Source organism: Geobacter sp. OR-1, assembly GCF_000813145.1.
In the GTDB taxonomy this organism is placed as follows: domain Bacteria; phylum Desulfobacterota; class Desulfuromonadia; order Geobacterales; family DSM-12255; genus Geoanaerobacter.
Genome location: NZ_BAZF01000014.1, coordinates 1 through 115,068, shown reverse-complemented (window position 1 = coordinate 115,068; position 115,068 = coordinate 1). Strand labels below are relative to the sequence as shown.

Annotated in this window: 103 protein-coding genes, 4 tRNA genes, 1 other RNA gene and 1 riboswitch; of the genes, 84 read left to right on the top strand and 24 right to left on the bottom strand. The window is 46.4% G+C overall.

Translation table 11 applies throughout. The features are described 5' to 3' along the window. Nucleotides 1-47 precede the first annotated feature (47 nt). Nucleotides 48-218 carry a DUF362 domain-containing protein gene (locus OR1_RS21715; protein ID WP_082002970.1) on the bottom strand — a complete coding sequence of 57 codons (171 nt, stop codon included), beginning with the start codon at nucleotides 216-218 and terminating at the stop codon, nucleotides 48-50. A 259-nt stretch (nucleotides 219-477) separates the two neighbouring features. Here OR1_RS21715 and OR1_RS14480 point away from each other — a divergent pair, with 259 nt between their 5' ends. Further along, complete coding sequence (locus OR1_RS14480) at nucleotides 478-1,743, top strand: acetate kinase (protein WP_041972603.1); 1,266 nt, start codon at nucleotides 478-480, stop codon at nucleotides 1,741-1,743. 102 nt (nucleotides 1,744-1,845) lie between these two features. Here OR1_RS14480 and pta read toward each other — a convergent pair whose 3' ends face one another. Then, nucleotides 1,846-2,844, bottom strand: coding sequence for a phosphate acetyltransferase (gene pta, locus OR1_RS14475; protein WP_041972602.1), 999 nt, complete (start codon nucleotides 2,842-2,844; stop codon nucleotides 1,846-1,848). 212 nt (nucleotides 2,845-3,056) lie between these two features. On the opposite strand from pta, the gene OR1_RS14470 reads away from it, so the two are divergent. The 35 genes from OR1_RS14470 to OR1_RS14305 all read left to right on the top strand — a co-directional run bounded on the left by OR1_RS14470 (nucleotide 3,057) and on the right by OR1_RS14305 (nucleotide 41,031). Continuing rightward, nucleotides 3,057-4,088 (top strand): NAD-dependent epimerase, encoded by a 1,032-nt coding sequence (locus OR1_RS14470; protein ID WP_041972601.1) that lies wholly within the window; start codon nucleotides 3,057-3,059, stop codon nucleotides 4,086-4,088. A 38-nt stretch (nucleotides 4,089-4,126) separates the two neighbouring features. Further along, nucleotides 4,127-6,184, top strand: coding sequence for an XrtA/PEP-CTERM system histidine kinase PrsK (prsK, locus tag OR1_RS14465; protein ID WP_041972600.1), 2,058 nt, complete (start codon nucleotides 4,127-4,129; stop codon nucleotides 6,182-6,184). A 21-nt stretch (nucleotides 6,185-6,205) separates the two neighbouring features. Continuing rightward, nucleotides 6,206-7,570 (top strand): PEP-CTERM-box response regulator transcription factor, encoded by a 1,365-nt coding sequence (prsR, locus tag OR1_RS14460; protein WP_041972599.1) that lies wholly within the window; start codon nucleotides 6,206-6,208, stop codon nucleotides 7,568-7,570. A gap of 47 nt (nucleotides 7,571-7,617) precedes the next feature. Beyond that, nucleotides 7,618-9,204 (top strand): bifunctional ADP-dependent NAD(P)H-hydrate dehydratase/NAD(P)H-hydrate epimerase, encoded by a 1,587-nt coding sequence (locus OR1_RS14455; RefSeq protein WP_041972598.1) that lies wholly within the window; start codon nucleotides 7,618-7,620, stop codon nucleotides 9,202-9,204. A gap of 82 nt (nucleotides 9,205-9,286) precedes the next feature. Beyond that, complete coding sequence (locus OR1_RS14450; protein WP_041972597.1) at nucleotides 9,287-9,745, top strand: CBS domain-containing protein; 459 nt, start codon at nucleotides 9,287-9,289, stop codon at nucleotides 9,743-9,745. Beyond that, complete coding sequence (tsaE, locus tag OR1_RS14445) at nucleotides 9,742-10,212, top strand: tRNA (adenosine(37)-N6)-threonylcarbamoyltransferase complex ATPase subunit type 1 TsaE (RefSeq protein WP_152609915.1); 471 nt, start codon at nucleotides 9,742-9,744, stop codon at nucleotides 10,210-10,212. Before OR1_RS14450 ends, tsaE begins: the two co-directional genes overlap by 4 nt. Nucleotides 10,213-10,317: 105 nt before the next feature. Further along, a complete protein-coding gene (locus tag OR1_RS14440) occupies nucleotides 10,318-11,535 on the top strand; it encodes an aspartate kinase (protein ID WP_041972595.1) in 1,218 nt (405 codons plus the stop codon). Nucleotides 11,536-11,735: 200 nt separating this feature from the next. Continuing rightward, nucleotides 11,736-13,304, top strand: coding sequence for a citramalate synthase (gene cimA, locus OR1_RS14435; protein WP_041972594.1), 1,569 nt, complete (start codon nucleotides 11,736-11,738; stop codon nucleotides 13,302-13,304). A 160-nt stretch (nucleotides 13,305-13,464) separates the two neighbouring features. After that, nucleotides 13,465-13,547: transfer RNA gene (locus OR1_RS14430), tRNA-Leu, on the top strand. Nucleotides 13,548-13,700: 153 nt separating this feature from the next. Beyond that, nucleotides 13,701-14,996 (top strand): trigger factor, encoded by a 1,296-nt coding sequence (tig, locus tag OR1_RS14425; protein ID WP_041972593.1) that lies wholly within the window; start codon nucleotides 13,701-13,703, stop codon nucleotides 14,994-14,996. A 30-nt stretch (nucleotides 14,997-15,026) separates the two neighbouring features. After that, nucleotides 15,027-15,623 (top strand): ATP-dependent Clp endopeptidase proteolytic subunit ClpP, encoded by a 597-nt coding sequence (gene clpP / locus OR1_RS14420; RefSeq protein WP_041972592.1) that lies wholly within the window; start codon nucleotides 15,027-15,029, stop codon nucleotides 15,621-15,623. Next, nucleotides 15,620-16,873 carry an ATP-dependent Clp protease ATP-binding subunit ClpX gene (gene clpX, locus OR1_RS14415; protein WP_041972591.1) on the top strand — a complete coding sequence of 418 codons (1,254 nt, stop codon included), beginning with the start codon at nucleotides 15,620-15,622 and terminating at the stop codon, nucleotides 16,871-16,873. The genes clpP and clpX overlap by 4 nt, the downstream gene beginning before the upstream one ends. Further along, nucleotides 16,870-19,299, top strand: coding sequence for an endopeptidase La (gene lon, locus OR1_RS14410; protein ID WP_041972590.1), 2,430 nt, complete (start codon nucleotides 16,870-16,872; stop codon nucleotides 19,297-19,299). Before clpX ends, lon begins: the two co-directional genes overlap by 4 nt. Nucleotides 19,300-19,367: 68 nt before the next feature. Next, a tRNA-Asp gene (locus OR1_RS14405) sits at nucleotides 19,368-19,444 on the top strand. Nucleotides 19,445-19,456: 12 nt separating this feature from the next. Then, nucleotides 19,457-19,532, top strand: a tRNA-Val gene (locus OR1_RS14400). Between the two features lie 278 nt (nucleotides 19,533-19,810). Further along, a tRNA-Asp gene (locus tag OR1_RS14395) sits at nucleotides 19,811-19,887 on the top strand. A 117-nt stretch (nucleotides 19,888-20,004) separates the two neighbouring features. Continuing rightward, nucleotides 20,005-20,997 (top strand): peptidylprolyl isomerase, encoded by a 993-nt coding sequence (locus OR1_RS14390; protein ID WP_041972589.1) that lies wholly within the window; start codon nucleotides 20,005-20,007, stop codon nucleotides 20,995-20,997. Further along, nucleotides 20,994-21,725 carry a polyprenol monophosphomannose synthase gene (locus tag OR1_RS14385; protein WP_041972588.1) on the top strand — a complete coding sequence of 244 codons (732 nt, stop codon included), beginning with the start codon at nucleotides 20,994-20,996 and terminating at the stop codon, nucleotides 21,723-21,725. Before OR1_RS14390 ends, OR1_RS14385 begins: the two co-directional genes overlap by 4 nt. 281 nt (nucleotides 21,726-22,006) lie before the next feature. After that, nucleotides 22,007-23,104 (top strand): 6-bladed beta-propeller, encoded by a 1,098-nt coding sequence (locus OR1_RS14380; protein WP_052440477.1) that lies wholly within the window; start codon nucleotides 22,007-22,009, stop codon nucleotides 23,102-23,104. Between the two features lie 19 nt (nucleotides 23,105-23,123). Next, on the top strand, nucleotides 23,124-23,903 hold the full coding sequence (locus tag OR1_RS21710) for a cytochrome C (RefSeq protein ID WP_152609914.1): 780 nt from the start codon (nucleotides 23,124-23,126) through the stop codon (nucleotides 23,901-23,903). A 22-nt stretch (nucleotides 23,904-23,925) separates the two neighbouring features. Further along, nucleotides 23,926-25,002: a cytochrome c3 family protein gene (locus tag OR1_RS21705; protein WP_082002968.1), complete on the top strand. Its 1,077-nt coding sequence runs from the start codon at nucleotides 23,926-23,928 to the stop codon at nucleotides 25,000-25,002. Nucleotides 25,003-25,586: 584 nt separating this feature from the next. Next, entirely contained in the window at nucleotides 25,587-26,798 is a 1,212-nt protein-coding gene (locus tag OR1_RS14370) for a type II secretion system F family protein (protein WP_041972586.1), read from the top strand. Further along, on the top strand, nucleotides 26,798-28,519 hold the full coding sequence (locus tag OR1_RS14365) for a GspE/PulE family protein (RefSeq protein WP_041972585.1): 1,722 nt from the start codon (nucleotides 26,798-26,800) through the stop codon (nucleotides 28,517-28,519). The genes OR1_RS14370 and OR1_RS14365 overlap by 1 nt, the downstream gene beginning before the upstream one ends. After that, nucleotides 28,519-29,445: a type IV pilus biogenesis protein PilM gene (pilM, locus tag OR1_RS14360; RefSeq protein WP_041972584.1), complete on the top strand. Its 927-nt coding sequence runs from the start codon at nucleotides 28,519-28,521 to the stop codon at nucleotides 29,443-29,445. The genes OR1_RS14365 and pilM overlap by 1 nt, the downstream gene beginning before the upstream one ends. Then, nucleotides 29,445-29,981 carry a PilN domain-containing protein gene (locus tag OR1_RS14355; RefSeq protein WP_041972583.1) on the top strand — a complete coding sequence of 179 codons (537 nt, stop codon included), beginning with the start codon at nucleotides 29,445-29,447 and terminating at the stop codon, nucleotides 29,979-29,981. Before pilM ends, OR1_RS14355 begins: the two co-directional genes overlap by 1 nt. Further along, nucleotides 29,981-30,526 (top strand): type 4a pilus biogenesis protein PilO, encoded by a 546-nt coding sequence (pilO, locus tag OR1_RS14350; RefSeq protein WP_041972582.1) that lies wholly within the window; start codon nucleotides 29,981-29,983, stop codon nucleotides 30,524-30,526. The genes OR1_RS14355 and pilO overlap by 1 nt, the downstream gene beginning before the upstream one ends. Beyond that, entirely contained in the window at nucleotides 30,523-31,167 is a 645-nt protein-coding gene (locus tag OR1_RS14345) for a hypothetical protein (protein WP_041972581.1), read from the top strand. The genes pilO and OR1_RS14345 overlap by 4 nt, the downstream gene beginning before the upstream one ends. Nucleotides 31,168-31,227: 60 nt before the next feature. Beyond that, entirely contained in the window at nucleotides 31,228-33,957 is a 2,730-nt protein-coding gene (locus OR1_RS14340; protein WP_041972580.1) for a secretin N-terminal domain-containing protein, read from the top strand. A gap of 1 nt (nucleotide 33,958) precedes the next feature. After that, entirely contained in the window at nucleotides 33,959-34,495 is a 537-nt protein-coding gene (locus OR1_RS14335; RefSeq protein ID WP_237754310.1) for a type II secretion system protein, read from the top strand. Nucleotides 34,496-34,501: 6 nt separating this feature from the next. After that, entirely contained in the window at nucleotides 34,502-34,909 is a 408-nt protein-coding gene (locus tag OR1_RS14330; RefSeq protein ID WP_152609913.1) for a type IV pilin protein, read from the top strand. A gap of 53 nt (nucleotides 34,910-34,962) precedes the next feature. Then, on the top strand, nucleotides 34,963-35,631 hold the full coding sequence (gene ftsE / locus OR1_RS14325) for a cell division ATP-binding protein FtsE (protein WP_041972579.1): 669 nt from the start codon (nucleotides 34,963-34,965) through the stop codon (nucleotides 35,629-35,631). Nucleotides 35,632-35,635: 4 nt separating this feature from the next. Next, nucleotides 35,636-36,565: a permease-like cell division protein FtsX gene (ftsX, locus tag OR1_RS14320; protein ID WP_041972617.1), complete on the top strand. Its 930-nt coding sequence runs from the start codon at nucleotides 35,636-35,638 to the stop codon at nucleotides 36,563-36,565. A 1-nt stretch (nucleotide 36,566) separates the two neighbouring features. Then, complete coding sequence (locus OR1_RS14315; RefSeq protein WP_041972578.1) at nucleotides 36,567-37,745, top strand: murein hydrolase activator EnvC; 1,179 nt, start codon at nucleotides 36,567-36,569, stop codon at nucleotides 37,743-37,745. Between the two features lie 87 nt (nucleotides 37,746-37,832). After that, complete coding sequence (locus tag OR1_RS14310; RefSeq protein ID WP_041972577.1) at nucleotides 37,833-39,173, top strand: S41 family peptidase; 1,341 nt, start codon at nucleotides 37,833-37,835, stop codon at nucleotides 39,171-39,173. A gap of 139 nt (nucleotides 39,174-39,312) precedes the next feature. Beyond that, nucleotides 39,313-41,031, top strand: coding sequence for a hypothetical protein (locus tag OR1_RS14305; protein WP_041972576.1), 1,719 nt, complete (start codon nucleotides 39,313-39,315; stop codon nucleotides 41,029-41,031). Between the two features lie 86 nt (nucleotides 41,032-41,117). On the opposite strand, the gene OR1_RS20960 is transcribed toward OR1_RS14305, so the two are convergent. Further along, nucleotides 41,118-42,323, bottom strand: coding sequence for an NEW3 domain-containing protein (locus tag OR1_RS20960; protein WP_052440476.1), 1,206 nt, complete (start codon nucleotides 42,321-42,323; stop codon nucleotides 41,118-41,120). Between the two features lie 103 nt (nucleotides 42,324-42,426). Here OR1_RS20960 and OR1_RS14295 point away from each other — a divergent pair, with 103 nt between their 5' ends. The 3 genes from OR1_RS14295 to OR1_RS14285 are packed head-to-tail and all read left to right on the top strand — an operon-like array spanning nucleotide 42,427 to nucleotide 44,100. Beyond that, nucleotides 42,427-43,170: a TlyA family RNA methyltransferase gene (locus OR1_RS14295; protein ID WP_041972575.1), complete on the top strand. Its 744-nt coding sequence runs from the start codon at nucleotides 42,427-42,429 to the stop codon at nucleotides 43,168-43,170. A 13-nt stretch (nucleotides 43,171-43,183) separates the two neighbouring features. Continuing rightward, nucleotides 43,184-43,528 (top strand): histidine triad nucleotide-binding protein, encoded by a 345-nt coding sequence (locus tag OR1_RS14290; RefSeq protein ID WP_041972574.1) that lies wholly within the window; start codon nucleotides 43,184-43,186, stop codon nucleotides 43,526-43,528. Between the two features lie 26 nt (nucleotides 43,529-43,554). Then, nucleotides 43,555-44,100: a DUF4124 domain-containing protein gene (locus tag OR1_RS14285; protein ID WP_052440475.1), complete on the top strand. Its 546-nt coding sequence runs from the start codon at nucleotides 43,555-43,557 to the stop codon at nucleotides 44,098-44,100. Nucleotides 44,101-44,168: 68 nt separating this feature from the next. Here OR1_RS14285 and ssrS read toward each other — a convergent pair. The 3 genes from ssrS to OR1_RS14275 form a co-directional block, all read right to left on the bottom strand. Then, nucleotides 44,169-44,344: non-coding RNA, 6S RNA (ssrS, locus tag OR1_RS21695), on the bottom strand. A gap of 115 nt (nucleotides 44,345-44,459) precedes the next feature. Continuing rightward, complete coding sequence (locus OR1_RS14280; RefSeq protein ID WP_152609912.1) at nucleotides 44,460-45,755, bottom strand: Nramp family divalent metal transporter; 1,296 nt, start codon at nucleotides 45,753-45,755, stop codon at nucleotides 44,460-44,462. A 12-nt stretch (nucleotides 45,756-45,767) separates the two neighbouring features. Then, nucleotides 45,768-47,039, bottom strand: coding sequence for a magnesium transporter (locus tag OR1_RS14275; RefSeq protein ID WP_052440474.1), 1,272 nt, complete (start codon nucleotides 47,037-47,039; stop codon nucleotides 45,768-45,770). Nucleotides 47,040-47,103: 64 nt separating this feature from the next. Further along, a riboswitch (M-box (ykoK) riboswitch) is annotated at nucleotides 47,104-47,272 on the bottom strand. 193 nt (nucleotides 47,273-47,465) lie between these two features. Here OR1_RS14275 and OR1_RS14270 point away from each other — a divergent pair. Continuing rightward, nucleotides 47,466-48,767, top strand: a complete 1,302-nt coding sequence (locus OR1_RS14270) for a hemolysin family protein (protein WP_041972573.1) — start codon at nucleotides 47,466-47,468, stop codon at nucleotides 48,765-48,767. Nucleotides 48,768-48,776: 9 nt separating this feature from the next. On the opposite strand, the gene OR1_RS14265 is transcribed toward OR1_RS14270, so the two are convergent. Then, nucleotides 48,777-49,697, bottom strand: a complete 921-nt coding sequence (locus OR1_RS14265; RefSeq protein WP_041972572.1) for a TerC family protein — start codon at nucleotides 49,695-49,697, stop codon at nucleotides 48,777-48,779. Between the two features lie 193 nt (nucleotides 49,698-49,890). On the opposite strand from OR1_RS14265, the gene OR1_RS14260 reads away from it, so the two are divergent. Beyond that, nucleotides 49,891-50,688 (top strand): energy transducer TonB, encoded by a 798-nt coding sequence (locus tag OR1_RS14260; protein WP_237754309.1) that lies wholly within the window; start codon nucleotides 49,891-49,893, stop codon nucleotides 50,686-50,688. 7 nt (nucleotides 50,689-50,695) lie between these two features. Here the strand turns inward: OR1_RS14260 and galU are convergent, their stop codons facing one another. The 8 genes from galU to OR1_RS14220 all read right to left on the bottom strand — a co-directional run bounded on the left by galU (nucleotide 50,696) and on the right by OR1_RS14220 (nucleotide 55,502). Beyond that, complete coding sequence (gene galU / locus OR1_RS14255) at nucleotides 50,696-51,559, bottom strand: UTP--glucose-1-phosphate uridylyltransferase GalU (RefSeq protein ID WP_041972570.1); 864 nt, start codon at nucleotides 51,557-51,559, stop codon at nucleotides 50,696-50,698. Nucleotides 51,560-51,625: 66 nt separating this feature from the next. Further along, on the bottom strand, nucleotides 51,626-52,498 hold the full coding sequence (locus OR1_RS14250; protein ID WP_041972569.1) for a methylenetetrahydrofolate reductase: 873 nt from the start codon (nucleotides 52,496-52,498) through the stop codon (nucleotides 51,626-51,628). Beyond that, nucleotides 52,499-53,146 carry a methylenetetrahydrofolate reductase C-terminal domain-containing protein gene (locus tag OR1_RS14245; protein ID WP_041972568.1) on the bottom strand — a complete coding sequence of 216 codons (648 nt, stop codon included), beginning with the start codon at nucleotides 53,144-53,146 and terminating at the stop codon, nucleotides 52,499-52,501. Then, complete coding sequence (gene folD, locus OR1_RS14240) at nucleotides 53,143-53,991, bottom strand: bifunctional methylenetetrahydrofolate dehydrogenase/methenyltetrahydrofolate cyclohydrolase FolD (RefSeq protein WP_041972567.1); 849 nt, start codon at nucleotides 53,989-53,991, stop codon at nucleotides 53,143-53,145. Before folD ends, OR1_RS14245 begins: the two co-directional genes overlap by 4 nt. Nucleotides 53,992-54,117: 126 nt before the next feature. After that, nucleotides 54,118-54,369 (bottom strand): FmdB family zinc ribbon protein, encoded by a 252-nt coding sequence (locus tag OR1_RS14235; protein WP_041972566.1) that lies wholly within the window; start codon nucleotides 54,367-54,369, stop codon nucleotides 54,118-54,120. 35 nt (nucleotides 54,370-54,404) lie between these two features. After that, on the bottom strand, nucleotides 54,405-54,749 hold the full coding sequence (locus OR1_RS14230) for a DUF167 domain-containing protein (protein ID WP_041972565.1): 345 nt from the start codon (nucleotides 54,747-54,749) through the stop codon (nucleotides 54,405-54,407). Next, nucleotides 54,739-55,188 (bottom strand): DivIVA domain-containing protein, encoded by a 450-nt coding sequence (locus OR1_RS14225; protein WP_041972564.1) that lies wholly within the window; start codon nucleotides 55,186-55,188, stop codon nucleotides 54,739-54,741. Before OR1_RS14225 ends, OR1_RS14230 begins: the two co-directional genes overlap by 11 nt. A 2-nt stretch (nucleotides 55,189-55,190) precedes the next feature. Beyond that, entirely contained in the window at nucleotides 55,191-55,502 is a 312-nt protein-coding gene (locus OR1_RS14220; protein ID WP_041972563.1) for a YggT family protein, read from the bottom strand. A gap of 78 nt (nucleotides 55,503-55,580) precedes the next feature. Here OR1_RS14220 and OR1_RS14215 point away from each other — a divergent pair, with 78 nt between their 5' ends. Both OR1_RS14215 and OR1_RS23320 read left to right on the top strand, forming a co-directional pair. Continuing rightward, nucleotides 55,581-56,852, top strand: coding sequence for a tetratricopeptide repeat protein (locus OR1_RS14215; RefSeq protein WP_237754308.1), 1,272 nt, complete (start codon nucleotides 55,581-55,583; stop codon nucleotides 56,850-56,852). Nucleotides 56,853-56,924: 72 nt separating this feature from the next. Continuing rightward, nucleotides 56,925-57,299, top strand: a complete 375-nt coding sequence (locus tag OR1_RS23320; protein ID WP_370543362.1) for a GSU3473 family protein — start codon at nucleotides 56,925-56,927, stop codon at nucleotides 57,297-57,299. Here OR1_RS23320 and OR1_RS14210 read toward each other — a convergent pair. Genes OR1_RS14210 through OR1_RS14200 form a run of 3 tightly spaced genes read right to left on the bottom strand, consistent with a single transcriptional unit; the run spans nucleotide 57,208 to nucleotide 61,504 of the window. Beyond that, the gene (locus OR1_RS14210) at nucleotides 57,208-58,188 is read right to left on the bottom strand and encodes an ABC transporter permease (protein ID WP_041972561.1); all 981 of its coding nucleotides are present in this window, start codon (nucleotides 58,186-58,188) and stop codon (nucleotides 57,208-57,210) included. The genes OR1_RS23320 and OR1_RS14210 overlap by 92 nt on opposite strands. Beyond that, nucleotides 58,188-59,798 carry a peptide-binding protein gene (locus tag OR1_RS14205; protein WP_041972560.1) on the bottom strand — a complete coding sequence of 537 codons (1,611 nt, stop codon included), beginning with the start codon at nucleotides 59,796-59,798 and terminating at the stop codon, nucleotides 58,188-58,190. Before OR1_RS14205 ends, OR1_RS14210 begins: the two co-directional genes overlap by 1 nt. Further along, nucleotides 59,795-61,504 (bottom strand): tetratricopeptide repeat protein, encoded by a 1,710-nt coding sequence (locus tag OR1_RS14200; RefSeq protein WP_041972612.1) that lies wholly within the window; start codon nucleotides 61,502-61,504, stop codon nucleotides 59,795-59,797. Before OR1_RS14200 ends, OR1_RS14205 begins: the two co-directional genes overlap by 4 nt. A 250-nt stretch (nucleotides 61,505-61,754) precedes the next feature. Here OR1_RS14200 and OR1_RS14195 point away from each other — a divergent pair, with 250 nt between their 5' ends. The 5 genes from OR1_RS14195 (at nucleotide 61,755) to OR1_RS14175 (ending at nucleotide 67,692) form a co-directional block, all read left to right on the top strand. Beyond that, nucleotides 61,755-63,314: an AAA family ATPase gene (locus OR1_RS14195; RefSeq protein WP_041972559.1), complete on the top strand. Its 1,560-nt coding sequence runs from the start codon at nucleotides 61,755-61,757 to the stop codon at nucleotides 63,312-63,314. Further along, nucleotides 63,314-63,559, top strand: coding sequence for a hypothetical protein (locus tag OR1_RS14190; RefSeq protein ID WP_041972611.1), 246 nt, complete (start codon nucleotides 63,314-63,316; stop codon nucleotides 63,557-63,559). Before OR1_RS14195 ends, OR1_RS14190 begins: the two co-directional genes overlap by 1 nt. 8 nt (nucleotides 63,560-63,567) lie before the next feature. Then, the gene (locus OR1_RS14185; RefSeq protein ID WP_041972558.1) at nucleotides 63,568-66,810 is read left to right on the top strand and encodes a SpoIIE family protein phosphatase; all 3,243 of its coding nucleotides are present in this window, start codon (nucleotides 63,568-63,570) and stop codon (nucleotides 66,808-66,810) included. Between the two features lie 104 nt (nucleotides 66,811-66,914). Beyond that, nucleotides 66,915-67,250: an STAS domain-containing protein gene (locus OR1_RS14180; RefSeq protein WP_041972557.1), complete on the top strand. Its 336-nt coding sequence runs from the start codon at nucleotides 66,915-66,917 to the stop codon at nucleotides 67,248-67,250. A 13-nt stretch (nucleotides 67,251-67,263) separates the two neighbouring features. Continuing rightward, entirely contained in the window at nucleotides 67,264-67,692 is a 429-nt protein-coding gene (locus OR1_RS14175) for an ATP-binding protein (protein ID WP_041972556.1), read from the top strand. 8 nt (nucleotides 67,693-67,700) lie between these two features. Here the strand turns inward: OR1_RS14175 and lgt are convergent, their stop codons facing one another. From lgt to nadB, 4 genes are read right to left on the bottom strand one after another with little or no spacing between them, the layout of a single operon-like run. Then, the gene (gene lgt, locus OR1_RS14170; RefSeq protein WP_041972555.1) at nucleotides 67,701-68,504 is read right to left on the bottom strand and encodes a prolipoprotein diacylglyceryl transferase; all 804 of its coding nucleotides are present in this window, start codon (nucleotides 68,502-68,504) and stop codon (nucleotides 67,701-67,703) included. Beyond that, on the bottom strand, nucleotides 68,501-68,716 hold the full coding sequence (locus OR1_RS14165; RefSeq protein ID WP_041972554.1) for a hypothetical protein: 216 nt from the start codon (nucleotides 68,714-68,716) through the stop codon (nucleotides 68,501-68,503). Before OR1_RS14165 ends, lgt begins: the two co-directional genes overlap by 4 nt. Further along, the gene (locus tag OR1_RS14160) at nucleotides 68,710-68,997 is read right to left on the bottom strand and encodes a chorismate mutase (RefSeq protein ID WP_041972553.1); all 288 of its coding nucleotides are present in this window, start codon (nucleotides 68,995-68,997) and stop codon (nucleotides 68,710-68,712) included. Before OR1_RS14160 ends, OR1_RS14165 begins: the two co-directional genes overlap by 7 nt. A 60-nt stretch (nucleotides 68,998-69,057) precedes the next feature. Next, the gene (gene nadB, locus OR1_RS14155) at nucleotides 69,058-70,653 is read right to left on the bottom strand and encodes an L-aspartate oxidase (RefSeq protein WP_041972552.1); all 1,596 of its coding nucleotides are present in this window, start codon (nucleotides 70,651-70,653) and stop codon (nucleotides 69,058-69,060) included. Between the two features lie 191 nt (nucleotides 70,654-70,844). Between nadB and OR1_RS14150 the strand changes: the two genes are divergently transcribed. From OR1_RS14150 to OR1_RS14130, 6 genes are all read left to right on the top strand, one after another. Further along, the gene (locus tag OR1_RS14150; RefSeq protein WP_041972551.1) at nucleotides 70,845-71,438 is read left to right on the top strand and encodes a transglycosylase SLT domain-containing protein; all 594 of its coding nucleotides are present in this window, start codon (nucleotides 70,845-70,847) and stop codon (nucleotides 71,436-71,438) included. Between the two features lie 7 nt (nucleotides 71,439-71,445). Then, entirely contained in the window at nucleotides 71,446-72,036 is a 591-nt protein-coding gene (gene pgsA, locus OR1_RS14145; protein ID WP_041972550.1) for a CDP-diacylglycerol--glycerol-3-phosphate 3-phosphatidyltransferase, read from the top strand. Between the two features lie 134 nt (nucleotides 72,037-72,170). Further along, on the top strand, nucleotides 72,171-74,147 hold the full coding sequence (locus OR1_RS14140; RefSeq protein ID WP_237754307.1) for an AMP-binding protein: 1,977 nt from the start codon (nucleotides 72,171-72,173) through the stop codon (nucleotides 74,145-74,147). A gap of 46 nt (nucleotides 74,148-74,193) precedes the next feature. After that, the gene (locus tag OR1_RS22835; protein ID WP_237754306.1) at nucleotides 74,194-74,544 is read left to right on the top strand and encodes a lysophospholipid acyltransferase family protein; all 351 of its coding nucleotides are present in this window, start codon (nucleotides 74,194-74,196) and stop codon (nucleotides 74,542-74,544) included. A gap of 109 nt (nucleotides 74,545-74,653) precedes the next feature. Then, complete coding sequence (locus tag OR1_RS14135; protein WP_041972549.1) at nucleotides 74,654-75,943, top strand: homocysteine synthase; 1,290 nt, start codon at nucleotides 74,654-74,656, stop codon at nucleotides 75,941-75,943. A gap of 206 nt (nucleotides 75,944-76,149) precedes the next feature. Then, entirely contained in the window at nucleotides 76,150-77,220 is a 1,071-nt protein-coding gene (locus OR1_RS14130) for a hypothetical protein (protein WP_237754305.1), read from the top strand. Nucleotides 77,221-77,557: 337 nt separating this feature from the next. Here the strand turns inward: OR1_RS14130 and OR1_RS22830 are convergent, their stop codons facing one another. Beyond that, nucleotides 77,558-78,268, bottom strand: a complete 711-nt coding sequence (locus OR1_RS22830) for a PEP-CTERM sorting domain-containing protein (RefSeq protein ID WP_041972547.1) — start codon at nucleotides 78,266-78,268, stop codon at nucleotides 77,558-77,560. A gap of 167 nt (nucleotides 78,269-78,435) precedes the next feature. Beyond that, the gene (locus OR1_RS14120) at nucleotides 78,436-79,143 is read right to left on the bottom strand and encodes a CAAX prenyl protease-related protein (RefSeq protein WP_041972546.1); all 708 of its coding nucleotides are present in this window, start codon (nucleotides 79,141-79,143) and stop codon (nucleotides 78,436-78,438) included. A 159-nt stretch (nucleotides 79,144-79,302) separates the two neighbouring features. On the opposite strand from OR1_RS14120, the gene prsT reads away from it, so the two are divergent. From prsT to OR1_RS13980, 30 genes are all read left to right on the top strand, one after another. After that, a complete protein-coding gene (gene prsT / locus OR1_RS14115; RefSeq protein ID WP_237754303.1) occupies nucleotides 79,303-81,972 on the top strand; it encodes an XrtA/PEP-CTERM system TPR-repeat protein PrsT in 2,670 nt (889 codons plus the stop codon). Next, entirely contained in the window at nucleotides 81,969-83,330 is a 1,362-nt protein-coding gene (locus tag OR1_RS14110; protein WP_041972545.1) for a TIGR03013 family XrtA/PEP-CTERM system glycosyltransferase, read from the top strand. The genes prsT and OR1_RS14110 overlap by 4 nt, the downstream gene beginning before the upstream one ends. A 16-nt stretch (nucleotides 83,331-83,346) precedes the next feature. Continuing rightward, nucleotides 83,347-84,147 (top strand): polysaccharide biosynthesis/export family protein, encoded by an 801-nt coding sequence (locus OR1_RS14105; protein ID WP_041972544.1) that lies wholly within the window; start codon nucleotides 83,347-83,349, stop codon nucleotides 84,145-84,147. 23 nt (nucleotides 84,148-84,170) lie between these two features. Next, complete coding sequence (locus tag OR1_RS14100; RefSeq protein ID WP_041972543.1) at nucleotides 84,171-85,643, top strand: XrtA system polysaccharide chain length determinant; 1,473 nt, start codon at nucleotides 84,171-84,173, stop codon at nucleotides 85,641-85,643. A 19-nt stretch (nucleotides 85,644-85,662) separates the two neighbouring features. After that, nucleotides 85,663-86,514 (top strand): XrtA-associated tyrosine autokinase, encoded by an 852-nt coding sequence (locus tag OR1_RS14095; RefSeq protein ID WP_041972542.1) that lies wholly within the window; start codon nucleotides 85,663-85,665, stop codon nucleotides 86,512-86,514. A gap of 35 nt (nucleotides 86,515-86,549) precedes the next feature. Continuing rightward, entirely contained in the window at nucleotides 86,550-87,710 is a 1,161-nt protein-coding gene (locus tag OR1_RS14090) for an XrtA/PEP-CTERM system-associated ATPase (protein WP_041972541.1), read from the top strand. 62 nt (nucleotides 87,711-87,772) lie between these two features. Beyond that, nucleotides 87,773-88,960, top strand: a complete 1,188-nt coding sequence (locus OR1_RS14085) for a TIGR03016 family PEP-CTERM system-associated outer membrane protein (RefSeq protein ID WP_052440473.1) — start codon at nucleotides 87,773-87,775, stop codon at nucleotides 88,958-88,960. Nucleotides 88,961-88,962: 2 nt separating this feature from the next. After that, a complete protein-coding gene (locus OR1_RS14080; protein ID WP_041972609.1) occupies nucleotides 88,963-89,814 on the top strand; it encodes an XrtA system polysaccharide deacetylase in 852 nt (283 codons plus the stop codon). Then, nucleotides 89,811-90,842, top strand: coding sequence for a FemAB family XrtA/PEP-CTERM system-associated protein (locus tag OR1_RS14075; RefSeq protein WP_041972539.1), 1,032 nt, complete (start codon nucleotides 89,811-89,813; stop codon nucleotides 90,840-90,842). Before OR1_RS14080 ends, OR1_RS14075 begins: the two co-directional genes overlap by 4 nt. A gap of 7 nt (nucleotides 90,843-90,849) precedes the next feature. Continuing rightward, entirely contained in the window at nucleotides 90,850-91,809 is a 960-nt protein-coding gene (locus OR1_RS14070) for a glycosyltransferase family 2 protein (protein WP_041972538.1), read from the top strand. Then, complete coding sequence (asnB, locus tag OR1_RS14065) at nucleotides 91,797-93,671, top strand: asparagine synthase (glutamine-hydrolyzing) (RefSeq protein WP_041972537.1); 1,875 nt, start codon at nucleotides 91,797-91,799, stop codon at nucleotides 93,669-93,671. Before OR1_RS14070 ends, asnB (OR1_RS14065) begins: the two co-directional genes overlap by 13 nt. Before the next feature lie 25 nt (nucleotides 93,672-93,696). Next, on the top strand, nucleotides 93,697-95,625 hold the full coding sequence (asnB, locus tag OR1_RS14060) for an asparagine synthase (glutamine-hydrolyzing) (protein WP_041972536.1): 1,929 nt from the start codon (nucleotides 93,697-93,699) through the stop codon (nucleotides 95,623-95,625). Nucleotides 95,626-95,640: 15 nt separating this feature from the next. Beyond that, the gene (locus tag OR1_RS14055; RefSeq protein WP_041972535.1) at nucleotides 95,641-95,892 is read left to right on the top strand and encodes an acyl carrier protein; all 252 of its coding nucleotides are present in this window, start codon (nucleotides 95,641-95,643) and stop codon (nucleotides 95,890-95,892) included. Nucleotides 95,893-95,934: 42 nt separating this feature from the next. Continuing rightward, nucleotides 95,935-97,458 (top strand): class I adenylate-forming enzyme family protein, encoded by a 1,524-nt coding sequence (locus tag OR1_RS14050; protein WP_052440472.1) that lies wholly within the window; start codon nucleotides 95,935-95,937, stop codon nucleotides 97,456-97,458. A 100-nt stretch (nucleotides 97,459-97,558) separates the two neighbouring features. Continuing rightward, the gene (locus tag OR1_RS14045; protein ID WP_052440471.1) at nucleotides 97,559-98,557 is read left to right on the top strand and encodes a hypothetical protein; all 999 of its coding nucleotides are present in this window, start codon (nucleotides 97,559-97,561) and stop codon (nucleotides 98,555-98,557) included. Next, nucleotides 98,557-99,429, top strand: a complete 873-nt coding sequence (locus tag OR1_RS14040) for an SGNH/GDSL hydrolase family protein (protein ID WP_052440470.1) — start codon at nucleotides 98,557-98,559, stop codon at nucleotides 99,427-99,429. The genes OR1_RS14045 and OR1_RS14040 overlap by 1 nt, the downstream gene beginning before the upstream one ends. A 28-nt stretch (nucleotides 99,430-99,457) precedes the next feature. Next, nucleotides 99,458-100,066 (top strand): DapH/DapD/GlmU-related protein, encoded by a 609-nt coding sequence (locus tag OR1_RS14035; protein ID WP_041972534.1) that lies wholly within the window; start codon nucleotides 99,458-99,460, stop codon nucleotides 100,064-100,066. Between the two features lie 53 nt (nucleotides 100,067-100,119). After that, nucleotides 100,120-102,738 (top strand): hypothetical protein, encoded by a 2,619-nt coding sequence (locus OR1_RS14030; protein ID WP_041972533.1) that lies wholly within the window; start codon nucleotides 100,120-100,122, stop codon nucleotides 102,736-102,738. Further along, complete coding sequence (locus OR1_RS14025; protein WP_041972532.1) at nucleotides 102,717-103,847, top strand: glycosyltransferase; 1,131 nt, start codon at nucleotides 102,717-102,719, stop codon at nucleotides 103,845-103,847. The genes OR1_RS14030 and OR1_RS14025 overlap by 22 nt, the downstream gene beginning before the upstream one ends. A gap of 243 nt (nucleotides 103,848-104,090) precedes the next feature. Beyond that, a complete protein-coding gene (locus OR1_RS14020) occupies nucleotides 104,091-105,191 on the top strand; it encodes an O-antigen ligase (RefSeq protein ID WP_160295260.1) in 1,101 nt (366 codons plus the stop codon). Beyond that, nucleotides 105,188-106,489, top strand: a complete 1,302-nt coding sequence (locus OR1_RS14015; RefSeq protein ID WP_041972530.1) for a hypothetical protein — start codon at nucleotides 105,188-105,190, stop codon at nucleotides 106,487-106,489. Before OR1_RS14020 ends, OR1_RS14015 begins: the two co-directional genes overlap by 4 nt. A gap of 48 nt (nucleotides 106,490-106,537) precedes the next feature. Beyond that, a complete protein-coding gene (locus OR1_RS22825) occupies nucleotides 106,538-106,837 on the top strand; it encodes a hypothetical protein (protein ID WP_237754302.1) in 300 nt (99 codons plus the stop codon). Next, nucleotides 106,797-108,155 carry an AMP-binding protein gene (locus OR1_RS14010; RefSeq protein ID WP_237754301.1) on the top strand — a complete coding sequence of 453 codons (1,359 nt, stop codon included), beginning with the start codon at nucleotides 106,797-106,799 and terminating at the stop codon, nucleotides 108,153-108,155. Before OR1_RS22825 ends, OR1_RS14010 begins: the two co-directional genes overlap by 41 nt. Nucleotides 108,156-108,158: 3 nt before the next feature. Continuing rightward, on the top strand, nucleotides 108,159-108,392 hold the full coding sequence (locus tag OR1_RS14005; RefSeq protein ID WP_041972529.1) for an acyl carrier protein: 234 nt from the start codon (nucleotides 108,159-108,161) through the stop codon (nucleotides 108,390-108,392). A gap of 46 nt (nucleotides 108,393-108,438) precedes the next feature. After that, the gene (locus OR1_RS14000) at nucleotides 108,439-109,929 is read left to right on the top strand and encodes an MBOAT family protein (protein WP_041972528.1); all 1,491 of its coding nucleotides are present in this window, start codon (nucleotides 108,439-108,441) and stop codon (nucleotides 109,927-109,929) included. 13 nt (nucleotides 109,930-109,942) lie between these two features. Next, nucleotides 109,943-110,974 carry a DUF1574 family protein gene (locus OR1_RS13995; protein WP_041972527.1) on the top strand — a complete coding sequence of 344 codons (1,032 nt, stop codon included), beginning with the start codon at nucleotides 109,943-109,945 and terminating at the stop codon, nucleotides 110,972-110,974. Between the two features lie 9 nt (nucleotides 110,975-110,983). Beyond that, nucleotides 110,984-111,304: an oligosaccharide flippase family protein gene (locus OR1_RS23315; protein ID WP_082002965.1), complete on the top strand. Its 321-nt coding sequence runs from the start codon at nucleotides 110,984-110,986 to the stop codon at nucleotides 111,302-111,304. Continuing rightward, nucleotides 111,213-112,454, top strand: coding sequence for a lipopolysaccharide biosynthesis protein (locus OR1_RS13990; RefSeq protein WP_160295259.1), 1,242 nt, complete (start codon nucleotides 111,213-111,215; stop codon nucleotides 112,452-112,454). Before OR1_RS23315 ends, OR1_RS13990 begins: the two co-directional genes overlap by 92 nt. Nucleotides 112,455-112,597: 143 nt before the next feature. Further along, a complete protein-coding gene (locus OR1_RS13985) occupies nucleotides 112,598-113,464 on the top strand; it encodes a glycosyltransferase family A protein (RefSeq protein WP_152609908.1) in 867 nt (288 codons plus the stop codon). Next, nucleotides 113,451-115,067 carry an AMP-binding protein gene (locus tag OR1_RS13980; RefSeq protein WP_052440467.1) on the top strand — a complete coding sequence of 539 codons (1,617 nt, stop codon included), beginning with the start codon at nucleotides 113,451-113,453 and terminating at the stop codon, nucleotides 115,065-115,067. Before OR1_RS13985 ends, OR1_RS13980 begins: the two co-directional genes overlap by 14 nt. Nucleotide 115,068 lies beyond the last annotated feature (1 nt).

Genomic DNA, 115,068 nt, shown 5'->3' with positions numbered 1-115,068 from the left:
GCCGACTATCATGTCGGCCTTTTTTTATTGCTTTGCTACCTTCTCAATTAAGCAGCGGAAATAGCGCTTACCGGGCAGGTGTCAACACACGCACCACAATCAATGCAGGTATCGCCGTCGATATTGTGCTTGCTGTCGCCTGAGCTGATGGCGTTGACCGGGCAAGAGTCGACACAAGAACCGCAGTTGGTGCAATCGTTGGAAATCACGTGAGCCAAGGTATTCACCTCCTTTATTTTATAAATGCTTTTATCAAAACCGTGGTAAAACTAGCATACGCATTTTCAAAAGTCCAGTGGAAAGGTTGGATATTGACCGGCGGGATTTTCAGAAATTTTCTTGAATTGAGCTCAGACCTGGGTTATTATAAAAACAGTTTTATTTATTTTAAATTATTTTGGCGAAATATTTAACATGACGGAAAATTCTCGGGTTTTCCGTTCAGTTTTTTAGCATAAATATATTCAGGAGGAGCACATGGATATTCTGGCCCTTAACTGCGGGAGCTCGTCGGTGAAGTACCAGTTATTTGACTGGGACCGCAAAGAAGTAGTAGCAAAGGGTATGGTGGAGAGGGTAATAATTGGCGATTCCTTTATAATGCATGAGGTTCCGGGCAAGGAGACTTACCGGGAAGATTCCGAATGTCCCGATCATCAATTTGCGATAGACCTGATCATCAAGACTCTCCTTGATCCAGTCCACGGTGTCCTTAAGGATATAAACCAGATCTCTGCTGTTGGTCACCGTGTTGTTCACGGAGGAGAAAAATTCACTCGATCAGTTATGATTGACGAGAATGTTTTGGACGCAGTCAAAGAAGTTCAGCATCTTGCTCCACTTCACAACCCGCCCAATATTGCCGGTATTGAGGCTGCCCAAGCCCTTCTTCCGAATGTACCGCATGTTGCCATATTTGACACCGCTTTCCATCAGACAATGCCGGAGCATGCCTATCTCTACCCATTACCATACGACTGGTATGAAAAATACGGAGTACGAAGATATGGATTCCATGGGACTTCACATCTTTATGTTTCAAAGCGTGCTGCTGTCCTTCTGGGAAAGCAGCCGCGGGAATGCAATATTATAACGATGCATATCGGCAACGGCGTTTCTCATTGTGCAATAAAGAATGGGGTTTCTGTGGATACCAGCATGGGGCTTACCCCTCTGGAAGGCGCAGTTATGGGTACTCGCTGCGGGGATATAGATCCGGCTATTCCTGCATTCATGATGCAGAAAGAGAATTTGTCCGCCAAGGAGATTGACAGCATTCTCAATAAGAAAAGCGGGGTCTTGGGTATAACGGGACGTTTCACCGATCGGCGCGATGTGATAGAAAATGCTTCCAAAGGTGATCGGCTTTGTAAGATATCTCTGGATATTGAGGCTTATCGTCTCAGGAAATATATCGGATCGTATATGGCGGCGATTGGCAAGCTTGATGCGATTGTATTTACTGCGGGTGTTGGTGAAATGGGTGCTCCGATCAGAGAGCGGGCCATTGAAGGGATGGAGCATCTCGGCATACACCTTGATAAGGATCGGAACCGGTCAGCAATGACCCGGAAACGGGAGACGCTGATAACATCTGATGATTCACCGGTTAAGGTTTACGTGATTCCGACTGATGAGGAACTGGTGTTTACAGAGGATGTTGCCGCAATTCTTGCCGGCAGCTATACTGATCATATGAATTTTGAATATTCGTTTTCGCGGAGTGATTTTGTGCGAAAGTAGTTAATTTCCACTACAGTAAAAAAGCCGCCGAGTATAGTCTCGGCGGCTTTTTTTATAAGGAGTATCGCTTTTTCGCTTTGAAATGATTGCGTTTCTATTAATTCATTGGGCTTGTACTGCGGTAATTGCAACTACATTGACGATATCTTCAACTGAGCAGCCGCGCGAAAGGTCGTTCACCGGTTTTGCAAGCCCTTGAATGATGGGGCCGACAGCTTCGGCTCCTGCTACCCTTTCCACAAGTTTGTAGGCAATGTTTCCGGCATCAAGGTCCGGGAAAATGAGAACATTCGCTTTGCCTGCAACCGGGCTTCCTGGAGCCTTCTTTTCCCCAACTTTGGGTAAGAGCGCTGCGTCCGCCTGTAATTCACCGTCAATCTGCATGTTGGGATCAATGCTTTTTGCGATATCAAGAGCTTTCAGGACCTTGTCCGCGTCTGGATGGCTTGCACTTCCCTTTGTTGAGAAGGACAGCATTGCAACTCTGGCCGGGACGTCCAGAAATGACTTGCAGTTCCGAGCGGTTGCAACGGCAATCTCCGCCAATGCTTGGGCATCGGGGTTGGGGTTGACTGCACAATCTGCAAAAAGAAGGATGCCATTCTCTCCAAAGGCCGGGGTTTTGGTGATCATCAGAAAAAACGATGATACGGTCTTTATGCCAGGAGCAGTGCCAACGGTTTGAAATGCCGCTCGAAGTACGTCGCCTGTTGTGCCGGTTGCTCCGGCTACTTCTCCATCGGCATCTCCCTCGCGAACCATCATTCCAGCAAAATAAAGGTTGTCTTTTGCTGTTAACAGCTTATGGGCCTCTTCCCGGGTGAGTCCCTTGCTTTTGCGAAGCTCAACAAGTGCATCGATATAAGAATCGAGTTTCGGGGCTGTTGCCGGCTCTAATATCTCAACTCCCGCCAGGTTTACCCCTTTTGTTGCTGCAGCATTCTGGACCTCGGTCTTATTGCCAAGTATAATAATTTTCGCCAAACCTTGTTCCATTACTTGTTGTGCCGCGAAAAGCATGCGTTCATCATAGCTTTCTGGAAGAACAACGGTTTTCTGGTTCTTTTTTGCTTTCGCTCTGATCTGTTCTACAAGAGACATGATTGATTACCTCCGGTGAGAATTAAAACGAAATTTTATGATTTATATCGCAAATGTCATTTCCCGGTCAACTGAAATCAAGGCTATTCAGGATGCTGCTGCGGATTGTGTGATAATAGAAAGTTACGACTATCTATATATCCATCATGCCGGTTGAAAATTAGCGGCAATACTGTATAGTACCGACAAGTTTCTAGTGGAGGACTAAGCAAATGGACAGATTCGGCGCTAAAACTCAGAAGATACTTGTTACAGGTGCTGCAGGATTCATAGGGTTTCATCTGTCGCGAAAACTTCTGGCATTGGGACATGAGGTGGTTGGTTTTGACAATATAAACGATTATTACGACATCAATTTGAAATTAAGCCGCTTACAACTGATTGAATCGACTCCTGGATTTCGTTTTGTCCGGGGAGATCTTGCCGACCGCGAGGCGGTTCTCGCTCTTGTTAAGGCAGAACGTTTCGATTCAGTGGTAAACCTTGCTGCGCAAGCAGGTGTCCGCTATTCTATCACCAATCCTTACGCCTACATTGACAGCAACATTCAAGGATTTATTAATATTCTTGAGGGGTGTCGCCATAACGAGGTAAAACACCTTGTGTACGCTTCTTCGAGTTCTGTTTATGGCGGCAATACGTTAATGCCGTTTTCGGTTCATCACAATGTCGATCATCCGGTTTCGCTTTATGCGGCAACCAAAAAAGCCAATGAATTGATGGCACATACCTATTCTTCTTTATACGGTCTTCCAACCACTGGTCTCAGGTTCTTTACAGTATATGGCCCTTGGGGAAGACCTGACATGGCTCTTTTTCTCTTTACCCGCGCTATTCTGGAAGGTAAGCCGATAGACGTGTTCAATAACGGGAAAATGCAGCGGGATTTCACATATGTGGATGATATTGTCGAAGGGATTTCCCGGGTAATTTTCAGCGTTCCCGGACCTAACCCAAGTTGGGATGGCAATTGCCCGGATCCTGGGACGAGTTTTGCTCCATACCGGATATACAACATCGGCAACAATAGCCCGGTTGAACTGATCAGATTCATTGAGGTGCTGGAAGACTGTTTGGGGAAACAAGCTGAGAAAAACTTTTTGCCTCTCCAACCTGGCGATGTACCCGCAACCTGCGCTGACGTCGATGATCTGGCAAAAGATGTCGGTTTCAGGCCGTCCACATCCATAGAGGATGGAATCAGCCGTTTTATCGACTGGTACCGGAGCTATTATCACTGCTGAAATTAAGTCAGGATAAATCTATTCATTAGACAGGGGATATGATTTTAACAGTTTTTTCCTGGACAGCCTGCATTATTGCTCTGAGTGTTTCGGTGTTAACTTTTTCAAGAGGCGAGAGGTGCACTTCCACTTATCTTCTTGTCGCCTCTATTATTACGGCTGCATTTCTCGAAGTGGCTGAATCCCTGTCTTTGTATGCCCCTCTGGATTACCTGTCATCAAAAAGAACATCAATCTTTCTTGAAGCAGCGCTATCGATTCTCTTATTTTTCTTCAGTATTCTATTTTCAAGAAAGTTTTCCTGGCAGTCTACGCCTCTTATCTCCCGCTTCTTGATTATAATTACTCCTCTTTTGTTCATTGCCGGGTTAACGGTTGCTCCCGACCGACTCTTCTACTCACCTGATTTCGTTTCGGAGCGGATGCTTTTTTTGAGCAATTCGGGTTTTGTATTCTACATTACGGTGTTTATTTACCTTGTGGCAGCGCTCTTCAATCTTGAAGCGACATTTCGCTCGGCGCTGCGTCCGGAGCAATGGCAGATCAAATTTACAATTATCGGTGTCGGGACCTTGCTGGGGTTCTTCATATTCTATTACAGCCAAGGGTTGCTTTACCGTTCAATCAATATGAACCTTTCTCCGTTACGGACTCTGGCGCTTGTCGTGTCCGGAGCATTTTTGACTTATTCGCTTCGACGTGGCAGGAGCCAGGTAAAGGTTACCCTTTCACGGGAAATGGCCTTTCGGTCACTGGTATTGGTAATTGTCGGCGGTTACCTCATTCTTCTCGGGCTGCTTGGCCAGGGGCTGCGCTATTTTGGGGAGGCTTCCCAGCAGATAATCTTTCTGTCGGTTTTTTTTCTCGGGTGTATTTTCCTGATAGTGATTCTGCTCTCAGAGCAGATGAAGCGAAAGATCAAGGTATTCGTTAATAAGAACTTTTTTGATAACAAGTACGATTACAGGATGCAATGGCTCAACTTTACCAGCAGAATTGCGGAAACACGAAACAACTCGGAACTGGATGCAGCGATTCTGTCGGCTTTTTGCGATACCTTTGCCATGGGAGCAGCTATGATTTATATCTGGGCTCCGGAGCAGCAGGTATACTTCAACAGGGGGGCATACCAGACAGATGCTTCCGCATTCACCCTTACGCGGGATAATTCACTGATCAGGTATATGTTAAAATTGGGCTGGGTTTACAATTCGGACTACCATGAATCCGAGATAGACGCCGCCGATGTCGCTGTAGTCAGTTCTGAAAATATCGCATTTACCGTGCCGGTATTTATGGGTGCTGATCTGGAAGGGTTTATTGTTCTTCTGCGCCCCATCAATAAGGGGGAAGAGTATACCTACGAGGATTACGACCTGATGAAAACGCTCGCGAGCCAAGCGGCTTTTGCGCTTGCAAGCGCAGGACTCTCAGAGCAACTTGCGGTGTCACGCGAAATGGAGGCCGTTGGCAAAGTGACGGCTTTTGTCATGCATGACCTCAAAAACCTTGTTTATAGTCTTTCTCTTCTTACCGAGAACGCTGTTGATTACATTGGCGAGCCGGAATTCCAAAAGGATTTGCTTGATACGCTAGGTAACACTGTTGCAAAGATGAAATTTCTCATTGCCAAGTTAAAGGATCTTCCTGAGAGGCATAATCTTGAACTTGGTGAAGTAGATCTTCTGAATATGGCAACGGAAACTGTTGCCTCGATCCCATGTGGTGATATAACAGTATCCGGGAGCAGTGTGGTTGCAGTGGCTGATTCGCAGGAATTATCAAAGGTATTGACCAACCTGCTGATCAATGCCCTTGATGCATCGGATAAAGGTGGGTGTATAAATGTCGAAGTGGGGGTAAAGGAACAGGCGTTTATACGGGTGATAGACCGAGGCTGCGGGATGACGCCGGAATTCATAAGGGAGCACCTGTTCTCCCCGTTCAAGACTACTAAAATCAAGGGGTTGGGTATTGGATTGTATCAATCGAAACAGATAATCGAGGCGCATCAGGGTCGAGTTGAAGTTGAGAGCAAACCCGGCAACGGTACTACCTTTACTGTCTGGCTACCTCTGTCAGGCCCTCTTTTTTAACAAACTGGAAGGTTTATTCAAATGGAAAAGTTACTGATTGTTGATGATAACGAGGATATCCGAAAGCAGCTTAAATGGGGACTCAGCAAAGACTACCAGATCATGCTTGCTGCCGATGTTGCGGAGGCGTTGACATATTTCAACAAGCACCATCCGACGGTAGTAACCCTTGATCTTGGGCTTCCTCCATTTATCGAAACATCCGACGAAGGATTTCGTTGTCTTTCTGAGATGCTGAAAATTGACCCCTCAGTCAAGGTTATTGTTATCAGTGGTAATGACGAGAGGGTGAACGCTCTTAAAGCTATTGAATTAGGCGCATACGACTTTATTCAAAAACCAGTTAACCTGGATGAGTTGAAGGTGATTTTATCAAGGGCTTTTCAGCTGCATGTGCTTGAAAGTGAAAACAAGCGGCTTCAGGGAGAACTCAAAAACCGCTCTGGGGAATTTGGCGGTATCCTGGGACAATGTTCGGAAATGCAGAAAGTGTTTTCTACCATTAGAAAGATTGCCGCCTCTGATGTTGCCGTGATGATAATCGGTGAAAGCGGGACCGGAAAAGAACTCGCTGCACGTGCAATTCATATGGCAAGTCTTCGGAACGGTTGTCCGTTCATCCCGATCAATTGTGGAGCTATTCCGGACAACCTTTTGGAGGCAGAACTTTTCGGGCATGAAAAGGGTGCCTTCACCGGCGCAATGGCAAAGGTTCAGGGTAAGTTCGAATATGCCGATAAAGGGACACTGTTTCTCGATGAAATTGGGGAATTGCCGCCGCCGCTTCAGGTAAAGCTGTTACGGTTTCTTCAGGAAAAGGTTGTCCAGAGGGTTGGGGGCAGGGAAGATATTAATGTCGATGCCAGGATTATTGCAGCTACAAATATCGATATTGCAAAAGCAATGGCTGACGGAGTTTTTCGAGAGGACCTTTATTATCGGATAAGCGTTGTAACGTTAGAATTACCGCCGTTGAGAAACAGGGGCGAAGACATTACCCTACTAGCCACATTTTTCCTGCGCCGGTTTAATGAAGAGTTCCGTAAGAAGGTTCGGGGCTATTCACCCTCAGCAATGGATGCTTTGAAAAACTATGCCTGGCCCGGGAATGTTCGTGAACTCGAAAACAAGGTCCAAAGGGCTGTTCTAATGGCCACTGGAAACCTGATAGAACCTGAAGATCTGGGGTTTACCTCAATGGCCGGGCATGCCGGTCCAAAGGGGGGGGCTCTAACACTTCGGGAAGCTCGCGAGCGGCTCGAAATAGACCTTATCAGGGGATCCCTTTCTGCAAATGCAGGGAATATTGCAAAAGCTGCTGACGATCTGGGGGTGAGTCGCCCGACACTTTACGACTTGATCAAGAAGTATAATATTGAAGTTTGAAATACTTTTTGTCGGATTGAATGTCTGACCGCTGAATCTGGGGTTATATGAAGATTGTAACTGCAGAACAGATGCAATTGATTGATCAGGAAACCATTAAAAATTATGGCATTCCGGGGCTCCATCTTATGGAGAGAGCAGGTAGCGCTTGCGCTGAAGTGATGATTTCATCTGTTTCCCCAACAGCTGGGGTAAGTGCAATTATCTTTGCCGGTAAAGGTAACAATGGCGGCGATGGTTATGTAATAGCCCGGAAGTTGTTTCAAGCCGGCTGGGATGTGTCTGTAGTTGTTCTGGCACAGCAACGCGATATTACCGGGGATGCAGCTGATAACCTTGCCGGATTACCGGAAGGAGTTGGGCTTTCTTTCTGCTCCGACATGGATTCCCTGGTTAACAGTCTTGCTGAGATCGGAAAATATGCACTGGTAGTGGATGCCATATTCGGCACCGGTCTCAAGAGCCAGGTCTCTGGAATTTACCGGCATGCTATTGATGCTATCAATGCAATGGGGCAACAGGTTATTGCAGTGGATATCCCTTCCGGTATCCACGGTAGCACTGGAGAAGTTCTTGGCGCTGCGGTCAAGGCCGATCTGACTGTTACGTTTGCATCGGCTAAACTTGGGCATGTGTTGTATCCCGGTGCTTCATTCACCGGGGATTTGAAGGTTGTGGATATCGGCATCCCTTCAGAGATTATTCAGAAGGCAAAATCTTACGATTTCATCGATTCCGAAGCCGCAGCAGCACTATTAAGACCAAGATCCCCTGTTGCTCACAAAGGGAGTTTCGGTCATGGGGTGATAATTGCGGGTTCCACTGGACACACAGGTGCTGCTGTACTGGCAGGGAACTCAGCTGTGCGTTCAGGAGCAGGGCTTGTTTCCCTTGCCATTCCGTCGAGCCTCAATCAGGTCATAGAAATCAAAACAACCGAGGCGATGACTATTCCAGTAGATGATTCCGGACGTGGATACCTAGGAGATGAGTCTTTACCGGATATCCATGTTGGACTGGATGGAAAGGATGTTGTCGCAATTGGCCCCGGGTTGTCTCGAAAACCTGAAACAACACTCCTTGTTCAAAAGCTGATTGGTTCTGTACCGCTTCCCTTGGTTGTCGACGCAGATGGGCTGAACGCCATATCAGAAAACATAGCGTTGCTTTGTCACAGGACCTCTCCGGTAGTTATTCTCACGCCTCATCCGGGTGAGATGGCCCGCCTTGCCGGTCTTTCTGTTCCTGAGATTGAATGCGACAGGATTGGGGTTTCTGTCGCATTTGCAGTGAAATATAAGGTCTTCTTAATCCTCAAAGGCGCGAGAACGGTAATTGTATCCCCTGAAGGGGACGTTGCAATTAACGGCAGCGGCAATCCCGGGATGGCGTCAGGAGGCATGGGGGATGTTCTGACCGGGATCGTAACTTCCCTTTTGTGCCAGGGATATCCGCCATTTGACGCCTGCCGGCTCTCTGTTTTCATACACGGTTTCTCAGGAGATCTGCTTGCTCGGGAAAAAGGGGAAATGGGCATTACGGCAACCGATGTCAGCGAGAATCTTCCGTATGCATTCAATAAATTAAAAGAACATTCTCCTGTCAAGTCAGGATTCAAGCGGTATTCAAACTAGCGTGCACCCCTCATCAAGACTAATAATTGTTTTGTGGTTATTGTCTGACCAACCAGCCGGAAAATCATAAAGGAGAAAATTAATGCTTAAAGCATCTGATGTAATGACTAAAAATGTCATCACCGTGACCAGAAAGACCGGTGTAAAAGAATTGGCCGAGCTATTTGTATTGCATCGCATCAGTAGCATTCCTGTCGTTGAAGATGGGGTTCTGGTCGGGATGGTTACAGAGACAGATCTGATCGAAAAGGATCGTAACCTTCACATTCCTACGGTTTTTTCTCTATTTGACGGAGTGTTCTATCTTGAAAGTGGTAAGGTGCTAGAGCAGCAGTTAAGGAAAATCACCGGTCAGGAGGTGGGCGACATCTGTTCGGGTAAAATTGCTGCAGTTTCTCCTGATACTGAAATCAGCACCATTGCTGATATTATGAGCGCCAACCGATACAATGCCGTACCGGTGGTACACGACGGTTTGCTTGTCGGAATTGTTGCCCGGATCGATTTGATTCGGACCATGATTGCCCAGGGTGAAGTGTGAAGGAGCTGATTTCCGAGAGCAATATGTCTACTTTTGAATGTGGACTAAAGTTAGGCGAATTGCTGGCGCCGGGTGATTTTGTCGCGTTGGTTGGAGAACTCGGCGCCGGCAAGACCCAATTTGTCAAAGGAATTGCTCAGGGGCTTTGTGTGTCATCCGATGAACCGGTCTGTAGCCCCTCCTATACAATCCTCAATATACATCAGGGGCGAATACCGTTATATCATTTTGATCTTTATCGATTGGCCGATGCAAGGCAGGTTTCTGAGCTCGGATTTGATGAGTATTTTTTCGGAACCGGCGCTGCTGTCGTAGAATGGGCCGATCGGCTGGGGAGTCTGTTACCACAGGATAATCTCACGGTTTTTTTCAATGTGGAGAGTGCGGAGCGACGCAAGCTCTGCTTTCAGCCTACTGGCAGTCGATCGAGTGAACTGTTGCGGCGTCTTGCCGCTGTTTTGCCGTAGAAAAGTGTTTGACCTGTACGGGATTTCTTGCTAAATACAAAACTCCCTGTCCATAGGGAATTCCTCAGCATTGCTGTAATTATCCATCTAAGGAGGATTGAAGAGATGGCTTTAGTGGTCCAAAAGTATGGCGGAACGTCCATGGGTTCCATAGATCGCATAAAGAATGTCGCTAAAAGGGTTGCCAAGACCTATGATGCCGGGAATGACATGATTGTGGTTGTTTCCGCAATGTCCGGTGAGACCAATAAACTGGTTGCTCTAGCCAATGAGACGTGTGAGTTCCCTGATAACCGGGAATATGATGTTCTTGTTGCTGCCGGTGAACAGGTTTCTATCGCTCTGCTTGCAATGTGCCTCAAATCCATGGGGTATAAAGCCAAGTCTTACCATGGATGGCAGGTGCCCATCATTACGGACAGCGTTTTCAGCAAGGCTCGCGTAGAAGAAATCCCGGACAAAAATGTGAGAGCGGATCTCAAGGATGGAGTAATAGTCGTTGTGGCCGGATTCCAGGGAATTGACCGGGATGGCAATGTTACAACTCTTGGTAGAGGTGGCTCGGACACATCTGCCGTTGCAATGGCTGCAGCGTTAAAGGCCGATGTGTGTGAAATTTATACTGATGTTGATGGGGTGTATACCACGGACCCAAATATCTGTCAGGACGCTCGTAAGGTTGAGAAAATATCTTATGAAGAGATGCTGGAACTGGCGAGTCTTGGCGCCAAGGTGCTTCAGATTCGTTCGGTTGAATTTGCCAAAAAGTATGACGTTGATATTCATGTTCGATCAAGCTTCAATGATAATCCCGGAACCATGGTTACCAAGGAGGATAAGGATATGGAAGCAGTACTCGTTTCAGGCATTGCCTATGACAAAAACGAAGCAAAGATTGCCGTTATGCATGTCCCGGATAAGCCGGGAATTGCCGCAAAGATACTCTCACCTCTTTCCGATGCCAATATTTCCGTGGATATGATTGTGCAGAACGTCAGCGAGGCTGGGAACACTGATTTTACCTTCACTGTTACCAAGGCTGACTTTAAAAAGGCACTGGCCATTACCAGGGAGACTTCTAAAGAGATTGATGCAAAGGATGTCGTAACTGATGAAAACATCTCTAAAATCTCCATAGTCGGTGTTGGTATGCGTAGTCACGCGGGTGTTGCCACTAAGATGTTTCAGTCACTTGCTCGGGAAGGTATTAATATCCAGATGATATCCACCTCCGAAATCAAGGTTTCGGTTGTAATCGACGCAAAGTATACTGAGCTTGCTGTTCGAATTCTGCACGATGCATTCGGCATGTCTGGAAACTAAACTGATTCCCTTTCCTTTTCAGGATCAGTCCTATTTGGGGAGGGATTTTGGTGTGGATTTATTTGAGTCTGAAATTCGCTAAGCAGAATGCCTTTGAGACAGACTATCTAGGTGTCTGACTCTGGGAGTGCCGAATTGACCTTTGCTATGCAAATCGACGGCTGTACTTGAGATTCGGATGAATATAAGGCGGTGATAATATGGGAATTGTAAAACTCTACGATACGACATTGCGAGACGGCACTCAGTCCGAGGATATCTCCTTCCTTCTCGAAGACAAGATCAGAATTGCCCATAGGCTGGATGAATCCGGCTTCCATTATATTGAAGGGGGATGGCCTGGGAGCAACCCGAAAGATGTCGCCTTCTTTAAAGAGATTAAGAAGGAAAAGCTTTCTCAGGCAAAAATCGCCGCTTTTGGTTCCACCCGGCGCGCCAAAGTAACTCCTGACAAGGACAATAACATCATTACGCTGATCAAGGCCGAACCTGATGTCATCACGATTTTTGGCAAGACGTGGGATTTCCATGTTCATGAAGCACTTCGGATATCCTTGGAGGAAAATCTTGAGTTGATTAACGATTCTCTAGAATATCTCAAACAAAACGCTCCTGAAGTATTCTATGATGCAGAGCATTTTTTTGATGGATACAAGGCAAACCCGGAATATGCCATTAAGACTCTCAGGGCAGCAGAAGATGCCAAGGTTGACTGCATAGTCCTCTGTGACACTAATGGCGGTACGATGCCGTTCGAAGTGGCTGAAATAATCAAAGCTGTCAGGAAGCAGATCAAGACCCCTTTGGGGATCCATACTCATAACGACGGGGAGTGTGCTGTTGCGAATTCCCTGGTTGCGGTTGATGAGGGGATTATCCAGGTTCAGGGGACTATCAACGGGTTTGGTGAGCGTTGTGGCAATGCCAATCTCTGTTCCATAATTCCGGCGCTCAAATTAAAAATGAAACGGGATTGTATTAGTGAGGAGCAGCTGAGGAAGATGCGAGACCTCTCCAGATTTGTTTACGAACTGGCTAATTTCTCGCCGCCAAAGCACCAGGCTTATGTTGGTAACGCTGCATTTGCTCACAAGGGCGGGGTGCATGTCAGCGCTATTCAAAGGCATCCCGAGACCTATGAACATATCCGGCCCGAACTTGTAGGAAACTGTACCCGTGTATTGGTTTCGGATCTTTCAGGCAGGTCAAATATCCTTGCCAAGGCCGAAGAGTTCAAAATTAATTTAGACAGTAAAGACCCTGTTACCCTGGAAATCCTTGATAACATCAAGGAGATGGAGCACAGGGGCTACCAGTTTGAAGGCGCAGAGGCATCCTTTGAACTGCTTATGAAGCGTGCTCTCGGAACTCACAAAAAGTTTTTCTCTATTATTGGGTTCAGGGTTATTGACGAGAAACGACATGAAGACCAGAAGATGATCTCTGAAGCAACAGTCATGGTAAAGGTAGGGGGCAAGATCGAACACACAGCGGCAGAGGGGAATGGCCCTGTTAACGCCTTGGATAATGCGCTGAGGAAGGCCCTTGAGAAGTTTTATCCACGGCTTAAGGAGATGCGTCTCATTGATTACAAGGTCCGTGTTCTCCCCGGTGGTCAGGGGACCGCATCGGTTATTCGTGTTCTCATAGAATCCGGAGACAAGGAGAGCCGCTGGGGGACTGTCGGGGTTTCCGACAATATTATTGACGCATCGTATCAAGCGCTTATAGATGGTATCGAGTATAAGCTCGACAAGGCTGAAGAATAATACAACTTTCATTGCTTCATAAAAATAAACGGCCATTTCCGTCAATCGGAATGGCCGTTTTCTGTGTAACCGCTTCAGAGCGGTTTGCTTGACATTCGTTGTTAACTGGACTAAAGTGCCAAGATTAAATGAAGAAAGGCTTGTATCATTTTACATTTGTGCGAGAGTGGCGGAACTGGCAGACGCACTGGACTTAGGATCCAGCGGGCAACCGTAGGGGTTCGACTCCCCTCTCTCGCACCAACCTGCAGCAAAACTCCGTCTGTTTGTTTACCTGCTAATGAGTCCGTTTAAGCTTCTTATCGTTCCGTTATCATCCGACAGGGCTTTGATATTGAGTAGTTGTTTGTTCAAGTTGTCTTTTATTAAGTAAATACAATTGGGAGAATTAAGGCAATGCAGATTACAATTGAAGAACTGAGTGCGGTCAAGAAGAAAATCAATTTTGAGATCCCTTCTGAGCGAGTTTCCGCTGAGATAGACAAGGCGTACGAAAAAATTAGAAAAAAAGCAGCTCTTAAAGGTTTCAGAAAAGGGAAAGCACCTCATTCCGTTATCGAGAAACATTACTCTGATGTCATGGCCGATGATGTGCTTAGGACGCTATTTAATGAAGTTTATTACAATGCGCTTGCCGATCATAAGATAACCCCGGTTTCGTATCCCGAGTTAGAAAGTGATGATGTTGTTCGTGGAGACAGCTTGAAGTTCTCCGCAACTGTCGAAGTCTTGCCTGCAGTCGAGTCGGTCGAATATAAGAATTTGAAAATAGAGAAAGAGCTTTTTGTTTCTGATCCGGGTAAGGTGGATAATCGTTTACAGCAGATAAGGGAAAATATGGCTGAGTTTGCACCTGCCGAATCTGGTGCTGTTGCTTCCCAAGGGGACATGGTTACAATTGATTTTACCGGCTCAATCGATGGCGTGCCTTTCGAAGGTGGTCACGGCGAAGATGCTCAGCTTCATCTAGGATCTGGCCAGTTTATTCCTGGTTTTGAAGACCAGGTAGTTGGTATGGCTGAAGGCGAGCAGAAAGATATCGCGGTGACATTTCCTGCCGATTACCATGCAAATGAGCTTGCGGGTAAGGAGGCGAAATTCGCCGTTAGCTTAAAGGATATAAAGCATCGGAAGCTTCCAGAACTTGATGATGATTTTGCCAAAGAAATGGGCGAGTTTGAGACGTTGGGGCAGCTACGGGCAAAATTGACTGAAACCATAGAAAAACAGGAGCTGGAGCGGATTGAAGCAGACATGCGTGAACAGCTCCTTAAGGCTTTTGTTGAGAAAAATCCAATCCAGGTGCCCGAGTCTTTGATTGACAGGCAGATGGAGCTGATGCTTGAAAACTCCAAAAAGCGCCTGGCCTCACAAGGAATGACTCTTGCGATGATGGGAATGGATGAAGAAGGGTATAAGGCTGAGTTCCGCGAAGTTGCAGAACAAAAGGTCAAGAGTTCTTTTCTGATGAGTGCTCTTTCTCGTCAGGAGGGGCTCAAGGTTGAAGAAGCAGATATTGATGAGCAGCTGAAAAAAATCTCTGAAGAAAACGGCCATGATTTCGATAAGCTTAAAGAGTTCTATAAAAATAACCAGCAGGCCGGCGAAACTCTTGCTGAATATCTCTTGGACGAAAAGGTCTTTTCCCTATTGATTGCAAATGCAGAAATAACGGAAATCCCAAAGGCTTAAGTTGTATATTAAACTTTCAAGGAGCACTAGATGTTTGTGCCAATAGTCGTGGAACATACTGGCAGGGGGGAACGTTCCTACGATATATATTCCCGACTACTTAAGGATAGGATCATTTTTCTTGGCGGACAGATAGACGATCATATCTCTAACCTCGTTATTGCCCAGTTACTATTTCTTGAGGCCGAAGACCCTGACAAGGATATCCACCTTTACATTAATTCACCCGGCGGTGTTGTAACTTCTGGGCTTGCCATCTATGATACCATGCAATACATCAAGCCATCGGTGGCAACTATCTGTGTTGGACAGGCCGCATCAATGGCTGCTCTGTTGCTTACTGCCGGTGAAAAAGGTAAGCGATTCAGCCTCAACAACTCAAGGATTATGATACATCAGCCACTGGGCGGGTTTCAGGGCCAAGCTACGGATATCCAGATTCAGGCCCAGGAGATCCTCCGGCTCAAGCAAAGGCTGAATGAGATGCTGTCCAATCATACCGGTCAACCTTTGGAAAAAGTACAGGCTGATACCGAACGGGATTATTTTATGTCTGGAGAAGAGGCCTGCAGCTATGGTATCGTTGATTCAATAATGAGTAGAAATACCCTTGGAGGTACCAGGTGAGCAGAAGAGACGACAGGACCGAGAACCTGATATGCTCGTTTTGCGGCAAGAGCCAAGACGAAGTAAAGAAGCTTATTGCTGGCCCCACTGTTTATATTTGCGATGAATGCATTGAGCTCTGTAACGACATTATTGCCGAAGAATCTAAGCTTGAAGAAGCTATGAGTCCTGATGTTCGAAAACTCCCTAAGCCGCATGAAATCAAGGATGTTCTTGATGAATATGTAGTAGGTCAGGACCGCGCAAAAAAGACTCTTGCCGTTGCAGTATACAATCATTATAAGCGTGTTGAAGCTATGGGCAAACCCTCAGAAGTTGAGATGCAAAAGAGCAACATTCTGTTGCTGGGCCCAACCGGATCAGGTAAAACGCTACTTGCGCAGACTCTTGCCCGAATACTTAAGGTTCCGTTTGCAATGGCAGACGCGACAAATCTTACCGAGGCTGGTTATGTAGGTGAAGATGTCGAAAATATCATTCTCAATCTCCTCCAAGCATCTGATTATGACGTTGAAAAGGCCCAAAAAGGCATAATTTATATCGATGAGATTGATAAGATTGCACGCAAGTCCGACTCTCCATCAATCACTCGAGATGTCTCTGGAGAGGGAGTTCAGCAGGCTCTGCTTAAGATTATTGAAGGGACCATTGCAAGTGTTCCTCCCAAGGGGGGGCGAAAGCATCCTCAGCAGGAGTTCTTGAAAGTTGATACTACCAATATTCTTTTCATTTGTGGTGGCGCCTTTGCCGGGCTGGAAAATATAATCCAGCAACGAATAGGGGTAAAGACACTCGGATTTGGTGCTGAGGTAAAGAAAAAGTCCGAGAAGAAGAGTGGCGAACTACTTGCTGAAGTAACTCCTGAAGATCTATTAAAATTTGGCTTTATTCCCGAGTTTGTCGGGAGACTCCCGGTCTTGGCTACATTAGCCGAATTGAATGAAGAAGCGATGGTTCAAATTCTTAAGGAACCAAAAAATGCTTTGGTTAAGCAGTATCAAAAACTTTTTGAAATGGAACATGTGAAGCTGAAGTTCACTGATGGCTCTTTGGTTGCGATAGCCAAAGAGGCTTTAAAACGTAAGACCGGGGCGAGAGGATTACGGTCAATACTTGAGAACGCCATGCTGGATATCATGTACGAGGTGCCTTCTCAGACTATGGTAAAAGAGGTTGTTATTAACGAAGACGTCATTTACCGAAAGGAAAATCCAATCATAGTTTATGAGAATATAGCGGAGTCTGCATGAAAGATGAAAAAAAGCTTGTTAAAAATATTATCCGCTCAGTAAAAGGGGGGGGTCTGAAAAGATTCCCTCTTTTAACTTTAAGAGATATGGTGATTTTCCCGCACATGGTCGTTCCACTTTTTGTAGGCCGGGAAAAGTCTGTCAGAGCTTTGGATATATCCATGCTCAGTGGTAAGGAAGTTTTTCTGGCCGCGCAGATGAACGCTTCTACAGAAGATCCCGCAACGGAAGAAATATATACTGTCGGTACAGTGTGCCAAATTCTTCAGCTCCTTAAACTGCCGGACGGCACGGTTAAAGTACTGGTAGAGGGGAAGAGGCGTGGCGAAATCGCTGCATTCATAGATCTTCAGGATTCTCTTCAGGTGGATGTAAGAGAAATTGTTGAAGATTCTGAAGAGTCCACTGAGTTGGACTCTCTAGTAAGGATAGTATCATCCAGCTTTGAGAACTATCTTAAGCTAAACTCCAGTGTGCCTCAGGAGCATGTTGAATCTGTGAAGGGGATTAATGATCCCGGTCAATTGGCTGATAGTCTTGTCTCGCATATTTCAATGAAACTGGTTGACAAGCAGGCGCTCCTTTCTATGGCTTCTCCAGTACAACGACTTGAAAGACTTCTTGTTTTGATGGAAGGTGAGATTGAAATCCTTCAGATTGACAAGAAGATAAAGGCGAGAGTAAAGAAGCAAATAGAAAAGACACAGAAAGAGTATTACCTTAACGAACAGATACGCGCCATCCAAAAAGAGCTAGGCAATAAGGATGATTATAAACAGGAAATCAGAGAGCTTGAGGAAAAAGCTCATACTCTTTCATTATCGGAAGATGCCAAGAAAAAGGCTTTGGCCGAATTGAAGAAACTGCAGTTTATGTCTCCAACGTCTGCAGAAGCAGCAGTTTCAAGAAACTACCTTGACTGGCTTTTTACACTGCCTTGGGGCAAGCTTACGGAAGAGTCAGACGACCTGGTCATGGCAGAGGAAATATTAAATGCCGACCATTATGGGCTTGAGAAGGTAAAAGAACGGATTCTTGAGTTCCTTGCAGTTCGCTCATTGGCTAAGGGAATTCGAGGCCCCATATTGTGCCTCGTTGGTCCTCCAGGTGTCGGGAAAACTTCGCTTGCCCGTTCAATAGCCAGGGCTACAGGCCGAAACTTCGTGAAGATGTCTCTGGGGGGGGTGCGAGACGAAGCAGAGATCAGGGGGCACAGGAGGACTTACATTGGTTCAATGCCGGGCAAAATTGTTCAGAGTTTGAAAAAAGCCGGGGCAAATAACCCTGTTTTCCTCCTTGACGAAATCGACAAACTCTCTTCTGATTTTAGAGGTGATCCTGCGTCAGCGCTACTGGAAGTCCTTGATCCAGAGCAGAATTCCACATTTGCCGATCATTTCATGGATATTGACTATGATCTTTCATCAGTCATGTTCATTACAACTGCTAACTCCTTGCATCCCATCCCCAGGCCTCTCATGGACAGATTGGAGATTGTGAGGCTAGAAGGCTACACCGAGAACGAAAAGGTCGAAATAGCCAAGAAACATCTGGTCAATAAACAGTTGAAAGCACATGGTTTATTGGATCGTTCTGTTTCATTTAATGATAGTGCATTAACTGAAATCATTCGTTATTATACAAGGGAATCTGGAGTTAGAAATCTCGAAAGGGAAATTGCTGCAGTTTGCCGGAAGGTTGCACGTTTGGTTGCTGGAGGGGCACATAGAAAGTTTGTTATCAGGCCAGTTCAGGTCCGCGAGTATCTTGGGGCAAGGAAAATAGTTCCAACCAATCTTGAACAGGGTGAGGCAACCGGGTTAGTGACTGGGCTTGCATGGACAGAAACAGGTGGAGACTTGCTAAGTATCGAAGTTGCAGTTCTCCCCGGGAATGGCAAACTTACAATTACTGGTAAGCTCGGAGATGTAATGCAAGAATCTGCTCACGCAGCTTTGAGCTATGTAAGGTCCAGAGCTCAGATACTTGGGTTGTCACGCGATTTTTATAAAAATTACGATCTTCACATACACGTCCCTGAAGGTGCTATTCCCAAAGATGGTCCTTCTGCAGGGATAACCATGGCTACTGCTATCGCTTCTGCTCTTTCCGGGATGCCAGTTCGTGCGAAAACTGCCATGACTGGAGAGATTACATTACGTGGCAGAGTTCTGGCTATAGGCGGCCTTAAGGAGAAACTATTGGCAGCTCGGCGCGGCCAAATCAAGACCGTTATTATCCCAAAAGATAACGAAAAAGATCTGGTAGAGATTCCAGATGAACTTCTGAAAGGCTTAAACGTCAAACTTGTATGCCACATGGATGAAGTTCTTACCGCCGCTCTTACAGGGGATTATAGCTCTTCATGGGGTATAGCATCTTCAACAACACATTGCGAAGGGACCGATTCGGTAGTTCCACATTAATGTAACAAAAAATATCTTGACATTTTATGCCATGCTTTGTTATAAAACTGCTTCTGTTGAATGCCTGTGGGGTAGTAGCTCAGTCGGTTAGAGTGCCGGCCTGTCACGCCGGAGGTCGCGGGTTCGAGCCCCGTCTGCCCCGCCATTTTAAAAATTTGGGCGAATAGCTCAGCTGGGAGAGCGCCAGCCTTACAAGCTGGATGTCACAGGTTCGATCCCTGTTTCGCCCACCAATTCAAAATAGGCCAGCTTTTTTGCTGGCCTATTTTCGTGGGATAAATACAGTATTTGTTTTGATGCGTTTCCATTTACTGAATTACATGATCAGATTTAATTAAATATGAAAGTAACCGCTTATCTTTAAATTACTTTCAATATTAATAATTGACTGATTACGGTGGAGTATGATAAGCACATCAGCTCTGATTTGTTTCTTCTTTTCAGCAAAAAAATCTTGATAACAATATGCAGTGTTTGCAGTGCCACTAATGTAACAAGGTTTTTCCTTTTTGGGGTAGTAGCTCAGTCGGTTAGAGTGCCGGCCTGTCACGCCGGAGGTCGCGGGTTCGAGCCCCGTCTGCCCCGCCATTAATAAGGCCATGACCAGAAGTCATGGCCTTTTCTGCTTCTAGCGGTTTCCCTTCTCCTTGACTTGCCCCTCGAAAATCGTATATTGTTTCCCTATACTTTTAGAAATGAGGATTTATGAGACTTATTACCGTACTGTTGATAGCGTGTTTCTATTGCCTTTCTGTGACATTCTCTTCAGCAAATGAAGGTACTGAAGTTGTTGTGACGGTTAACGGAGTGGATCTGACTAAAGCTGAGCTAAATCAAGAGATTTCCAAGATTATTCCTATGGAAAGGTCTTTTCATGGCGGGGTGTCGGAAGAAAAACAGTTAGAAATTAAAAAGAAGGGGATGGAAGTCCTTATTGAGACGGAATTACAGTATCAGGACGGTGTGGCGAAGGGGCAAAAGCTTGACAAGAAGGAATTGGAGCGTGAAATTGATTTATTAGCAGCCAAATTTCCGGTTAAAGAAGCATTTTGGGAAGCGGTCCAAAATGCCGGTTTTAGTGAACCGGCTATGGAGCGTTTTGTCAGCCGTAATATAATAGCTAAAAGAATGAAGGAACTTGAGGTCAATAAGAAGGTTAAGGTTACAGATGAAATGGTCGCTTCATACTATGAAGAAAATAAGGGGAAATACTCTAAACCAGAAGAATTCAGAGCCAGCATAATACTGATCAAGGTCCCACCGTCTTCTTTGCCAGAGCAACGTGAAGAGTTTAAGAAAAAGTCCGATGACATTTATATGCAATTTAAAAACGGTGCCAGCTTTGAGGAACTTGCCACCAAATATTCAGACGATCTGTCAAGAATTAAAGGAGGCGATTTAGGTTATTTTCATGCCGGTCAGGCCGATGACCAGGATTTTGATGCTCAGATCCGTAATATGAAAGTTGGAGAGATTAGCGGCATTCTCAAGTCGCTTAAAGGGTATTACATGGTGAAGTTGACAGACAAAAAGCCGGCTCGCCAGTTGCCATTTGAAGATGTGAAGGACAAAATCAGGCCTATGCTTGTAAATTCAGAGAAAGCGCGTTTCTTAACGGAATGGATGGGAAATCTAAAAAAGAAAGCAAAGATAGTTTACCCATTAGTAAATAAAACAGACAAAGGTTCAAACTCTTGAAAGCAGTTGTTGTTATCCCGACTTATAATGAACGTGATAATCTCGCAAAGCTTGTTCAATCAGTGCTCTCCCAAGGCGAAAATATAGATATATTAATTGTTGATGACAATTCTCCAGATGGCACGGGGCGGCTCGCTGATGAAATTGCTGCAACTAACAATCGCGTTACCGTTTTTCACAGATCAGGTAAACTAGGTCTTGGTTCTGCATATCGCCAGGGGTTTAAGCTTGCGTTGGAAATGGGCGCTGATTGTATTGTTGAAATGGACGCTGATTTCTCTCATGATCCAACCACACTTCCTCGTTTTTTCGCCATGCTTGATAGTTACGATGTGGTCATAGGTTCCAGATATCTGAATGGAATAAGTGTTGTTAACTGGCCTTTGCGACGACTTATGCTCAGCTATTTTGCGAGTGTTTATACCCGCGTAATAACTGGATTGCGTATTTCTGATTGTACAAGCGGTTTTAAGTGCTTCAAGCGAAAGGTAATTGAATCAATTGAGTTGGACGAAGTCAAATCCGACGGTTATTCTTTCCAGATTGAAATGAACTATCGCTGTATGGAAAGAGGGTTTCGAATTGGCGAACTACCTATAATTTTTATTGATCGCCATGCAGGTACCTCAAAAATGTCCCGAAAGATCGTGCGAGAAGCGGTAATTATGGTTTGGAAATTGAAATTTGGCTCAATACTGAGGCGTTTATTGGGAAACGGGAAAATATGATTAATGAACAATGGGCGATTGTAGCAATATGCGGTTTCTGGGCATGGATTTTCAGTACAATAAGGTTTATTTTTAAGACTTTTCCAAGCCAACAACAATTTGTTCATAAATCAGCCGCTAAGTGGGGATCATTGTTAATCCTCTTTTTTTGTATATGGCTTATCGGTATGTTGAATGCCTAATTTTTTATAAGAATTTTTGTTTGATGTTCTTGTCTTTGTTGTTCATACAGCTTCCGGGAGTTTCTGAGCTTCATAAATCTATCTTCCGGAGTATATTCTATGCTTCCTAAATATAGACTAAATGTAACGTTATTAATATCCGAAGTGCAGAGCATATTGAGATTGTTTCTTATTTGTTTGATCTTGATATTTGCGGCTTTGGCAGCAGGATGTAGTACTGTTAATCCTTTGATAATGCGCGATCTGTCAGTTAATCTCTATTGGCCCTCTAAGCCGGATACTCCTAAAATCCAATTTCTTCGGGAAATAAAAGGGCCTGAAGAAATTATCCCTGATAAAAGCAGAATGCAAAAAATTGCCGAAATGTTTACTGGCGATGGCAGTTCAATCCTTGAGTTGATATCTCCTTCATCTGTAGCTATCAGTGATGACAATGTTCTATATATTGCCGATACTTTTGCTGGAGCTATTCACCGCTATGATTTGATCTCAAGAGATATTTCCTATATTACACTTGCCGGCGATGTCCAACTTGCTAGTCCTGTAGCGGTCGCGGTTGACTATGAACGAAATCTGTATGTATCGGATTCAATCAATGCCAAAGTATATAAATTTAATTCTGCGGGGATATTAATTAAGGATATTGCTCCTTTAGAGGGATTTAAACGTCCCGCCGGAATTGCCATATCTTCTAATGGCGAAAAATTTGTGGCGGATGCATTGGCGAATAAATTGCATAAATTTTCACCTAATGATGATTATTTGGGAGAGTTTCCAAAGTATTCGAAAGGTGAAGATCTGAACACTCCATCGCATGTTGCGATTGACAAAGCTGATAATGTTTATGTAACCGATGCAATGAATTTTTCCGTAAAGATATATGATAAAGATGGGAATTTCATAAGACGAATAGGTGAGGCAGGAGACGTTCCCGGCAGTTTTTCGCGTCCTAAGGGGGTTGCCCTTGACAGTGATGGTAATATTTATGTAGTTGATGCAAATCATGATAACATCCAGATATTCAATCGTGACGGGCAGCTGTTGCTATTCTTTGGGAGCAGTGGATCTGGTCCAGGCCAGTTTTATCTTCCAAATGGAATATATATTGATAGGATGGATCGAATATTTTTGGCGGATACGTTTAATCGCCGGGTTCAAGTATTTAAGTATTTGAAGACGGGTGGCAAGTATGAATAGCTTTAGGAAGATATGTTTCTTGACCGTTCTCATTATTGTTGGACATGCAACTAGCCTTTTGGCTGCAGGCCCTAAAATCTCTGATATGGTTGTGGGCGGCAACAAACATAATTTATCTTCTCTAAACAAGAATGTTACTTACAAGGCTGCACCTCCCCAGACAATTGAGGATAAAAATACTGAGATTTGTGTATTCTGTCATACACCGCACAAGGCTGTCCCACAGACAACTTTATGGAATAGGAGCAATCCTTCTTCTGTTGTTTTCGGTAAATATTCTTCCTCAACTCTTGTTATTAGAAGAACTTCCAATGCTCAGTTTGGTGAACCAAACGGAGCTTCAAGGCTATGTCTTAGCTGCCATGACGGGATAACTGCCGGAGGAGTGCCGCTTGGCGCCATTTTCAATGGCCCCGTGATTAACATGGGTGCAAATGACAGGATTATGGGGATAGCACTTTTTAACGCAGCCAAAATAAAATCTGGCCATCATCCAGTCTCCTTTGTTTACGATGATGTTGTCTTAAGGGCGATACAAAACGATTCTTTGAAAAGTACTCAAAATTATCAAATGCCAAGAATTGTCAAACTTGATACTGCAAATCGTATGCAGTGTACAACCTGTCATAATCCTCATCAGAACCAGTCAACTGAAGACACCTATCAGGTCCCTCCAAACGAAGGTAGGAAAATTGCCCCGTTCTGGGTATATGGTGCCAATAACAATGCTTCCTTGGATCATGACTCTGTTTGCATGGATTGTCATAATATCCCGACCAACCCGTTTCCTTGGCCTTAGTCACTGAATAGGACATTCATTTATGCATTCTCTGATATCAATTGTTTTGCTGTTAATGTCTGCATCAGTTATGACCGTCCAGGCGGCTACGCTTTCAACCCCATATCACCTGGACCGTCAGAAGCTCCCTTATGGTTGTGGGAGTTGTCACGTTGGGTTTGATTTTCGCTCGGGCGGTGGTCAGGAAGGATGTCTAACGTGTCATGGAAGTCCGGCAAGAAGGAAATCTGGATTAATTCGATCCGGGACAGAGTTAGCCGATTTTGAAAGGGAATTGAAAAAACCTTACCGTCACCCCATTATGGAGTCAAGATCGGTTCATTCTAACAAGGAAATTCTCCCAGAAACCGACCATAAAGCTCCCCGTCATTCAGATTGTGTGGATTGCCACAGCCCTCATCAAGTGTCTCCGGTTAACAAGTTTGCAGGTATTAAAGGGAAAAGGACAGGCAATATTCTCACTGATGTAACAGCTGAGTATCAGCTTTGCTATTTATGTCATTCTGACAGCGCTAATCTGCCAGGACGCTATGTTAACAAGCGAGTGGAATTTGCTATTTCGAATCCATCTTTTCATCCTGTTGAGGGAGAGGGGAAAAATCTTGCCGTTGTAAGCCTAATAAAGCCATATAAAGAGAAGAAGGCAACGGTAAACGATATTTCGGTCATAAAATGTGGAGACTGCCATGGAAGTGATGACCCGAGTGCTCCATCAGGGCCTCATAGTTCCAATTATCAGTATATTTTACGCGATAATTATTCGACTAAAGATAACGAATTTGAAAGCACATTTGCATATTCACTTTGTTATAGGTGTCACAATCGTACAAGTATTCTTTCTGATGAAAGCTTCAAGTTTCATTCGCTGCATGTAAGAGGGAATAAGAGTGGGATGCCCGGTAATGGAGGAACGTCTTGCCACACCTGTCACACCTCTCATGGGAGCCCAGAATACGGATATTTGATTCGCTTCAATACTGACATTGTGTCTCCAAGCTCAAGCGGTTTTCTTAAGTTTAAAGAAAAAGGCGCTGGGACATTCAGAGGGGAATGTTTTCTTTCCTGTCACGGAGTTGATCATAATCCAAAGGCCTATTAAAGGGAAATCAGACATGATAATTTATCCCATTAAGACATGCGGTTTGAATAGGTTTTTCACGAAACTATTGGGAGCATTTGTCATATTAATGCTTACTTCTGTCGCATCGGCTGCCTCCAATGACTCAAGAGTTGAGAATGCCACAAAAAGGGTTTCCCCTCACGGCGTTGAAGGAAGTTGCCATGTGTGTCATGCCGAAACAGAAGAACGGTTGAACAGGTGGAGTTTGTTTTCTTTTGGGATCTACAAAAAGAAGTTGATTCTTGATTATAATGAAGTGTGTCGACAGTGCCACGGCGTGGATTTCGGACATGGAGTTGGGAAGACTCCTCGTTTAAATAGAGAAATGCTCACGTTAGACAGCGAAGGTACAATAGCATGTGCCATTACCTGCCATGACATGCACATAAAATCCAATGACTATATTCAAAACCGTTATCATCTTCGATTTGAAAAAAACAGGCTATGTCTTTCATGTCACAATAAGTGATTTGCGTGTGCCCTGTGATAATGGCCTCAAGCGTATTGTTCGCAAGGTGTTTTCGGTTTGATTTTACCATGAACTGTGATACAGATAAGTATCTATGCCGCTCTATTACTGTAAAATAGGTTCGGCTGACGGGCGCATCATAGAAAAAGAATTTGAGGCGGCCAACTCGGTTGTTCTTAAACAAACCCTTGAAGAGCAAGGGTTTTTTGTTTTTTCTGTGAAAAAGAAGCCCTTTCAGTTTCTTTGGGAAACAGGGGCAAAGCGTCGTCGGGTGGACAATAAAGAGCTGTTGACCTTTAATCAGGAACTGCTTGTTCTAATGAAAGCAGGCCTTCCGATTATTCAGGTGCTGGATACTATCCTTGAAAGAGGTGGTAAAGGTAAGCTAATCGAAGTCCTTGTTACAGTCAGAGAAGAAATCAAAGGTGGAGCTGCTCTTTCAGATGCAATGGCAAAGCATCCAGGGGCATTTTCTCATCTCTATGTAGCATCGGTTCGTGCTGGAGAACGTACCGGCGATCTGCCACTCACGATTAAGCGTTACACAGCATTTATTAAGAAGGCAGAAGCAATAAAGAAAAAAGTGATTTCTGCTCTAATGTATCCGGCAATCCTTTTGACTGTCGCATCTGCTGCAATACTACTTCTATTAGTTTATGTCGTTCCCTCATTCAGCCAAGTTTACGCAGATGCCGGTTCTCAGCTCCCTGCCCCAACTCAAGCTCTTATCTCGTTTACCAGCTGGTTGAAAAGATATTTCTTGTTTATTGTCGTACTCTCAGGTTTCGGAATTGCTTTGTTCAGGCGTTGGGGAGCAACACACAGCGGTCGTTACATTATAGATGGTTATAAGGTGAAATTGCCGATATTTGGTGATCTACATGTTAAATACTCCCTGACCGGATTCACAAGAACTCTTGGGACGGTCATCGGCAGCGGCATTCCTATCGTGGAATCACTGAAAATGTCAGTTGGGACTCTTAATAATCGCGTCTTGGAACGTCGTCTCTTAGATGCTGTTGCCAAAGTTGAAGAAGGTGTTAGTCTTTCTTCAGCATTTGAAGGGGCAAAAATTATGCCGCCAATAGCACTGCGCATGATTGGAGTGGGTGAAACCACCGGGGCTCTGGAAGAGATGTTATCGGACATTTCCGAATATTTGGAGGAGGAGATTGAAGCGCGTCTCCATATATTAACCACAGCCATTGAGCCAGCCATTATGATCATAATGGGTGTTATTATTGGTGTTATTATTCTGACCATGTATCTGCCGATCTTCAAGATCGCCGGGACGGTAGGCGGATAATGTCTTTACAGATTACTCGAAAAAAACTTGGCGATTTGATGCTTGAAAATGGTGATTTAACCATTGATCAGCTACGTTACGCCATAGATAAGCTGAAGAGCACCGGTCAGCGATTCGGGGAGATATGTCTTGAAGACGGGCTTATCTCTGAGGATGTTCTGGCTAAAACTCTTGCCGAGCAGTTTGGCATGGAATTTATTGACCTGCAGGGATTCAGGATTGATGAAGAACTTCTAAGTTCATTTCCTCCTGATATCATGTATCGGTTTAATTTTGTCCCTTTGGCACAGGAGGATGAATTTCTCGTTGTCGCGATATCAGATCCTACCGATGTAGTTAAGCTTGATGAACTTGAGATCCTTCTTGATCGTCCTATAACCATCAAGGTCGCCAGTGGTCCTCAAATCTCTCAGGTTTTGAAGCGCGGTGAGGGTACTAGCCGAGTGCTCAAGGAAGTCTCAGAAGACTTCATGCTGCAACTGGTTACAGAAACTGAGAAGGGCGAAGAGGTTCTTTCGGTTGAAAAAATCAGTTCTGATACCAGCCCGATCATTAAACTCGTAAATTCTACTATTCTCGACGCATTAAACAGGCGTGCAAGTGACATACACATAGAAACTGCTATGAATGGCGTGATTATCAAGTACCGGATTGATGGTGTCCTCTACAAAGCTACCGATCCGATAGATCTGCATTTCCAGGGTCCAATTATCTCCCGCCTCAAGGTAATGAGCGAACTGGATATCTCTGAACGACGCATTCCGCAGGATGGCCGTTTCAAAGTAAAGATCAATGACAAGTCGATTGATTTCAGGGTTTCGATAATGCCGAGTGCTCACGGTGAAGATGCTGTAATCCGAATCCTTGATAAGGAAAGCATTGCGCAGGATATGAAGGGGCTTACACTTGATACTCTCGGGATTGAGATGCGCGAGGTCAAGCGATTGCGAAAGATGGTAAGAGAACCTTATGGTATGGTGCTTGTAACCGGCCCAACCGGATCAGGGAAAACGACCACTCTTTATGCTGCACTTTCAGAAATTCATACCGGAGAAGAGAAGATCATTACAATTGAAGACCCGGTTGAGTACCAACTGAAGGGAATTGTACAGATCCCCGTTAACGAAAAAAAGGGACTTACTTTTGCCCGTGGGCTTCGTTCAATTTTAAGGCATGATCCCGATAAGATAATGGTTGGAGAAATACGAGATCCAGAGACGGCTCAGATAGCGGTACAGTCTGCTCTTACAGGGCATCTAGTTTTTACTACGGTGCACGCTAACAACGTTTTTGATGTGCTGGGACGTTTCATTCATATGGGGATTGACCCCTATAACTTTGTTTCATGTCTGAACTGCGTAATGGCACAAAGACTAGTTAGGCGGTTATGTGTAAAATGCAAGGTTCCAACGACGATAAGTGATGAAGTATTGATTGAATCCGGTATTGATCCTGAAAGAGGCCGTGACGCGACTTTTTTTGATGCCCGAGGTTGCGACGACTGTAATGGCACCGGTTATAGAGGTCGTTCTGCAATTGTAGAACTGCTCGATCTGAATGATGAGCTACGCGAGCTGATTGTTGCTAAGTCTTCAGCGATTGTTCTGAAAAAAGCAGCTCGGGAGGCTGGGACCGTATTTCTACGAGAATCTGCTGTTGAGAAAGTTCTTCGGGGTGAGACTAATCTCAGAGAGATCAACAGAGTTACATTTGTGGAGTGATGATGTTCTCCAGAAAGACATTAGGACTTGAAATAACTTCTGACCGAGTTAGAATGGCTCTGGTTGGAGGATCTCGCCAAAAACCGGTCGTGGAGTCGGTGCAGGAAGGGGTGTTTTCTTCTGATGTGTTGCGAGTTTCACTTCGGGAACCCAATGTACTTCAACAGTCTGTTTTTGTTGCAACTGTTCGAGAGACTACATTAAAACTTCTTTCGAAGACTGAAAGAACTGCAGTTGCACTTCCTGATGCTTCTGGAAGGGTAGTTCTTCTGGATCTTGACACAAGATTCAAGAGTCGTGAAGAGGCTGCTGATATTATCAGATGGAAACTGAAAAAAAACTTTCCGTTTGATATTAATGATGCCCATTTTGATTTTCAGGTGTTGCAGGAGCGCGGGTCAGGAGAGGTATCAGTGCTTGTATCTCTCGTCTGCATGCAGGTGCTTCAACAATATGAAGACCTTTTGATTGAAGCTGGGCTGGAGCCTAACCAGATAGATTTCACATCATTTCGTCTTTTCGAGCTATTTGCCCCAAAACTTACCTTAGATGATAACTATCTTTTTGTCAGCCTTATGGCCGGCGTTCTGAATATAATGCTTTTTAATCAAGGCATCCTTTCATTTTATCGTGCCAAAGAACTCGGTGGGCGTGGTTTTTCCGTAAACAGGGTCTACCGTGAAATATCTAGTTCACTACTTGTATGCCAAGACAAAAACCTCGGACTATCCATAGGGAAGGTATACTGTTTTGTTGAGAGTACCTATGCCGAAGAGTTCCGTTCAATGATTTCGGACGTAACCGAACAGGAACCTGTTCTCCTTGATGTCGGAAAGGTTGTTGAACTAAATCAGCACTGTAAGGTTGATGCGGCTACGTTATTTTCCATGTCAGCTGCCTTTGGGGCTGCGGTGAGGAATCTTTGATGCGCCTGACTATTAATCTTGCCACGAGAACTTATCTCAATAATGGTCAGTTGAACCTTGTTTTTTCTGTAATACTTGTTTTGTTACTATTTTTCTTAGTTGTTAATATAAAAGAAATTGCATCCAATATTGGCGAGTCAAGCAGGATTAAATCCGAATTACATGCTTTGGAACAAAAATCCGCTAACAAAGGGAAAATGGTTCCGGAAGCAGAATATCAAAATATGCTGGCCCGGATTCGTTTTAGCAACGGGATCATCTACCGGAAGAGTTTCAGATGGCTTGAACTTCTGGATAAGCTTGAGACCGTTACACCCGAGGGAATTTCTTTAACCATTATCGAGCCAGATTTAAAAGGAAAGCCTCTAAAGGTTTCTGGTACCGCTTTAAATTTTGGCCGACTTAGGCAGCTGCTTGAAAATATGGAAAATTCCAGTAACTTTTCTGATATTTATCTTGTTTCACAGGCGGACGCCCGCGTTGGAGACACTCAAAAAGGGATTATTTTCAATATCAATTGTCAGGTGAAAATCTGATGAATAAGACGTATTTCAAGGAGATACTCCGCACTCGCACAAGGGCACTCACAGTTCTTCTTTCCATATTAATGCTTAATATTGTCCTCACTGTATTTCTGAATGTCTATCAGAAACCAAAACTTGCTACACTTCAGGAAAGCTGGTTTAACAAACGCAAGACCTCCGGGAGCGTTCTTGACAGGGGGACAGCTTTTGATCAAGGGAACGCTGATTTGCAACGCTGGCGTTCCATAATAGCCCCGAAGAAAGACTTGGCGCGCATTGTTGGAGAGATATATGAAATTGCCAAGTCAAACTCTTTGTCTGTAGGCGGAATAACGTACAAGCCAGAATATGTAAAATCAGAGAAAATCCTTTCTTACCTAATTGGTCTCACGGTTAATGGCAAATATGCGGCAGTTAAGAGTTTCATCTCTGACATCAGCCGGATGCGCGACATTATCACTATAGACAATATTTCTTTAAACAATCCAAAATTAACTGAGGAGTCGGTGTCTCTCAAGTTAAATTTGACAATCTATTTGCGGCCGGAGGGGCAATGAGCAGGCAAAAGGCCCTTCTTGCTCTTTTATTGGCTCTGTTTGGTGTGACAGTCGTCATTAGTTATTTTCGAATGCCTAGGCAAAAAAGTGTAGCTACCCTCAAATATATTCCGGGTGCAGTAGCGGCACCAAGATCAAAAAACGTAGCACAGATACCTGAAGAATCCAGATTGCGTCTGGATTTGCTGGAGAATACTCAAGCCCACTTTACAGGATATAAACGCAATATTTTCAAACCATTATTTCATGAGGAGCAAAGAGGCCTTCCGCTTCCACCACCACCACCTCCTCCGAAGCGCCAAGCTGCATTGCCACCAACACCTCCCAAGTCGTCCCTTCCAACTTCTGCTCCTCAGGTAGCTGAACCCACACCTGTGCAGCGAGACATGGCAACTTTCACTTTTCTCGGTTTTCTGAAAAAAGGGAGCAATAAAACAATTTTTCTTTCCCGAAATAAGGAGATATTCCTGGCGCACAAGGGAGACCATCTGGCAGGAAAATACGAAGTTACAACGATCACCGATGAGGCATTAGTCATAACATCTACGGATGGGGCTGAAATTATTATACCGCTTGTGGAAAACAGGCCATTGGCAGCTCCAGGGCAATCGAGGGGCACATCCGTTACAGTTGCCAAGTAACCATAGTCTACCTTGATTAAAATGGGCATTGAACAGTGTTCTTAGCAAGGAGAGTACCTGATGTACAAGATTAAACCCTTTCTCATAGTATTGCCGGCACTTTTGGTTATTGTTGCCGGTTGCTCTGGCGGGAGATCTGCCTTCAGCAAGGCTCAGAAACTTGAAGCTGAAGGGAAGCTTGACGAGGCGGTTGTGAAATATGCAGAAGCAGCATCGGAAAGCCCTGAGGAAGGGGAGTACCGTATGCGTTTCCTTGGTGTTAGCGAACAGGCCGCTCGAATACATATGAATAAAGGGGAGCAGTTTTTGGAGAAAGGGAATCTTGATGATGCTCTCCGGGAATTCCAGTCGGCAGTAGCTCTTGATTCTTCACTTGCGACTGCACGGCAGGCAAGCGAAAAGGTCGTTAAGCTCAGAAATTCTCAAGTATACCTTAAAGAAGGAGAGGAACTCGAGAAGAACCGCAAAACACGCGAAGCGATTCTGGCATATAAAAAGGCGCTCGAATTCAACCCCGACAACGAAAAGGCAAGCACTGCGATTGTCAGACTGCAGAAAGGGCGCAAATCCAAACTGGATGGCTCAGAGCTCAATCTCAAATCTACAAAGCCCATTACGCTTAAATTTAAAGATGCAAAAATAAAGGATGTTTTTAACATAATAACACAGCTTTCCGGGATAAATTTCGTATTTGATGAGGGTGTTAAGGATTCGAATGTAACGATTTATTTGGAAAATGCCACATTCCAACAGGCATTGGACGTCATAACAGGGCTCAATAAATTAGGCAAAAAAGTACTTAATGAAAACACCATTATTCTGTATACCAAAAGTCCTGAAAAGTTGAAGCAGTACGAAGACCTTATGGTCCAGACATTCTATTTGAATAAGCTGGATGCTAAGAAAGCCGTCAACCTCATTCGTACCATGCTTCAGGTCAAGAAGATCTATGTCAACGAGGAGATGAATGCACTGGTAATCAGAGATGTTCCCGATGTCATAGAGGTTGCTGGAAGGATTCTGGAGGCGAACGATGTGCCGGACGCAGAGGTGTTGCTCGAAGTAGAGGTAATCGAGGTGGCCAAGAAGAATACCGAGGCATTGGGACTGGTTCTGAGCAAATATGCACTTTCCATGAATACCTGGACCCCTCAGGGAGCATTTTTTTCCGATGCATTGACGAGTACAACTACTAGTTCATCCTCTACAACAGGGACTACTACCACCACTACCCCCATAACCCCGTCCAATCTACTGCAGACCTTCAGCTGGCGCAATTTTCAGGGTTATATGACCGTCCCGAGCGCCACATTCAATTTCGGGAAGACGCTTTCCAATGCCGAAACCCTGGCATCTCCAAAGATCCGGGTAAAAAACAGGGAGAAGGCCAAGTTCAATGTCGGCACCAGGGTGCCGATCACAACAACGTCTTCTCCAACAGGCGGTGGGGTCAGTGTCAACGTGCAATATGTGGACGTCGGGGTTAAGGTTAATGCCGAGCCTACAATTCAGCTCAACAACGAAGTCAACATGAAGTTGAGCCTTGAAGTCAGCTCAATACTTACCAAGGAAAAGATTGGCGACTCGGCTTCGCTCACAACCGTAGTTACTATCGGAACCCGAAACCTCGACACCGTACTTTCTCTCAAGGATGGCGAAACAAGCGTAATCGGCGGCCTTATCCAGGATAACAAGACGAAGTCAAAACAGAAGGTAATGATACTCGGTGATCTGCCCATCATCGGCCCTCTCCTCACGGGCAGCGACAATTCTAACGATAAATCCGAACTGATCCTTGCGATTACTCCTCGCATTGTCAGGGGTGTGGCAGTTCCTGAAGGAGAAGCGGCTCAGTTTTGGTCCGGACGAGAAGATGAGCCGTCAGTACACAAACCGTATGGTTCATTCGTTTCAGATGCCGATGATATCGAGGATGATGCAAAAGCACCGGCAAAGCCGCCGCAACTGTATCCGTCATCTCCTAAGCCTGCTTCAACTTCATCAGCACCGGGACAATCATTGCCCATACTGGCTCCCGGGCAGTCGCAACAACAGCAGCCTGTTAAGCCTGCATCGACAGGATCTTTGCCTGCAGCAGCTCCAGCAGTTTCTGCACAACCTCAGACCCTACAGCCTAGTCAGTTAGCTGCTCAGACTGATCATTCTGAGATTAAGGTAGCTCCGCAACCCGCGCCGCCGTCTTCGCCGCAGCAGGCAGTCGCTCAGAAAACGGTGTCAGTACCAACTCCGGTTCCGACAGCGGTGGTGCCTTCGCCTGTTCCAGGAACCCCTGTTGTTTTGCAGGCTCCGCCTAAACCTCAGAATGAACAAAAGCCAGGCCAACCAACCGTTGAGTCTAAAACTCAACAGCTTCCTGCACGTGTTTCTGTTACCATAGCAGCTCCACCGCTAGTAAAGGTAAAGGATCAATTCGTAATAGACATAAAAGCTACAGAGGTTAGCGGTCTAAAGAGCGCTCCGTTTATCTTGGCGTATGACCCTATTTTTGTTGAATTTGTTGGTGCTTCGCCTGGCGACCTTCTCAAGAGTGATGGGAAACAACCGGCTTTCCGGGCCGCAAATGATAAGAGTACCGGGCAGGTTACATTTAATATTTCTAGTTCGGACGATACCTCTGCAGTAAGTGGTAGTGGGAAAATTGCATCAGTTACTTTTAAGGCCCGGAATCAGGGCCCGGCAAGTTTCGGGTTGATGGGAGTAAACTTTATCGGGCTGGGGGGAAGACAGATTGAGACTCTTCCTTATAATACGGTTGTAGAAGTCAAGTGACGTGAGAATCAATAAGCTTCTCGGAAAACATTTCAAAAGCAGGTCTGGTGTAAGCCTTGTGGAGCTGGTGGTCACAATGGCTATCCTGAGCATACTGGCAGTGTTGGTAATTCCTTCCCTTCAGTTGACAGCTAAGAGGACAAAGGAAATTGAACTCAGACGAAGTCTGAGAACTATCCGTACCGCAATTGATGACTACAAAAAAGCGTACGATACAGCTGTTAAAGAGAAGAAAATCACACAGGGACTTCAGACTGACGCCAGCAGTACCGGATACCCCAAGACGTTAAAGTTACTGGTGGAAGGGGACGACTTCGGTGGGGTTGACAAGAATCAGACAAAGAAGAAATTTCTGCGTCGTATCCCTGTGGATCCGTTTAACGTCCCCAAGAAGGGTGAAGAGCCAAAATGGGGGATACGTGCATATAAAGACGAGCCGGACAGCAAGACTTCGACAGGCGAGGCTGAAGATGTGTATGACGTCTACTCCCTGAGTGAGGAGACCGCCATAGATGGTACAAAATACAAGGATTGGTAAACGGGCATGAGATTGACCAAGCCGTTCAGGAGTAGAAAAGGATTTACGTTAATTGAGTTGATGATAGTTGTTTCAATTATCGGCATACTCGCAGCCATTGCCGTACCCAATTACAAGATGGGAATTATCAGAGCCAGGGAGGCGGTCCTCAGGGAAAATCTCTACAGTATCAGGACATCTATAGATCAGTTTTATGCTGATCAGGGTAAATTTCCTGATTCTTTGACTGAGATGGTAGATAAAAAGTATCTTCGCATTCTTCCAACTGATCCATTTACCAAGGCAAACGATTCCTGGGTTATAATGGCTCCTCCTCAACCATCGGACGGAAGCAAGGTGGAAGGGTCTGTCTATGATGTACATAGCGGCTCTAATCTTGTTGGAACAAACGGAACCTCTTATAATGAATGGTGACGAACCCTTCTTGTTATTGCTTTTAAGTTCCCAAGCTGCCTAGAAATGACTATATGATCCAGTTTCATAACGTTTCAGTCTCATACCAAGGTGATGCGGCTCTCTCGGACGTTAACCTTCAAGTGCGCAAGGGAGAATTCCTTTTTGTTACTGGGGCATCGGGGGCTGGGAAATCTACATTGCTCAGGCTCATTTTCGCAGGAATATTGCCGAACTCCGGACAGATTCTTATCGATGGTCAGAACCTTACCCGCATGAACAGGCATCAGATCGCCTTGATTAGACGCTCAATAGGGGTCGTATTCCAAGATTTCAAGCTGTTGCCCAACAGAACAGTACTTGAGAACGTTGCACTTACCCTCGAGGTGCTGGGCTGGGGAGCAAAAGATATCGGTAAAAAGGTCCATCACACCTTACGTCAAGTCGGGTTGGAGCATAAGATGAACTCTACCCCAGTGAAGCTCTCTGGAGGTGAACAGCAGCGAATTGCAATTGCGCGAGCTCTGGTGAATGCTCCCAAAATCTTAATTGCTGATGAACCAACTGGTAATCTGGATGATTTCAATAAGGAGCTGATATTTGAAATCTTGCGGGAAGCAAATATCAGAGGAACAACCGTACTTGTTGCTACTCATGATCGCCGTTACATCGACGCCAGTCACAGAGATTTCGTCGCTTTAGAGAAAGGTGTGGTAGTGGAGGACACTCGTGAGCGGCGTTAAACAAATGGCAACCCGTCAAAGGGTCTCTAAGGAAAGTTCTTTCGGAAGGCTTCGTTATTTCCTTGATAGAGCGATCCTGAATATCAGGCAGAATCTTTTCATAAACCTGGTAACAGTATTAACCATCTCCTTAGGGCTCTTGATAATTTCATTGTTTCTTCTTCTGCTTGTTAATCTGGAAGGCGTTGCCCATGAATGGACCCGTCAAGTCCAAGTTACAGTATATCTCGAAAAGGAACCTGCAGCGCAAAACATGACACAACTTCTTGCTCGCATAAAAATGCTGCAACAGACCGATAATGTAAAATATATTAAAAAAGATGATGCTCTCAAGCGTTTTCGCGACAGATTGAAGGGACAGGAATCCCTTATGGAAGGGGTTACCGCAGATCTGCTTCCTGCTTCTATCGAGATTACACTTAAGCGCGGCAGCCGTGACAGTGAGTCGGTCGAGGCATTTGTCCGACAGCTGAAACAGATTCCAGGTATTACCGAGGTTCAATACGGAGAAGAGTGGGTAAGAAGGCTGACGACTTTCATGCAGTTTTCCCGGTTTGTCGTGACCCTGATCGGGGGGTTCCTTCTTATATCGGTACTTTTCATTGTTTCCAATACCATCAAACTTATCGTCTATGCCCGAAAGGATGAGTTGGAAATATTGAGCCTGGTTGGTGCCACTCGTTTTTTTATCAAGGCTCCGTTCCTTATTGAAGGGATAATCCAGGGATTTTTAGGCTCATTGTTGGCTCTAATGCTGCTGACGGCATCATATTACACCTTTCTATATAACGCGGCTGACTTTCTCAGTCTTTCTCCCACTTCTACCGGGATTAAGTTTCTGCCGCCGTCATATTTGGCTGGAATTGTATGCACCGGTATTTTGCTTGGTTTCATCGGCAGTCTTACCTCCTTGAAGCGGTTCATCTCCTATTAGCATGAAGATGATATTACCCGTTTTCTTGCTTGTAATTGGGATTGTCGGTGCGGCAGTTGCTGACGTGAAGGAAGATCTTCATGGGATCAAACAGGAGATAAAAGAACAAAAAACTGAACTTAAGAAAAACAAGAAGATAGAAAAGCAGGTGTCAGTTGAACTGTCCCAAATTGATCGCAACCTGATGCAAAAGGAGGCGAATCTTAAGGTGCTCGGTAACGACCTAATTAATGTGGAAAAGGTGTTGGGGAAGACCGGGGGAGAGATTAAACGGGTTACAGCCGCGGCTGAACAAAAACGTGATCAGATTAGACGCCGGCTTGTTTCTCTTTACAAAGCAGGAGAGATGGGTTCTGCAAGAATGTTTTTCGCCTCTGAAACATTTCCGCAGATGCTGGAAAATCAGAGATATATGCAAGCAATTCTTCATGGCGACCAGCTTCTTTTTTCCGAATATACTGCTGAAATTGATCATCTGAAAGGGTTGAAGGTTGTTCTTGAACGCGATCTGGCTAAGAAGGAACAGATCATGGCCAGTATTGCCGCAAAAAAGATTGAGATTGAGGAAGAAAAAGCGAAAAAAGCCGCCTATCTTTCAAAACTCAGGGAAAAATCCAAGAGCCAACAGGCATCTATACGGGAACTTGAAGCTAATGCCCGACGGCTTCAGGCAATGATAGAAAGGCTTGAAGCCAACACTAGAAAGAGCTATACTCGAAAATCTGCAAAAAAGCAGGCTCTTGGTGAACGTGACCCCCTGCCTCCAGTAGCAGATAAGGGGTTTTCCGCGCAGCGGGGTAGATTGGCAATACCGGTAAAGGGCGAAATCCTGGGACAATTCGGCAGGCACAAACACCCTGAATTCAACTCCTATACGATCAGCAACGGTATTTCAATATCAGCTCCGAAAGGGTCGGATATAAGGTCGGTATTTGATGGCCAGGTTATTTTTTCCGATTATTTCAAAGGCTATGGCAATCTGGTAATAATAGATCATGGTGGGGGATATTTCAGCCTCTATGGCCATGCATCCCGATTGAACAAGAGAGTTGGGGCACAGGTCTCGCGCAATGACGTAATCGCCAGCGTCGGTGACCTTGATTCAACCAAAGGGGCAATGCTTTATTTTGAACTCAGGCATCTGGGGAAGCCGATTGATCCAGCTCCATGGTTCAGATAAGCATTATGTGCGTTTAAATTTTGAGATGATTTAAGGAGATGACGAGAGCGCCAAAGCATGGCGTTCTGCTAAGAATTAGGAGGAATGATGTTCAAGAATCAAAAAAAGCGTTTAGCTGTTATCTGTTTCGGAGCCTTAATAGCCATTTCTGTAGTGATTGGCCTTGGATCAAAGGGGCACACTGCGCCGCAAGGTGGGGATTACGAGTCAATCGAGCTTTTCACCGATGTCCTGGCAATAGTCAAGAAGAGTTATGTCGAAGAGGTTGACACCAAAAAGCTCATTTATGGTGCAATTAACGGCATGCTTGCATCGCTTGACCCCCACAGTTCGTTCATGCCTCCTGAAAGCTACAAGGAGATGAAGATCGATACTAAGGGCCAGTTCGGAGGTCTTGGGATCGAAATATCCATCAAAGACGGTATGCTGGCTGTTATTTCGCCGATTGAGGACACGCCGGCCTTCAAGGCCGGCATAAAAGCAGGAGATCAGATCATCAAGATCGATGACAAGTATACTAAAGACCTGAGTATTAATGATGCCGTAAAGCGTATGCGCGGCACCAAGGGAACCAAGGTTACCCTGACAATTATGCGCGAGGGGTTTGACAAGCCCAAGGATTTCCCGTTGGTCAGAGATATCATTCAGGTCAAGAGTGTTAAATTCAAAACCCTAGATGAAGGTTACGGATATGTGCGGGTTGCACAGTTTCAGGAAAAGACAGACGACGATCTTGCCAAGGCGCTGAGCACTTTGAAAGCGGAGAACAATGGCTCATTGCGCGGCCTTGTTTTGGATTTGAGAAATGACCCCGGTGGGTTGTTAGATCAGGCGGTCCGGGTAGCTGAGCACTTTGTCCAGGAAAATGAGTTAATTGTATATACTGAAGGACGAGAAAAGGATTCCAAGGTACGTTATACTTCCCGCAAAGGGAGCAAGGAACCTGGATATCCCATTGTAGTGCTTATTAACGGTGGTAGTGCCAGTGCTTCCGAGATTGTTGCCGGGGCACTGCAGGATCATAAGCGCGGCGTCATAATGGGGACCCAGAGTTTCGGCAAGGGGTCGGTTCAATCGCTTATCGAACTGTCCGATAACTCCGGCTTGCGTCTTACTACGGCTCGCTACTTTACTCCGAGCGGCCGCTCCATCCAGGCCAAGGGGATTACGCCGGATATCGTAGTAGAGAAGGTTGAGCTTGCGGGTACTACTGAGAAGAAGGACTCGATGCATATCCGGGAAAAAGACCTCGAGAATCATTTCGAAGACAAGGAAAAGGATAAAGAAAAGGATAAGGATGCCAAGAAAGAGAAGTTGCCTCTTTACAAGACCGATGAACAGGTTAAGGGTGATTATCAAATTCTTCGCGCCCTTGACCTTCTCAAGGGATGGGAAATTATCAAAAAAGTCATGACTACCACCGGCTGATTAACACGACGCCGATTCGCACCGTTTTACGGGGAGCTTTTGCTCCCCGTAACTTTTTGGACCTGTATTGTCAACTCTTTGCATTGTCGCACGCTTCTTGCTATAGTGAACCCAACAACCCACATGGAGGTGCTCCTGCATGAAAAATCTGTTTAGGGCAGGTTTGTATTTGATTGGTATGTTGACCCTGCTGGTAGCATGTGGTGGCGGGGGAGGAGGAGGTGTAGGACCTAGCCCTGGCCCTGTTAACATTGCCCTTGCCAAGGACAAGGCTTCTGCCTATGCCAATAACTCCGATCTGATAACGGTTTCTGCAACCTTCACCCCGGCGTTGACTGCAGGTACGTCGGTTACATTTACGCTTGCCGGTACGGCAAGGTTTGAAGATGGGACAGCGACTTATAATACAACCGTCTCCGCTAATCCTGCAAACACAGCGACTGCAAAGGTCAAGAGTTCCACAGCCGGAGATTTTACGATCACTGCAACATGCACCGGCGGTACCGCAAGCACAACCGTCACATTTACCTCTACTCCGGTGACGCAGCTCAGCGGTGTTGTGTCCAAGGGGCTTGTCAGCGACGGGACGGTCAAGGCCTATAAAATTGAAGCCGGGGTTGTGACCACCACTCAGGTTGGCAGCACTGTTACAACCGCGAGCGACGGCACGTATAGCATCGATATCGGAAGCTACAGCGGTCCGTTAATGATCAAAGTTACCGGTGGAACCTATCTTGACGAGGCTACCGGCAATACCGTAAACCTTGCCGATCAGGCGCCGTCCGGCCTCCGGGCGTTTGTCGGCAATGCCACTAGCGGCGCGCCGGTATCGGCTGTCGTTACCCCGCTTACCGAGATTGCCGCCCAACGCGCTTTGGCAGCAGGACCGCTATCAACTTCGACAATAAACAGTGCTAATAGCTCTACTAGTACGCTTTTTGACATCGATAACATCATCACTACGTTGCCTGTCGCTCCTTCGGCGCTGCCGTCGACAGGCGCTGCCACCAATGCCGAAAAATACACTTTGAATCTGGTCGCCATCTCCAGGATGAGCACCGGCGCTACTCCTGCTAAGACGGTCGAGGCGCTGCTTAGCAGCCTTGTTGCCGATATTGCTGCCAATGGCGGGACTTTTTCATCGGCGACATCGGCCAGCCTTTCTGCTGCCAAGGCGCAACCGGTAACAACCTTGTCGAGCTACTCCACCTTAACCACGGCCCGTGGCCCGGTATTCGTGATTGCATCGACTTCTCCGACCGTAGCAGGCGGCACCACGATCAACTTCACTTCTACTACACCGGGTTTAATTCGAGTGCTTGACGGCATCTGGAACATGAACGGTTCTTATGCCAGCACCGCTGTTTCGACAGTCGGATTACCAAACACCTCTTTTCCCGGGAAAGCGGTTGTTTACCTTAAGTGCAGCGATATTGGGACGGTAACGGTAAAGGCGACCTATCAGAATGGGTCTGTCGGAGCTGCGACAACCTCGTGCCTTGCCGAAACCGGGAGGACCAAGTTCGGTGTCTATCTTACCTCAGCTGGGGCCGCTAAACTGAACGGCAGCCAAGTATCGAACATTAGATTTAACATAGTCGCCGGAGCTAGTTCCAATACCAGCAGCATTGTGGACTATAATTCCGGATTTACCGTAGCGGCAGTGCAGCAGTCAAACGGACTTTCAACATTTGTGAATCTTGCGCCCAATACAATGCTCTCGTCTTCTAATCTTCTTCTTACGGCTACATACGGCTATAATCCTGCTTTGCCATCCTTTAGTGTGGTGCCGATCGATGTTAACGGCAATACTGGTTTATTGAATGCTTCTGACTTTGAAATAAAAGTAATACAATGATCCAGAATCGATGACGGAAATAAGAAAGGGCTTCACGGCGATCCGTGAGGCCCTTTCTTGTTGAGATCAATATTAGTTCAGCAGTATTACTCGAGTGAAAGTTCTGCCTTGCAGGAGATCCCTTTATTGTTGCTGTCTTTCACCTTGAAGTTGATCAGGAATTCTTGCAGCCCGCCTGATGCCAGGTTCAACTGGCCAATTTTGATTGCACCTCCGGATACAATGCTGAATGGCGCTGAGCCTGCCGGTTCCGGAACGTGAGAGGCTGAATGGGTCAGTTTGATGTTGAGTGTCGAGGCATCGGCGCTGCCGACGTTAAGCACGGAAACCTGGCATTGGGCACGAGCACTGTCGCCATCTACTGAATCAACCTTCTTGACTACCGCCCGTACAATCGGTGCTGACGCAACCATGGCGATTTCGCTGCTGATGGGGCGATCACCCGCGATCTGTGAGGTCAAGCGGATAGGGAGAGAAAGCTGCTGTCCTTCGAGAATGGTTTTTGGAGGTTTTATCCTGAGCATAGCACTGACACTGGAGCCTGGAGCAATTTCAGCAGTTTTCTCGGCCTGCTTGCCGTCAACCTCGAAATGCGCCTGCCATCCAGACGGAAAAGCTGCTGCCAGGGCAAAGCTATCGGGCAAGATGCCCGGATTGGTTACTGTCAGTAGAACGGACATCTCTTTGCCGGCAACGGCCTCAAGATCATTGGAGGGAAGACTCAACAGTAGTTTTGGTGTGCTGACCGTCGCGTAAATTGCGGCCTTGTGATTGGCAAGCCGCTCAGCAGCTGCCTTCTCCCGGGCAATTCGTTCAGCCTCTGCCATTTCTCTGGCTTTTCGTTCCTCTTCAGCCTTGATAGCTGCCAGTCGTTCCTGTTCCGCCCTTTCCCTGGCAATCCGCTCCTGCTCCTTCTTTGCCAGTATCGTCGCAATGTCGATCTTCGCGGTTTCTCGCAACAGGTCCTGTTCAAGGGTAGTTCTCAGGCTGCTGTCAGGGAATTCCTGCTTCCAGAGATGCAGGAGGTAGGCGGACTCATCAGTATTCCCGTCCTTGAAGTAAGCGCGGGCCAGGAAAACCAGGGCGAGTTCCCTGAGCTGTGATTCCGGTTGCTCCAGAAGAGTAGCGAGCTGTTTTATAGCTGTGCGGTAATCCTTGTTTTTGAATGAGTTGAACCCGGACATGAAGTTCTGGGCCTCGGGAGATTGGTAGGAGTAGGCCGATTGGGTCATGGTCAGGCAGATCAGGGTTGCAGCAGGAATAAGCGTGCGAGCAATTTTCTTCGTTTTCATGGTGTAGTGTGGTAATTATCGATCAGATTTGACTCAGGTTGCGGTAATTTAATACAGAGCTTCAGAAGAGTCAATAATTCTTAATGGTTGTCCGGGTCAGCAAATGAAACAGGCAAAGGAAAGGCTTGATAGGGTCTTGGTGGAGCGAGGGTTGGCGCCTTCTCGGGAGCGGGCCAGGGCCTTGATAATGGCCGGAATGGTGATTGTCGGAGACCATGCGATCCTAAAGGCGGGTGAGCAGATTCCTTCCGATGCCGCTATACGTTTGAAAGGTGAAGATCATCCCTATGTCAGTCGGGGTGGGTTGAAGTTACAGAAGGGACTGGACGAGTTCGCCATCGATGTGTCGGGCGTAGTCGCTATCGATGTCGGGGCATCTACCGGCGGTTTCACCGATTGCCTCCTGCAAAGGGGGGCACGCAAGGTCTATGCTGTTGATGTCGGTTATGGCCAGCTTGCCTGGAAGCTTCGTCAGGACGAGCGGGTAATAAACCTGGAAAAGACCAATATCCGATACCTGGATCCGGCTGCTCTCGAAGAAATGCCAGATATTGCCGTTATTGATGCCTCCTTCATATCGCTCGACAAGATTCTTCCGCACGTTATAATACTAATCAAGCCGCTGGCAAGGATTGTGGCGCTGATAAAACCGCAATTCGAGGTCGGACGGGGCGAAGTAGGGAAGGGTGGGGTTGTAAGGGATGAAAGCAAACATCATGACGTTGTGGAGAAGGTGAAGCTTATAGCCGGGCAGTTGGGACTCACAGTCGTGGGAGTTGTCGAATCTCCGATCAAGGGACCGAAAGGTAATCGCGAATTTTTGATATACCTCGAAAAATCTGCTTAATGGGGGGGAGTATATGGAAGATTGCTTGTTCTGCAGGATAATCAAAGGGGATATTCCGGCAAAAAAGGTCTTTGAAGACGACCGGGTTGTGGTTATTGAAGACATTGGGCCTAAAGCGCCGGTTCATTTGCTGGTCATTCCCAGGCGGCATTTTGTGAATTCGCTGGATATGGAGCCTGGCGATTGTGACGTTGTCGGTCATGTTTTTGAAGTGGCAGCCGCAATTGCACGAGATAAAGGTTTTGCCGACAAGGGATTTCGGATTGTGAACAACAATAATGCCGGCGCTGGACAGTCGGTATTTCATATCCATTTTCACCTGCTTGCCGGCAGGGAATTTAACTGGCCGCCGGGGTAGAGCGAGAACGTTTAGGAGGAGATCTTATGAAATTACTGGTAGCCGCTTTTTTTGCATTAACAGTCTTGATCGCAGTTGATGCATCTTGCGCAGTTTATATGTGGGAGGATGATCAGGGGATCACGTCGTTTACTGAAGACTACGGCAACATTCCGAAGAAATACCGGAACAAGGCCAAACAGATCGGTCAGGATCCTGCAGAGGACGTGGACGCTACGGCAGTTGAAGAGCCGCAATTGACAAAGCCGGTGAAGCCGCAGGTTGAGCCGGAGGGAGGAAATGCGCCTAAGCCCGCTGACAACGCCGATAAGAAGAAATTTTTCGGTGGGAAAGATGAGAGTTACTGGTATAACGAATTCGGGAAGCTGAAGGCTGATCTCAGGTCTTACAAAGAGCAGCTGGCTGCGATTAACGCCCGGCTGGCCAATACCGACAAGATGGCGCGCTCTGAGTACAAGAGCCTTGAAAATACAAGAAAGCTTCTTGAAGAGCAGGAGGGGGCCGCCAGAAAACGGCTGCAAACTCTGATCGAAGAGGCGAACCGGGCTGGCGTCCCGTCGGATTTGCGGTGAGGTCTGATATCCCGCTGCTATAGCTACTTTGAAACTTAAAAGCCCGGGCGATCGCCCGGGCTTTTACATTACGCTCCAGTTTGCCGTAGCTGATTAAGTCACTGACCAGGGTTCCATCTTTGCCCGAGAAGACGCTTCAGGCTTCCCTCTTGTTGGAGGGCCTGCACACCGCGCCTGCACTTGAGCTTGTGAGTGACTTTAATAGTCAGGTTCCTTACTCGTCTTACCTGCAGCCCAGAGCATATTGTTAAAGATCATTCATTGTTATCAGTATAGCGTTTGGATTAACCCTGTCAAGAGAGATTTTGGGGTTAGTTGATGATATTATCGACTGCGGAAAGATTCTCTTGAGAACTAAATCAGGAGAACATTCTGGCAATAGCTCCAGGATATACCATATCAATGGTCATGAGCAGAGTCAGCAGAATTGTGATTCCCGCGGTTGCCCAGGCAATAATGTTGAAGACCGGACCGTTGCGATAACGTCCCATTAGTCGTTTATTGTTGATCAGGATGAGCATGAAGATGAGGACAAAGGGGAGCATGATGCCATTAACAACCTGGGAGAGGAACATTATTGTTATCAACGGTGCGTTCGGTATAAGTATCAGTGCGGCGCTGAGAATGATTATGATGGTAAACAGCCAGAAAAACTGCGGTGCTTCCTTGAAGTTCCGGTCGATGCCCGACTCCCACCCCATCCCCTCGCAGACATAGTATGAAGTAGATAGTGGCAGTATACAGGCAGCAAACAGAGAAGCATTGAAAAGCCCAATGGCAAACAGGGTTGAGGCATACTGACCGACCAGTGGCTTGAGCGCCATAGCCGCATCTGCTGCGGTCTCAATTCTGAGCCCTTGCGTGTGAATCGTGGAAGAACAGGCAACTACGATGAAAAAGGCAACCACGATGGCCATGATGCAGCCGACAAAGACATCGAGGCGCGAGAAACTGTATTGTTCGATGGTTACCCCTTTTTCGACCACTGCAGCCTGCTGATAAAACTGCATCCATGGGGCAATGGTAGTGCCGACGACACCGATGATCGTCATCAGGTAGGCGCTGTCCGTATTGATTGTCGGGACGACCGTAGCGGTCATTATGGTGCCCCAGTCGGGCTTTGCCATGAAGGCTGCTATCGGATAGGCGATGTATATGGTGCAGGCAATCAGGAATACTTTTTCCACAAGCTTATATGAGCCTTTGACAATGAGCAGCCAGACGAGCAGTGCTGCGAAGGGTACAGAGATATATTTGCTGATGCCGAAAATCTCGAGACTCGCGGCGATTCCGGCGAATTCCGAGACCGAATTGCCGAGGTTTGTGAGCAGCAAGGCAACCATGACATAGAAGGTCACTTTGACGCCGAATGATTCGCGGATCAGGTCGGACAGCCCCTTGCCGGTAACGGCACCCATTCGGGCGCACATCTCCTGGATAACCACCAAGGCAACCATTGTGGGAATCATAACCCAGAGGATGGAGTTGCCGAAATGGGCGCCGGCAAGGGAGTAGGTGGTGACGCCGCCGGCGTCGTTGTCCACATTTGCCGTGATGATTCCGGGCCCCAATATTGCAAGGAAGAGAATGATATTCTTCCTGTTGACCTTGCCAAGCGGTTTTATGAACTTCATCAGGCTGATGCCGGTAAACATCGATCCTCCTGATCAGTGGTATAGATGACGCTTGCGACGTACCAGGTGCGGCAGGAAATGCTGCAGTATATCGTCAACAGTTACGATCCCGGCCATTTTTTCTTCATTATCAAGCACCGGGATGGCGATGAGGTTATATTTGGTCATCAGGTGATAGATCTCCTCCGGTTCGGAATCGACATGCACAGCCTTCACATTGTCTTCCATAAGCTCGGCTATGGCCCGGTCCTGCGGGTTAACCAAAAGGTCCTTGAGACTCACGACACCCTCGAGACGGTCATCATCGTCAAGTACATAGGCATAATACACAGTATCGATGTCGGGTGCCACGAGTCGAACCTGTCGGAGAGCATCTTCGATGGTCATGTCACTTGTTAACGAGAGGAACTCGGAGTTCATGAACCCGCCGGCGGAATCCTCCTCGTGCTCCATCAGTTCCTGAATCTCTTCTGCCTCATCTGCTTCCATAAGCCCCAGTAATTCCTGGGCTTTTTCTTCCGGCAGGTCTGCCAGAACATCGGCAGCTTCATCAGGAGCCATCTCTTCGAGGATGTCGGAAGCCTGTTCACTCCCGAGCTGCTCGATAAGCTTATTCCGGAATTCCGGCTCCAGCTCGTAAAGCGTGTCGCCGGCAGTTTCGGAATCAATGGAATTCAAGACCGTCTGAATATTGGTGACAGGAATCTGTTCGATGATGTCTGCCAAGTCGGCAGGATGCAGTTCTTTCATCTGATCTCTGGCAACGGTAAGGGCCAGTCGAGAGGTGTGCATTTCCAGTGGCTGGACAAACCGCCAACTGATCACATTTTCCGGGATCTGTTGGCGGAAAATCCCGGCAATAGACTCTCCGAACCGTTCATAGCCCAAGCGGCGTAGAAGCCCGCGAAATCCTATGTCTACCGATATGATGCAGAGCTGCTCGTTGAACCGGCCCAGTTTGATGTCGTTGACTCGTACCACTTTGGCGCCATCGACATCAACTATCTGTTTGTCGAGGATATCCCGCTTTACTAATATTTCCCCTTCGGCATGGTCATGCAGGGGCAATGATTCTGGCGTCTCCATGGAGACAGAAATCACCGCCCGATTGAATAACGATATCTGATCCCAGGATACTGCACAGTGCCCACGTCTGTTTTTCAGGATAATATGGGAAACCACGGGGAAGGTCTCGCCCGGAACCATGATCAGGTCAACCAGTTTACCGATATCCTGACCGAGATCATTTATTGCGGTCTTGCCGAGGAGTGAGCTGATGAAAAGCTCGCCTATGATCAGATTCATGGTTCCCCCCAATAACGACAAAACCCCTCCGGAGGGAAGGGGTTTTGTGCAGAGACCAGCACTGTGACTTCCCCCCTGGTCGAGTTTTGGCAGAGCACAACGTAGGTGTAATCACCAGCTACCTTAAGTAAAGCCTTAATCCGGCCAGACCTGGTCTACCACATTGGCGTCTTTCGACGTTTCTGGGCAGTAGCTTTTGTTTGTGCTAACGCCTCATCCTAACGAGGAATCGTATGTGAGTTTAACTTGCTGGAAAATAAAGGAATAATTGGGGAACGTATTCCCAAGCAATGAATATTTTTGTACCAGTATTGCACGGCAAAAGCAAGGTATAAAAGTGTACCATAGAATTCCGGATGAACGGTGGTTTACAACAACGCTTGCAGATGGTAATACTTACAGTCAACACGAGGGCGTATCACGTTCATGTTATCAACTGTGATTTATATTGGTTTGGTGATTCTGCTTGTTCTGGCAAACGGTTTTTTCGTTGCCTCGGAATTTTCACTTGTGGCTGTTCGAAGGTCACGTGTTTTGACTCTTGTCGAAGATGGGGTGGAAAGCCGAGCCGAAATACTGCTGGAGTTGGTGGATAATCTGAACATTTACATCTCTGCCACTCAGCTTGGCATAACCATGTCGTCTCTTGCTCTCGGCTGGATCGGAGAGCCTGCATTTGCCCGTCTGCTGGAAATTCCGCTTCGAGGCCAGGTTTCCGATGCCGCTCGACACACAATCTCCTTTGCACTTGCATTCACGGCAATAACGGTTTTGCATATAGTTCTGGGGGAACTGGCTCCCAAGACCCTTGCGCTTGAGCGTGCCGAAAAGGTGGCGCTGGCTATTGCCTGGCCGATGCGGTTTTTTCAGAAGGTATTCCGCTGGCCGATCCGGTTTCTTGACTGGGCAGGCATTCGAACAGTGCGTATTTTCGGCCTTCACCCAACTGTTGAGCATGCATCTGTATATACGGCCGATGAGCTGAGGCATCTGATTGACGCCTCGCAGAAAAGCGGCAACCTGGAGCCGGAAGAACAGAAGCTTCTGCACGGGGTTTTCGAGTTTGCCGATGCTGAAGTGATTGAAGTCATGGTGCCGCGTAGTGCCGTAGCGGCATTGGAAGTCGGGGCGTCGCTGGAGGAGACGAAGCGGGCATTCCGGGAACTCGGCTATTCCAGGCTTCCGGTGTATCGCGAGCATCTTGACAGCATTGTCGGAGTGCTTTTCCGGCGAGATATTGAACCGTATCTGGAAACTACTCAGGATCTCACTTTTGACCTGGAAAAGCTTACGCATCCGCCTATGTTCATCCCTGCTACGGCCCAACTAAGCGTGGCACTCAGGCAGATGCAGGCCACCCGCACTCACTTGGCCTTTGCCGTTGACGAGTACGGTGGGATTGAAGGGATCATTACTATGGAGGATATCCTCGAAGAGATCGTGGGCGAAATTGACGACGAATTCGACGAGGAGACACTGGCCCAGATAGTCAAGGAAGGGGAAACATACCTGCTTGACGGCATGCTGACCGTTAGGGACGCTAATCAGAGCCTTCATCTTGACCTGCCGGAGGAGGGTTCTTACACCACTATTGCCGGATTTGTCCTCGCCCAGGCGGGGAGGTTGCTCAATGTCGGCGACAGTGTTGAATTCGGGGGGGTGCGGTTCACTGTTGAAAGCCTTGAAAGACGCCGCATCCGTCGTGTGCGGATGACCATGCTCACATAGCATGGTTGTTCACTGCTTGTGCTGTTTGCCGATGGTAACCGAGGTAAGGATTGCAATTGCCAGCGCCCCAACTATTACCCCTAGGGAGAAGTGAATCGGAATGTGCCAGATGTCTGCAAGGAGCATCTTTGTGCCGACAAAGGCAAGGATGAAGGATATTCCCAGTTTCAGATAGACGAACATCTCCATCACATGTGCGAGCAGGTAGTACAGGGATCGGAGACCCATAATGGCAAAGACGTTCGACGTGTAGACTATGAACGGGTCTCTGGTTACCGAAAGCACAGCCGGAATCGAATCAATGGCGAAAATCACGTCGCTTGATTCGACAACAAGCAGGGTCAGGAAGAGGGGGGTAGCGGCGGTGATGCCGCTTCTTCTCAGAAAAAAGCGGTCGTCTCGGACCCTTTTTGTTATAGGCATGAATCGTCGGACCAGCCTGACCAGAAGGTTTTTTTCCGGTTCGATCTTCTCTTCCTTGCCGAAAGCCATCTTGAACCCGGTTACAATAAGAATCCCGCCGAAAATGTACAGCATCCAGTGGAAACGCTCAATAAGCCCAATGCCGGCAAAGATGAAGCCCGCACGCATCAGCAGTGCGCCGATGATCCCCCACTTGAGGATTTTGGGCTGGTGGACTTTGGAGATGTGGAAATAAGAAAAGATCATTATGAAAACGAAGAGGTTGTCCACGGAAAGAGACTCTTCGATCAGGTAACCGGTAAAGAATTCAAGGGCCTTTTGCTCTCCCATCTCGACATATATCCAGATATTGAACGCCAGCGCCAGCAGTACCCAGGTGATGGTCCAGCCTAGAGCCTCGCGAAATCGTATTTCGTGGCTCTTGCGGTTCAAAACTCCTAAGTCCAGTGCGAACATGATCGTCATGATACCGGCAAAAACCAGCCAGAGCATTGTACTTTCAGCCATAATTTTCTGTCCGTTCCTAGATTTGCTGCGACAGCGGATAATAGGTCAATGGAGTTGTGGTGTCAATTGATAACGGCGGGAGTCTGTTTTGGGCTGTAAAGGTTGCATTTTGACAGACGCCGGAATACAATTCCACTGTTACCAACCATGAGACAACAGACCTTTAATGCATTATAATCCCCTAGAAAAATCGATGGGCTTTGCTCTCACCCTCTCTTTTTTCCTGCATGTAGGATTCTTTTTCCTTTTCCTGCTCATGCCGCAGGTCGACCGTAAGGCGGCGCAGGAACCGATCATGGTGGATCTGCAGGATATTCCGGAAATTACCAAACAACTCCCTAAGGGGGAAAGCGCAGTGCCGCGTAAATCGGAATCTTATCAGAGGGTTCCGGTTGAGACTGCCCCACGCGGCTCTCGACAGACGGAAAAGAAGGCCCGCTTTGCAGAGATGCCGCCGGCAAAACCGCAGATAAGGCCACAACCGCGTTCGGTTGAACTGGAGCGTCAAAAGTTGTCGCAAGAGAGCCTTTTCAAGCCAAAGGAGCAGAGTAGTTCCGATCTTGCGAAGCTGTATCCGACTTCAGGAAAGCTGGCACGGATTGAGGAGAGTTACCGGAAGAAGTATGAAGAAGAGGTAAAGGAGAGCGATACCAAATTTCTGAATACCGACGACATTCTATTCGGATCTTTTCTGAGGCGTTTTGAAACTGCGGTTTACGGGGTGTGGCGTTATCCTTCTGAAGCTGTAAAGTTAGGGATAGAAGGGGTCACGCCGGTAAGAATTACTTTCAATCGCAAAGGTGAGATCGAGCAAGTTGAGATACTTGAAAGTTCCGGCAGCAGGATTCTGGATGACGAAGTCAGGCGGACTCTGGGTCTTATAGGCCCGGTAGGCTCTTTGCCAAAAGGATATGACAAGGAAAGATTTCACTTGATTGCATTTTTCCATTACGGAATTTCCAGCGGATCACTTCGTGGTCGCCTTTATTAAAATGTGCCTATAGATTCAATCCTTTCAGGTACTTCCTGAACTCCTCGCTGAACTCCTCGCGCTTGAGAGCCATATCTACAGTTGCCTTGAGAAAGCCGAGCTTATCTCCGCAGTCATGGCGCTTCCCCTCAAACTGGCAGCCGTAAATTGCCTCGTCTTGTGACAGCTTCAAAATGGCGTCGGTCAGCTGAATTTCTCCTCCTTTGCCCGGTGCCTGGTGTTGCAGGATCGGGAAGATGTCCGGGGTAAGGACATACCGTCCGATGATTGCCAGGTCGGATGGCGCCTCCTCTTGTTTTGGCTTTTCCACCATATCAACGACCTCAAACACCCGTTCCGAGATGGCATTCGCCTTCACGCAGCCATAGGACGAGATCAGTTCCATCGGTACTTTTTCCAGAGCCAGCACCGGTCCGCGATATTTGCGGTAGACGTCGAGCAGCTGCCCAAGGCAGGGGCGTTCGGAGTCGATGATGTCGTCGCCGAGAAGCACGGCGAAAGGCTCATTGCCGATGAAGTCTTTGGCGCAGAGAATGGCATGGCCAAGCCCCTTGGCTTCCTTCTGTCTAACATAGAAAATGTCCACCATTTCGGCTATTTCGCGTATGTGTGAAAGCTCCTTGTCTTTGCCCTTGTCGTACAGGTGGGCCTCCAGTTCGAATGCGATGTCGAAATGATCCTCAAGCGCCCGCTTTCCCCGCCCGGTGACGAACAGGATCTGCTCGATTCCGGAAGCAACAGCCTCTTCCACGACATATTGCACCAGAGGCTTGTCGATCAGCGGCAGCATCTCTTTCGGCGATGACTTGGTTGCCGGCAGAAACCTGGTGCCGAGCCCTGCAACCGGGAAAACAGCCTTTTTTACCTGCATCGGAGCATCTCCTTCTCAAAGGTAATAGATATACGGGAGTGACTTGATCTGCCCGGCATCCGGAGTCTAGCGCTTCAGAGTTTCAACTATGTTTGGAATCAGTTCTTCGCGCCCCATGGCCATGATGTGTATGCCGTCGCAAAGAGGTGCCGCTTCTACTGCCAGGCGACAGGCAATCTCCAGCCCTTTCATTGCAGGGTCAGGAGCACCTGCAAGCTGGTCGATTATAATATCCGGTATCGTGAGCCCCGGAATGTGCTTGTTGATGTATCGAGCCATTCCGGCAGATTTGAGTAACAGGATACCGGCAATTGTCTTGACCTGCAAATGCCGGGTTGCTTTTTTGAATCGCTCCAGCTTCTTGAGATCGAAGATGGCCTGGGTCTGGAAGAATCTGGCACCTGCCGCCACCTTCTTCTCCAGCTTGATAAGTGAAAGTTCAAAGGGTTCTGCATCCGGTGCAGCAGCAGCTCCGCAAAAAAAAGTGGTGCTGCCGCTCAACTGATGGCCGTTCATATCCTTGCCGTTGTTGAGCCCATCAATTGTCCGCAGAAGCTGGACCGAGTCGAGATCGAAAACCGGTTTCCCTTGGGGATGATCGCCGAAACTGATGTAGTCCCCGGTGAGCGCCAGAATGTTGGTAACACCAAGGGCAGCGGCGCCGAGCAGGTCGCTCTGGAGGGCAAGCCGGTTCCGGTCCCTGCAGGTGAGCTGGAAAATCGGCTCGATGCCATCCCTGATCAGCAGGGCGGAAGCGGCCAGGGAGGAGATCCGCATGTTCGCCCCCTGGTTGTCCGTGATGTTTATTGCATCTACCTGATCAGAGAGAGCGCGCGAAACATTCAAGAATTGTGCGCAGTCGCTTCCTTTTGGCGGGCATACCTCTGCGGTGATGACGAAACTGTCGGCGGCGAGTTTAGCCTGAAGAGGTGACGGCATCTATTTCTCCAGCTTCAACCGGCCCGGACGCTTGCGGGAGGAGTTGTCTTTGGGAGGGATGGTTGTTTTGATGCGATCGACATCGCCGCGATCGGAAAGCCGGTCAAATATCAACTTCCAGGCGCATTCGGCTTCGGGATCGATTTCGCACAAGCCGTTTACCATTCCGCCGCAGGGGCCGTTCAAAAGCCCCTTCGGGCAAATAGTCACCGGACAGATACCGCCGGTTCTAGAAAGCAGGCATTCGCCGCACAGGGAGCATTTCTGCTCGAATTGGCCGAGCCTTCTAACATTTCCGAGGAATTTGGTGTCCAGCCCGGCAATGGTTCTTTTCGATGTGGTAGAAGAAACAGACTGCACTCCGGCGCCACAGGCAAGCACCAGGATCGCCTCAGCCTCGTCCAACATTTCCTTACGGGAGCGTAAATCTCTGGCTGTCCGGAGCATGTGGCAGACTTCGTCGATGACGATCGAGCCGGTAACCTCCAGACCGAGTGCCAATAGATTCTCCTGCATCTGCCAGACCTCTTCTTCGCCACCTGCTTTGCAGACAGTTGCGCATTTGGCGCACCCTACCAGAAACAGTCGAGACATTCCACTTAGTTCAGAAAGTATCTCATCCAGCGGTTTCTGCTGGCTTACGATCACCGGCAGGTTCTCCTTGCTGATTCAACGGTATTCTGCAGCAGCATGGTTATGGTCATAGGGCCGACACCGCCTGGTACAGGGGTGATAGCCGATGCGCGCTCAGAGGCTCGGGCAAATTCCACGTCACCAACCAATTTCTTTTCTCCAACACGATTGACGCCGACATCAATTACAACGGCGCCCTGTTTGATCCAGTCCCCTTTTATCATTTCTGGCACGCCAACCGCAGCAATCACGACATCGGCGTTTCCTATCTTTGCCGCCAGGTCCTTGGTTCTGGAATGGCAGATGGTAACAGTTGCATGCTGCGCCAGGCACATCAGGGCAACAGGTTTTCCAACAATATTCGATCGCCCGACAACCACCACTTCCTTGCCATTAAGATCGATGCCGGTCTCCTTGAGCATGACCATAACACCATAAGGTGTACAAGGTTGAAAGACAGGTTTTCCCACCACCAGCCTGCCGACATTGTAGGGATGAAATCCGTCAACATCTTTGTGCGGAGATATCGCTTCCAGGACTCTTTCCGTGTTTATCTGCTTGGGGAGGGGGAGTTGCACCAGGATGCCGTGGATTCTGAGATCGCAGTTCAGTTTGTCTATCAGGTCAAGGAGTTCTGTTTCCGTGGTGTCTGCTGGGAGTTTATGCTCGTCAGAAAATATTCCCACGTCCTGACACGCTTTTTCCTTCATGCTGACGTACACCTTGCTTGCCGGATCCTCTCCAACCAGCACCACTGCAAGACCGGGGATAACCCCCTTGTTCTTGAGTTCAGCAACCTCAGTAGAGATTTCACCACGGATTTTAGCGGCTATCGCCTTGCCGTCAATAAGGTTTGCCATCTTTCTCAGCTCCTTGGAAAATTTTGTGCATAATAAGGCAGTCTATGGTTTCTTGTAAAGGTTTACAATCTATTGCATAAAAAAACCTCCGAGAGGGAGGTTTTTTTCAATTATTGAATCTGGAGATTATGCCGCGGCAGCCGATGGGCAGCCGGCACAACTGCCGCCGGAAGGGCAGGTCGGGGCTTCGTTTTTAGAGCCAGTGCTGTAACCCTCTGAATACCACCCGCCACCTTTGAGAGAGAAGGCAGCGGAGGAGATAAGCTTCTTGACTTCACCGCCGCAACTGGGGCATGTCTTAGCCGGCTCATCGGAAAACTTCTGGCGAAGCTCAAAGTTATGGTGGCATGCGTTACATTCATATTCGTATATCGGCATTATTCATGGTCCTCCTTTGAAACGTTTATCTTTGATTAATATAGTGATTTGGATACGGTTTTGTCAAGGCTGTTCATTAAAATTAAAGCAACGGTTTCTGCATCAGTGCCACGAACAAGCAGGCGCTTTTGTCGGGATTTTGCCCCGGAAATTACAGATACCTTTGATTTGGCGATGCCGAGCGTCTTGGCAATGAATTCTTCCAGTTGACGATTTGCGGCATCATCAACCGGTGGCGACGTGAGTCGAATTTTGAGCCCATCCCCTTGGATGCCGCTTATTTCCATTCTGCTTGCGCGTGGTTGAACATGTACTAAAAATGTCGCTCCTTCGCCGGTGGAAGTGACATTCAATGGAGGTTTTGCTAAATCATTCGACATTGGTGTTGAGGAGTTTAAGATGGTTTTCAAGAATGGATTTGAATGATGTTTCAAACTGGAGTTTTTCGCGACGAAGATCCTGAATTTGGGTGTTTAGTTGCAAAAGTCGGTTTTCGGCGTCGGCAAGAATTCGTTCAGCTTTGATTTCAGCCTCAGATATAAGAAGAGTCGCTTCCTTCTGGGCATTTGCTTTCATCTCTTCAGTTATTTTTTGTGCGGCAAGCATTGTCTCACGTAGGTTGGTTTCCCGCTGGCGCAGATCGTCCATTTCGAAAGTCGATTTGCGGCATTGTTCTTTTAATTCAGAATTTTCCCGGATCAGCCTCTCCATCTCTTGAGATACCTGTTGCAGAAATGAATCGACGTCGTCAGGATCAAGCCCACCTATCATCTTTCCTTTAAACTGTTGCTGTTGAATGTCCAACGGCGATATCTGCATGTTCAGACCCCCATACCGAATTTCATTCGGTCGGCAAGTTCAAAAAGAGATGCGATAATGAATTTCTGGATAAAAAATATCGCCAGCAGGATCATCAGTGGTGACAGATCAAGACCGCCGGTGTTGGGAAGCACTCTGCGAACCCTCTGAAGCAAAGGTTCTGTTGCTCGATAAAGAAAATTTACTATTGGGTTGTACGGATCAGGATTTACCCAGGAAAGGATGGCCCGAGCAATCAGTACATACATGTAAATCGTTAGGATGGTGTCGGCGATACTGGCGACTGCCTTAAGGAAATTAGCAATGATAAACATATATGTCCCGTATCCGGAAGGTCAAACAGCTTGCACCCTTATACCGAAATACCCTGAATCTGTCAAGGTTGTCAGGGAATGGTATCCTTTATATTTATTTGGAAACATTGCATAAATCAAATTCCTGTTGTTGCTGAAATTCAGTCAGGTTATTATTGCGAGAATTTGCAAAAAAGGGAGTATTCAATGTTCTATAAATCTGGGTTAATTGGCATTGTCATAACTTTGGTCGCGCAGACCGTTTTTGCGGATTTTAACTCCGCTCAAAAGGCATATAACGAAGGGGATTATGCAACCGCAATAAGAGAATTCCGGACCGACGGTAGCGCCAGATCTCTGTTCCAGGTTGGGCAGATGTATTCAAATGGCAAAGGCGTCAGGCAGGATCGCAGAGAGGCGGTAAAATGGTATCGAAAGTCTGCTGAACTCGGGTATGCGAGGGCACAAACGACACTCGGTCTTTTTTACTCCATTGGTGAAGAGGTCAAACAGGATAAGAAAGAGGCGGCAAAATGGTATAAGAAAGCAGCTGATCAAGGGCTAGCGGATGCTCAGTTTACTCTGGCCCAGATGTATGAGCGCGGTGATGGGGTAAAACAAGACAAAACTGAGGCGGTCCGCTGGTATCAGAAAGCTGCGGATCAGGGGCATGCCAATGCCCAGCTTAATTTAAGCCTGAAATATGACTCCGGAGAAGGGGTAGATCAGAACAAGGAGAAAGCGGCGTATTGGTACCACAAAGCTGCCGAGCAAGGTCTTGCTAGAGCTCAATACCAGCTTGGCGTCCTCTATGACAAGGGTGATGGAATTGCTCAAGACAAAAAGGAGGCGTTCAAGTGGTATCGCAAAGCGGCAGACCAAGGTTATGCCAGAGCCCAGTATAACTTAGGTCTGCTTTATGATCGTGGCGACGGGATTTCACATGATCCGAAAGAGGCGTTCAAGTGGTATCGCAAGGCTGCTGAGCGCGGGGTAGCGGATGCTCAGTATGCTGTCGGGCTCATATTAATAAAGGGAACACTAGTCCCGCAGGACAGAAAATCAGCTCTCAAATGGTATCGAAAGGCGGCTGAACAAGGTTTTGACGAAGCTCAATTTGCCTTAGGACTGATGTATGACAAAGGAGACGGGGTAAAACAAGACCGCAAAGAGGCTTTCAAGTGGTATAAAAAAGCAGCAGAGCAAGGGCTTGATATTGCGCAGTTTCATCTAGGACTGATGTACTACAACGGTTTGGGAGTAAAGCAAAACAAAATAGAAGCGCTCTCATGGTTTCAAAAAGCGGCTGAACAGGGGCTTGACCAGGCACAAAAGACGCTTGAATTCGTAGGGACTAGAAGATCCCATTAATGTAAAACAATATTGACATATACCCTTTCCCCCATATACTTTTATCAGAAAATATTGCCTAGGAGATTCGCCGTGTATATACAGGTTCGTGACAACCTAGGTGGTGAGAGATTCATTGAAGAGGAGCATCTTGAGTCGAGTATAGCGTCCGGGGAAATTGTTGCGTTTCGTCGCAGCGATGGTTGGATCACTGTTCCGGCCGCCTCGTTTCGTGGCAAACCACTCTATCAGGAAAATTCCTACGCAGGACAGGAACGTCGCAGGTCTATGTTGTCAAAGAAAAAGTGCCTAGCAAGGATGAGGGTACAAAACACTAATTCCATGTTTTACTGTGTTAGTAAGATTCATTTAACTGCTAGTTCTTTCCTGTCCTTATTCTCGGGTCTGCAAACGCATATGCGATATCGGCCAGCAGGTTTCCCACCAGTGTCAACCCAGCCCCAATGACGAGAATTCCCATCACAAGAGGATAGTCACGCGCCATGACCCCCATGTAGAAAAGCTGTCCCATCCCTGGAATTGCATAGATGGTTTCAAATATGACGCTTCCGCCGATAAGGCCCGGAAGAGAGAAACCAAGAAGGGTTATGACCGGCAGCAGCGCATTTCTGAGCCCGTGACGAAGGATAACGGTTCGCTCGTTAAGTCCTTTTGCCCTCGCAGTAGTGATGTAGTCCTGCCCGATAACTTCCAGCATTGTTGAACGCATGAAACGGGAAAGGCCTGCAAGGCTTCCAAATGACGCAATGGCAAGCGGTAGAACCAAATGCTTCATCATGTCCCAGAATCTCTGTAAAGCGCCCCATTGTTCACTCCCCAGGCTATGTAACCCTGAAATCGGAAGCCAGTTAAGTTTGACACCGAATAGATACATGAGCAGCAACGCCAGCCAAAATGTCGGCACTGCAAATCCAAGAAAAACAAAAATGGTAATCCCTTTATCCAGCAGGGAATCCCGATTTACAGCAGCCATAATTCCGATCGGAATAGCTAGGCCGAATTCAATGATCAGTGCAACTAGATTCAGAGAAATTGTAATCGGCAGTCTTTCCTTGATTTTGTCAATAACCGGCCGGTTATCCGGAGCAAATGATCTGCCGAAGTCCATATGCGCAAGCCTGCCGAGCCAGTTTGCGTACTGAATATGTAGAGGCTTGTCCAGGCCGTAGAATTCACGCATCCGTTCTCTTGCTTTTGCCGAAACTTTCGGATTCATTGCCATCTGCATCTCCACCGGCTCTCCGGGTGCCAGATGAATGACAACAAATGTGATCAGGGTGATCCCAAGCATCAGGGGCAAAAGCATGAGGATGCGTTTGCATAGATAGTGAACCATTAGTGAGCTTGCTCCACTTTAGGTACATACCACTTGATCAGATTGTACGAAATGCCGGCCGGCGCCGGCTCTATCCCTTTGAACCTCGAGCTCACTACAGGAAGGGCATCGGGGACGTATAGGAATGAGTATGGCTGGTCTTCCACAAGGATCTCCTGTATCCTGTAGTAGCATTGTTTGCGCTTTTCCTGATCAAAGGTGCTTCTGCCCTGCTCGATTAGCCGGTCTACCTCCTGGTTTTTATATCCGACGAAGTTCAACTCCTTTGGGCCGGTCTTGCTTGAGTGCCAAACGTCAAAAAGGTCGGGGTCCGGAGTAATTGTCCAGCCCATGACCAATGCTTCAAAATTCCCCTTGTCTATGAACTGGGAAAGCAGCGAAGCCCACTCTACCACTCTGATTTTAACTTCGATCCCGATCCGTTTTAGCCGTTGCTGTATGATTTGGGCAGTCTTGAGCCTGACATCATTCCCCTGGTTGGTAAGTATCGTGAATTGAAACGGTTTTCCGTTCTTAATAAGCTTCCCATCGCTGTTCATCTGCCAGCCTGCTTCTGCAAGAAGCTTGATCGAGAGGCTCGGATCGTAAGGGATATCCTTTTGTCCGGGGTTGTCGGCCCATGTGCCTGGTTTGAACGGGCCATGGGCCGTTTGTCCCATACCGAGGAGCGCGCCGTGAATGATCTCGTCCTTGTTTATGGCCGCGGTTATTGCTTGCCTGATCCTTTTGTCCGAAAAAAGTGGGTGCCTCAGGTTGAAACCGAGATAGACATAAGACGAGGAGGGGTACCGGTACTTGGAAAAGCGGACGAGGAAGTCCTTTGAGTTTGTCTGCCTTTGGTACTGCACCGGAGTGAGCCCCATCATGTCGATGCCTCCGGCTTTCAGCTCCATATACATAGTTGAATTGTCCGGAATGATCCGGTAGGTGTAATGATCTATATATGGACGGCCCTCAAAGTAGTCCCGGTTGGCATCGAGGACAACGCGTTGTCCCGCAATCCATTCCTTGAAACGGAACGGGCCGGTGCCGACCGGTTTACGGGATAGTGGGCTCTTTGTAATATCTTTTCCCTCTAGGAGGTGGGAAGGCAGAATATTCATCCCCCAGGATGCCAGGGCGGGAGCAAACGGCTTGTCGTACGTTACTCTGAAAGTATAGGGATCAGGGGCTGAGGCGCTCTTTACCTGTTTGAAGTCCTCTGCGTAAGCAGTGGGCGTTTTGGGGTCAATGGTAACTCGGTAGGTGTACATGACGTCGCGGGAGCTGAATTCGACTCCGTCATGCCATTTAATCCCTTTCCGCAGATGAAAGGTGATAGTGAGACCGTCTTTGGAAATCTGCCATGATTCTGCCAAATCCCCAACAAGCTGGAGGTTTTTGTCGTATTTTAATAAGCCATTATATATTAGACCTGCGACATCATGAGATGCTGAATCAGATGCAAGAATGGGAATCAGGTTGGAAGGTTCGCCTATTGTGCCAACAATCAGGTTGTCTCCGTAAGCAGGGGGACCAGAGTTGCTTGTTGCACGCGGATGATCGGATTCTGCTACGCATCCAAGTAAAGAAGCGATCGTCAGCAGGCATAAAGCCCACCAGCGGTTCATTTCTCGCCGGTCTCCATTTTGATCTTCCGGATCTTCTCCGCAGCATAGTGGTTTTCAGAATCTAGTTTCAGAACCCTGCGGAAAAGTTCCAGCGCGTGCTTATAGTCGCGCTTTGCCGCATAAGCATCGGCAAGGTGGCTCATGATGGTGGCGTCATCGTCAACAATCTCATAGGCTTTTTCCAGGTAAATAATGGCATCGTCATATTTTTTCAGCTTGAAGTAAATCCAGCCGAGACTGTCCATAATGAAGCCGTCGTCGGGACGTATCGAGTTGGCTTTCTTTAAAAGTTGCAACCCCTCTTCCAGGGATTCACCCATTTCTGCATATGTATAACCGAGATAGTTGAGTGCCTGAGGATCATCCGGGGTCAGAGCAAGGACTCGTTTCATCCGGGCGATTGATTCATGCTTTTCCCCCTGCTTGTCAAAAAGGACTCCCAGGCGGAACTGGAGTGCCGGATCGTCGGGAAACTTGGCTTCTATGCCGGTAAGGATTGCCAAGCCATCTTTGAACCTGTTCTGCGACTCATAAATTCCAGAAAGAAACAGGTATGGTTCAAGACGTTCCGGCCTGCGGCTGATGATCTCTTTCAGGTATGAAATTGCGAACTCTACATCACCTTTGTCGCGGTACAGGAAAGCAATATGTCCAACTGCTTCAAAGTAGTTGAAGGCTGTTGGAGGGATTTTCGAGTATTCGGCAATTGCCTGGTCACGGTTTCCCTTCTCTTCGTAAGCGTTGCCGATATAATAACGGATCTGGTGCGCCTCTGGTTCCTGCTTGAGGATTGTTTCAAAAATGCTGATTGCTTCGTCGTATCGTTCGAGTTCGAGATTTATAAGGCCGATTTTTCTCTTTGTCTCCAGCCCCATTAGATTGTTTTCGTCAAACTTTTTTAGCAGTGTCAAGGCATCTTCGAGCCTTCGCTGCTGAATAAGCAGTTGAATCAGATGCTGGGAAATAGATGAATTCTTGGGGTTCTCTTCAAGGAGTTCCCGATATGCCGCAATTGCTTCGCCTGTAAGTCCTTGAGATTCGAGGGAGACGGCAAGATCGATCCTTGCCTGGTCAAAATCCGGCTTGAGTTCGATCGCCTTCCGATAATACTGGGGCGATTCGCGATGGAGTTTCATCTGATCGTAAGCCTTGCCAAGGTAGTAATATCCGAAGGCATTGTCGGGAGCGACGGCGATGAGCTTCTTTAGGATGTTTACAGCTTCTTCATATTCGAATGATTTTACGTATGAAACTGCAAGATGCAGGTATAGCTCTTCTTTCTTGTCGTTAATTTCAATAGCCTGTTTGAACTGTTCAGCCGCCTCTTTATCCCGTTTCATGGCGGCGAGGATATTGCCTGCCAACTGGTGTGCTTGGAAATTTTTCGGATCAATACCAATGGCGTTTTCGCATTCTTCGAGTGCTGCCGGGAGGTTGTTCATTTTAAGGTATACACCGGCCATTGAGGTATGAATGTACACTCCCTGAGGATCACTCTCTGCCGCAGCCCTGAGCAGTGCGAGAGCGCCTTCATAGTCACCTTCAATGGTACTTATCCGGGCTTGCGAGAAAAGATACATTGCCCGAGAATCGGCTATGTAGGCATGGTTACGTGGAGTATTGGCTATGGGAACCGGCTTTGTTGTGGCGCAGGCGGGTAAAATGGCGCTCACGACAAGGATGGCAAGAATTCTGGTTGGTATCATCTGGTAACCTGAAAAAATATTGTCCGGGAACCCAAATCCGTATGACTTGAGATCCGATGAGCCGTTACGTTTTATATGGAAATAAATTAGACGAGAAGGGGAACTGGGCGAAAAATCATCCCTTTTCATAAAAGAAAAAAATAGCATAATTATATAGGGGCGTCAAATCAAATAACTCCGCGTCAAGCTTGCCTTTATGGAGCCGTATGCTAAAGTTCCAGCAGTCAATTTTAATTATTGCGGAGAGGGAATGGACCACATTCTTCTTCAATCGCTGTTGCGGCCAGAAGCCTTTGATGACTTCACGCAGAAAGTTGCTTTAAGGCAGACTCATATCTCCTATCTCTTCTTTACGGATTGTCATGTCTATAAGATCAAAAAGCCGGTTGATTTCGGATTCCTTAATTTTACTTCGGTTGACCGCAGGCGGTTTTATTGCGAGGAAGAGGTCAGATTGAATCGGCGGTTGTCGCCGGATGTGTATCTTGGCGTTGTGGAAGTCAGGCAAAACATCGAAGGCGCCACGTTTTCCGGAGACGGTCAGATTATAGACTATGCAGTAAAAATGCGCAGACTCCCTGAGGAGAGAATGCTCGATTGCCTGGTGGAAACAGGTGAAGTAACAGAGACGGATCTCCTCCATATTGCGTCCAAGGTGGCGCAATTTCATTTATCCACAGAAAGGAACGCGGAAATAAGCAGGTTTGGAGCGACCGATTCCATTACGCGGACCTGGGATGAAAATTTCAATCTAGCGGCGCAATTTATCGGAGAAACAGTTTCCGGTGAAGATATCGCCATATTGAAAGAATGGGTAAAGCGATTCCTGACCGTGAATCCTCAACTATTTGCCGATCGCATTGACGGGGGATTCATTCGTGATTGCGACGGCGACCTGCATCTCGGCAACATATGCGTTGGGGAAGACGTCTGGATCTTTGATTGCATCGAGTTCAACACCAGTTTTCGATATATCGATACCGCTTCGGATATTGCATTCTTGCTGATGGACCTGGATTTCCATTTCCGTTCCGATCTTGGCCGAATATTTCTAGATGAGTATTGCCGACAGACGAGCGATTTTGCTTGCCTGCCGATCGTGGAATTTTACAAGGTTTACAGGGCGTTTGTCCGGGGGAAAGTTGCAGGCCTTGCGATGAGAGATGCCGCAATTTCACAGCACGAAAGGGAAACTGCGCGGGAGTCTTCGATCGCCTATTTCCGGCTGGCAAGGGGATACGTTCTCCGTAGCGCTTTACCGCTGACGCTGATCATGGTTGGTGGCATGATAGGAAGCGGCAAAAGTACCTTGGCTCGCAATCTCGGACGGGAGCTCGGTGTGGAAGTTCTCTCGACCGATCGTTTGCGGAAGGAACTCTTTAACCCCATGAATATCAGAGATCAGGAATTTGCCCAGGGTATTTATTCCCAAGAGGTGGATGTGGCAACATATGGGGAGATGTTGCATCGCGCTCTCGGATATTTGCAAAGCGGGAAAAGCGTCATTGTGGATGCGACATTTCGCCGGGTTTCCGACCGGGAAGAGTTTCGGCAGGGAGCTGCAGCTGCAGGGGCAGCTCTCTGTCTGATATTTACCGATGCCTCCGAAGAGATGATTCTCACGCGACTTTCAGCCCGAGAGGAGCACCCCGACAGGTTTTCCGACGGGCGCACGGGGATCTACGCGCAAATTCGAGCAGGTTTTGAGTGGCCTGATCAGCTCACTGAGCCTTATCTGGCAGTAAAAACTTCCGGGACGATATGGGAGGGGGTTGATGCAGTGCTCGCCCGGCTCGGGGTAATTCCATGATGTGGCCCAAGGTCAAGAAAAGTATACTTCTCCGCCTTCGACTCCGGGAGTCGTGGGTAATATTCTTTATTCTGGGGATAATAATGATGAACTATCCGTTTATCAGCATTTTCGATAAACCGATCAAATTCTCAGGATATCCGTTGCTTTATCTGTATCTGATGATTGGATGGGTGATTTCCATTGTGGTTATCGTCTTATTCACCAAGGCAATAGATCACCGTGACGACCAGGAAAAAGAGTAAGTTCTGAAATGCTCAGCATTGAACTTATCATAGGTGTGATCTTCCTTTACATTCTTCTGCTGTTTATGGTCGCATATTATGCCGACGGCAGAAGAGAGCTGGGGAGGAGTATAATATCCAATCCTTTCATCTATTCCCTCTCCATTGCAATCTACGCGACTTCATGGACATTTTACGGCAGCGTCGGCAAAGCAGCCACAACTGGTCTGGATTTTCTCCTTATCTACCTTGGGCCATCACTCGCCGCTTTTTCCTGGTGGTTTGTCTTAAGAAAAATCGTCAGGATAACCAAAGAAAACAACATCACTTCCATAGCCGATTTTATAAGCTCGCGTTACGGCAAGTCTCAGTGGCTTGGAGCGCTGGTGACACTGATTGCCCTGCTGGGGATAATTCCTTACATTGCTCTGCAACTCAAGGCAGTTTCGACTACGTTCAGCATCCTTGCTACTTACATTCATCAACAGGCGCCGGCTCTTCACAGGACCATTCCGGGGCAGCAGCATTCGGGGATTATTGCCGCCCTTGTTCTCGGGTTGTTCGGGGTCATCTTCGGAGCCAGACATCTGGTCTCGTCCGAGCGGCATGAGGGGCTCGTGGCGGCAATTGCCGTTGAGTCAATGGTTAAGCTTTTATCTTTCCTGGCAGTTGGATTGTTTGTCTGCTACTCGATGTACGATGGTGTCGCTGACATATTTTCGGCAATGACCGCCCGCGATCCAAAGTTTTTCGACCAGTTGACCACCTTCGGTTCATCAAAGGAAAATTCGTCACTTACATGGTTTACGATGCTGTATCTTTCCATGGGGGCGGTAATGTTTCTCCCCCGCCAGTTTCATGTCATGGTTATAGAGAACTCATCAGAAGAGCATATCAAAAAAGCGATGTGGCTTTTTCCTGCATACATGTTTGTGATTAATCTGTTTGTGCTGCCGATGGCATTTGCCGGGATTCTTGCTACCGGTGGGAGTCAGGGAGCAGATTTCTTTGTGTTGACTCTTCCTCTTAACGCCGGTCATAACTGGCTCGCACTTGTTGCCTTCCTGGGAGGATTCTCGGCTGCTGCAGGGATGGTAATGTTGGAATCAGTGGCCATTTCGACCATGCTCCTGAACCACCTGGTAATGCCAATTATAGTACGGCTTGAACCTCGCAACTGGTTCCCCTTTCTGTTGATCAACCTGAAACGGTGCGGCATTTTTCTGGTGGTTCTGCTTGGTTATGCGTATCAGCAAATTCTTGGTGAGACATACATGCTGGTCAATATGGGGCTGATCTCTTTTGCTGCCGCGGCGCAGTTTGGGCCAGCCCTGATCGGCGGGTTGTACTGGCACCGCGCTAACAAGGCCGGCGCCATCAGCGGTATTCTGCTCGGATTCGTGACATGGTTTTATACCCTGCTTCTGCCGTCACTGATCAAATCCGGATGGTTGCATACCGATATCCTTGAGCGCGGGCCATACGGTATATCACTGCTCAAACCGACAGAACTGTTCGGGCTCACAGGTATCGACATCTGGTCTCACTGCATATTCTGGAGCATCCTTTTCAATCTGGGCGGTTATCTTGTCTGCTCGATACTTCTTGGGCAGGGTGAGACCGAACGCGAGCAGGTTGGTAAGTTTGTAGATGTGTTCGAACTGGATATTGATCGTGGCCTACCGGAGACCAAACGCCTTTCAAAACCGATCACAATAGTTGAGTTTGTTTCCCTGCTCTCAAAATTCATTGGTCAGGAACAGGCACATTTAGCAATAAGTGAGTACATGGGTGACCGTGAAATAGACGAAAAAGGGATGGTGTCGGAGTTTGAACTCCCCAATCTGAAGCGATTCATTGAGCTCACTCTTGCGGGTTCAGTAGGTGCGGCAGCGGCAGGCGCTATTGTTGAAAGCTATCTATCCGACATCGGCTCCAGAATGGAATCAGTCTATGATGCGTTCAGCACGGTGCGGAGTTCGCTGGAAGAAAGTCGTGAGGCACTTTATGTAAGGCTGAAAGCCTCAGAGATCATGAATCGTACCTTGGATCTTGACATAATAATGGATGATTTGCTTGAGCTTCTTCAGCAGGAATTCAAATTTGAACTTGTGATCATTCGATTGACCAATCAGGACGGAGTCCTCACCGTTCACTGTTTCCGCGGATTTGCCGGGAACTCTATTGTCGAAAGGGACTGGCTCCCTGAGATTGACACCTATATCGGCGAAGCGTTTCTCAGTAACAAGCCGCAATTTGTCAACGATACGCGGAATATTACCAAGCCGAAATCGCGCGAGATAATGGAGAAAGAACGAATCCGCTCATTTGCCCATATACCTATTGCGACCGAAGGCGATAAGCCGTTGGGTATGCTTTCCGTTTTTTCCCAGTCGATTGTAGGCATGTTCACCCAACCGTTCCTGAGACTGCTCGGCAGTCTTGCCGGCCAGTTGGCACAAGCGGTTAAGATTGAGCGGGAACGGGAAGCAAAGGACCGTGAACGAAAGGAAAAAGAGCAGGCGATTCTTGAGAATGCCAGGGTTACCAGGGATATGGAGCTTGCCAGGCAGATACAGGTTTCGCTCCTACCTTCCAGCCCTCCTGACTTTGCCGGTTTCCGTCTGGCAAGCAGATGTATGCCTGCCGCACATGTGGGTGGGGACTATTTCGATTATTTTCAAAGGGGAACCTCGTTACTGGATCTTGTCATTGCCGATGTTTCCGGGCACAGTGTCGGTGCAGCGCTTATTATGGTTGAGACCAGGAGTGTGCTTCGCGCGCAGGCACATAGGGCGGAAGGGGCAAGCGGCATACTTACGGCCCTGAACAAGCTACTCTATGACGATCTTACCAGAGCGGAACTTTTCATCTCAATGTTTTATGCAACTATTGACAGCGCACAAAAATCCCTGACTTATGCCAGTGCCGGGCATAATCAGCCACTTCTCGTGCACTCAAGTTCCGGTATGTGTGAAGAGCTTGATGCTGAGGGGATGATTCTAGGCGTTCGCCCTGAAATGGCATTTGAAGAAAAGACGATTTCGCTCATCAGTGGAGACGTGATTGTTCTTTACACGGACGGTGTCACTGAGGTCTCAAGAGGTGACGGCGAACTGTTTGGGATTGAGCGGCTTGCAACCCTTGTTTCCTCATTGAGGAGCCAAGGGCCTGAAGAAATTCTTGACGGCATTCTGCAGGCGGCGCGAAATTTCGGTGAGGAGAATGCGTTCGTCGACGATGTTTCAGTGATAGTCATGAAGGTTGAATGACTGCCTTGCTTACCGGAAAATAGTCCCAGAGTATTGTGCTTGTGACTATCTTTGATAATATTTGAGATAATTGAAAACATATTAACCAATTACGGGAGTGCCACATGAATATGTTAAGTGAGAAGAAGAAGGACGTTACTATCCTCTATGTCAGGGAAGAACGGCTTGATGCCCATAATTCCGGAGATCTTAAGACAGAATTGGCGTCACTTTTTGAAGGAAAGGAAAAAAGCATCCTTGTGGATCTGAAAGATGTCAGATTCATAGACAGTTCCGGTCTCGGGGCGCTTGTCTCCGGCTTTAAAAATGCTATCTCTCACCAGGGTAACTTGAAGCTTTCCGGACTTCAGCCGCAGGTCAAGTCAATGTTCGAGTTGACCAGACTCCACCGAGTTTTCGAGATATTCACCTCTTCTGAAGAGGCCTTGGAAACCTTCTGAAAAAGAGGATGAAATGGAAGAGAAAAAAATCCAGGTTGATATAAAGGTTCCCAACCAGACACGCTATCTCAGTCTGATTGGGAAGATCGGCGAAGATATCGCCAATGAACTGTACCGATACAGTGGAGACAGGGAGACGCTTGCCTATCACATCAATCTGGTGCTTACCGAAGCAATGGCCAACGCCATTAGGCACGCCAATGCAAGTGACCCTGACAAAATAGTCAGGGTTGTGATCTTTTTTGAGGCGGACGAACTGGTCATCCAGGTGCACGACAGTGGGCAGGGATTCGATATAAACAACATACCAACTCCCAATGCCGAGAATATTCTTGAAGATCGGGGAAGAGGGATCTCGCTGATCCGATCATTAATGGACTCGGTTTGCTATCGGACTATGAAAGGCGGCAATATTCTTGAGATGACGAAAAAACTTCAGTGAATCAAGGCCTACGTCGATGTAGCCCCCTTCAATGACGGCGGCGTTTTTCTGTTGAGATGGATAAACATAGCGGTTCCGGCAATGAACATGGGCAGGCTTAACATCTGGCCCATCGAGAAAATTCCGGCAATGTATCCTATCTGCTGGTCAGGTTCCCGATAAAATTCAACTATTGTGCGAAACATACCGTAACAGGCAATAAATCCGCATAATACCGAGCCAGCAGGTCGTTTTCCCCGCCAAATAAGCCAGATCAGCAAAAATGTCGCTGGCCCTTCAAGGAAAGATTCGTACAGTTGTGACGGATGCCTGGGCAGATTTCCACCCCCGGGGAAAACAATCCCCCAATGCATGTCTGTAACCCTGCCGTACAGTTCACCGTTTATGAAGTTACCGATCCTGCCGAACATCAGGCCTATTGGTGCCGTAAGGAAACCAATATCAGCAATTTCCAGGAAATTCAGCTTGCGCTTGCGACAAAATAGGATGCCGCTGATCACAGCACCGGCAAAACCGCCATGAAACGACATCCCGCCTTCCCATACAGCGAGCAGTTTCAAGGGATTGGCGAGGTAGTAGCCTAGATTGTAGAAAAGGATATAGCCCAATCTGCCGCCAACGATTATTCCGACTGCAACGGCAAAAACGAGATCAGTTACTCCGTCTTTTGAGAGAGATATATTCCTATTTTTTACGGCGTATCCGATGATGAAATAGGCAGCTGTGAATGCAAGGATATACATAAGCCCGTACCATCGCATCTCCAGCGGACCAATGCGGAGGAATACCGGATCGATGGCAGGAAAGGTCATTCCTTGGGATCTTTCTTTATTCTCACCACCTGGCTGACGCCCGGCATGCTTTCGATCTGCTGCTCATCCAGTGATTCCGTGTCACCAATGACGCCAATTATCGTTCTGTTTGCCCCGGTTGACTGGTGGATGTCAAACCCTTTATTAATCAGATATTCTTTTATTTCGTCGAGCGATTCTTCTGATGCATTTATTTTAGTTATTATCAGCATTCTTCATTTCCTTCCGATTGAGACATGATCCTTTCGAGTCTTCGCGATTCGTCGACAACTCTCTCAAACAACCTGACTATGGCGCCATCGTCGAGAGGCCCCGGATTTTCTCCTTTCATGCGGATAAAAATCCGTTTTTCCCTTGCCGGGTCGTAAACCGGGAGTCCGAGATCCTTCTTAATATGACCGATCTGGAGCGCAAGGCGGGCGCGTTCATTGAAAATTCTGAGCAGAACGTCATCCATCAAATCAATACGTTTTCTTATTTCGTCAATGCTCATGATAATCCCGTAATCGTTTTAGTTCTCCCCAGAAATTAGGGGCGGTATCCTGCTTGGGGATCAAAACTGTTTCCTGACAAATGAGTCTTTCTTCCAGTGGATATCGTCACGCTCCGGATAGTCTATGGTGCAGTGAAGTCCACGAGATTCTTTTCTTTGCTGCGCGCAGAGGATGATAAGCTCCGCTACCGTCGCAATATTTCTGAGTTCGATCAGATCCGAGGTTATCTTGAAGTCCCAGTAGTAATCGTCAATCTCCTCTTGAATAAGCCTGATCCTGTTGAGGGCGCGTTCCAGCCGTTTATTGGAGCGGACAATCCCGACAAAATTCCACATGCTGCGCCGGATTTCGTCCCAGTTCTGTGAAACAACGACCATTTCGTCACTGTCGGTGGCAGTACCGCTATCCCACTCTGGTACATCAAGATCAGAGTGACAGATATCTGGGAGTACGGAGCTTGCGTGTTGGTAAGCCCTGCCGGCAAATACCGCTGCCTCCAGCAACGAGTTGCTGGCAAGGCGGTTGGCGCCGTGAAGTCCTGTAAATGCTACTTCGCCAATGGCATACAGATGTTTTATGTCACTTTCTGCATCGCCATTTACTGCTATGCCGCCGCAAAGGTAATGGGCTGCAGGCACCACCGGCAACGGCGACGTGGTCATATCAAGTCCATACTCAAGGCAGGTCTGGTAAATATTGGGGAAACGCGTCCTGACATATTCCGGGTCCTTATGGGTAATATCAAGGTAAACGCAGTCGTCGCCGTTTATTTTCATCTCATTGTCGATCGCACGGGCCACAATATCCCTGGGCGCCAAATCTTTCAGATGATGATATTTCTCCATAAATGCGGTTCCGTCACGTCTGCGGAGAATGGCCCCTTCACCGCGAACAGCCTCAGAGATCAGGAAGGACTTGGCATGTGGATGGAAAAGGGTTGTGGGGTGGAACTGCATGAATTCCATGTTGGCGATGGTGGCGCCTGCTCGGTAGGCCATGGCCACGCCATCTCCTGTTGCAACGTCCGGGTTGCATGTATAGAGGTATACCTTGCCGGCACCACCAGATGCCAGTAAAGTGATCTTTGCCGAAAAGGTTTTCACCACACCTGATTCTGTGTCTAGAACGTAAGCACCAAGACAGCGGTTGGGTTTGATTCTTTTATGTGTAATCTTGGATTCGGTAATCAGGTCTACCGCAATATGGTTTTCAAGAATTTTTATGTTCGGATTCTTGCGGGCAGCATCGACCAATGCCCGCTCAATTTCCCGTCCGGTTACGTCCTCGGCGTGAAGTATCCGGCGTTGGCTGTGTCCTCCCTCCCGAGTCAGATCATATGAGTCACCACTGGTTGTAAAGTGAACCCCCCATTCTATGAGTTCGCGAATCACCCGGGGGCCTTCTTCAACTACGAGCTTAACCGTATCTTCATGGCAGATTCCGGCACCTGCGACTAGCGTGTCATCAATGTGGGCCGAAAAGGTATCATCCTGGGAGAATACTGTGGCTATTCCTCCCTGGGCATAGTTTGTCGCTGACTCTGTCACTTCCCGTTTTGTGACTATAACTACGCTGCCGTGCCCGGCAGCCTTAAGAGCAAATGAGAGGCCGGCTATTCCACTGCCGATTACCAGGAAATCACTTTGAAGTTTCATGTTTTCTCCCGTACTGCCGATTAGATACTGTAGAACACCGGGACCGATTATTGACCTCTGTTTCTCTGTTGTCAAGGGGTTGTGGCTTTTTTCCCCGATAAGATGCAAATAATCCCTTGTAAACCGGTGTATCGGAGACTAAAATCGACAAACCGGGTGATTCCTGGCGGCGCTTGAGCAGGAGAACCAGTATGAAATATGCTATTGCACAATCGCTTGCAGTATTATTGTTCCTTATGTGCGGAGTACCTGCAGATGCTGATATCTACAGATATGAGGATAATGAAGGAGTCGTGCATTTTACGGATTCTCCCACGGATAACCGGTTCAAGATATTCATGCGCGATATTAAAAAGGATCTCCGGCTCCGCACGTCGTTCAGGCTGTCCGGGAATCCCGCCGAATATGAATCTTTGATTAATAGATATGCTCAGGAGTACAGGGTTGACCGGGCTCTCGTGAAAGCGGTAATACATGCCGAGTCCGGATACAATCCCAATGCGGTTTCCCGAAAAGGGGCCAGAGGGTTGATGCAGCTCATGCCCAAAACTGCAGAGCACCTGAAGGTTGCCGACACCTTTGACCCTGCCCAGAACATTCGGGGCGGGGTCAAATATCTCCGGTTTCTGCTCGACACCTGCAAAGGTGACGAAACACTTGCCCTGGCCGCATATAATGCCGGACTATCCAAGGTTGCCCAGCACAATGGCATTCCTCCGTATGCGGAAACGCGCAATTACGTTGAAAAAGTCCTGAGTTACAAAAATAACTATAGAGGGAATTAATCGTCTGATGAGCATAAAGGCCAACCCGATTTGGAACATACCTAATATTCTTACCCTTCTCAGGATAGCGGCCATTCCGTTGCTGGTAATGCTTCTTCTGACACCATCGAAGACAGCGGGCTTTTGGGCTGCGGCATTATTTTCCGCCGCCTCGGTTACTGACTGGCTCGATGGCTACCTGGCCCGACGAATGGGTATTGTAACGGTTTTTGGGAAATTCCTCGATCCGATCGCCGACAAATTGATTGTCATGGCAGCTCTAATCATGATTCTCCCTTTCGGCAGAGTCCCGGCATGGATGGTGCTGGTAATCCTGGGGCGTGAGATTATCATCACCGGTCTCAGAGGGATCGCATCTACTGAAGGAATAGTTATCCAGGCGAGTGACCTGGGCAAATACAAGACCATCTTCCAGATAGTCGCAATTATCGGCCTTCTTCTCCACTATGACTACCACCCTTACTTTTCCATCGACTCTCCGCTTCTCACCGTGAACATGCACAATGTTGGGATGTTCTATCTCTGGATCGCAACCATTCTTACTGCTTGGTCCGGCGTGGATTATCTCGCCAAGTTCATGAAAGTGATAGCCAAGTAATACTGACTATTGCGCTTACCGGCTAACGCTTTACACTTGGTTCCATGAAAACCCTCATTGACCTTTTTACTTCGTTTCCGGCTAGGAGAACGTGCCCGGCGTTTATTTTCAGAACCGGAGTTCGCCGGCGGGTCATGAGTTACGCCGATCTGCATGGCTATGCACTCAAGATGGCCGGCTGGCTTGCCAAGCGGGGTGTTGAGCCAGGAGACCGCCTGCTCTTATGGGCGCCGAACTCTCCATGGTGGGGAGTTGCTTTCTGGGGTGGCCTACTGCGCGGGGCGGTGATTGTTCCGGTAGATTTTATGGCTGGCCATGACCGTGCACGTACTATTGCGCAGCACACACTGGCCAGCCTGGTGATCCAGAGCAGGGGGAAATTGGAGCAGGTTGAAGGCGTTCCCACGGTATTCATAGAAGATCTCCCATTCCTCACTGCCGAACAGCCGGCATTGGAACGTATTCATACTCCTATCCCATCCGAGACCGCCGAATTGATCTATACCTCCGGGACTACCGGTGCGCCTAAGGGGGTGATACTTACTCACGGCAACCTGATGGCGAACCTTACTCAGGTGAATCTCCATGTCCCGGTGGTCTCTGCAGAGTTCCGTTTCCTTTCCTGTCTTCCTCTGTCGCACATGTTTGAACAGATGGGAGGATTTTTCACCCCCCTTGCCAACGGCTCCTCTATTGTCTATCTTCGCACCCTGAAACCGTCCGCATTAATGGAGGCATTTGCATACGAGGACATCTGTGCAGTCATTGTTGTCCCGAGGTTATTGCAGTTATTGCGAAACTCAATAGAGCGCGAACTGGCCGCCAAACGCCTTGATCGTGCTTTTAAAATGGCGGGCTACCTGCCGACTCAGCTCCAATCTTTTCTCAAGGCTCCGGTCAGAAGGAAGTTCGGGAAAAATTTCCAGCTGTTTGTATCCGGTGGCGCGGCACTTTCGCCAAATCTATTCCGCTTTTGGGCCGATCTCGGTTTCCGTGTGGTGGAAGGATATGGGCTCTCCGAGTGTTCCCCGGTATTAGCCGCCAATACCTTCGAACGCCAGGTGCCAGGATCGGTAGGGATTCCGTTGCCAGGGGTCGAAATCCGGTTTGATGACGGTGAACTCCTGGCCAGAGGAGAAAATATCTCCCCTGGCTATTATCAGAACGATGAGGCCACGAGACAGGCGTTCATGGCAGACGGCTGGTTTCGTACCGGTGACCTTGGAGAGCTTGATTCAGGAGGGTTTATACATCTTAAGGGGAGACTCAAAGAGCTGATAGTCACCGGTGCGGGTATCAATGTTTATCCGGATGAGATCGAAGAGTTGCTCAACGGCTTGCCTGGTGTCAGGGAGGCATGCGTAATCGGATTGGACAAGGGTGATGGCGAAGAAGTTCACGCCGTACTCATTGCCGACGGCAGCGGTCGGCCACCCGTAGAGGTCATTCAGGAAGCCAACTCCAGACTTGACGAACTCCAGCGGATCACCGGATTTTCTCTATGGCCGGAGCCGGATTTCCCCAAGACCACGACTATGAAGGTACAGAAGTTCCTGGTGAAAAAGGTTTTAGCAGAGGGGCGGGGAGGGGAGCTGTCTGCTTCTGCAGACCGGTTGACCTGTCTGTTGATAAATATTACCGGCTGCAATGCTGAGGCGGTTACCGAGGATGCCTTTCTGGTAGCCAATCTCGGCATGACCTCTATAGGGCGGCTCGAACTGGTGAATGCCATTGAACAGGAATTTCGCCTCGATCTGGATGATGCCCTCATCGGAGTTCAAACGAGAGTATGTGACTTAAGGTCCCTGATCTCTCGCCGGGAAAGATCCTCATCTTTATACCAGTTCCGCTACTGGGCCAACAGCGTTCCGGCGCGAATAGTCCGTCGCATTTGCGACCGTCTGATTCATTTCCCATTGCTCAACACCTTTGTAACCCTTGAAACCAGCGGTGTCGAACTGCTTTCGTCAGTGACATCTCCGGTGCTATTTGTCGCCAATCATATGAGTTATCTGGACCAGCCGGTAATCATGAGAACATTGCCGGCCGAATGGCGATACAACACGGCAACTGCTGTCTGGGCAGAAGTTTTTTTTCAAGAATTTTCGTAACCTGTTTCAACAGGGATGGAAGCGTTTTACTTACGACTACGGTACCTTGGCTCTTAATCTGTTTCCGCTCCCCCAGTCTCAAGGGTTTCGCAGCTCCCTTGTCTATATGGGACAACTGGTGGATCGCGGGGTAAATATCTTGGTGTTTCCCGAAGGCGAACGGTCGATTACCGGCGAACTGCTTCCGTTCCGGCAGGGTTTGGGGATAATGGCTAAGGAGCTTGATGTTCCTGTGGTGCCGATAAAGATCAGTGGTTTGGAAAAGGTCTTTCCCAGGGGGGCATCGTGGCCGAAACAGGGAATTGTGAGAGTCGAGATCGGGCAACCGCTGCGGTTCGGTATGGAAAGCGCTGCCGAGATTGTCGAAATCACAAGAAAGTCAATCGAAGCGTTATGAAATACTGTACTATTGAATAGTCACCCAATTCATATTTAATGAAATTGACAATCCGCTAAAAACATTATAGAAATACACAGATACCATACCAGGTAAATAGGAGAAAGAAATGAGCGAAGATACTAATTATCAGCCTGAAACCCTTGCATTGCATGCCGGCCAGGTTCCGGACCCAACCACGAACAGTCGCGCCGTCCCGATTTATCAGACTACTTCCTATGTTTTCAACGATGCCGATCATGCCGCACGTCTGTTTGGCCTCCAGGAGTTCGGCAATATCTACACCCGGCTCATGAACCCTACCACCGATGTGCTTGAGAAGCGCGTTGCGGCACTGGAGGGTGGCGTGGCTGCCCTTGCCGTGGCATCCGGGCAGTCGGCCATAACTCTAGCAGTTCTTACCCTGGCTCATGCCGGAGACGAGATAGTATCTGCTACAAGCCTGTACGGTGGCACCTACAACCTGTTTCACTATACTTTTCCGACGCTGGGGGTGACTGTAAAGTTTGTCGATCCGGCAGACCCCGAGAATTTTCGGAAGGCTATTACTTCAAAGACCAAGCTTCTTTATGCAGAAACTCTCGGTAACCCTAAGCTTGACACTCTGGATATAGAGGCGGTTGCAAACATTGCCCATGAGCAAGGCCTACCGCTGATAATCGACAACACGACCCCGTCACCCTATCTGGTGCAGCCTTTGAAGCATGGAGCCGATATCGTAGTCCACTCTGCCACGAAATTCATCGGCGGCCATGGCACCTCCATCGGTGGAGTGATCGTCGATGGCGGCAGCTTCAATTGGGGTAACGGCAAGTTTCCCCAGATTGCGGAGCCGGATCCGTCTTATCATGGGATAAACTTTTGGGAGGCCCTTGGAAACATTGCCTACATCATCAAGGTGCGTGTCCAGCTTCTTCGCGATCTCGGCCCGGCCCTTTCTCCGTTCAATTCATTCTTGTTCCTCCAAGGGCTTGAGACGTTGCATCTCAGGATGGAGCGCCACAGCACCAATGCCCTCAAGGTTGCAGAATTCCTGAAGTCGCATCCAAAGGTCGGGTGGGTCAATTACCCGGGTTTGCCGGATCATCCGTCATATGCAGTTGCGAAAAAATATCACGGTAAAGAGCTGTTCGGGGCGATGGTAGGCTTCGGCATCAAGGGGGGCGGGATTGAGGAGGGCAAGCTATTCATCAACAGCCTCAAGCTCTTTTCGTTACTGGCAAACATCGGTGATTCCAAGTCACTTGTAATCCATCCGGCATCCACGACTCATCAACAGCTTTCTCCTGAGGAGCAGCTTATGACCGGGGTAACACCGGATTTTATCCGCTTGTCTGTCGGCACAGAAAACGTGAATGATATTATTAATGACCTGGATCAGGCCTTGGCAAAGGTGTAATGGCTGTTGTTAGAAACAACCGGTCCGCTTGACTTCAGTCGTGTTTTATCATATTCTGCTCACGCGGTTAGAGTGATTGATGTATCAGAACATTCGATCGGTTCCCGCTCAATAAGCAAGGACTTAGGCTACTCCTAAGTCCTTGACCCTTTTCTGGTCTCTTTCGAAAATATACTTAACAACTAAATTGTCAGTTGATGGAGCTTATGAAAAACATAATCGTTTTAGTGTTGTTGTCGTGTGTGGTCGTAGGTTGTAATAAAGGTGATAGTGCCGAGAAAGCAGGTTCCAAAACCACGGATAAGGGGTACTCTTCACGAAGCACCGCATTTGTATCGCAATCTGCTGCCAAGATGTCTCCAGCGACATTTGCCCCGACAACAACGGCTTCTGTAGTTACTTCCACACCCAAGATAAAGTATAACGCCGGTGAAGACCCGGAATATGCAAAAAAATGCGGTTGGCCGGTGAATTGCCCCGAGCCTCTTCCGGGTTCTATCCTTCCCAAGAAACGGATTGTGGCATATTACGGCAATCCGCTATCGAAACGGATGGGGGCACTTGGCGAGTATCCGAAGGATGAGATGATTCGTCGGTTGAAATCCGAAGTAGCCAGATGGGAGAAGGTGGATCCATCGATGCCGGTGCAGCCCGCACTGCACCTGATTGCAGTAGTGGCTCAGGGTGAGCCTGGTAAAGCCGGGAAATACCGGATGGTCATGCCGGACAAGATAATCGAGGATGTCTACAGTTGGGCCAAACAGGCCGGGGCAATTATGTTCATCGACATTCAAACCGGTCATGACGACATTAGGACAATCTTGCCGCGCTTTGAGTGGATTCTGAAAAATCCGGATGTCCATCTCGGTATCGACCCGGAGTTTAATCTGATTGCGAGCAGAAAAAAGCCCGGCACTAAGATCGGTACCTATGATGCCGCGGATATTAACTACGCTTCAGGCTTTCTGCGCGACCTAGTGAAGAAGTATAATATCCCTCCCAAGGTCTTTACGGTCCACCGGTTTACTCGCAACGGGGTGACAAACTCACGAAGAATTATCTTGCGCCCGGAAGTCCAGATGGTCATGCATATGGACGGCTGGGGTGCGCCCTGGCTCAAGCGCGATTCATACAAGGACTACATTGTCAGTGAACCGGTACAATACACAGGGTTCAAGCTCTTTTACCACAATGACACCAAAAAAGGCGACCCGCTGATGACCCCCCAGGATCTGCTGAAACTTAACCCGAAACCGGTTTACATTCAGTATCAGTAGGTTTTAACTCTCCGTTCAAATTTAATGGGCCGCCTTGAGCGGTCCTTCTTATATTCTTCATCATGACCATATCAAGGCTACCGATTGATACAGAGTTAATGATGACTTCTGATAGCCTCCATCGCATTGCCAACTTATATCTATCACTTGTTTACTGAGCACAGGCTCGCAATCTTTGGAATACTGATTAAGGAATTGCTATTGATAGCGTATGGATCGAGAATATTGTCTTCTCTATTGGGAATCGGTAGCAACAGTGTGCTGACGCAATATGTTTCATACAAAAAAGGCCACCCGGATGGGCGGCCTTTTTTGTTCTGTCGAATTTCTTTACAGCTTATTTCTTGGCTCTACGACGGCCATAGATGCCGAGGCCAAGGAGGCCGGCGCCAAGGAGAGCAATGGTACCAGGCTCGGGAACCGGGGTGTTGGTAAGGTCGCCACTGAGCAGTGCTGCACTCCTAAAACCATCAGCGAGATTTACGTCATTTGCATTAAAACTTAGGTTCAAACTCCCAAGGTAAGGCATAGCCTCCTCTGTGTTGGGGAGAAATTCAGGTAAATTATAAAGATCAAGTAAAGCAGGATTCTTGTAATCATTAAATGCAGCGCCGGCTATTCGCGCAACCCCAAATGTTGTGATGACCTGAGCATTTCCAAAATTCCCTGAAAGTATAATGCCGGTTATATCACCATCGTCAACAATATTGTTACCGTTAACATCAACTGTACCAGAAAGAGTGATGGTACTGTTAGGTCCACCCCCAAAATTTGCGGTTGTATTAGAACCACTTACGAAATTACCGCTCGTAAAATCCAATACTGCACCAAGTAGACTATATCTAGGCCCTATTTGATTTGCATTTTCATCTAAAAGAACAACATCATTTACATCAATGTTGCTACCAACAAGTGGAGCTATTCCACCGGCATAACTGATAGAACCAGAAGTAGGTGCGATCAGACCAAAATCAAGTATTGGAGCAGCTATTGCGGCAGTAGACCCCATCATCATCAAACCAGCCAGTAATGCAATCATCTTTTTCATTGTTTTATCCTCCTGTTTTTTGATGCGATCCGAGAACCGCTTGAATTCGTGTTTGATGACTAAATAGCAATTAAGGTGCCAAGTGGATAACAGCTTGAAAATGCACTGGTAAATTATGAGACGTGTGCGGTGGGGAGGGAGACTGTAAGGTATTCCGACAGCAGGGGTTACCAAAACTCCCAGCGGGAAGTCTGCAGAACGTAGAGACCGAGGGCAAAGTTGGTGATCGCATGCGCCAGGATACACTGGACGAGGCTTCTTGTACGGTAGAGGAGCAGGCTGTAGGCGGCTCCGGCCATTATTCCGGCAAGCCAGAGATTGTGCTCCAGTCCGAACATGATTGCGCCGATAATGAATGAAGCCGTAGAAAATTTCCCGAGTTCAACGGATTGAAATTCTTGGCAAATAAGGTAACGTAACAGCCAGGATCGCCAAAAGAGCTCTTCCATGATCGGGACTATTACTGATGCGCCAACTATGCGAAAAACGACAAGCATCTGACGTGTAAAGATATCCGACACGGTTGTCGGATTAAAGCCTTTGGGGGTTCCCATTGTTGCCCAAGACCAGTCCATATTGACCCAAAGGGCGAAAACCGCAATACCGAGGATTATTGCCGGAACAGTTTTGCTGATAATGCCCAGGTCGGCAATTTTGATTTCCGAGTAATTTTTTCTATACGCGAAAAGCAGCGCACCTACTGCTAAGGTCTTTACTGGGTACAGGTACAGAAACCAGTTGTCAGGTATTCCGACAATGCCGTTTGATCCAAGATATTGCATCCCCTCCTGCACGGCAATGAAAGCCATGAATAAGATGAATGGCACAATTCTTGGAAAAGCTGACTCCTGCGTAAATGAAAGCTTGGCAGACATGACGAAAATTTTTTATGTGATATTATCTAAAAAAGCAAATAATTTTTTATGGATATATCGTTGCTTGATGATATTTTAAAATTTTGCTTAAATATGCATGCTGTAATCGGTTTACTCAATTGTGACAATTGATTTTAATCAATTCTATAGGGGGTTACTGTGAAAAAGTGCCTAATCTTCCTGATGTTGCTGGTTACTGTTTCAGGCTGTGGGGGTAAATCTAAAGACGAGCTTTATGCCAAAGGCATGGAGGAAATCAAGAAGGGCAATCCCAATGGGGCCATTGTATTTCTGAAAAATGCTTTGGAAAAAGACCAGAACTTCATGGAAGCGAGACATCAGCTTGGGATCGCCTACATGAATACCGGTAAATTGGAGCAAGCAGAACGTGAATTCCAGAAGGTTCTCAAGCAGAATCCGGGTAATGCGGAATTAAAATTGATGCTGGTGAAGGTTTATAACATGTCCGGCAAGCCTGATGACGCCTTGAAAATTCTTGACGATTTTTTAACGCAGGCACCGGGAAATGCCGAGGCCTTAGAGTATAAAGGAACTGCATACGCAATTAAAAAGCAGGGGGCTGAGGCGGAGCGTTATTTGCTCCAGTCTTTGCAATCAGACCCAAAAAGGACAACTGCCAAGCTTGAGCTCGCTCTTGTGTATGCTTCTTTAAATCGCGACAGCGAAGCACGAAGGCAGATTGACGAGATTCTTGCCACGGATCCAAGCAATGCCAAGGCTTATAACCTGCTTGCGCAGTTGGAAATGACCCGGGGCAATAGGCAGAAGGCGCTCGATACATATCGAAAACTTGCCGATATAACGAAGAACGACCCGATGCCATTATATAAGATTGGTATTATATATCTTGATCAGGGAGATACAGCAAAGGCTGAGCAGGTTTCAGCCGAACTCGCCCAGAAATTCCCCAAGCGTGGAGAGACTGCTCGCTTATCCGGGATTTTGCTCTACAAAAAGAAAAACTACACCGAAGCCATTGCCGCACTTCAGAATTCCTTAAAACTCCAGCCTTCTGTCGATGGTTATTACTATCTGGGGATGGCTCAATATGCAGCCGGACAACTTGAAACTGCAATCAGCCAGTTCAGGAGCATCCTCGACCGTGTGCCGAATCATCACCGTTCTCGAATAATGATCGGCATGATTCTTCTTCAACAGAAACGTCTTGATGACGCAGTAACAGAGGCCAAAAAGGTAATTGACTCGGAACCTAATAATGCGCTGGCTCATAACGTACTGGGTAGTGCATATATTGCCAAAGGGCTGTTTGATGAAGGGATGCGCGAGCTTAATCGTGCGACCGAATTGGACCCGAAACTTGTTGATGCCCATATCAAAAAGGGACTTATCAATCTCAGCAAAGGGAGGGAGCGAGAAGGGGAAGCTGAGCTTCAAACAGCCATCAATGTTAATCCTGAGGTTCTGAATTCGAGGATGATGCTTTTTTCTTATTACATGCGTCAGGGGAAACTGAATAAAGCCGTCGCAATTCTCAATAAAGGACTCACCGGCAAACCTTCCGATGCCCCGATATATAACGCCCTCGCTTCAACCTCATTGGCGCAACGTAAGCCTGACGAAGCGTTTAAGTACCTCCAAAAGGCCAAAACTGCGGATCCGTCGTTTTTCCCCGCCTATTTCAATATTGCAAATTATTTTGCGGCAAAGGGTGAGCATGACAAATCGATTGCCGAGTATAATGCGGTCCTTGCTAAGGATCCGGCCAACTTAAGAGCATTACTGAGCCTTGCTGCGCTTCAAGAATTGAAAGGGCGCGATGCAGATGCGCTCAATGCATACACTAAGGCGAAGGAGACCAAGAAATCTGCCGCGTTCCTTGCTCTTGCCGGATATTATGCACGTAAGAAGGATAACAGCAAGGCTATCGGCGTTCTTGATGAGGCCATAAAAATCAACTCCAAGGATATTTCTGCCCTTGAAGCTAAAGGGAAGCTTCTGACTGCTGACAAGAAGTTCAAAGAAGCGATCAAGGTCTTTGACGAAATTGAGCAGATCAGCCAAGGGACGGGAATCGGCCTGAAGATTAATGCTTATATGGCAATGAAGGATACTTCCAAGGCTGTTGAACAAGCCCAGCGTGTTGTCACTTTGAAGCCGAATGCTGCCATTGGTCATATGGTGCTTGCTTCAATTTACGAGAATCAGAATGATACTAACAAGGCAATTGATGAACTCCGGAAAGGTTTGAAAGTCGAGCCGTCAAATCTTCAGGCTAAGTTGCAACTAGCTGATGTGTATACCAAAAAGAAAGACTATGTTTCTGCATCATCGTTAATTAATGAAATTATCAGGGCAAAAAATGATTATGCGCCGGCGCATTTTGCATTAGGGTCAATATATGAACAGACGGGGAAAAAGAAAGAGGCTATGAAGAAGTATCGTGACGCTCTTGCCAAGGCGCAGAATTTCGTACCAGCGTTGAACAATCTTGCCTATCTTTCTGCAGACGGCTATGGCTCCAAAGAAGAGGCGCTGCAACTTGCCATAACAGCGTACAAATTAGAGCCAGGCAATCCCGGTGTAATGGATACTCTAGGGTATGCACTATTGAAGAACGGCAAAGTTTCCGAAGCGGTCAAGGCTCTTGATAAAGCTTCGTCGGCATTGCCAAACAGCCCTACAGTACTTTACCATTTCGCCTTGGCTTTGAAGGATTCAGGCGACCGGGCTAAAGCAACCGAAAAGGTTCAGAAAGCACTACAATCAGGAGATTTCCCGGAAATTTCTCAGGCTCGGCAGTTACGAGCCGAATTGTCTGCTTCTGGCGGGGGAAGAAAATCTAAGTGACCAGACGTTTTCTCTTTTCAATAGTCTGTGATGTTGTATTTGCTTTTCTGGCGCTTTATTCTGCCTACTTCATAAGGCTAGGATTCGTGCCGCAGCTAACCAAGCTTTCCAGCCTGGAATTTACCAGGATTGTGCTGTTTGCAGTAGTATTGCTCTTTTCATCTTTTCTGCTGGAAATTTACTCCACTTCCCCGGAGATTGGGAAAAAGGAATACCTGATCAGGATAATTCTGTCTGTAGCAGTCTCATTTTTTATACTGACAGGCCTTTTTTATCTAACGGAATTTCAGCTGTTCGGTCGAGGAGTATTGCTAATATCCCTTCTTATATTCGGGTTATTCCAGTTTTTGTCACATCTGCTTGGTTGCATAAGCACAAGTCTCCCGGGATTTGTAAATAAGGTTCTCATTTTGGGGACCGGTCCTTTGGCAAGGCAGATAGGAAATCTGATTGCTGCTCAAAATCATTCTTACATCTTGGCCGGTTATTTTAATTGCGCTTCGGAACCGGTTATGGTTCCTTATCACAACATAATTGATTCTGAAGAAGGTTTGTGTGCTGCGGTACGGCGGGTAGGTGCGCAGAAAATTGTAGTATCACTCTCGGAGAGGCGCGGAGTCTTCCCTCTTCAAGAGGTACTTAGCTGTAAACTCACCGGCATTGAGGTTGTAGACGCTCCATCTTTTTATGAACAGATGACTGGTAAACTGCTGCTGGAGAACATTACCCCAAGTTGGTTTATTTTCTCCCACGGTTTCAGGGTAACATTAGGGTTACGCCTGATAAAGAGAATTACAGATCTTTTATGTGCTTCTTTTGGGTTGCTATTAACTTTACCTTTTTTCCCATTGATTGCCCTTGTTATCAGAATAGATTCTCCGGGGCCTATTCTTTTTCGTCAGACAAGAGTTGGAGAAGGTGAGAAATTATTCAACCTGTACAAATTCAGAAGTATGCGTCAGGATGCAGAAACCGGAACCGGCGCGGTGTGGGCAAAGGAAAAGGATCCTCGGGTGACCAAAGTAGGTGAATTCCTTCGCAAAAGCAGGATTGATGAAATCCCCCAGCTTTTCAATGTGCTGCGCGGCGATATGAGTTTGGTTGGACCTCGGCCGGAACGTCCTGAATTTGTGCGCAAGCTGACAGAAGTAATCCCATATTATTCTGAACGCCATTATATTAAGCCTGGAGTTACTGGGTGGGCTCAGGTACGTTATCCTTACGGAGCGTCTGTTGAGGATGCCATAGAGAAACTGCGGTTCGATCTATATTACATAAAGAACATTTCTCTTCCTTTTGACATATTGATCATACTGGAAACTATCAAAGTTGTTCTTTTCCGCCGAGGGGCTAGATAATTCAGTGGGGTAATATATGAAAAGATTTTTGATGTCACTAGTTTTAAGTTTGTTGCTTGTCGGCCAGGCTAAGGCAGCTGATTATGTTATTGGTGAAGGTGACGGACTTGATATTGCTGTTTGGGGAATTAAAGAACTATCGTTTTTTGTAAAGGTGAGGCCTGACGGTAAAATTACGGTGCCCGGTCTTGGTGATGTAACAGCAAGTGGATTTACCCCAACCGGTCTTCAGGGCTCATTAACAGATAAGTTAAAGGATCTTGTAAAGAATCCGATAGTAACAGTAACGGTTCGGGAAATCACCAACAGCAAGATATATATTTTCGGTGGTGGAATAAAGTCGGGGATTTATGACCTTACCCGTAAATCGTCACTCCTCCAGGTGCTCTGTTCCATTGGAGAAGTTAAGACAGCAGACCTTAAGAAATCCTATTTGCTTCGTAACGGTAAAAAGCTGAAAGAAGACTTTTACAGGCTTTTTGTTGAAGGAGATCTGAAAGATGATGTGGAGGTTGTGTCTGGTGATGCCATATTTATGCCTCTACTGCTCGACAAAAACGTATATGTGCTTGGAGCTGTCACTACCCCAAAATCCATCGAATATCGGGAGGGGATGACAGTTATGGAAGCCATATTGGAATCAGGTGGTTTTACCAAATTTGCCAGCCAGAATGATACTATGATACGCAGGAAAACCGGTGCAAAAGAAGAAACTATCGAAGTGAAGGCGAAAGAGATCACAAAATATGGTGATTTTTCCCAGAACGTCAAGCTGAAACCCGGTGACTATATTATTGTAAAAGAAAGCATATTTTAGATTGTTTTCTAGAGAGACCTTGCATGAATAACAACGAATTCGATTATAGAAAATATCTCGACCTTTTACTCCGAAGGAAACTTCTGTTCATTATTGTTGCCCTGTTGATAATGTCTGGAGGAGTAATTTTTAGTTACTCTCTGCCCAAGATATATGAGGCCAAGAGTACTGTTTTTATTGAGAAAAACGTTATAAGTGAACTAGTCAAAGGGATTGCGGTTACCCCTTCGATGGAGCAGACCATTAAGGTGTTGACCTATGCACTGACCAGTCGCACCATCCTTGTCAAAGTAATCAATGAACTCGATATGAATGTAAAAAAGCATACAGATGCGGAGTTGGAAAGTATTCTCGCCCGTGTGAACAAGAATATTTCAGTAAAAGTCAGAGACAATAACCTGTTCATGATTACCTATAAGGATACCGATCCCAAGATTGCCCGGGATTTTATCAACACGCTTGTGCGAACATATATTGAACAGAATGTATCATCCAAGCGGGAAGAGTCATATGGAGCAATTCAGTTTCTTTCCGACCAGATAGGTACGGTTAAGGAAAAGCTTGATAAGGCTGATGAGGAATTGAATCAGTTCAAGGCGCAACAAGGTGGAGTCGTTAATATTGATGAGGCGAAACTTTTTCAAGAGATCAACTTTGCTGAGCAAAAGCTTCAGGATATCCAATTGCGCAGAAGGCATTTGGAAGGTCTTAAGCCAGTAACTCGTCGTGAGTCCGATCCCTCTCAGATTCAATTGCAGATACTCCAGAAACGCGAAAATGAACTGAAAACACAGTTCAACGATAACTACCCAGAGTTGATAAGAATCCGCGGTGAAATTGATTCACTCAAACAGCAGATAAGCAAGGGTCCGGTTTCTGGCGGTGGGAGTGCAGATCCCCAAGAGGTAGCAAAGATCGGGGCTGAGCTTGATGCCTTAAAATTGGCCGAAAACAGTCTACGAAGATATATTGCCACCAATCAGGCACTTTTGCGCAAGATTCCTATGGTCAAAGCTGAACTGGAAAAGAAAGACGTTGATAAACGCAAACAGAAAGAACTTTATGACCAACTGCTTTCACGACAGGGGCAATCCGAAGTATCAAAGCAGATGGAGGTTCAGGACAAAACGACAACTTTTCGAATTGTAGACCCTGCTGTTTTACCGGTAAAACCGGTTAGCCCAAACCGGGTCAGAATAATCCTCATGGGGATTCTTGCCGGGATAGCCTGTTCATTTGGTCTGATAGTCGGCCTTGACCAGTTGAGCAACAGCATAAAGTCGGTAGATGGGTTAAAGCCATTCGGGCTTCCAGTTTTGGCGGTTATTCCCAGAATTCCTGATGCAACCTCTGAGATGAAGAGGCAGAAAAAGGACAGGTTCATTTATTTGGGAGCGTCCTGTTATTTCGTGGTCATTCTCTGTTTTCTTGGTGTCGAAATATTGGATCTTCAGTATGTTGACAAGGTGATAACTCGAATAAATTCTTTATTCTAATTCAATAGAAGAGGATCAGATGAGCAGGATAGAAAAGGCCCTTGAAAAGGCTTCACAATTGAGGCAGCGAATGCCGGACGTTCAACCCGAGCCGGTGGAATTTCCACCGAGCACATCAAACGTCCAGGCTTCAAGCGAATATCCTTTACAGACCGTAGTCACTGAAATTAGTAATCCTCTTTTGGTTTCCATCACCGATTCGAGTTCCCCTATTTCTGAGGAGTACAGAAAACTCAAGTCATTGCTTGTCGCTACGGCTAAGGAGCGAGATTTTGCCAATGTGATTATGGTTACCAGTGCCATAGCCGGTGAAGGCAAAAGTATTACAGCTTTGAATCTTGCTTTGAGTCTTGCTCAGGAAATGGACCATACTGTTCTGCTGATAGATGCGGATCTTCGCAAGCCATCAATAAATAACTATCTGGGAATTAATGGTGATATTGGACTTGCAGAGGTGTTGGAGGATCGGTCAGACCTCCCCAGTGCGTTGAAACACACTGGGGTTGGTAAACTTGTGGTGTTACCGGCGGGTCGTGTTACTCTGAACCCGGTTGAGCTTTTTACTTCGCAAAGAATGGTCAAACTGATTCAGGAGATCAAGCATAGATATCCCGATCGTTTTGTTGTTATCGATACACCGCCAATTCTACCGTTTGCGGAAACAAGAACAATAAGCAGGCTGGTTGACGGAGTCATATTTGTTGTAAAGGAACGGCTTGCTTCTCAGTCCAGTATTGCGGAAGCCATAGAAGCTCTCGAAGGCGCTAAAAAGATCGGCATTGTTTATAATGAAGCTGAAATCAGCGTTGCTGATGACAGGTATGGCCATTATTATAACCGTTATTACCAGAAGCAGAATGATCAGAAGTAAGTCTTATCGTGTAACATCCCTGGAGCAATTATAGTATGTATGAATCATATTTCAGCCTTTCATCAAAACCGTTTGAACTGTTACCCAACCCAGACTTTTTATTTCTGAGCAAATCTCATAAAAGAGCTCTTACGTACCTTGATTATGGCATTCAGGAGAGAGTGGGATTTATCCTGCTGACCGGAGAGGTGGGTTCCGGTAAAACAACCATAATTCGAGACATGCTAAAGAAGCATCATGAACAGGTTGTCATATCAAAGGTTTTCAATACCCGGGTAAATTCAGAGCAACTGATTGCATTGATAAACGATGACTTTGGTATTTCGATTGCAAACAAAGATAAGACCGTCATGCTCCGAGATCTTAATGACTTCCTCGTGGAACAATATGCGGTCGGTAATTTTCCTGTACTCATTGTGGACGAGGCGCAGAATCTCACTCCAAAGCTTCTGGAGGAGATCCGGATGCTTTCCAATCTTGAGACTGACAGCTCAAAGCTACTGCAAATTATCCTTGTCGGTCAACCGGAACTCAGGGACACCATCAGTTCTCCGGCGTTGCGGCAGTTGCGCCAACGGATCAGCATCAACTGTCATCTCCAACCTCTATCAAGAACCGAGATGGAGCAGTACATTTTTCATCGACTCCAGGTCGCAGGTAATCGTGATGCGGTTTCTTTTTCTAAAGCTGCTTTGGATCTCATTGCCGCCAACAGTCAAGGCATCCCTCGTTTGATTAATATTATTTGCGATTTTTTGCTTATTTCCGCTTTTGCCGAAGGGACAAGATCCATTGATGAGGCAATGGTAAAGGATGTCACTGGCGACCTTGATTTCGATAGGCATTTTTGGGGCAATGAACAAGGCATCGTCAATAACCAGACACCTCCGAACAAAATGGAAAGCAACATAAGTTTCGATTTGTCGGAAATTTCCAAGGCCCTGCAAAAAATTACCACTCGATTAGATGTGATGGAGAGAGAATCGAGACTGTTGTCTGAATCTATTAACAAAGAATTTGGCCAGAAATTAACTGAGTTACAGAATGCATTTATGTTTCATGTCAACGAAACTGATTCGGCAATCACTACTTTGAGTACGAGAGTTGAAAAGATAAAGATTCTAAATGAGGACTCTGACAAGGATACTGCCAAAAGCGGAAAAGGCGGAATCGTGAGAAAGATTCTGGGGAGTTGATTTCCATGGGGAAAACGTGTCAACTGTTTATATTAATCTTGTTTTCCTGGGGATGCGTCACTTTGTTTCCGGTAATCTCTGAAGCTGCTGAATTCGAAATCAAACCTCGAATCGCAGTCAGTGGAGAGTATACCGACAGAGTTGATGAGGCTGCTACTATAAAACAGGAAGAATATATAACTAGGGTTTTACCAGGGTTTTCTCTGAAATATCATGCGCCTCGGCTGGATTTAAACTCTTCCTATAATTTCGACTATCGGCATTATGCTAAAGGAACCAGGGGCGATGAGTATACACACAATCTCAACGCTTCAACCAACATTGTAGTAATAGAGAATCTATTTTTCATCGAAGGGGGAGATACTTATAAAAGAGTATCTCTTGATGTCGCGCGAGACAACACAAATGAAAGTCTGTTTGTTAACCAGAGCGATCAGAATATCGGGACTGTTTCTCCCAATTTTGTCTTCAGGGTTGGCAATAATTCATCAATCAAAACCGGTTACAGATATACTAATACTTGGTACAAAGAGCCGTCTGGGGTGGACAAGAGAGAACATTACGCATTTGTGGACGCAAGTCATGAGGTTCTGGAAAAGTTCTCTCTCACATGGGGGTACTCATTTTCTGATACTGACACATCTATTCAACAATACAAGCGGCATAATGCTTATGGCGGTTTCAGATATGAATATGCCGAAAAATCATTTTTGTTCGGCCAGGCTGGAAATAGCTGGCAGTCTTTCAACAACCACTCAAGTGTAAGTAACTTGTACTGGAACGCCGGACTTACTCACGGCCTTTCATTTGCAACGGTTACTTTGGAGACCAAAGTTCAGTATACCGAAGATCCGCTTCGCTCTTCCATAAAAGAAACCATCTATACCGGCCGGCTTGCGAGAAATTTTGCGAGAGGCAGCGTCGAAATTTCCAGCGGGTATTCTGAGTTTGAAATTCTCGAAACCGGAGTTACGGACAGGAAAAGGATTACAGTTGCTGCTTCCGGGAAGTATGAGTTGGTTGACAGTCTTGTGCTCGCCGTAGGGGTGCTAGGAGAACATTTCACCAGAACAACTGCGACCGATTATCCATATAGGTTAACTGGGAATACCGGCCTTACCTATTCATTTAACAATGATCTTTCTCTGTCCCTCAATTACTCCCACATTACATACCGTTATAACATTCCCGATACATCAAGCAGCAAGGATATAAATAGAGTGATCTTGGAAGTTGCCAAGAGCTTTTAATGATTTACAATGCGCTTACCGTCGATGTAGAGGACTATTTTCAGGTAAATGCCTTTGCAAATTGCGTCAGTCGCGACCATTGGTGCAAATTCCCTCTTAGGGTTGTTGAAAATACGCTGCGCATCCTTGACATGTTCGATCAGCTTGATGTCCGGGCGACATTTTTTGTTCTTGGCTGGGTTGCCGACAGGGAAGGATCGCTGGTTAAGGAAATTCGGCGTCGAGGCCATGAGATAGCCTGTCATGGTTACGGCCATGAACTGGTGTACGAAATTGGCCCGGCACGATTCAGAGAGGATATCTGCAGGGCCAAGCAGATTCTCGAAGGTTTGATTGGCGAACCTGTGAAGGGATATCGCGCTCCTAGTTACTCGATAACCGGGAAATCGTTTTGGGCTCTGGATATCCTGATTGAAGAGGGTTTTAGTTACGATTCCAGCATCTTTCCCGTTTATCACGATACGTACGGAGTTCCGGATGCACCTAGATTCCCTCATCTTGTCAAGTGTCAGACCGGTACGATTATGGAATTTCCTTTGACAACATATCCTCTGCGTTTATGGAATAAGGAACTGCGTCTGCCGATCGCGGGTGGTGGTTATCTTCGCTTACTAACCGCCGCTATTCTGCAGCATGGCATTAATTCGATCAACAGAAATGAGTGTCAACCGGCGGTGTTGTATTTTCACCCCTGGGAGATTGATCCGGACCAACCGCGAATCAAAGCGGGACTTAAATCTACTTTCAGGCATTATCTGAATCTCCATTCTACTGAAGCCAAATTGCGCAAGATAATAGGATCGGTTCAATTCACCAACATGTCAGAGGTGCTTGACAGGGCCATTATTCCATGAATGTCAGAACAGTGACAGATAATGACCAGGTTGCCTGGGATGCTTTTGTGCTTAAGGCAGATGGTTGCACTGCCTATCATCAGTTTAAATGGAAAACCATCATTGAGAAAAGCTTTGGCCATGAAGGGCACTATCTGGCGACGGTCGATGAAGATGGGGAGTGGCAGGGGGTCTTGCCGCTCATCCATATGAAAAGTTCATTGTTCGGCAATTTTCTGGTATCGGTCCCATTTGTCAATTATGGCGGGCTTCTCTGTTTAAATGCAGTTGCAGGAGAAGCGCTTTTGGTTGCTGCGGAAAAAGTTAGACGAGAATGCGGGGCAGATCATGTTGAGCTAAGGCATTTGCGCAATGGTTTTGATGGCTTGCCGACACGACAGCATAAGGTTACTATGATTCTTGAACTTGCAGGGACAGTTGATGAGCAGTGGCAAGCATTCAATGCCAAGCTTCGCAACCAGATACGAAAGCCAGAAAAATTCGGGTTGGTTCCAGAGATTGGTCATGTAGAACTGCTCGACGGTTTTTATGATGTGTTTGCTCGCAACATGCGCGATTTGGGTACACCGGTATATGCGAAGAAATTCTTCTATACAGTGCTTGATGAACTGGCAGACTCTTCACACATAATTGCAGTCAGACATGAAGGAAGAATAATCGCAGCCGGTATTGCCCTTTGGTTCGGTGATACCATAGAGATACCTTGGGCGTCATCTATTGCCGATTTCAAGAATTTCTGTCCAAACAACATGCTCTATTGGGAAGCAATCAAGCTCGCAATAGGTAACGGATTCAATAAATTCGACTTTGGACGCTCCACCCCTCACGAAGGGACCTATAATTTCAAGAAACAGTGGGGGGCAGAGCCCGTACAGCTTTACTGGCAGTATCTGTTGCCAAAGGGAGAGACGCTACCCGAACTGAATCCAAAAAATCCTAAATTTGAACTGGCGATAAAGGTTTGGCAGAAACTACCTGTTGGGTTAACGCGGTTGATTGGTCCGCCAATCGTCCGTAATATCCCGTGAGCTGCCTATGCAATTTTCCATAATTATCCCGGCGAAAAACGAAGAGGCAAACATTGGCCGTTGTCTGGATTCGATTAACAGAGTCGAATTCGATAAAAACCAGTTTGAAGTTATCGTTGTTGACAACGGGTCTTCAGACGGCACAGTTGAAATTGCCGAGACTAAGGGAGCTACTGTATATATTAAGCCAGACTTGACAATATCTGGGCTTAGGAATTTTGGAGCAGGACAAGCTTCAGGCGAAATTCTCTCATTCATTGATGCTGACTGCACTGTTATACCCTCTTGGCTGAGAAATGCCTCAGCCTATCTCATGAAAAATGAGGTGGCTTGTTTCGGCAGTCCGCCGATCGTTCCTGATAATGCGAACTGGGTACCGAAGGTGTGGTTTGCAGTCAGGAGAAAGGATGCCGATCTTTGCGAAACTGATTGGCTTGAGTCGATGAACATGTTTGTTCGCCGGGAAGCTTTTGCCGCGTCCGGAGGTTTTGATGAGTCGCTTATTACCTGTGAGGATTATGATCTGTCCATGCGGCTGAAGCCGTTCGGAGCGATTATAAGCGACAGTTCGATTGTCGCCGTTCACCATGGCGAAGCAGCGACAGTAAGTCATTTTTTCCGAAAGGAACTCTGGCGAGGAAAGAGCAATTTTACCGGAATGCTGCAGCATGGTTTGACCCTGTCAGAAATTCCAAGCCTGATTGCCCCATCATTTCATTGCTTGATTTGGATCTGTTGGCTCTTTAGTTTGCTTTCTGGACACAATTCCCTGATACTTGATTTCTCCGCAGGTTTGATTATCTGGCAGGTTTTGCTTCTGCTTAAGAGCTTCAGAAAACTACCCCCTCACAACTCTATTACTGGACTGCTCCAACTTCATTTTCTCCTCAATATCTATTTGTTTGCTCGCGGAGCCGGGGTATTCTCCAGTGGGCGTCGGACCGGAGTTTCCCAATGTGCGGGATAGCAGGTTTTTTCAGGGCGTCTTCACCTGATGCCAACGAAACTACACTCCGCCGAATGGGCGAAGTTATCCGACATCGTGGACCTGACGCCGGTGGTGAATATCTTGACGAGCATGTAGGACTGGCTCATCGACGTCTTAGTATCATTGATCTTTCCCCTCAGGGGAACCAACCGATGTTCTCCAGTGATGGCCGCTTGGTCATAGTTTTTAATGGCGAAATATATAATTTTCTCACTCTGAGGAGTGGCCTGGAGACAGAAGGGGTCCAGTTTCGTACCAAGACTGACACCGAGGTTATCCTGGCGCTCTACAGTAAGCTCGGGACCGGATGCCTGAAAAAACTTAACGGCATGTTCGCCTTTGCCATCTGGGACAAAGTTGACCGGACCTTATTCCTCGCCCGCGACCGTATCGGCAAGAAGCCGCTTTATTATTATCATGCCGGCGGCGACCGAATGGCCTTTGGCTCCGAAATAAAGTCGATTCTGCAGATTCCGGGGATTTCCAGGGAGATTGAGCCGACTGCCATCCCTGATTATCTTTCTTATCATTACATACCTGATCCCAAGACTATCTACAGGAATATATTCAAGCTTCCCCCGGCGCATTTTATGGTACTCAAGGCTGGCTGCGAGCCACGGATAGCCGAATATTGGGATATCAGCTTTGCAGAGACCGGTAGAGCCTCAATAAATGAGGCGGAAGAAGAGCTTCTGGAACTGCTTCAGGATGCCACATCTTCCCGTATGATCTCGGACGTACCTCTGGGCGCCTTTTTAAGCGGCGGGGTCGACTCCAGCGCTGTGGTGGCACTGATGACAAGGGCATCTGAAAATCCGGTGCGAACCTGCACCATCGGTTTTCAGGACAAGCGGCATGATGAGTCTCCCTATGCCCGGGAGATCGCAACGCTTTTTAATACCGATCATCAGGAGTATTTCGTTCAGGAGAACCTGCTCGACACAGTATCTTTGTTGCCGAAATTCTTTGATGAGCCGTTTGCCGATTCCTCTGCAGTCCCTACCTATCACGTCTCGCGACTTGCCAGGCAGGCCGTCACAGTTGCAATTGCTGGTGATGGTGGAGATGAGAGTTTTGCCGGGTATGCTAAATATGTGGTTGAACTGAAAGAAAATCTGACTCGGCAACTAGTTCCCCGACCAATCCTCAGCCTGATTCATTCAGGGGTAGAAGGTTTGGAGAACAACATCCTTGCCAGGAAGGCCAGGTCTCTTAGCAGTAGCGCTATGATGGATCCCGGCCGGGCGTTTTTCAGAACCAACAGCTGCAAAGGGCAAGCGGCCCACTCTTTATTACTCTCTGAAAATTTCAGGCTCGCTTGTCGTGGCTATGACCCGGCGCTCCACACTCTTCAGTACTGGGAGAAGATGCAGGGTGCCGATCATGTTTCTCACATGCTTTACACTGACTTGAAAACCTATCTCCCAGGGGACATCCTGGTGAAGGTGGATCGGATGAGCATGGCCAACTCTCTGGAAGTGCGGGCGCCTTTTCTCGATTATCGGATAATCGAATTTGCCGCATCACTTCCCAGTCGCTGGAAAATCAAGGGTAACAGCAAGAAGATTATCCTTAGGAATGCCTTCCGTAGACTCCTCCCCCGCAGCATTCTGAATCGCGCCAAGCACGGTTTTACCGTGCCGCTCGATAGTTGGTTCAGGTCAGAATTGAAACCGCTTGCGGAATCCTCTTTCCTTAATTACCAGCCGTTACACGAGATTTTGGATATTTCTACTGTCAATCAGATTTGGCAGGAACATCAGGAAGGTAGAGAAAATAATGGAGAAATTCTCTGGAATTTGCTGATGCTGGCTCTTTGGCACAAGGAATGGCTGAGTTGACCCAGGTATTATTAGGGGTACAGAAATGTGCGGGATAGCTGGAATCCTCAATATGAAGGATGCAAGCCCTGTCGAGAGATCGTCTCTTGAACGAATGATCGCTATGCTGCATCACCGGGGGCCTGACGGCACAGGTTACTACCTGAGGCCGGATATTGGGCTGGCACATTCCCGTTTGAGCATAATCGATATTGATGGCGGCGCCCAACCGATTACTAACGAGGACGGCTCACTCTGGGTGGTGTTTAATGGTGAGATTTTCAATTATTTAGAGCTTCGTACCGATCTCGAAAAGCTTGGCCATCGATTCAGTACAAATTCCGATACGGAGGTAATTGTTCATCTCTTTGAGGAAAAGGGTGCAAGGTGCCTGGATGATTTGAATGGGCAGTTTGCCATAGCGTTATGGGACGGAAGAAGGCGGAAGCTGTTGCTTGCCAGGGACAGGATGGGGATACGCCCGCTTTTTTACACGATCCATGACGGGAGATTCTATTTTGGTTCAGAGATCAAGGCAATATTCGCTGCGGAAAGTTCAATACCCAGAGAGATCGATCCGGTTGTGCTGAAAGAGGTGTTTACATTTTGGATGCCTGGAGACCGGGAGACGATATTCAAGGGCATCAGACAGCTTGCGCCAGGACATTATGCCTGGGTCGATACTGATGGGATAAGCGAGAGCGAATATTGGGACATCCCCTTCACTTTGTTGGACAAGAACATTTTCCGGTCAGAAGTTGATTATGCCGAAGAATACAGAGAGCTTTTGATAGATTCAATCAGGCTGCAACTCAGGGCTGATGTGCCTGTTGGCGCCTATCTGAGCGGTGGACTGGACTCTTCTTCAATTACATCGTTGGTCAGGAGTCACACCAGCAACAGGCTCAAAACTTTCTCTGTCACCTTTTCCGATTCTACTTATGACGAAAGCAGTGAACAGCAGGAAGTGGTTTCTTTTCTCGATACGGATCATGCTTCTGTAAACTGCATTTCTGACGAGATCGCTTCTGTATTCCCGGATGTCGTCTGGCACGCCGAAACTCCGCTATTGCGCACTGCTCCGGCACCTTTATTATTGTTATCTCGGCTGGTGCGGGAAAATGGATATAAGGTTGTTCTTACAGGTGAAGGGGCTGACGAGATCCTCGGTGGTTATGATATTTTCAAGGAGGCTAAAATCCGGGCTTTCATTCACCGAGACACCTCCTCCAGTTTAAGACCATTGCTGCTTAAGAGGCTGTATCCATATCTTGCGCTTTCTCCCACGGAATCTGCTGCTTATGCAACAAAGTTTTTTGATACCGGCGCTTCTCCGCTGGATCCATTTTATTCGCATCGTCCAAGATGGAAGACCACTTGCTGGACCCATAATTTCCTTAGAAATGAAATAGCAGACGGTTCCTTTTCCAACCCCATCGACAAGATAGAGTCGAGATATGGGCATAAACTATCTGGCCTTGATTTTTTTTCCGCAGCTCAGTATCTGGAGGCAAAAACTCTCCTCGGAAACTATCTCCTGTCCTCGCAGGGAGACAGAATGGCCATGGCCAACTCTGTCGAGGGGCGGTTCCCGTTTCTGGACCATAGATTGGTGGAGTATGCATGTCAAATACCGCCAGGTCTACGCATGAAAACGCTTAACGAAAAAAACATCCTCAAAAAGGCAATGGCAGGGCGGCTGCCATCAGGTATAATCTGCAGAAAGAAACAGCCTTACATGGCTCCGGATATTGCAAGTTTTTCCGGTAAAATTGGGAGAGAGCACATCGAATGTTACCTCTCTAAGGACGCAATAATTAACGCTGGCATCTTCAAGCCACAGGCTGTAAGGCATCTGGTCGAAAAATGTCTGCGCAACCAGAGACAGGGTTTTCGAGAGAATATGGCTTTTGTCGGCATTCTCTCAACACAGATACTGATTGAAAAGTTTGTTAACAGCTTTACTTATCAATGAAAATCGGAGAATCAAATGTCGGAATATGCATCAAGGGTACGGGAGTTCATCGTTTCGAATTTCCTCTTCGGTGAAGACGGGGGCAATTTAGGGGAGGATGACTCTTTTCTGGAGACTGGGGTCATAGACTCAACCGGTATTCTGGAAGTGGTGGCATGGATCGAGGAAGCATTCGGGTTCAGGGTTTCAGATGCGGACCTGCTTCCGGAAAACTTCGATTCGATAAGCAGGCTAGGAAACTACATATCCAGAAGTCTGGCCCAGTAACCAATTCATAAAATTGGGATTCCGATTTAATCAGAGGCATTGATGATGCTGGTGCATGATTTTCTGCTCGAATCAGGCAATAGATGGCCGGATGCGGAGGCACTTGTAGCTGGAGGTCGGTTTACTTATGCCGATCTGCTTAATGCATCTTCCTCACTTGCTGCTTCACTAGCTGAGTCAGGGGTCAAACCCGGAGATCGTATCGCAGTTCTTACGGATGTGCCGTTCGACTACATTGTTTCATATTTCGGGACATTGCTTGCAGGAGGGGTGTTCGTCGGCTTGAATACCCAGACGTCAGAAAGGACAGTACTGAAACTTCTGAGTGACTCCGGTTCGTCCGCAGTTTTGACTAACAGGAAATTTCTTAAATTCTTTAATACGAGCAGAATCACTATCGATTCGTTAAATCTGCTGGCGTCTCCCGGGGGCGGGGTTGTTTCCGGAATTGCTTGTCGTGACTTAAATGAAATGTTACATGCAAAAACCGATAGCAGTTTTGTTCCGCCAATTATCGAGTCCTCAGCCCTTGCCCAGATAATCTATACTTCCGGTACCACCGGCACCCCGAAAGGGGTCATGTTAAGCCACCAAAATCTCGTCGCCAATACCCTGTCAACAGTCAAGTACCTGGGGCTGACAGAGAATGATTCTGTTATGGTTGTTCTGCCGTTCTTTTATTCATACGGGAATTCGGTTTTGCTCACTCATATTGCGGCGGGGGGGAAGCTGGTTGTAAACCAGAGTCTCATGTACCCCAATCTGATCCTCGATCAGATAATCAAGGAGAGAGTCACCGGTTTCTCCGGCGTGCCCTCAACCTTTTCACTGCTCTTGAACAAGTCGGCAATCCATGACAATTCTTTTCCGCATCTCAGATATCTGACCCAGGCAGGCGGTGCGATGTCTATTCAGTTAGCGGACCGCCTATCCGGGGCTCTCCCTGATGTCCCCATTTTTGTAATGTACGGCCAGACAGAGGCTGCTCCGCGGCTATCTTATCTGGAACCAGAAGAGCTGCGACGTAAACCCGGTTCAATCGGCAAAGCGATCCCAGGGGTAACACTTGAAGTCCTAGACCAATCAGGGGGGCCGGTACAGCCGGGCGAAATCGGCGAGCTTACTGCGAGGGGCGAAAACGTGATGCTCGGTTACTGGGGGCAGCCCGAAGCAACTGCGGAAGTGCTAAGAGATGGCCGGCTTTGGACCGGCGACCTTGCTACTATTGATGCCGAGGGATATCTGTATCTGCATGGCCGTAAATCCGAGATGATCAAGAGCGGTGCCCACAGGATCGCCCCTAGAGAGATTGAGGATGTTCTCCTGGAACACGAAGCCGTGCTTGAGTCAGCCGTAATTGGAGTTGATGACGATATTCTGGGCGAATCGATAGTTGCTTGTGTAGTTCTGAAGCAGTCAGATGCATGTTCGGAAAAGGATCTGATTAATCATTGCCACAGAATTCTTCCGGCGTTCAAGGTCCCGCACCGTATCAAGTTCTGCATTGAGCTGCCAAAGACCGAGAGCGGAAAGGTCAAAAAGACGGAACTTAAAAGTTATAATTAAGACCTGGGATTAGTGTCATATGGTAGGGCATCGGTTCAATATTTCCGGATACGCGTAATGGCAGCCAGCTACTTGTCCCGAATGAAAGGTGAGGTGATTCATGAAAATATGTAATAGCTGCATCCTTACTGAAAACTTCCCGGGGATATCATTTGACGATAAGGGCGTCTGCAACTTTTGCCGTTCCTATAAACCTGAGAACGTAAGCCTGGAAGCCAAGAAACAGTATGAGGACAGATTTGTCGCCCTTACTGCAGAGCATTGCAATCCAAGCGGTTACGATGTTCTCATGGCATATAGTGGCGGCAAAGACAGCACCTATACCCTTGATCTGTTTGTCAATTATTTTCGGCTTAAAGTTTTGGCTTTGACTTTTGACAATACCTTTATTTCTGAACGTTCATTCGTGAATATGAACAACGTTACCGAATCGCTGGGAGTAGATCATCTGATTATTCGCCCCAATCCGGTAACACTAAGAAAAATCTTCATGGTAGCGGCAGAGAAGGAGCTATACTCACCCAAGGCCATGGAGCGGGCCAGTACCATCTGCACCAGCTGCATCGGCTTGGTAAAGGCGGTAACACTACGCACTGCCCTGGAAAAGAGGATACCATTTGTCGGCTTTGGATGGTCCCCGGGACAAGCTCCCCTACAGGCATCTGTAATGCGCACCAACCCGAGTATGGTCCGTATGACTCAAAAAGCGATTCAAGAACCGCTGTGTTCTGTAGCGGGACAAAATGCTCTTTCCCAGTACTTCGTGGATGAAGAGCAGTTTGCAGACCCCCAAAGGTTTCCCTGGAATATCCATCCGCTGGCATTTCTCGAATATGATGAAGATAAGATCGTTGCTCGTAACCGGGAGCTTGGATGGGAGAAGCCGCAGGATACGGACGCAAATTCAACCAACTGCATGCTGAACGCCTATGCGAATCAGGTTCATATGAACCGGTACGGCTTTCACCCTTATGCCTGGGAGATCGCAAACATGGTCAGATCCGGAGTCATGGCGAGGGAGAAAGGGTTGGAGAAATTTGTATGTGGGGAAAATCCTGATCTCGTCAAATACGCCAAGGAAATACTGGAGGGGCGTTAATGGTAAAGTTGTTGGAAAAGATTTCACAGTTTTTCATTGGTATAATGGCGAGGGTAATTTATCCTACTCTTCTCATACTGATGTTATTGGGTTGCGCTAAAGGAGACCCACAGATGGCCAAACAAAACAATAGTACTGATCTTTCCGCTTCCCAATTGGAGAAGGTTCGGTCTCTAAGGGTATATTTCGGCCATCAATCGGTTGGCAAAAATATACTTGATGGGTTGCAGGCACTGGGTGTCGAAAACGCTTCCTACAAACTGAACATTGTTGAAACTGACTCTCCCGAAAATGTAACTGGACCGATGTTTGCTCACTTCCGAGTAGGAGCAAACATGACCCCTGACTCGAAGATTGAGTCCTTCAGAGAGCATGTCTTAAAGTCTGGGAATGCAGTTGATCTGGCGTTTTTCAAATTCTGCTATGTCGATGTCGGCGCCGATACGGACGGTGAAGCGCTCTTTGAGAAATATCAGAAGATGATGTCAGCAATCAGGCAGCAGCATCCTAGATTGCCCATCATGCATGTTACTATTCCTGTTAAATCCATTGATGGCGGAATTAAGGGTATCGTAAAGAAAGTAATCGGAAAATCTACAGGTGAGGAAGCAAACATCAACAGAACCAGGTACAATGAACTCTTGAGAAAAGAATACCAGGGGAAGGAGCCGTTTTTTGACCTGGCTGAAGTCGAATCAACCGCGCCTGACGGTTTGAGAGTCCAGGGGAATAAGAACGGCGCCAGGTATGAGGCGCTACACCCAAAATTTACCGACGATGGCGAGCATCTGAACCGTGAGGGGGCCAGGCGTGCGGCAATAGCGCTCTTGCATGCATTGGCAGATGGTGCCGATAGGATAATGAAGAAATAGTGCTTTATTATCTTGGAGTCTGTAAATTATGAACGAATTCAGACAGATAATTAAAAGGATAGTGTTGGTATTGGCATATATACCAGTATTGCCACTCATTATTATAACTAGGCTTGGGGATTCGTTTGGGAATGACGACTTTTTCACTGCATGTGCCTGTTTTCTGGCCTTGCTTCCGGGGAAAACGGGTAGTTTCCTGAGACTGGCATATTACAGGTGTACTCTTGAGTCCGTTTCTCCTGATGTATTTATTGGATTTGGCAGTTACTTCTCTCGCCGAGGCGCGGTGCTGGGAAGGAACGTAAGCATTGGCGCATATTGCATTTTGGGCGATGTGACTCTGGAAGATAGGGTGCTGTTGGCGAGCCGGGTCAGCATTACAAGCGGGAAACGTCAGCATGCTCAGCGATATGATATTGAAAACCCTTCAGAAGACATGATTTTTGACCGAGTGACTATTGGCCGGGAATCCTGGATTGGAGAAGGGGCGATTATTATGGCTGATGTAGGGGAGCGCAGTATTGTATCCGCAGGGAGCGTCGTATCTCGTGAGATGCCTGCCGGACGGATTATTGCAGGTAACCCTGCCCGGGTTTTGCAGGAGGTTCAGTCTCAGCCGTCAATGAAATCAATATGATTCTTACTGGTCTCGATAGTTCTATGCTTACGGGAGTATCTTAAGGATATGGAATGACTGAAAATCGATCAAATGTTTTAGAAGTCTTGGTCACTGAACTCTGTGGCATTGATAGAAAACATGAATTTGTACGTATCGGAGTGCCTTGTCCAAAAGGGGCATTACTTGACACTGCAGGTCTGCAGCTATTGTCCCCCGAAAACGAATCGCAGCAATTGCAGTCACAGATCCTCAAGAAGTGGCAAGATGGCAGTGTAAAGTGGTTGTTGATTGATTTTGCTGCTACAGTACCTGCAAATTCAAATAGGTTGTATCGACTTATTGAGCAGAATGACTCAACTAAATCCGAACTAAGACCAATTCAGATTACGAAGGGTTCGGACCATTGGCGAGTTTCGACTGGTGCCGCCGAATTTGTAATAGACATCAGAGAGTATCGTCCATTCAGAAGTATTATAGTGGGAAATGAGGAACTTCTTACCGGAGACGGTTCGTTCTGTTTGTTTGGGGCAGATGGAAAGAATCTAAAACCCATAATTGAAACGATCGAAGTCGAATCCGAAGGACCAATAAGATCAATTCTGCGTATTGAAGGACGATTTGAATCAGAACGGCGTAATTCACCTCGTTATGTAAGTCGTATCCATTTCTTTGCCGACAGTAGTTACATTCAACTGGAAATTACCCTGCAAAATCCCGGTGCCGCCAGTCATCCTGGTGGGCTCTGGGACCTAGGAGACTCCGGGTCTCTCCTATTCAAGGAGTTTTCCCTGGTTTTCCCCCTTAACCCTTCTGGAACAAGCCGGATTCATTGTTCTCCTGAACCTGACCTTTCAGCTTTCGAGTTTGATGTTTCATCAGGTGGTATGAGAATTTATCAGGAATCAAGTGGCGGTCATAATTGGGACAGCCCTGTCCATCGCACAAGGGATGGTAATGTCCGGCTGCGGTTTAGCGGCTACGAAATAACCAGGGGAGGAGAAACAGTTGCAACAGGAAAACGTGCAACACCAATCGTATGGTATGATAATGGCGATGCCGGGGTATCTGTAGCAATGCCTTGTTTTTGGCAGGAGTTCCCCAAGGCATTCTCAATTGATAAAGATGACTTAAAGGTGGAATTCTTCCCTGGATGTTCTCCAGATTTACACGAGTTACAGGGGGGGGAACAGAAAACCAACTCACTCTGTCTGGATTTTGCTGCTTGTCCTGAAACTCTTGCGTGGGTACGCGCACCTCTGATTGCAGTCCCTTCACCTGAAACCAGTCATAATTCAGGTGTATTTATTGATCTGCCTTATTTGCATGGTGATAAGAATGTCACTGATCTTGTTGATCGATTTGTTACAGCGGATGACCTTTACAAAAAGCGGGAAGTTGTTGATGAATATGGATGGCGCAATTTCGGCGACTTGTATGCTGATCATGAAGCGGTCTACCATAAAGGTACAACACCATTTGTATCTCATTATAACAACCAGTACGATGGGGTTGGTGGCACATACAGAAAATTCTTTGCCACTGGAGATCCCAAATGGGGCGAGATTGCTTCTGCTCTGGCCAGGCATGTTCAGGATATTGATAGTTATCACACCGACAATGATAGAGAAGAGTATAACCGGGGGCTGTTTTGGCATACCGACCACTATATTGATGCAGGCTTGTCAACGCATCGTTCCTGCTCAAAAGAACATCTGGCAGTAAAAGATCCACGTTTTTGCGGTGGTGGGCCAGCCGCAGAGCATTGCTATACTACTGGTCTTATGTACCATTATTTTCAAACCGGGAACCCTGTGTTTCGGGAAGCGGTTATTGATCAGGCGGACTGGGGTTTGAGGTCACTCTCCGGCCCTATGACTGTCCTGGCAGTTCTCAAAAGATCAGTGGGATACATTCAAAAATTGCGTAATGCCGGTAATACTCTAAAAACACTTTTCCCTAAATATCCGCTGACAAGAGGGACCGGAAATGTCTTGACTGCATGCCTTGATGCATACGAAGTTTCCGGTGACAACAGATTTATTTCAAAAGCAGAAGAGCTAATTCGAGGGGCGCTTCATCCCGAGGATGATATTGATGCGCGAAATCTGCTTAATGCCGAGATAGCGTGGTCTTACACTGTACTACTGAATGCTGTTGCAAAGTTTATTTACAAGAAACATGAACTGGAACAGCATGATGCCGGATATCACTACGCCAAAGCCAGTTTGCTTGCATACGCAGAGTGGATGCTCGTAAATGAATACCCATATCTTGAAAAACCACAAATTCTTGAGTACCCGAATGAAACTTGGGCAGCGCAGGATCTTAGAAAAAGTGTCATATTCTATCACGCGGCACATTTTTGTGCTGCCGTAAGGGTTAATGCATATCTTGAGCATGCAAGGTATTTCTTTAATGCTGCTGCTGATGAACTTCAGAGGCATAAAACGAGTACGTTGACCAGACCAGTGGTGCTGATGCTACAGAATGGGTGGGTGGGTTCAAAACTGGTCTCTCTTGAAAGCATTGTTTCTTTTAACATCAATGATGACGAGCAGTCTGTCCCTGGATCACCGACCCCATCTTTGACATTTAGCTCGGTATTTTTACGAATTACTTCAGAATTGTTGAGCGCATTGAGGCAAACTAGTTTTAAGCGAGAACTCTCATGGCTAAAGGCAAGGATGTGACTGAACCATCCTCCCCAAAGATTCTCCATGTAATACTCTCAATGTCGGTAGGTGGTGCCGAAACACTTGTTTATAACATGGTGCGTCACCACAGTTTTTCAGGGAACAGGCCGGTTATCTGCTGTCTTAAGTCCTCTGGTGAACTTGGAGACAAGCTCAAAGAGGAGGGCTACACGGTATACAACCATTCCAGTGGAGCAGGTACTGACTGGAGCCTGATAGGCTGGATTCGCGACATAATCCTCACTGAAAAAATTGACGTTGTTCATGCCCATCAATACCCGCCATTTTTCTATGCAGTGCCTGCGGCTTTTCTCGCGGGAAGAGTTAAATTCGTCTATACCGAACATGGCCGAAATTATCCTGACGTACGTCGCTGGAAACGGTATCTGCTTAATCCTTTTCTCGCTTCAATGGCTGGTCATCTTGTTTCAATATCCTCCAGCACGGCCAGGGCGATGGCTGACATGGACAATTTACCGTTTGACAGAATTCAGATCATTCACAACGGCGTGGACTTCAGCAGAATGAATCCGCCCATTAATCTTGCTGAAAAGCGACTGGAACTGGGCATTGGGGAAGCATGCCGGATTATCGGTACTGCAGCCCGGCTTGAGGAGATTAAGAACATCCCGATGATGCTGAGGGGGTTTAAGCAGATTCATGCGGAGAAGCCTGACACCTGTCTGATGATAGCAGGGCAGGGTTCACAGGAGGCGAACCTTAAAGCGCTTGTTTCTGAGCTGGGGATTGATAACCATGTAAGATTCATCGGACTGCGGCATGATATGCCCGAAATTTATAAACTTATGGATGTTTTTCTGCTCACCTCTTTTACCGAAGGGATCTCTGTAACCTTACTGGAGTCCATGGCAAGTGGGGTGCCGGGAGTGGTAACCGATGTCGGTGGGAATCCTGAAGTAGTTATCGATAAGGACACCGGGTATCTGGTGCCGCTCGGGAATGATGGTCAGTTGGCAGATCGAGTCATAGATTTACTTTCTGACCGGTCACTTGCAGAGAAGATGGGATGTAGTGCCCAGAAAAGGGCGGTTGAACATTTCTCCTTTGATACGATGATGGCATCTTACAGGCATCTGTATGAATAAAAGTTAAAATTTATGAGAGTGTTATTACTACAAATACTATTCCCACTTATGGCATTGACAGCATTTATCAATCCATTCTGGGGGATACTTAACTATACATTTATTTCTGTCATTAGACCTGAGCAGCTAACCTATGGGAGATCATCCATATCAAATGTTTTTGCAATTGCTATAAGTTGCTTATTTTTATCATGCCTAGTCAAGAGGGAAAGACTTCTTAACAGTCTCAATACAAAGTTTTTCATGTACTATATTTTATTTGTAGGAACTTTATATTTATCTACACTAATTAGCTCATACACCGATTTTTCAGAAATAAATGGAAGTATCTATTATCAAAATATTATCCTGCAAACTATGGTTTACTGTATTTGCCTTTATTCTGTTTTATTAAAATTAACTGACAAAGAGGTTAACAATTACATAAAATTCACAGTATTTTGTTTTATGTTTATGGCAGTATGGGGTATTGAGCAATATTCTCGAGGAAATACACTTGTTGAGCAGCTGTTTGGAACAGCAATAGTCGATAGATGTGCAATAACAGGTGTTTTTGTCCTGTATCTTCCGGTATCAATTTATTTAATAAATAAGCATGACAAGTTTCAGAAATATTTTGGATTCTTAAGTTTTATTGCTTTTATCAGCATAATTGTTCTAACTCAATCAAGGGCAGGTTTTTTGGGATTTGTACTGTCATTTACAGGGGTTTATTTTTTTTCAAAACGAAAAGCCAGAATGATCGGTTTTGCTTTCCTTATATTAATAACAGCCCTTCCGTTTATTCCTGACAGCTATTTTGAACGAATTGGTACTATCAAGACTCAGGATATCCATTCAGATGAAATATCAGACTATTCATCAGCATCTAGGTTGCTGTTGTGGAAAGTCGGCCTTAGAATCTTTGGAGACCACCCTGTCTTTGGTGTTGGCAATCTTAATTTTTCCAAGGCTAGCGGCGAATATGCTGCAGCCTATGCAGGATCAGTTGATGATAGATTATATATAGCTACTTTCGGAAGTGAGGGGCAGCGAGGGCTTTCCCATACCCACAACACCTTTGTCAACATTCTGGCTGAAGGCGGGTTGTTGTCTGCAATTCCGTATTACTTAATGATATTCTTCCCTTTGTGGAAAGGGTACAAATTAAACCGTAAATATAGATTCCGTGATGATGAGCGGTTGAATCTTATCAACATGTTGAACTGCGGTATAGCCGGATTTTTGGTAACTGCTTTTTTTGCCAATCTTATTCTTATCGATTTCCTTTATTGGAACCTGACCTTGTCTTTTTTTCTCACCCAAAAATTTGAGGCTTCAATAGAGACTGAAGCGACTTCATGATACTTGTATATTTCCGCAAATATCGGGTTGTCCATCTCACTTTACTATTTATGATACTGGTAAGAGTAACATCTGGCAGTGAATTATCATCAGACATTACGTCGAATGATGATCGCGATTTCTGTCCCCAACTTTCTGCGCCAACAGGCAAGACCTTTGTTGTCGATAGTGTTGAGCAACTGAAAAGGGTTTTATCCGCTGCATCCCCGAGCACAACAATTATGCTGGTTGATGGCATATATAATCTTAATGGTTACTGCCTTATTATGAAAATCCCCAATCTTACTTTGAGGTCACAGAGTGGCAACAGAGATGCAGTAGTTTTAGACGGGAATTATAAGTCCGGTGAAATCATTCAAATTGCTGCTTCGAATGTTACAATTGCCGACATAACTATTGCCAGGGCCTATAATCATCCTGTCCATGTATATACAGCAAACAATGGCAACACCATGCATACAAAAATATATAATATACGAATCATCGATCCTGGCCAACAGGCAATCAAAATCAATCCCTCATCGACTTATTTCCCCGATAATGGAGAAATAGCCTGCTCTCATATTGAGTTAACCGATGCGGGTAGGACAAAAATCAGAGATAATTGTTACACCGGTGGCATTGACGCCCACAGGGCAGGAGAGTGGCTCGTAAGGGACAATCTTATTGAAGGTTTTTGGTGTGAGAAAGGTATTTCGGAACATGCGATCCACTTCTGGGGGAGTTCGAATAATACGGTAGTAGAGAGAAATCGTCTCGTCAACAATACGAGAGGGGTTGGTTTTGGCATGTCAACGTCTGGAACCAAGAGGATTCCATTACATAACAATTGTTCAGATACTGGAGATTATGTCGACCACTTTGGCGGGGTGATAAGAAATAATTTCATATCCGCAATTTCCCTTAAATTGTTCAATTCTGAATATGGGTTTGACAGCGGTGTTTCTCTCTGGCAAGCATGCAATTCGAAAGTATTACACAATACCGTATACTCCTTGAAACCAAATAAGACGTATTCTTCCATTGAATGGCGATTCCCAGCTACCAATGCCGTGGTAACAAATAATCTCACCAATGTGAAAATGGTAGAACGCAACGGTGCAAAAGCAATTTTGTCAGGTAACATTGAAAATGCCCCTTCAACTTGGTTTGTAAATGCATCCACTGGTGATTTTCATCTTGCAGAAAAAGCAGCCCCTGCCGTTGGGCGTGCGAAAACCCCTTTGGAAGTAACTGATGATATTGATGGAAATCTACGACATAAATTTTCTGATGTTGGAGCCGATCAATTAAAATAGTGCGCTGTATTTCAATTTGGTTGAAATCCGCAGGAATAGGAGGGCAATATGATCGTTAACAATCAATTCAACATTGGGCATATATGTACCAGACTTCAATGCGAACAGGGGCGTGCTGATAAACTTGCATTTCGCTGGCTATCTGCACATGAAGACAGACTGGATTACACGTATGCCGATCTTGAAACAGATAGTAATAGATTTGCAAACCTCCTTGCGGGGCTAGAATTTTCCAAAGGTGATGTTTTTTTACACGTTTTTACCCAAAATGCCGGAACAGTTTTTTGCGTTTCTTGGTTCATTAAAGATGCAGCTCATAACTGGCACTCTGTTCGCAAATTTCGGTGAAGAAGCGCTTCTTGACAGGCTTGGTGATGCTCGTGCAAAGGGAATTATTACTAAAAAAAGCTTTTTAAAAAAGATCGATCGAATTCGGGGACAGCTTCCTGATTTAAGATGGATTATAGTTGTAGACAGCGATGAAGATATTTCGGAAAATATCCGGAGTTACAGTCGGTTAATGTCTCAATGCTCTTCAGAGTTCACGGCACCGTTAACTGGTCCGGACGTACCGTCAGTTCTGCACTACACATCCGGTTCAACCGGTAAACCAAAGGGGGTTCTTCACAGGCACAACAGCATCCTTCACCAACACCCGACTACCCGTGAAGTTCTTGGGCTGTATAGTGACGACATGTTCTGGTGTACCGCTGATCAGGGCTGGGTAACTGGAACGTCTTACGGAATTATCGGCCCTTGGAGTCACGGTATTAGCCAACTTCATTATGGTGGCGGTTATGATGCGGAGACATGGTTCCGTATGCTTCAAGATGAGAAGATCTCAGTTTGGTATACGGCGCCGACAGCGCTAAGGATGCTGTTGAGAGAAGATCCATCACTGTTTTCACGCTTTAAACTCACATCATTGCGTCATATCTGCAGTGTCGGTGAACCGTTAAATCCTGAAGTAATCCACTGGGCTAGGAATGTACTGGGAAAGGATATATATGATACCTGGTTTCAGACTGAGACGGGTGGTATCATGATTGCTAATCGGCCTGGTATTGAAATTAGACCCGGTTCGATGGGGAAACCTGTTACCGGAATTGCACCGGCAATATTGGCAGATGATGGTAAACCTGTTAACGATGGCAATCAAGGTAATCTCTGTGTCAAGGCGGGCTGGCCGTCCATGTTTATTTCCTTTCTGAATAATGATACTGCCTACAGGTCCAAGTTCCGGGATGGATGGTACTATACAGGTGATACTGCTTATCGAGATGCTGACGGCTACTATTGGTTCATGGGCCGGAGTGATGATGTTATCAATACAGCCGGCCATTTAGTGAGCCCATTCGAGGTCGAGAGTGCTTTGCTTGAGATTGAAGAGGTGGCGGAGTCTGGTGTAATTGGTGCCCCGGACGATCTCTTGTATGAAAAAATAGTAGCATTTGTCAACTTGCACAAACAGTATGAATACACCAAAGAACTTGAGCTGAAAATCAGACTCTATGTTTCGAACAGAGTATCTTCCCTTGCCACACCACAAGAGATTATCCCTGTTGATACGATCCCGAAGAACAAAAGTGGTAAGATCATGCGTCGTGTACTTAAGGCACAGTACCTTGGAACCGATGCCGGCGACACTTCAACTCTGGAGATATGAACAATGACTACAATTGAGAAACTTAATGCCATTTTCTGCCAAGTCTTTGACGATGATTCCATACAGATTGAGAATGAGACAACCGCCAATGATATTGATGGCTGGGATTCACTTTCTCATGTCAATCTGATTGTTGCTGTGGAGACGCAATTTGGCATCAAATTCAGTCAGAAAGAACTTGTTTCATTCAAGAATGTTGGCGATTTATTGAAGAGAATCGAGAGCAAGATATCTTGAGAGAGCACAGCAAAATCTTGTCTCACCTTGATCGGCTGTGATTCTTATGGATTTTGGTTCGCAAAATTTTCTCTTTTTTTTCCTGCCGATTATTTATTTTGTTTACTGTGCAATCGGCATCAAAATGCGCAGCATAGTTCTGCTGTTGGCAAGCCTGTATTTTTATGCCAGCGGCGACAGTCGGTCTATTTTAATATTTCTCGATGTTTTGATCCTGAATTACCTGTTTGGCCTGTTGTTGGATCGTTGCGATGACCCTGCCAAACGTGCTAGGGGGGTGGCTATTGTTATAGCCGCCAATCTCGCAATACTTTTTATTTTCAAATACCTTGGCTTTTTCTGTGGCACTCTGAATAGCGCATTACAGAGCATCAGCCTCCGACCTGTTGGCATTCAGCAGTTCCCCATCCCCCTTGGTTTATCATTCATAACATTTCAGGCAATTGCCTATCTTGTGGATATCTATAGGGAAGATATCAGGGCAGAACGTAACTTCTTCAAATTTTCTCTGGCGTTTGCCATGTTCTCAAAAATCACGGCAGGACCAATTGTTAGGATGCACCAGATTGAAGAGCAGATTGCACAGCCCGTTGTCACTCTTGATGACTTTGTGGGAGGGGCTAAGCGGATTATTATCGGTCTAGGCAAGAAATTGATCATAGCAGATACTATTGCAAAGGTAGCAGATCAGATATTTTCAATTCCTTCCTTTGAGTTGACGACACCTGTCGCATGGCTGGGTATCATTTGCTATACGCTTCAATTATATTTCGATTTTTCCGGATATACCGACATGGCTATCGGGATTGGACGGCTGTTCGGCTATAGACTCCCTGAAAACTTCGATTATCCGTACACGGCAAAATCACTGACCGAGTTCTGGCGTAGATGGCACCTTTCACTTTCTACATGGTTTCGTGACTACCTCTATATCCCACTTTCATATGCCTTAATGACCGATAAGATCCGGCAAAAGATTTCAGAAGGAACATACAAAACGAACTACAGGGCTCTGCTCAGCATTGTCGTCGTGTTTACGCTTTGCGGGCTCTGGCATGGCTCAAACTGGAATTTTGTAATTTGGGGAATGTTGCATGGAATAATCCTGGCACTTGAAAGCTGGAAACTTGGGAAAATAATGAAAAAATGGTGGGCTCCTTTTTCGCATTTGTATCTGCTTTCTGTAATCATGATCAGTTGGGTATTTTTCAGGATCCCGGAACTTGGGAGAGCCCTATATTTCATTAAGGCACTTACTGGATTCGGTCATGCTGGGTTTACGTCAGACCAGTTGAGAAGTTATGTAACGATCGAGTTGCTGCTGGTGCTTGGTATTGCGACTATTGCCTCGATTCCTATAGCTAAAGGAGCTAAACATCTGTTGAAGATAATTATATCCAGATTTTTCTCTGAAGAATCCACCCAGCTGCAGTTCATTGGTATGGCTGAAGCATTTATGCTTGCGGCAGTTTTTGTCGCGTCAATGCAGTCTGTAATGGGAACGGCATCAAAACCGTTCATATATGCTCAATTCTGACGGTGGTATAAGAATGAGAGCACTTATTGCGTTATTAGCAAGTTTCCTGCTTGGTATTTGTTTTTGGCTAGGTGTAAGAGTTTATTTGCTGGATTATGTGCATATGCCGGAAAGGGCTATGTGGCTGGCAAAAGCAAAGATGATTGAAGACTTTCGATACAGACAGGGGGATATAATAATTATAGGTTCATCTCGGGCGATGGCAATTAGCCCTGAGTTGCTCAAGTCCAAATACAATCAGAATGCAATTAATTTTTCTGTCGGTGGGGCAACAACACCATCCACTTATTTTTTCTTAAAAAGGATATTGAAGAAGAATCCTGATATTAATAAATTATATCTGGAGTTTGCACCTATAAACATGACTAGGAAGGACACTGCCCTGGACGCCTCTCTAGGGGAAAATTTTCTCCGTTACGTAGCAACTGAGGAAGAGGCGATGGAGTTGGATGAAGATATGCCAGGTGCCCTTAAAAGGTTTAGGAAGATACATAAATTTCCGTATACTGAATATTTCAACATGAAAGATACATCTCTTTTGGAAGGGGTAGTCATTCGTTGGAGGACTGGTAAATCTGATTCGCAGTTTATTTCAACGATGGAAAAGGGGGCTGGATATTTTCTCTATCCGCAAATCTTTTCACTCTCGGATAAGCAAAAAGAGATATTTGATAAAAAGGCCAGAGAGGGATATGAAAAACAGTTAAAATTAACAAAAGACCTCCCTCCAGTTACTGAATTATATTTTAGCAAAATAATTTCTTTACTGAAAAAAAAGAATATAAGATATACCATTTTTTTCTCACCTGTTTATGAAATCGGATTGAATTACGATAAACTTGCGTTTGGTGACACCTATCAACTATTTGCGCATGAAAAAAACAATATAAGTACGAATATTCCTGTTTTTGAAAGAGAATTATTTTCTGAGCCTAGTCATGTTAACGCAAAAGGAAGTGAAGAATATACAGAAGTATTTTATAAATATGTGTTCAGGAATGAGGTATATAATCACACCAGTATTGACTTGTTCAATAATATGTGATCATACGGCATGTTAAGAGATAACATTAAAAACATATTTAAGCATACTTCTATATATTCACTGGGTTGGATAGCTAGTTCTTTAGCTGGTATTATATTACTACCGATATACTCAAAATATATGTCAAGGGCTGATTATGGAGCTGTAGATTTAGTTCAGCAGGCGAATGCTATTATTCGAATAATATTTTCATCAAGCTTTAATGTTGCTGTAAGCAAATTTTATCATGAAGCGGAAAATGACAGAGAGCGAAAAAAATGCCATATCAACAAGTGTTATCGCAGTATCTGTATCCGGAATAATTGCATCATTTTTTTGTGTGATATTTAATGATGAATTTGCAAAATACATATTTGGAAGCATTGACTTTATCAAGTTAGTAAATGTCGGAGCTGCAACACTTTTATTTGACCTGGTGTATATGGCCTTGAGTTTTCAATTTTTAGTAGCTCAAAAATCAATCCAATTTGTGAAATTAAACTTGGTTAAACTTGCAGCAGGTATAATTGGTAATCTTATTTTTATTGTCTGGTATAAAATGGGCGCTATAGGGATGCTCTATGGCAACCTCTTATCGTATGTGCCTGTTACTGCAATTGGACTATATATTTTTTATAAAAATGTTGGATTTAACATAAGCTTGAATGTAATGAATAAAATGCTTATATATGGCTATCCTATGGTGCCTGCATCGCTGTTAGCTACATTTCTGCATAGTGGAGACAGATTTTTTCTCAGGACATTGGGGTCAATTGAACAGGTTGGTCTTCTTACAATGGGTCTTACATTCCCAAGCATGCTGAATTCAGCGCTTCTTACATCGTTTAACTCAATTTGGGGTGGAGCTGCAATGTTTCGAATTTCGAAACAAGCAGACTCTGACTACCAGACCGCTAAAATTGCTACATATTTTATGACTGTTTTTGTTGTAATTCAAGCCACTCTTGGAATATTCTCCACGACATTAATGAACATATTTGTAGATGATAAATTTTTTGAGGCTAATAAAGTTATAGCAATTGTATGTATTGGATATTCTTTTCATGCGTTCTATACTTTTTTAACCATGGGTGCTTTTACTAAAGCTAAGACGTCCAGAATGGTGATTGCATACGCTGTACCTGTATTAATTAAATCCTTAATTAGTTATCTGGTTATTAGTTCATTCGGATATATTGCATCAGCATATATTATTTCAATAGGTTATTTAGTTTTTTCAATTACTTGTTACGTTCTGTATAAAAATATAACTACTGCAAAATTTGAATTTAAACGACTTATAATTCTTTTTGTTATTTCTATAAGCGCTATAATAATTTCAAATAGCCTATCTACTTTTGGTGTTATAGTTAATTCTATTATTCAGCTGAGTACTTTATTAGCAATGTTGTTAATAATGTGGTTTTCGCCATTTATGTTGCCAGATGAAAAAAATATGCTAAAACAAGAAATAAATAAATATATCAAAAACTACAAATAATAAATTAACAAATTACCACTAAACTCAGAATTAAACAGGCGCTATTTGCTGATAAACTCTTATTATGTATCTGGCTTGAGATCATAAATGAAAGTGATATTTAATTGAAATCTGTTAGGCGATTTCTTAAGCGATTAGTTGGTGTGGAAGCCTTAATTGGCTACAAGGCGCGATTAGACTGGCGTAGTGGCATTATGTCTAAAAAGCGTGCCCAGGAAGTTATTGTAAGTCTAACTGCTATTCCAAGTCGTTTCCATAAATTACATCTTGTAATCGAGACTATTCTAAGTCAAACGGTCAAACCTGATCGAGTCGTTTTATGGTTGTCCCATGTTGACAGACATGGAAATCGAATAATTGATGATGTTAATCAACTTCCTGATATTTTGCAGCGCCAAATCAAACGTGGTCTTGAGATCAGATTTTGCGAAGATTTACGCTCTTATAGAAAGTTAATACCAGCACTTCAAGCATTTACAAATGAAGTCTTGGTAACAGCAGATGACGATACATTGTATCCAAAATTCTGGCTTGAAAAGCTCTATTATGCACATCTGGTAAATCCACAAGACGTGATCTGTTATAGGGGCAGCAGGATATCCTTTGATTCAAATGGTCATCTGCTTCCATACCTTCAGTGGCCTGAATTTATTGAACGAGATACACCATCGTTTGCTTTGTTTCCTACTGGAGGAGAAGGTGCACTGTATCCACAAGGTGTGTTTAATGAAACTGTAATGGATAAAGATGTCTTTATGGATATTTGCCTTACTGCAGATGATGTATGGTTTAAAGCTATGTCCTTATATAATGGCATAAAGAGCCGCAAGATAACTGAAAAACATCAGGATTTTGCACGAATAGACGGTACTCAGGCAAAAGATGATACTTTACATTTTATAAATAATGTTATGGGGCAAAATGATGTTCAGATAAAAGCTGTTTTTGAACGATATAACCTTGTCTCTAAATTAAAGTTTCTGGAAGGATTCTATAATGAAAGAAAATAGTCATAAAAACATCGGTTATGTTTGTTCAACTCTACAATGTGATCGAGGTTTGGGTAGTAAGGTTGCTATGCGCTGGATTGACGCACATGGTTCTCGTACTGATTTTACTTTCGCTAATTTAGAGCAACAGAGCAACCGATTTGCAAATGCACTAGTTTCTAATGGGGTAAAGAAGGGAGATATTTTTTTTACATTTCTTCCCAAAATGCCAGAGCAGTTTTTTGCCTTCCTCGGTACATTGAAAACTCAAGCAGTCTGCGGCACCCTTTTTTCCAATTTTGGAGAGGATGCACTGCTTGATCGGCTTGGTGACTCGGGCGCAGTGGGAATTATTACCCGCAAGAGCCTTTACAAGAAAGTAGCCCGTATTCGTGAGCAGTTGCCTTCCTTACGATTCGTCATTCTGGTAGATGGTGAAGACGATTTTGCTGCCGGGGTCCTCAGCTATTCACGAATCATGGCTGAAGCAAGTGACCAGTACACAGTACTGCCCACCTCACCAGATACCCCATCTGTTCTGCACTACACATCTGGTTCTACCGGAAAACCGAAGGGTGTGCTGCACCGCCATGGAAGTCTGCCTAGTCAGATGGCGACAACAGCGGGTGTTCTTGGTCTGACCGAAGATGATATTTATTGGTGCACTGCAGATCAAGGGTGGGTGACAGGCACATCGTACGGAATCATCGGTCCCTGGAGTCTTGGAGTAACACAAGTCCATTATGGTGGTGGGTATGATGCGCAAGCATGGATGGATCTGCTGGCAGCAGAAAAGATTTCGGTCTGGTATTCAGCCCCCACCGCTTTACGCATGTTGATGAGGGAAGAAGAGAAGATATTTACCGGTGCAAATCTCGCGTCGCTCCGCTCAATATTCAGTGTCGGAGAACCGCTAAATCCGGAAGTGATTGCCTGGAGTCAGCGTCTGTTGAAGAGGGATATTTATGATACCTGGTTTCAAACGGAGACTGGTGCCATTATGATCCCGAATCGACCTGGAATCCCCATACGTCCGGGTTCAATGGGTAAGCCGTTTGATGGCATTGAGCCTGCAATTTTGGCAGATGACGGAACTCCGGTCGGGGATGGCGAGCAAGGAAACCTCTGCCTCAAGGTTGGCTGGCCTTCCATGTTCGTCACCTACCTGAACAACGAATCAGCCTACAATTCCAAGTTCAAAAATGGCTGGTACTACACCGGCGACACTGCACGCCGTGACAATGACGGCTATTACTGGTTCATGGGGCGTAGTGATGATGTCATAAACACTGCCGGCCATCTGATAAGCCCGTTTGAAGTTGAAAGCGCTCTTCTTGAGGTGGAGGAAATTGCCGAATCTGGTGTAATCGGAGCACCGGATGAGCTGCTTTTTGAAAAGGTAGTAGCCTTTGTTCATCTCCATGAGCGCTATCAGCCAAGCAAAGACTTGGAGATCAAGATCCGTTTGCACGTCTCAAATCGGGCATCAAGCATAGCGACGCCGCAGGAAATTATTTTTTGCGAAGGAATACCAAAAAACAAGAGCGGGAAAATAATGCGGCGGGTTCTAAAAGCCCGTTATTTGGGTGAAGACCCTGGCGACACTTCAACTCTGGAGATATGAC

Excerpts from the sequence above, each read along its gene's own strand:
- OR1_RS14175 (WP_041972556.1), top strand. The coding sequence starts at position 67,264 with ATGGAAGAGAAAAAAATCCAGGTTGATATAAAGGTTCCCAACCAGACA.
- OR1_RS14050 (WP_052440472.1), top strand. The coding sequence starts at position 95,935 with ATGATGCTGGTGCATGATTTTCTGCTCGAATCAGGCAATAGATGGCCG.
- OR1_RS14105 (WP_041972544.1), top strand. The coding sequence starts at position 83,347 with ATGAAAAGATTTTTGATGTCACTAGTTTTAAGTTTGTTGCTTGTCGGC.
- asnB (WP_041972536.1), top strand. The coding sequence starts at position 93,697 with ATGTGCGGGATAGCTGGAATCCTCAATATGAAGGATGCAAGCCCTGTC.
- OR1_RS14205 (WP_041972560.1), bottom strand. The coding sequence starts at position 59,798 with ATGAACCGCTGGTGGGCTTTATGCCTGCTGACGATCGCTTCTTTACTT.
- lon (WP_041972590.1), top strand. The coding sequence starts at position 16,870 with ATGAAAGATGAAAAAAAGCTTGTTAAAAATATTATCCGCTCAGTAAAA.
- cimA (WP_041972594.1), top strand. The coding sequence starts at position 11,736 with ATGGGAATTGTAAAACTCTACGATACGACATTGCGAGACGGCACTCAG.
- OR1_RS14190 (WP_041972611.1), top strand. The coding sequence starts at position 63,314 with ATGTGGCCCAAGGTCAAGAAAAGTATACTTCTCCGCCTTCGACTCCGG.
- OR1_RS14180 (WP_041972557.1), top strand. The coding sequence starts at position 66,915 with ATGAATATGTTAAGTGAGAAGAAGAAGGACGTTACTATCCTCTATGTC.
- OR1_RS14440 (WP_041972595.1), top strand. The coding sequence starts at position 10,318 with ATGGCTTTAGTGGTCCAAAAGTATGGCGGAACGTCCATGGGTTCCATA.
- OR1_RS14100 (WP_041972543.1), top strand. The coding sequence starts at position 84,171 with ATGAATAACAACGAATTCGATTATAGAAAATATCTCGACCTTTTACTC.
- pta (WP_041972602.1), bottom strand. The coding sequence starts at position 2,844 with ATGTCTCTTGTAGAACAGATCAGAGCGAAAGCAAAAAAGAACCAGAAA.
- OR1_RS14270 (WP_041972573.1), top strand. The coding sequence starts at position 47,466 with ATGTTATCAACTGTGATTTATATTGGTTTGGTGATTCTGCTTGTTCTG.
- OR1_RS14000 (WP_041972528.1), top strand. The coding sequence starts at position 108,439 with ATGGATTTTGGTTCGCAAAATTTTCTCTTTTTTTTCCTGCCGATTATT.
- OR1_RS14135 (WP_041972549.1), top strand. The coding sequence starts at position 74,654 with ATGAGCGAAGATACTAATTATCAGCCTGAAACCCTTGCATTGCATGCC.
- OR1_RS14090 (WP_041972541.1), top strand. The coding sequence starts at position 86,550 with ATGTATGAATCATATTTCAGCCTTTCATCAAAACCGTTTGAACTGTTA.
- OR1_RS14030 (WP_041972533.1), top strand. The coding sequence starts at position 100,120 with ATGACTGAAAATCGATCAAATGTTTTAGAAGTCTTGGTCACTGAACTC.
- OR1_RS14160 (WP_041972553.1), bottom strand. The coding sequence starts at position 68,997 with ATGAGCATTGACGAAATAAGAAAACGTATTGATTTGATGGATGACGTT.
- prsR (WP_041972599.1), top strand. The coding sequence starts at position 6,206 with ATGGAAAAGTTACTGATTGTTGATGATAACGAGGATATCCGAAAGCAG.
- OR1_RS14075 (WP_041972539.1), top strand. The coding sequence starts at position 89,811 with ATGAATGTCAGAACAGTGACAGATAATGACCAGGTTGCCTGGGATGCT.
- OR1_RS14225 (WP_041972564.1), bottom strand. The coding sequence starts at position 55,188 with ATGCAGATATCGCCGTTGGACATTCAACAGCAACAGTTTAAAGGAAAG.
- ftsX (WP_041972617.1), top strand. The coding sequence starts at position 35,636 with ATGGCAACCCGTCAAAGGGTCTCTAAGGAAAGTTCTTTCGGAAGGCTT.
- OR1_RS14450 (WP_041972597.1), top strand. The coding sequence starts at position 9,287 with ATGCTTAAAGCATCTGATGTAATGACTAAAAATGTCATCACCGTGACC.
- OR1_RS14250 (WP_041972569.1), bottom strand. The coding sequence starts at position 52,498 with ATGCCGTCACCTCTTCAGGCTAAACTCGCCGCCGACAGTTTCGTCATC.
- OR1_RS14195 (WP_041972559.1), top strand. The coding sequence starts at position 61,755 with ATGGACCACATTCTTCTTCAATCGCTGTTGCGGCCAGAAGCCTTTGAT.
- OR1_RS14200 (WP_041972612.1), bottom strand. The coding sequence starts at position 61,504 with ATGATACCAACCAGAATTCTTGCCATCCTTGTCGTGAGCGCCATTTTA.
- OR1_RS14215 (WP_237754308.1), top strand. The coding sequence starts at position 55,581 with ATGGTATCCTTTATATTTATTTGGAAACATTGCATAAATCAAATTCCT.
- OR1_RS14055 (WP_041972535.1), top strand. The coding sequence starts at position 95,641 with ATGTCGGAATATGCATCAAGGGTACGGGAGTTCATCGTTTCGAATTTC.
- OR1_RS14210 (WP_041972561.1), bottom strand. The coding sequence starts at position 58,188 with ATGGTTCACTATCTATGCAAACGCATCCTCATGCTTTTGCCCCTGATG.
- OR1_RS14315 (WP_041972578.1), top strand. The coding sequence starts at position 36,567 with ATGAAGATGATATTACCCGTTTTCTTGCTTGTAATTGGGATTGTCGGT.
- OR1_RS14345 (WP_041972581.1), top strand. The coding sequence starts at position 30,523 with ATGAGCAGGCAAAAGGCCCTTCTTGCTCTTTTATTGGCTCTGTTTGGT.
- OR1_RS13995 (WP_041972527.1), top strand. The coding sequence starts at position 109,943 with ATGAGAGCACTTATTGCGTTATTAGCAAGTTTCCTGCTTGGTATTTGT.
- OR1_RS14130 (WP_237754305.1), top strand. The coding sequence starts at position 76,150 with ATGAAAAACATAATCGTTTTAGTGTTGTTGTCGTGTGTGGTCGTAGGT.
- OR1_RS14285 (WP_052440475.1), top strand. The coding sequence starts at position 43,555 with ATGAAATTACTGGTAGCCGCTTTTTTTGCATTAACAGTCTTGATCGCA.
- OR1_RS23315 (WP_082002965.1), top strand. The coding sequence starts at position 110,984 with ATGTTAAGAGATAACATTAAAAACATATTTAAGCATACTTCTATATAT.
- OR1_RS14005 (WP_041972529.1), top strand. The coding sequence starts at position 108,159 with ATGACTACAATTGAGAAACTTAATGCCATTTTCTGCCAAGTCTTTGAC.
- OR1_RS14015 (WP_041972530.1), top strand. The coding sequence starts at position 105,188 with ATGATACTTGTATATTTCCGCAAATATCGGGTTGTCCATCTCACTTTA.
- OR1_RS14480 (WP_041972603.1), top strand. The coding sequence starts at position 478 with ATGGATATTCTGGCCCTTAACTGCGGGAGCTCGTCGGTGAAGTACCAG.
- prsK (WP_041972600.1), top strand. The coding sequence starts at position 4,127 with ATGATTTTAACAGTTTTTTCCTGGACAGCCTGCATTATTGCTCTGAGT.
- galU (WP_041972570.1), bottom strand. The coding sequence starts at position 51,559 with ATGCAGGTAAAAAAGGCTGTTTTCCCGGTTGCAGGGCTCGGCACCAGG.
- OR1_RS14355 (WP_041972583.1), top strand. The coding sequence starts at position 29,445 with ATGCGCCTGACTATTAATCTTGCCACGAGAACTTATCTCAATAATGGT.
- OR1_RS14470 (WP_041972601.1), top strand. The coding sequence starts at position 3,057 with ATGGACAGATTCGGCGCTAAAACTCAGAAGATACTTGTTACAGGTGCT.
- OR1_RS14330 (WP_152609913.1), top strand. The coding sequence starts at position 34,502 with ATGAGATTGACCAAGCCGTTCAGGAGTAGAAAAGGATTTACGTTAATT.
- OR1_RS14380 (WP_052440477.1), top strand. The coding sequence starts at position 22,007 with ATGCTTCCTAAATATAGACTAAATGTAACGTTATTAATATCCGAAGTG.
- OR1_RS14185 (WP_041972558.1), top strand. The coding sequence starts at position 63,568 with ATGCTCAGCATTGAACTTATCATAGGTGTGATCTTCCTTTACATTCTT.
- OR1_RS14020 (WP_160295260.1), top strand. The coding sequence starts at position 104,091 with ATGTACTATATTTTATTTGTAGGAACTTTATATTTATCTACACTAATT.
- OR1_RS14305 (WP_041972576.1), top strand. The coding sequence starts at position 39,313 with ATGAAAAATCTGTTTAGGGCAGGTTTGTATTTGATTGGTATGTTGACC.
- OR1_RS14310 (WP_041972577.1), top strand. The coding sequence starts at position 37,833 with ATGTTCAAGAATCAAAAAAAGCGTTTAGCTGTTATCTGTTTCGGAGCC.
- clpP (WP_041972592.1), top strand. The coding sequence starts at position 15,027 with ATGTTTGTGCCAATAGTCGTGGAACATACTGGCAGGGGGGAACGTTCC.
- OR1_RS14220 (WP_041972563.1), bottom strand. The coding sequence starts at position 55,502 with ATGTTTATCATTGCTAATTTCCTTAAGGCAGTCGCCAGTATCGCCGAC.
- OR1_RS14275 (WP_052440474.1), bottom strand. The coding sequence starts at position 47,039 with ATGAATCTGATCATAGGCGAGCTTTTCATCAGCTCACTCCTCGGCAAG.
- OR1_RS22830 (WP_041972547.1), bottom strand. The coding sequence starts at position 78,268 with ATGAAAAAGATGATTGCATTACTGGCTGGTTTGATGATGATGGGGTCT.
- tig (WP_041972593.1), top strand. The coding sequence starts at position 13,701 with ATGCAGATTACAATTGAAGAACTGAGTGCGGTCAAGAAGAAAATCAAT.
- OR1_RS14370 (WP_041972586.1), top strand. The coding sequence starts at position 25,587 with ATGCCGCTCTATTACTGTAAAATAGGTTCGGCTGACGGGCGCATCATA.
- OR1_RS21705 (WP_082002968.1), top strand. The coding sequence starts at position 23,926 with ATGCATTCTCTGATATCAATTGTTTTGCTGTTAATGTCTGCATCAGTT.
- OR1_RS14280 (WP_152609912.1), bottom strand. The coding sequence starts at position 45,755 with ATGTTTACCGGCATCAGCCTGATGAAGTTCATAAAACCGCTTGGCAAG.
- lgt (WP_041972555.1), bottom strand. The coding sequence starts at position 68,504 with ATGACCTTTCCTGCCATCGATCCGGTATTCCTCCGCATTGGTCCGCTG.
- OR1_RS14035 (WP_041972534.1), top strand. The coding sequence starts at position 99,458 with ATGAACGAATTCAGACAGATAATTAAAAGGATAGTGTTGGTATTGGCA.
- nadB (WP_041972552.1), bottom strand. The coding sequence starts at position 70,653 with ATGAAACTTCAAAGTGATTTCCTGGTAATCGGCAGTGGAATAGCCGGC.
- ftsE (WP_041972579.1), top strand. The coding sequence starts at position 34,963 with ATGATCCAGTTTCATAACGTTTCAGTCTCATACCAAGGTGATGCGGCT.
- OR1_RS14230 (WP_041972565.1), bottom strand. The coding sequence starts at position 54,749 with ATGTCGAATGATTTAGCAAAACCTCCATTGAATGTCACTTCCACCGGC.
- OR1_RS20960 (WP_052440476.1), bottom strand. The coding sequence starts at position 42,323 with ATGAAAACGAAGAAAATTGCTCGCACGCTTATTCCTGCTGCAACCCTG.
- asnB (WP_041972537.1), top strand. The coding sequence starts at position 91,797 with ATGTGCGGGATAGCAGGTTTTTTCAGGGCGTCTTCACCTGATGCCAAC.
- pilM (WP_041972584.1), top strand. The coding sequence starts at position 28,519 with ATGATGTTCTCCAGAAAGACATTAGGACTTGAAATAACTTCTGACCGA.
- OR1_RS14260 (WP_237754309.1), top strand. The coding sequence starts at position 49,891 with ATGGGCTTTGCTCTCACCCTCTCTTTTTTCCTGCATGTAGGATTCTTT.
- OR1_RS14070 (WP_041972538.1), top strand. The coding sequence starts at position 90,850 with ATGCAATTTTCCATAATTATCCCGGCGAAAAACGAAGAGGCAAACATT.
- OR1_RS14390 (WP_041972589.1), top strand. The coding sequence starts at position 20,005 with ATGAGACTTATTACCGTACTGTTGATAGCGTGTTTCTATTGCCTTTCT.
- OR1_RS14290 (WP_041972574.1), top strand. The coding sequence starts at position 43,184 with ATGGAAGATTGCTTGTTCTGCAGGATAATCAAAGGGGATATTCCGGCA.
- OR1_RS14340 (WP_041972580.1), top strand. The coding sequence starts at position 31,228 with ATGTACAAGATTAAACCCTTTCTCATAGTATTGCCGGCACTTTTGGTT.
- OR1_RS13980 (WP_052440467.1), top strand. The coding sequence starts at position 113,451 with ATGAAAGAAAATAGTCATAAAAACATCGGTTATGTTTGTTCAACTCTA.
- OR1_RS14010 (WP_237754301.1), top strand. The coding sequence starts at position 106,797 with ATGCAGCTCATAACTGGCACTCTGTTCGCAAATTTCGGTGAAGAAGCG.
- OR1_RS22825 (WP_237754302.1), top strand. The coding sequence starts at position 106,538 with ATGATCGTTAACAATCAATTCAACATTGGGCATATATGTACCAGACTT.
- folD (WP_041972567.1), bottom strand. The coding sequence starts at position 53,991 with ATGGCAAACCTTATTGACGGCAAGGCGATAGCCGCTAAAATCCGTGGT.
- OR1_RS14045 (WP_052440471.1), top strand. The coding sequence starts at position 97,559 with ATGAAAATATGTAATAGCTGCATCCTTACTGAAAACTTCCCGGGGATA.
- OR1_RS14120 (WP_041972546.1), bottom strand. The coding sequence starts at position 79,143 with ATGTCTGCCAAGCTTTCATTTACGCAGGAGTCAGCTTTTCCAAGAATT.
- OR1_RS14265 (WP_041972572.1), bottom strand. The coding sequence starts at position 49,697 with ATGGCTGAAAGTACAATGCTCTGGCTGGTTTTTGCCGGTATCATGACG.
- OR1_RS14235 (WP_041972566.1), bottom strand. The coding sequence starts at position 54,369 with ATGCCGATATACGAATATGAATGTAACGCATGCCACCATAACTTTGAG.
- pilO (WP_041972582.1), top strand. The coding sequence starts at position 29,981 with ATGAATAAGACGTATTTCAAGGAGATACTCCGCACTCGCACAAGGGCA.
- OR1_RS14365 (WP_041972585.1), top strand. The coding sequence starts at position 26,798 with ATGTCTTTACAGATTACTCGAAAAAAACTTGGCGATTTGATGCTTGAA.
- OR1_RS14040 (WP_052440470.1), top strand. The coding sequence starts at position 98,557 with ATGGTAAAGTTGTTGGAAAAGATTTCACAGTTTTTCATTGGTATAATG.
- OR1_RS14095 (WP_041972542.1), top strand. The coding sequence starts at position 85,663 with ATGAGCAGGATAGAAAAGGCCCTTGAAAAGGCTTCACAATTGAGGCAG.
- OR1_RS14025 (WP_041972532.1), top strand. The coding sequence starts at position 102,717 with ATGGCTAAAGGCAAGGATGTGACTGAACCATCCTCCCCAAAGATTCTC.
- OR1_RS14140 (WP_237754307.1), top strand. The coding sequence starts at position 72,171 with ATGAGTTACGCCGATCTGCATGGCTATGCACTCAAGATGGCCGGCTGG.
- OR1_RS14455 (WP_041972598.1), top strand. The coding sequence starts at position 7,618 with ATGAAGATTGTAACTGCAGAACAGATGCAATTGATTGATCAGGAAACC.
- OR1_RS14150 (WP_041972551.1), top strand. The coding sequence starts at position 70,845 with ATGAAATATGCTATTGCACAATCGCTTGCAGTATTATTGTTCCTTATG.
- OR1_RS14295 (WP_041972575.1), top strand. The coding sequence starts at position 42,427 with ATGAAACAGGCAAAGGAAAGGCTTGATAGGGTCTTGGTGGAGCGAGGG.
- OR1_RS13990 (WP_160295259.1), top strand. The coding sequence starts at position 111,213 with ATGACAGAGAGCGAAAAAAATGCCATATCAACAAGTGTTATCGCAGTA.
- pgsA (WP_041972550.1), top strand. The coding sequence starts at position 71,446 with ATGAGCATAAAGGCCAACCCGATTTGGAACATACCTAATATTCTTACC.
- OR1_RS14165 (WP_041972554.1), bottom strand. The coding sequence starts at position 68,716 with ATGCTGATAATAACTAAAATAAATGCATCAGAAGAATCGCTCGACGAA.